This window comes from Streptomyces sp. NPDC093795 (assembly GCF_044764665.1).
Lineage (GTDB): Bacteria > Actinomycetota > Actinomycetes > Streptomycetales > Streptomycetaceae > Streptomyces.
Genome location: NZ_JBIWIO010000005.1, coordinates 398,459 through 495,880 on the forward strand (window position 1 = coordinate 398,459; position 97,422 = coordinate 495,880).

The following is a 97,422-nucleotide window of genomic DNA, read 5'->3' on the forward strand; positions in this document are numbered from 1 at the left end:
AGGGCACCGGGATGCAGATGCGGTCCTGCTCGGTGTAGGCGATCATCTCGCCGACGAAGTAACCGTTGTTGAGGATGTTGTGGTGGGAGAGGGTCGCCCCCTTGGGGAAGCCCGTCGTCCCCGAGGTGTACTGGATGTTGACGGGTTCGTCGCAGGAGAGCGGCTCCGGGCGCAGGTCCCCGGGCGTACGGGCGAGGAACGCGTCCCAGCCCGGGTCCCCGAAGTGCACCGCCTCACGCAACTGTGTGCATTCCGGGCGTACTTGCTCGACCATCGCACGGTAGTCACTCGTCTTGTGGGAGAGGGACGCGAAGAGCAGGGTGATGCCCGCCTGGTTGAGGACGTATGCCAACTCGTGGGCGCGGTAGGCCGGGTTGATGGTGACCATGACGGCGCCGACGCGGGCGGTGGCGTACTGGACGAGGACCCACTCGGCGCAGTTCACCGCCCAGATGCCGACCCGGTCGCCCTTGCGCACACCGCTGCCGAGCAGGGCTCCGGCCAACCGGTCGACGTCGGCGCCGAATTCGGCGTACGTCCAGCGGCGCCCGGTGGGGACGTCGACGAGCGCCTCCCGGTCGGGCCAGGCGACGACGGCCCGGTCGAGGTCGGCGCCGATGGTGTCGCCGAGGAGCGGGGTGGTGGACGCGCCGTGGGCGTAGGAGAGGGTGGTGGGGGCCCTGTGGGCGGGGGAGAGGGACGCGGGCGTCCTGTGGGCGTGGGAGAGTTCCTCGCGCGCGCTCATCCGAGGTCACCCTCCGCGTACTCCTTGCCGCCGCCTTCCGCCGTGAGCCGGCGCAGCTCCACGCGCCGGATCTTGCCCGAGACGGTCTTGGGCAGTTCGGCGAACTCGATGCGCCGGACCCGCTTGTACGGGGCGAGGACCGCGCGCGAGTGGGCGAAGAGGGCCTGCGCGGTCTCCTCGTCCGGCTCCCAGCCCGCCGCGAGGACGACGTACGCCTTGGGGACGGCGAGGCGCAGCGGGTCGGGGGCGGGGACGACGGCCGCCTCGGCGACGGCCTCGTGTTCGAGGAGCGCGCTCTCCAGCTCGAACGGGCTGATCTTGTAGTCGGAGGCCTTGAAAATGTCATCACCGCGCCCGGTGAAGGTGATGTACCCGTCCTCGTCCCGAGAGCCGATGTCGCCGGTGCGGTAGTAGCCGCCGGCCATCGCCTCCGCCGTCTTCTCCGGGTCGCCGTGGTAACCGGTCATCAGGCCCACGGGGTGGGTGGACAGGTCGAGACAGATCTCGCCCTCCTCCACGTCCGGCCGACCGCTGACCGGGTCGACGAGGGTGACCCGGAAGCCGGGGCTCGGGCGTCCCATGGACCCCTCCTTGAGCCGCTGACCGGGGCTGTTGGAGACCTGGACGGCGGTCTCGGTCTGGCCGAAGCCGTCCCGGATGGTGACGCCCCAGGCGCGCCGTACGGACTCGATGACCTCGGGGTTGAGGGGTTCGCCGGCGGCGACGACCTCGCGCGGCGGGGTCGTCAGCTGACTCAGGTCGGCCTGGATCAGCATCCGCCAGACGGTCGGCGGGGCGCAGAAGCTGGTGACGCCGTTGCGCGCCATCTCGCTCATCAGCCGGGCCGGGTCGAAGCGTGTGTAGTTGTGGATGAAGACGGTCGCCTCGGCGTTCCACGGGGCGAAGAGATTGGACCAGGCGTGCTTGGCCCAGCCCGGCGAGGAGATGTTGAGGTGCACGTCACCGGGCTTGAGGCCGATCCAGTACATCGTGGAGAGGTGCCCGACGGGGTATGAGGTGTGGGTGTGCTCGACCAGCTTGGGCCGGGCGGTCGTACCGGAGGTGAAGTACAGCATCAGGGTGTCGTCGGCGAGGGTGACGCCGTCGGGCTCGAACGCGTCGGACTCGCCGTCGGCATGCTCGTACCCCAGCCAGTTCACCCCGTCGCCGCCGACCGCGATCCGGGTGTACTCGCCGGGGACGTCGTCGAACTTGGCGGTGTCCTCGGCGCGCACGATCACATGGCGGGCGCGGCCCCGGTCGACGCGGTCGCGCAGGTCGGCGGAGCCGAGGAGCGGGGTGGCGGGGATGACGACGGCGCGCAGCTTCATCGCGGCGAGCACGGTCTCCCACAGTTCGGCCTGGTTGCCGAGCATCACGATGATCCGGTCCCCGGCGCGGACGCCCTGGGCCCGCAGCCAGTTCGCGACCCGGTTGGAGCGGCGGGACATCTCGGCGAAGGACACCTTCGTCTCGGAGCCGTCCTCCTCGACGAGGTGGAGCGCGGTCCGGTCGTTCCCCTCCGCGATGACGTCGAACCATTCGAGCGCCCAGTTGAACCGGTCGGGCCGAGGCCAGGCGAAGCCCTCGTAGGCCGTCTCGTAGTCCTCGCGGTGCTGGAGCAGAAAGTCCCGGGCGGCCCGGAACCCCTCCGTCGCACTGGTCGCGCTCTGCGCCGTCATACGTCCTCCTCGTTGCGGGACCGGTCCCGGACATCGTGTAATCAGTGACCCAGGTCTCACTACCCCCGTTCGGGGGTGAAGGAGTGGTTCCGTGCCCGAGCAGAGGGAAACGGCCGAGCTGCGCGCGGCGCTGCTACGGCTGCGCCGGGGCAGCGGACTGCCCGTGGTCTTCGGCGGGCTGCTCCAGGACGGGCGGGCGATGCGGATCGGTGAGACCTGCGGGGCGATGACGCCCGCGCTGCACGGCCTGACGATCTCGACCGGCTCGGGCCTGGGCGGGAAGTGCCTGGCCCTGTCGCGGCCGTGCGCGGTCACGGACTACCCCTCGGCCCGGCACATCACCCACGAGTACGACGTCCCGGTCGCGGTGGAGGGGCTGCGCTCGGTGATCGCGGTGCCCGTCGTCGTACGCCGCAAGGTGCGCGGTGTCCTGTACGGGGCGCTGCGCGACGCCGTGCCGCTCGGCGAGCGGGTCTTCGACGCGGCGGTCGCGGCGGCCCGTGACGTGGAGCAGGCGCTGGCCGTACGGGACGAGGTCGGCCGCCTCGACTCTCCCCCGGCCTCGGGGCCGTCCTGGGAGGAGGTCCGCCAGGCGTACGGGGAGCTGCGCGAACTGGCCCCGCAGGTCCCGGACCCGGAGCTGCGGGAGCGCCTGCTCGCGGTCTGTGGCCGGCTGGAGACGGCCTCGGGGGCGCCCCGCGACCTGCCGGGGGTCGCGCTGACCCCCCGGGAGACGGACGTCCTCGCGGCGGTGGCCTCGGGCGCGACGAACGCGACGGCGGCGACCCGCCTCGGCCTGCGCCCGGAGACGGTCAAGGGCTACCTGCGCTCGGCGATGCGCAAACTGGGCGCGCACACCCGCCTGGAGGCGGTGGTCGCGGCACGGAGGGCGGGGGCGCTGCCGTAGCGGCGTGGGGCCCCGGCGCGCGTGGAGCGCACCGGACTCCCGAGGCGGGCGCCCGTCTCCCTCAGGTCGCGGCGGCCCAGGAGTCGAAGGCGGAGACGCAGGCGTCCCGGCCGTCGCCGCACGGCCGACCGAGGCGCCCGGGCCCGTCGACAAGGCCAGGACGAAGCCGTCCGTACCCCCGAGGGCCACGCGGCAGTCAGGGGGACCGGTGTGCCGTCCGGTGGCCGCACGGTGAGCACCAGTTCGCAGGATGCGGCCCTCTGCGCCAGAGCGGCCGGCTCCGCCGGGGACGCACCTTGCGGGAGACGAGGGCCGCGCCCGCGAAGTGCGACGGCGCCTCGGAGAGGGTCGTGGTCCCGCCGTCCGTCCGCTGGGCGTCGACCGCGCGGAGCGGTCGGAGACGAGCGCGGAGTCGGCGGTCGTGCCCTGGAGGAGGAGGGAGGAGGCCGTTCCCGGAAAGGTGTCAGACGAAGTAGTCCCGCGCTTCCTGCTGGGGGCCGCGCAGCAGACAGCTGATGGCCTCGTACGTGTTCGTTCCCAGGTAATAGGGACCGGTGTGGTGCATGAGGAAGAAACGCCCGGTGTCGTCGATGAGCAGCATCGCCCCGTCGAACGTCTCGTATCCGACGGGAAAGAGTCGCCTTCCGAGGTTCTGGGCGAGCTCGGCGACGTCCTCGCCGCTCTCCTCGTAGATCCAGTGAGGCGTGAATCCGATCGCGACCGGTGGAGTTCCCGGAATCTCCAGGCGGAGTCCACCGAATTCCCTGACGAAGTCCTGCGCGGCCTGGAAGGGTTCGACCGGATGCCCTTCCTCGGCGAAGCGGTCGGTCACGAACCTCAGGAGTCCGGGCAGCTCCGCGCCGATGTCACGGCCCCGGGACCAGCCCGCCACGGTCAGGACGGCCTCGACGGCCTCTGCTGTCATTCTCGGCATTGCGTGCTCTCTCTCAATGGTGCGCGATGACGCGGGCGAGAGGAGACGATTCCCGTCCCGTTCGGATCGAGCTGGTGCAACCGGTCGGAGATGAGGGAGACTTCCGCGCATTTGCCGTGCCCGTTGCCCGGGTAGTCGTCGGCCGCCTTGGCGTCGGACTCCACCTGGTCGAAGATCGTCTTGAGGGTCGGATGGGTGGACATCGAGGAATCGCCGGTCGTGGTGCTGCTCGTGTGCGAGGTCAGGGTGCCGTCGTGGAGGAGCGTTCCGGCGCACGCCATGACAGCCGTTCAAGATCCCCCGCAACCCGCCACGTTCGCAGAACGCAAGTGTGAATGCCCTGTCATGTCATAGGGGTTCGATCCACGCGCCTACCCCCTCGCCTCCCTCACCCGCCTCCCTCCGTACACCCGTCCCCGTCCCGCGGCGCTCCTGAAACCGCCGGGGCGCCACTACCCGACGTGCACGATGTCGTACGGAACGTCCTGCGGCGTCATGAGCCGGAGGGTCCGCTCGGCCTCGGCGGTGAGCGCGGCGCGTTCGCCGCGCGTCACGTGCGCGAAGGGTTCGACGGTGAGGATCGTCCGGTCCTTCGCCTCGTCGAGGTGCCAGATCCCGGCGAGGAAGCCGTCGAGGAGGAAGACGCGGTGGGCCTGGTTGCCGCTCCAGGTGCGGCCCCGGAGTTCGGCGGGCACGACGCGGGTGCGGTCGGCGTGGGAGAGGAGCAGGTTGTCGAACTCGGGAAGGAAGCGGGGCGGGGCCGGGGTGTCCTCGTCGGGGCGGGGGGCGTCGGGCAGATCGAAGAGCTCGGTGCCGCGTTCGTCCTGGAAGACGAGGAGCCGGGGCCGCAGCCGCTCGAACGCCTCACCGAGGCGGGTCAGACCGCACCAGGCCTGCATGTCCTTGACGGAGGCGGGCCCGAAGGCGCCGAGGTAGCGGAGCACGGTCTCGTCGACATCGGCGGCCCCGTCCGCGGTCCGCTCGGCGGACTCGTCGAACCACTGGTCGGTCGTGGTGAGCGCGACCTTGCCGCCGCGTCCCCAGAGGCCGCGCGGGGTGACCTGGACCAGGGGAAGGAGGCAGCGGGCGGCGACGGAGAGGGACTGCGGATCGGCGCCGGGCCACTCTTTGATGAGCTCCTCGCGCAGCTCCTTGGGGGTACGGGGCCGCTCCTCGACGAGCGCGCGGGCGAGGTCGGCGAGCCGGTCGAGGTCGACGCCGTCGAGCCCTCCACGGGAGACGAACATCGCGAGCTCGCGGTCGATGGCCCCGGCCTGGACGAGCCCGCGCAGGGCGACCGCGTCGCTCGCGGTGTGGGTGTGCACGGTCGACCGCATGGTCACGATGCGGGCGACGGCCCGGGACTCCATCAGCGCGGACAGTTGCTCGGGGCGGAACCCGTCGAGGCGGGCGGCGAGGGCGTAGTACGGGGGCTTGGTGTTCTGCGCCTGGAGGCCGAGAAGGTGGCCGACGGCCTCCGTGACGCCCATGGGAGCGGGGCTCAGGAGCAGCTGACGGGCGAGCGTGGCACGGTTCAGGGCACGGGGTCCGAGCACGGGATGGGTCGTCGTCTTGAGGGCCATGGCGGCACGCTACTCGGACTTGCGGACAGATACGGTCCGCAAGGGGCGGGGGTGCGGTGCGGAAGCCGCGACGAAGGGGCGAGGCGTCGCAGGCCGACGGGGGACGACGCGCCGGCGGCGGCGCTCCTCCAGCGGGCCGTCGGGCCCGGACCGCACACCCCCGATATCCTGCCCGGAGGTGTCCTGCCTGCAGATGTCCTGCCCGGAGACCCCGGAGGTGTACGACGATGTCCGACCGCCGCCCCCGCGCGGCGTGGCGCCGCCCCCAGGCAGAGCCGCCCGCGACCACCTCACCGGAACCGCCCGTGGCCCGGCCGAGCGTGGTGCAGGCCGGTCTGTACCGGGACGGCCACCGGGTCTCGTCACCGGTGACACTCTCGGAGACCTTCAGGCAGCTGCGCGAGCACCCGGACGGCATGGCGTGGATCGGGCTCCAGCGCCCGACCGAGGACGAACTGCACTCCCTGGCTGCCGAGTTCGACCTGCACGAACTGGCCGTCGAGGACGCGATGGAGGCCCACCAGCGCCCCAAACTGGAACGGTACGGAGACACCCTCTTCGTCGTGCTGCGTGCCGCCCGCTACCTGGACGCCCAGGAGGAGGTCGACTTCGGCGAACTGCACGTCTTCGTGGGCCCGGACTTCCTGATCACGGTCCGCCACGGCGCCGCCCCGGACCTCTCCTCGGTCCGCCGCCGCATGGAGAAGGACCCGGAACTCCTCGCCCTCGGCCCGGAGGCGGTCCTGTACGCGATTCTCGACGCGGTGGTCGACGGCTACGCCCCGGTGGTGGCCGGCGTCCAGAACGACATCGACGAGATCGAGACGGAGGTCTTCGGCGGCGACCCGGCGGTCTCCCGCCGCATCTACGAACTCTCCCGGGAAATGGTCGAGTTCCAACGCGCGACCCGCCCCCTGGTGGGCATGCTCCACGGCCTGATGGCCGGCTTCGCCAAGTACGGCACGGACGAGGAACTCCAGCGCTACCTCCGCGACGTCGCCGACCACGTCACCCACACCAGCGAACGCGTCGACGGCTTCCGCCAGGCCCTCACGGACATCCTCACGGTCAACGCGACCCTGGTCACGCAGCAACAGAACGCGGAGATGAGGGCGTTGGCGGAGGCGGGCTTCGAGCAGAACGAGGAGATCAAGAAGATCTCCTCATGGGCGGCCATTTTGTTTGCACCCACGCTGGTGGGAACGATCTACGGCATGAACTTCGACGCGATGCCGGAGCTGGACTGGGCTTTCGGCTACCCCTTCGCGATCCTGCTGATGGCGGCGGTGTGCACGAGCCTGTACTTCATCTTCAAGCGGCGGGACTGGCTGTAGTGCCAGACCGAAGCGATTGATCTACTTCGCAGTAGCGAATGAGCCGGGAGGGGCATTTCGAGGCCCTGGGGAGAATCTGGGGAGAATGCGCGACGCTGGGGAGGGGGCGGTCGCCCTCCTCATCTGCTGTTCCGCACGCTTCGTGCGGTCTGCCTCCAAACACCCGCCCTTCGCAGGCAATCACCCAGAGTGAGAATCTGGCACCCTGGGCGGCGGGCGGAACCACGCCGAGTAGCGCATCGACGGCCGCTCGCCCCTTGCCACCGGCCTCGGGCATGAAGTGAGCGTAGTGGTCGAGAGTGATGGTCGGGCTGGAGTGGCCGAGCCATCGGGCGAGGGTGACGACGGACTCGCCGGCTTCGAGGATGATCGAGGCGTAAGGATCTGCCGGGCATAGCGGGGCGCGCACTCCCCTTCGAGCGCTGCGACATAGCCCCGCAGGACGGTCGCGGAGACGTCTCTCAGCGCCACCTCACCGAGGTGCGGAAGGATGTGCAGGCGTACGCGTTCGCTGTCGGTGCCAGCCCGGCGCAACCATGCCTTGGCATCCTCCGCGGTGTCGAACGACATGTCCCGGACGCCGGGGATGCCGCCGACGCGGTGACGAGAGCCCTTCCCGTAGCGGGTGGTGCGTTCCCGCTTGCCGCTGACGGGGTCCTTCTTCTTGATCCAACGGTCTTCGATGTAGCCGGCCAAGGGCCTCCTGTGGGGTTCGACGGTCAAGAGCCCTCGCCTTGAGGCGTCAGGCAGTTGCCGAATAGTCGGTACGGCGCAGCGGGGCGGCGCTGACGGGGTTCAAGACGGGTTTGCAGCGGGAATCGGCCTGCTCCTGTTCGCGGATCCAGGCGTCGAGCGCTTCGATCCGGTACATGACGCGACCTCGCGGCCCCATACGGAAACCCCGAACCGGATGACGGCGACATCCGGTTCGATCCAGGCGCGCGCACCGCCCCTCCTCTCCTCTCCTCTCCTCTCCTCGATCGACCTCATCGTCCCCAGCCCGCACCCAGCGGTGAAGAAACTGCCACGACGGCAGGAGCCGCTTACCAAGGGGTCCGACGCAGCCGGCCGCATGGCCGTGAAGCACGTCGGCGAGCAGAATGGACGTGAGAGCCCTGTCCGCCGCGGGTGGCGCACTCGGCTGTCCCGTGTGCGCGGGAAAGGGCGCCGAGTGTCACCGAATCCGCCGGGGGAAGAGCAGGGCCCCGGGCCTCTCTGGTCGGAGCCGGGAACCCTGCTGGAGCACGTCGCCGTTGCCGTGCTGGGGATGGATGACGAGGACCGGATCTGCTACTGGGGACCCGGCGCGCGGCGGCTCTTCGGATACAAGGCCACGGACGTCCTGACCAAGCCCGCCGCGGCCCTCTTCCCCGCCGCCCCCGTGGACGGGACCAGCGCGGCCCAGCGACTCGCGGAACGCGGCCGCAGCCTCGGCTACTGGCGGGTAAGGATGCCCGCCCTGCACCAGGACGGCACGATCTTCGACTGCGGATTCCGGGTCTTCCCGGTGACGGACCACACAGGCCGCTCCGTCATCGTCGGTCTGGCCAGCAGGGGTGACGAACTCGACCGTGTGAAGACCAACCTCGCTTTCCTCGACGCGCTGTTCGAGACGTGCCCCATCGGTCTCGTCATGCTCGATGAAGACCAGCGCTACGTACACCTCAACCAGGCCCTCGCCGACATGGACGGGATACCGATCGCAGACCACATCGGACGCCGCATGGAAGACTTCATGATCTCGTCCGACGGGGGCGCGTATCAGCGCATGCTGCGCGCCGTCGCCGACGAGGGACGGCCCGTCGTCAGCGCGCTGGTCGTTCTTCGCACGCCGGGGCGTCCGGACCGGGACCAGGTGCGCTCGGTGAGCTTCTTCCCGTTGAGCCAGGCGGGCGATACGCGGCCGGGAGTGGGCGGCCTCCTCGTGGACGTCACCGACCGTGAGCAGGCCATCGTGGAGGCGGCGGCCGGGCGGCAGCGGCTGGCTCTGCTGGACCGGGCCACAGCCCGTATCGGCACCACGCTGGACGTGGACGTCACCGCCCGTGAGCTGGTCGAAGCGGCTGTTCCCGAGTTCGCCGACGCCTCCGTCGTGGAGGTCGTGGAGGTCGTGGAGTGGATGGACGAGCCCGAGGTGTTCGACCCGGACATGCCCCTGGTCACGCGCCGGATCGCATCCGGCACGACGCTGCCGCCCCCCGCTCCCGAACTCGTCGGCGGAGTGGAGCGCGTGACGTACCCGCCGGGCTCCACGATCCACGAGATGGTGTCGGCGGGCCTGCCCGTCCGCGTCCCCGTTGACGAGGAGTTCACGACACGGACGGTCATCCATCAGGCCCGCAGCCAGTTGCTCATCGAGAGCGGCCTGACCAACCTCCTCATCGCGCCCCTCATCGCCCGGGGCACGGTCCAGGGGATCGCCATGTTCGGCCGTTCCGCCGCCCGCCCGGTCTTCACCGAGCAGGACCTCAGTCTGGCCGGCGAACTCGCCTCTCGCGCCGCCCTGTGCCTGGACAACGCCCGCCTCTACAGCCAGGTCCAGGAGATCGCGCTCACCTTCCAGCGTGCGCTGCTGCCCACCGCCCTGGCGACCAGCCCCTCTCTGCGCATCGCCCACCGCTACCTCCCCGGCAGCCACCTCACGGAAGTGGGAGGTGACTGGTACGACGTGATCGACCTGCCGGGCGGCCGGGTCGCTCTCGTGGTCGGCGACGTCATGGGACACGGCGTACCGGCGGCCGCGGCGATGGGCAGGCTCCGGATCACCACCAAGGCCCTGGCCCGCCAGAACCTGGAACCCGACGACCTCCTCATGGAGCTCGACGCCTGCGCCCAGGAGGCGGGCATCGAGTTGGCCACCTGCCTCTACATCAGCTACGACCCCGGGACGGGCCGAGCCCGCATCGCCAACGCCGGCCACCCCCCGCCTCTCCTACGCGAGCCGAACGGCACGGTGCGAATCATCAACAACGTGCTGGGGGTCCCCCTCGGTGTCGGCGGCTTCCGCTTCGACACACTCGAGATCGAACTCAAGGAGGGCGACACGCTGGCCCTCTACACCGATGGTCTCGTCGAGGCACGTGGCAAGGACATCGACGAGGGCATCGAGGCACTGCGCTCCGAAATGGCGGGCGCTACGGGCACGTTGGAGGAGACGGCGGACGGCATCCTCGCGCATCTGCTGCCGGCCACCCCCACGGACGACACCGTGCTCGTCCTCGCCCACCGCACCGGGAAGCTACGTCCGGGCAAAGGCGGGTAAGACCCGCTGACACCGGTGCTGATCGGACGCGTGCCCCAGACCGTTTGCGGATCTGCGGCACGTCTGCCTCCTGGCGGATAAGGGCGCGCTGACATGGCAACGTGACCTCGGATCGAGGGCTCTCCCGCACACGTCCTGGCACGGCCCTCCTTCAAGGATTTCAGGCAGTACGCCAGACCCAGGCCAGAGCGGCTCCAGGAGTGACGCATGACAGAAAGGCGGCCGGACCGGCCGATTCCCCTCCCAGGGCCGTCGGCAGCAGCAGGAGTAGTCCGAGGACGAGCATCCCGAGAGCCGGTAGGTGGACGACGGGTCTGAACCGCCGTACCCGGGGCGTCATGTCCCACTCGAGGGCACCCTTCAGGATCGCCGTCGGCGGAACGATGAGGACAAGTCCAAGGATGAGGTAAAAGTTGAGGTTGGCCAGGCCCGGCCGCCGGCGACGGCCATCGGTCAGCACCGGCGAATCCGGGCGAGGGTCGCCCGGCGCGTAGTACAGCTGGATCGTCGTGCCCGCCTTCGGAGCGTGCCGGGTGGTCATCGCGCGCTTGGTCACCTCGCGGGTCCCGTTGTCGTAGGGGACCCGCAGGACGAGGTCGGTCTCGTAATACACCGGCCCATCGGGGTCGTCCTGCCCGCGGACCGGATCCCCGGCGAGCCGGACCACGGTCGCCGTATGCTCCCCCCATCCGGCCGCGTCCAGCCGAGCGGTCTCCCGTCCGTACTCCGGAGAGACCATGAGCCCCATGGCGAAGCAGGCCAGGGTGGCCAGCGGCACCAGCAAGGCGACGAACCACACCAGCGCGCGGCCGCCGTACTCGCCGTCGTCGACCGAGGTGTGGCGGAACGGGCCGGCACTCGCGGGGCCACGCCGCGGCCAGTACGACTTCCGCCGAGAGGCCCGGAGCGAAGAGATGATCCAGGCGGCGGCGAAGAGCAAGGACAGTGCGACCATCGCCGTCTCGGCGTGCAGCGGCGGGTACGGTCCGACGCCCCACAGCACGCACCCGATTGCTCCGGCGGCGCTGAGCACCATGCCCCAGCCGGTGAGCGTGGTCCACACGCTCCGCCCGTACGGGTACTTGCGTCTCGCTACCGACCGCTTCATCCCCGCCCCCTGTTCGCGTGATCGCGCGTCGCAGGATAGATCAACTCGACCGAAACAGATGCTGTTCAAGGAGCCAAAACCTAACGGCGGGTCGCGCCGTGGTAGTCCCCGGAGGGGATGGCGGAGGCGAGGCAATGTACCCCTCGCGCTCCAGGGCCTGTGTCTCCTCGGCCCCGCTCTCGGCCTTCACCGACTTAAAGGAGCCGCGTGAAGGGAGGTTCCACCGTCCCGGCGTCTGCGGCAGGGTCGTTGGGTCACGCGGGCGACTGCCGGCCGGGCAGGGCGTGCGCGAGGAGGAACTCGGTCGCTCCCGCGATGGCCTCGGCGTAGGTGCTGTGGACGGGTTCGGACTCCTTGCCCCGCTGGTCTGCGGCGGTGGCGGTGTACCACCAGGCATCGGCATCGTGGTGCACGACGGCGGTGCCACCTGCGTAGTGGAGCGGAATGGACTCGCTGGTGGATTTCTTGACTACGGCGTGGGGCCGCTTCAGACGGGCGGACTGACGCTTGATGCCCCCCCCAGGCGGCTCCGAGCTGGGCGTAGTTCGCTCCGCTGCGGCCGGCGACGGTGGCGGCGCTCTCCGCCAGCCGGTCGACGGACTGCTTGGCGCGCTTCGTCCTCGGCGGGCAGGACGTCGTCCGTGCCGATCGCCGGGCACTTCTTCACATGCGACTTGTCATAGTCGACCTTGACGTAGCCCGGCCCCACGATCGCGTCGGCCAGCGGGACGAAGACCAGCTGACGGCGGGCGGGGAGCCCGACCTGGACGGTGGCCATGGCCGGTTCGTCGGTAGTGGTGTCCACGTAGACGGCCTCTAGCGTGCCGATCTTGTGGTCGCCCGCGTCCACGACGTCGTGGCTACGCCACTCACGGATATCCGCGCTCTGAATCATCCCTTCGCACGGCGGTGCACCCGCCCGGTGCACTTCTCAGCTTGCCTCCCGTCACCTGCCCCTACCAGCGGGGCAGGAATTAGCACGTGGCCGCTGGCCCCGGCAACCCGTACCGTCGAAAGCCTGAGCACCAGGACCCCCCTCCTGCGGAGGCGCGGCTGGCGGCCGCGTACGCCACTCGGCTTGGCCACGTAGCCGGTCCCCAATCCCCACTGGACGTGCTGACGAAGGCCCTGCCCTGCCGCTCGATAGCGACGAGCACCGCCCCCTGCTCTTTGGCCGCCCTGTACGCGGTGTTGAAGGCCTCCACGCCTGTCGCGTCCGGGATCCGGCCGGCGGGGCACGGGGTCGGCAGTGGCGGCGTAAGGCTACGACGGTCCCAGTAATCGTTCCAGCTCCAGGTGTTCTTGAAGGTGACCCGCCGGCTGGTCGGCCCGGCCGACATGTCGGCGGTGCGGGACGTGACGCCGGTGTTGTACTGATGCAACAAGCGCTCGACATGAGCCGGACCATTTGATGCGCGGTTGGCCGACAGACGCATCCGTTCAGGGGCTCTGTGGTGCAATGACGTCTGCCCGGCACCGGGCTCGGCCCCTTGCGTACCCGGGCCGGGGCCGTGACCACCAGCGAGCAGCGAGGAGTCACCGTGACCGCATGCGGTCCTGACGGGGACGGTGGGCCCACCGATCGTATTCCCGAGATCGAGGGGGGCCGGAGCAGGTCGATGACCTTGGCGGGGACACTGGCGGCGGCTGAGACCGCCGCGCCCGTGGAGTCGCTCGACGTGGTCGCGCGCATGCTCAAGGAGCAGCTCGGGGCCGCGTCGGTGTCGTTCCTCATCACCGACTTCACCGGTGGCTCGGTCGTGCGGCTGGGGGCGGCGGGCAGCGTCGACACCGATGAACCCGCCCGGCGCATCACGCTGCGGGGCACCCTGTACGACGACGTGATCCGCACCCAGCGGCCGAGCGTGGAGGACAAGGGCGTTGGCGCGCTGGTGCGGATCGTCGCCCCGGTGACCAACCGCGGGGACGCCATCGGGCTCCTCGAACTGTTCCTGCCCGCGGCGCCGGACGCGGAGGCGATGCGGGAGATCGGCGAGACCGCGCACGCCCTGGCGTACATCGTCATCGCGAACCGGTCCTTCACCGACGTGTACCAGTGGGGCCGCCGTACCAGCCCGCTGAGCCTGGCCGCGGAGATCCAGCACCGGTTGCTCCCGGCTTCGCTGGCGTGCGAGGCGGCGCAGTTCGCGGTGGCCGGGGCGCTGGAGCCGGCCGACCACGTCGGGGGTGACACCTTCGACTACGTGATCGACCGGGACACGGTCCAGCTCTCCGTCACCGATGCCATGGGGCACGATGTCGACGCCGCACTACTGGCCACCCTCCTGGTGGGCGCCCTGCGCCGGGCCCGGCGGGCCGGCGCCGACCTCGCCGAACAGGCGCGCCAGGCCGACGAGGCCATGCGTGAGCACGGCCGCGAGGGCTACGTCACCGGCCAACTCCTGCGCATCAGCCTGATCGACGGCAAGACCGAGTTCATCAACGCCGGGCACCCCTGGCCGCTGCGGATGCGGAACGGACAGGTGCGGGAGATCACTCCGAAGGTCGACATGCCGTTCGGCTTCCATGTCCCTCACACCTACCGGGTCCAGTCGCTGGACCTGCGGCCGGGCGACCGGCTGGTGATGCTGACCGACGGCATGCTGGAGCGCAACGCCACCAGTCTCGATCTGTCCGACCTGATCGTGCGCACCCGCGCGCTGCATCCCCGCGAGGCCGCCCGCACCCTCATCGCGGCGATCGTCGACGCCAACGACGGCCACCTGCAGGATGACGCGACCGTCATGTGCCTGGACTGGCACGGCGTCGGCCACTCGCAGCGGGACGCCGACACCGGCGCCGACCTCGCCGACGCCTCCGTCTCATCTCGGACGGGGCGGATCACTCCTGGGCAATGACTCGGGGGCTACTCCGCCAACCCGCTTCACCGGCGCTTGGGCGGGCATAGCGGGGTGCTCTGCCCGGTGACCACGTCACCGGGGCAGGCGCCCGCGGCGGCGGCCCAGGCGCAGGCCGAGGAGGACGAAGTCGGCGACCAGAACCGCCACACCGATGACCAGCAGGTAGAACAGGCCCTTCGCCACAAATCCGATGACGCCGAGCACGATGGCCACGATGGCCAGCAGGAGGAAGAGAGCCATCCGTGTCACCTCATGGTGGGGGAATTGGGGGGCATCAGCGGCGGGCGAGGCGACGTTCGCCGCCCGTACCCGTTCGGTAGGCGAGTGCGTAGTGCGCGAAGACCGTCTTCTCGTCCTCCGCGAGCAGTTCGCCGTCCGTGCCGATCGAGGGCGCTTCCTTGACCTGCTTCTTGTCGTAGGCGACCTTCAGATAATCGGGACCTACCATCGCGCCGCCCAGGGGGACGAACACCAGTCGGCGGCGGGTCGGCAGGCCGACCGTGAGCGTCGCGAAAGCGGGCTGGTCTGTGGTCGTGTCGACGTAGACCGCCTCCAGGACGCCGATCTTGTGCCCTTCGTGATCCACCACATTGTGGCCGCGCCACTGCCTGATGTCTTCCGCCTCGAACACGGGGCCCCCTCTGTCACAAGTCGGCTGAAGACCGCTATCTCGTCTCCCTCTCGCTCCTCCCTCCTTACCTGCCTACGGGACGTCACACCCTGGAGAGCAGCCCACTTGCAGGCCGGAGAGACTGACGGCTTTTCTTGCGTGGCGCGGTGCCTCGGCGGTCGCCCGATCCGTCGCGGATTGGCGCCGGCTACGTGTGTGACGAGCGGAGCGCCGGCGCGATCAGTACGCGGCCAGGGAAATGGCGATGTAGTGCGCGGCGAAGGCTGCCACGGTCAGGGCGTGGAACACCTCGTGGAAGCCGAACCAGCGGGGCGAGGGGTCGGGGCGCTGGAGAGCGTAGACGACCGCGCCCATGCTGTAGAGGAGACCGCCGACGACGATCAGGACGAGTACGGCTGCTCCGCCGGTGTGCAGGAAGTCGGGCAGGTAGTACACCGGTGCCCACCCCAAGGCCAGGTAACACGGGGTGTACAGCCAGCGCGGAGCTCCGACCCACAGGACCCGGAACGCAATGCCGGCCAATGCGCCCGCCCACACGATCCACAGCAGCAGGGACCGCTGATCCGGCGGGAGGAGGAGCACGGCCAGGGGGGTACAGGTGCCGGCGATGATCAGGAAGATGTTGGCATGGTCGAGGCGTCGCAGAAGAGCCTCACCGAGCGGCCCCCAGGTCCCGCGGTGGTAGATGGCGCTCGTTGCGAACAGCAGCCAGGCGGTGACCGAGTACACGGCGCAGGCCAGGACCGCTTGCGAGGTTCGGGCCAGGCAGATGAGTACGACGCCTGCGATCAGTGCGGCTGGGACCATTCCGACATGGAGCCAGCCACGCAACCTCGGCTTGATCGGTTCGGCCAGGTCGGCCGCCCGCTCCACCAGAGCAGCGACCGAGCGCGCCTCCTCCCCCGCATCGCCACCCTGTGATCCGCGGGGCAGCCCGTCTTCACGGCGTTCTCCACGCGCTGAGGCGACGTCACTGCCTTCGACTTCAGCGGCGTCGCGGGGCACGTTTTCCCGGCCTCCCTCGGTCTCCTGGGCGTCACTGGCAACCATGTGATCATGCTAGGAGATCTCACCCCGACAACATGATGGGAGGTCGGTCCAGAACCCCTGGGGCCACGTCGCCGGGCGTCGGCCGGTTCGCCACCATGTGAACTCCAGCCCTGTTGATGCTGCCGCCGATTGGGCCTGCCGAAGCCGGTAGATCGCCTCATGGGAACGATCAGGGATCCCGAACGGTCATCTCTGCTCGCCTACGGGCAAGGATCGCCGATGCTTCCTGAGGTCCGCCCCCATGTGTCCGTCACGCTCGCGCACCAGTTGGAACGCCAATTGGGCGTGGCTTTCGCCCCGCGAAGCCGGCCATCTCGATGTGGAGCGCGTCGCCGGCATCGCAGGCGTCGCAGCTGCCCACTCCGATGGCTACCCGGCCACCGGCCATCTCCTCGGGCTGCTGGCCGCTCTGTCTGCCCCCACCACTGCAGGAGAACCCACTTCTGAACCACGACAGCTGAATCGTGGGAGCTCACTGGAGCAGGCTGAGGTGCGTAAAGGGTGCGGCCGTGGGGAGGCTGCGGCAGGTGAAGCCCAGCTGAGCCATGGCCGGGAGGACTTCGTCGGCGCTGAAGTCACGGCGGTCCTGGCGGGTGATGACCTGGCCGACTTGCTTGACGGGGTAGAGGCGGCGGCCGATGATCACGGCTTCGCCGTGCTCGATTCGGGCTTGACACCCCTCACCGATTCCAGCACTCCGCCCTTGGTGAGCTCGAAGGGGAAGCGGGCGATGACGCAGCGCATGTGGCTGCACAGGGAGAAGGGGACAACCGTCCGACCTGGGGTGAGACGGTTCGGGAGAGGGCGAGGATACCCAAGACGCTGCCTTGCTCGGCAACCATCGGCAGAGCACCGAGCCGGAGGCAGCGCATCGTGTGCTCGGCTTCGGCCGCAGTGATCACGGGAGGTCTGGAAGGACCGGTGGTCGCTGAGGTGTTACGCAGGCGGACGCGGCCCGTCTGGGTGACCAGACCGGTGCACTGACCGTCCGAGTCGCTGACGACCAGCCGACCCGTGTGTGGCGGCAGTCATGGCGGCCAGCGCCGCCTCGACGCTCATGTCGTCACAGACCTGCGGTCCGGCCGCGTCCGTGACCTCGACACCACTCTTCTCTGCACGGGATCGGCGCTCGCCGGGCGGGGCTGCATCTGAACCGGCGTCAAAGATTGCCCCTGCAGAGATGGGTCGGCTTCCAGATCCCGTAGGTTCTAGGCCGCCGCGTCGAAAACGGACTGACGTACGGGGGTGCGCCGGGTCGCCGAAGAGGGGCGGCGTCGGCCTCGGAAGGAGGCGTTGCGCTTGGGGCGTTCGACCACCGGTGCGGTGATGACGACCGGGATGCCGGACGGGGTCTGGGCGCCTGTGATCCGGCTCAGGGCCTCGTCGCCCGAGCGGATCTGGGTGGTCTGGGGCCGGATTCCGGCGTCCGACATGAGGCGGTCCATGCCGCGGCGCTGCTGCGGTGTGACGAGGGTGACGACGCTGCCGGACTCGCCGGCGCGGGCGGTACGGCCGCCGCGGTGGAGGTAGTCCTTGTGGTCGGTCGGCGGGTCGACGTTGACGACGAGGTCGAGGTTGTCGACGTGGATGCCACGCGCCGCGACGTTCGTCGCGACCAGGACGGTGACGTGCCCGGTCTTGAACTGGGCGAGGGTGCGGGTGCGCTGCGGCTGTGACTTCCCGCCGTGCAGCGCGGCGGCCCGGACACCGCTGTTGAGCAGGTCCTGGGTCAGCCGGTCGACGGCATGCTTGGTGTCCAAGAACATGATCACGCGGCCGTCGCGGGCGGCGATCTCGGTCGTGGCGGCGTGCTTGTCGGCGCCGTGGACGTGCAGGACGTGGTGCTCCATCGTCGTGACCGCACCGGCCGACGGGTCGACCGAATGCACGACGGGGTCGTTCAGGTAGCGGCGCACCAGCAGGTCGACGTTACGGTCCAGGGTGGCGGAGAACAGCATCCGCTGTCCCTCCGGACGCACCTGGTCGAGCAGCTCGGTGACCTGCGGCATGAAGCCCATGTCAGCCATCTGGTCGGCCTCGTCCAGCACCGTGATGCCCACCTGGTTCAGCCGGCAGTCGCCCCGGTCGATGAGGTCCTTGAGTCGGCCCGGGGTGGCGACGACGATCTCGGCGCCGCCGCGCAGCGCGCCTGCCTGCCTGCCGATGGACATCCCGCCCACGACCGTGGTCAGCCGGAGCCTGAGGGAGCGGGCGTACGGGGTGAGCGCGTCGGTCACCTGCTGCGCCAGTTCACGCGTCGGTACGAGGATCAGCCCAAGCGGCTGGCGGGGTTCGGCACGCTGTCCGGCGGTGCGGGCCAGCAGGGCGAGGCCGAAGGCGAGGGTCTTGCCGGAGCCGGTGCGTCCGCGACCCAGAACATCACGGCCCGCAAGCGTGTTCGGTAGCGTCGCGCCCTGGATCGGGAACGGTGCGGTCACGCCCTGCTTGCCGAGTTCGGCCAGGAGCTGCTCGGGCATGTCGAGATCGGCGAAGTCCTGGACGGCGGGCAGCGCGGGGGTGATCGTCCGGGGGAGCGCGAACTCACCCTGCACCGCGGCGGGACGGCGGCCGTGACCGCCGGAACGGGCGGGCCCGCCGGAACGGCGCGGTGCCGGCGAGCCGAAGCGGCTGCCGCCCCTTACGGCGTCGGCACTGCCATTACGGGTGCGGGCGGAACGGTCGTTCGTGCGTGTGCGGTTCATGCGGAACCTTCCTCGATGTGGCACATATCAAGGAATTCCCGCAGCGATGAGCCGCATGGAGAATTACGAGTATGGACCGATGGCAAAAGAAAGCACATCCGGCCGGCGGAAATCCACGCGGGCTCAGGTGCTGAGATGGTGACGCGCTGGGGAGTGCAATCCGGGCGTCGACTGCGGTGCAGCTCTTCAGGATCGCCTGCATCCCTGCAAGAGGGCTGGGGAGCCACGTGTGGTGAGACTGCGGATTCCTCCGCGTCGTCCCACAGGGCGACCGCTGCGGGAAATACATGTAGCTGGGGCCCGCACCCCGAAGGATGCGGGCCCCAGCTACAAGTCTGCGTCAGGCCGGAACGATGTTCTCGGCCGTCGGGCCCTTCTGGCCCTGCGCGATGTCGAAGGACACCTTCTGGCCTTCGAGCAGCTCACGGAAGCCCTGAGCGGCGATGTTCGAGTAGTGGGCGAACACGTCAGCGCCGCCACCATCCTGCTCGATGAAGCCGAAGCCCTTTTCCGCATTGAACCACTTCACGATGCCAACAGCCATGTCAAATCTCCTTTGGGGCAGTACACCGCAATCCGCACCGCGCGGATCGCGTGTCGCCGCGATGATTACCCCGACCGGAAATGACCGGAAATACAAAAGCGCTCCCACCGACAGGAGCCTAGTGAGGGCACTTGAAGTTTTGGGAACCACAACTGCAACTGAGATCGACAGTAGCACGCCGCAACGGCCCGTGTGGGTCGAACATTTCCACTCCGGCCATTGCTTCAATAACTCTCACAGCACGGTCGATTAAACTCTCCCCTCGCCAGCGCAGATATTGATGCACCCAGAGTGCAACGTTTCGGAAAGCTTTTGGTGTCGCCGGCCCCACACCAGTGGCTCCCAGGGCGCACCTACCTCGCAACTGTCCGCAAACGACGCGGTGCGTGAAAGGGTGCGTTGGGAAGAAGACTCTCCGGACGGCTGTGTGCTGCACGCCGCGTGGTTCGTCTCCAACGGCCTCAACGTCCTGGACATCTGGGAGTCGGAGGACCACTTCACCCGGTTCATCGCCGAGAGAGTCGCACCCGTGCTCAAGGGCGAACTGGGCGTGCAGAGCGACCCCGAGCCGCAGTTCTTCCCGTTGCACCGGCGCTTCGTCGCCCCCGGAATCAGCGGCGGCGCCTGACGTGGTCACGGCGGGCCTGCCACCGTGACGGGCCCCGGCCATGGGCTCGGCAAGCACGCCGTCAAGCCCATCGACATCCTCCGGCTCGACCGGGCCTCACCCGTGGTGGCCCTCATCGATGTCTGCGGCCGCCTCGGGTCGGCGAGGGACCGCGGCAGAGCGTCGCGTTCAAACCACCCGACTGGGGCCCGGCACGGCCGTACCACCCGTCGTACGCGCGCCGGAGCCGAGGTCCCCCGTCGCACCCGGAGCATGCACGTCACGACCGGTCAGCATCTGGAGGACGAGCGCACCCACGCAGAGCAGCGCGCTCAGTCCCCAGATCGTCAGATACGCGGAGAGCGCCGGGACGTCCGTACCCCCGACGACAAGCGAGCCGAGGACGACCGCCGAGCCCGCGCCCGCGACACTGCCGCCCAGGGTCTTCAGGTTGTTGTAGACGGCGGTCGCACTCGCCGTCCGGTCCGTGGCGCTGCGTTCCACGATCAGAGTGGGCAGGCCGCCCAGGGCCAGGCCCATGCCGAAGCCGGCGACGGCGGACGCCAGGGCGAACAGTGGCAGAGCGGTGTGCGCGACGATCAGCCCCACGTTCCCCGCCGCCATCAGCGCGAAGGAGAGCAGCAGCACCCGGCGGTAGCCGGTGCGGGCCGCCACCCGGGCGACGAGGCTCGCCCCGGCGAAGGCCAGCACATGCGGCACCGTGCCCCACGCGCTGATCTCCCAGGTCGTGAGCCCGAACCCGTACCCCTCGTCGGCCGTGGACGCGGCCAGATACGAGATGCCGACCGCCTGCCCGCCCAGCATCACTGCGCCGAAGAGGAAGCCTGAGACGTAGTACGGCGCGGACTGGCGGTGGGCCACCGCCCGGACGTCGACCAGGGCGTGCGGCCGGTCCCGTTCGAGCCGGACCCACCAGGCGAGCAGGGCCAGGGAGAGCAGGAGGCCGCCCAGGGTGAGCGGAGAGGTCCAGCCCCAGGTCGCACCGCGCGCCGTCGTGCCGAGGAACAGCAGCAGCGAGAGCCCGAGCAGCAGCGCCCCTGTCCAGTCCATCCGGCCCGGTGCACGGGTCCGGGACTCCGGGATCGCGCAGTACGACAGGGCCAGGCAGGCGCACGCGAGCGCGGCGAGGACCGAGAGTGTGGGCCGGACGCCACCCGTGAGTGCGAGCAGGGGGCCCACCAGAGCGTGCCCGAGGAGCGAGCCGAGGGTGAGCGCGCCGACAAGCAGCCCGACCGCCTGTCGCCCGCCCTCCAGGTCGAGCCGGTCCCGTACGAGGCCGATCTCCAGCGGCAGCAGCGCCGCCAGCGGGCCCATCAGGGCACGGCCCACCAGCAGCACCGTCAGATTCGGTGCGAGGGCCACCAGGACGGTGCCCGCCGCGACGCAGACCAGCGCGATCCGGGTGAGCCGACGGTGCCCGTACAGGTCTCCGAGCCGCCCGAACACGGGCACCGCGACGGCGGCCGCGAGGAACTGCACCGCCATGTACCACTGCGCCTGGGACGCGCTGATGGACTGCCAGTCCTGGACGGCCGGTACGAGCGCCGGTGCCGAGCCCTGGAGGAAGCCGCTGACCAGCTCGAAGACGACGAGCAGGCCGACTACGGCGGTGACCCGGGGCGCCGCCACCCCCTCCGTCCCGCGCGGGGCCGTCATGCCGACGCCCCTGCGGCGAGCCGCTGCTCCGCGAGCTCGCTGAGCAGCGCCGCCTGGCGGTGGAGCACCCGGTCGTCGAAGACCGCCCGCGGGGAGTGGTTCTGGGGTGCCTTCTCCACGTCCACGCCTTCGGGCGCCGCGCCGACCAGCAGCATCGCGCCGGGCACCTTGTTCAGTACGAGGGAGAAGTCCTCCGAACCGCTGGCCGGATGCGGTGCCTCCCACACCTCGCCCGCACCGAACAGCTCGCGCGCCGTGTCCATCGCGAACGCCGTCGCGGCCGGCTCGTTGACGGTGACCGGATACTGCATCTTGTACTCCACGTCCACGTCCAGGCCGTGCGCGTCCGCGATCCCGCGCACCAGGCGCGGCAGCCCCACGGCCAGCCGCTCGTGGTTGGCCTGCGAGTAACTGCGTACGGTCGCCTCGAACTCGGCCGTGTCCGGGATGACGTTCGCTTGCGTACCGGCGTGCAGCCGCCCGACGGTGACCACCACCGGGTCGAAGATGTCGAAGGTGCGCGTCACCCAGTTCTGCAGCGCGGTCACCATCTCGCAGACGGCCGGCACCGGGTCCTTGGCGTGGTGCGGAGCCGAACCGTGCCCGCCCTCGCCGCGAACCGTCACCCGCAGGACGTCGGAGGCCGTCATGACCGTGCCGGGCCGGGACGCGACCCAGCCGCCGGGCAGCCGATTGGCCGAGACGTGCAGGGCGAAGGCCGCGTCGAGCGGCTTGCCCGCCGCGCCCAGGACCCCCTCGTCGATCATCGCCCCTGCGCCGTTGTGCCCCTCCTCGCCCGGCTGGAACATGAACACCACATCGCCCTGGAGGCTCTCCCGGCGGTCCGCGAGCAGCGTTGCCGCGCCGACGAGCCCGGCGGTGTGCAGGTCGTGCCCGCAGCCGTGCATCCGGCCCGGCAGCTCGGAGGCGTACTCCACCCCCGTCAGCTCGTCCACCGGCAGTGCGTCCATGTCCCCCCGCAGCAGCACCGCCCCGCCGGGACGGCCGCCGCGCAGAACGGCCGTGACCGAGGTCAGTTCCCGGCCCAGCGTGATCTCGAGAGGGAGACCGTCGAGCGCGGCGAGGACCTTCTCCTGCGTACGCGGCAGCCGGAGGCCGAGCTCCGGCTCGCGGTGCAGCGAGCGGCGGAGCCGCACGAGATCGGGCTGGAGTTCCCTGGCGCGTTCCAGTACGGACATGCTGCGTCAACCTCCTGATACGGTTCCGGCCATCGGTGGGGCAAGACTGAAGTCCTGGCCCGCCCAACCGACCCGAATCGCAGGAAACGCGCAAGGGACATCGAATGACGCAGCATTCCGACCACAGCTCGGTACGGAATTCCGCGCAGGGGACGGTACGGGCACTCGACGACGTCGACCAGGCCCTGGTGCACGCGCTGCAGATCGCCCCACGCGCCGGCTGGAACGAGATCGGCGCCGTACTCGGACTCGACGCCGTCACCGTGGCCCGCCGCTGGCACCGGCTCACCGAAGCCGGCGCCGCCTGGATCAGCTGCTCCCCCTCCCCCGCCCTCGCCGCGACGGGACAGGGGCTGCTCGCCGTCGTCGAGGTGGACTGCGCCAGCGGCAGCCTGCTGACCGTCGCCCGGGCCCTCGCCGGGCTGCCCCACGTCACCGCCGTCGAACACGTCAGCGGAGACCGCGACCTCCTGCTCACGGTGATGGCCACAGACTTCGCCGCGCTCACCCACTGGGTGACTCGCGGCATCGGCGCGATGCAGGGCATCGTCGCCACCCGCACCCACCTCGCCAGCACCGTCTACACCGAGGGCAGCCGCTGGCGGCTGCGCGCCCTCGACCGCGCCCAGATCGCCCGCCTCGCCGACACCAGCACTCTCCACACCGACACCCCCGTCTTCCCCCTCACCGACCTGGACCACGCCCTCGTCGGAGCCCTGTCCATGAACGGCCGCGCCACCTACCGCGCCCTCGCCGACGCCTGCGGAACGAGCCCGGACACCGTCCGTCGCCGACTCGGCCGGCTCTTCGCCGCCGGCATGCTCCAGCCCCGTTGCGAGGTCGCCCGCCCCCTGTCGGAGTGGCCGGTCACCGTGATCCTCTGGGGGAGGGCTGCCGCAGCGGAGTTGGAAAGCGTCTCCCGCGGCGTCACCGGCGCCCGCGAGGTACGACTGTGCGCCGGTCTCACCGGCCGGAACAACGTCCTCGTCGTGGCCTGGGTGAAGTCCCTCGCCGACGCCCAGCGCTTCGAGGTACGACTCGCCCAGCGCGCCCCCGGCCTGGACATCACCGACCGAGCCGTGGCCCTCTGGCCGCTGAAGCTCAGCGGCCACCTGCTCGACGAACGCGGCTACCGCATCGGCGGCGTCCCACTGGACGCCCGCACGGCCGACGCCACCCGGCGAGATCCGGCAGACACTCGTTAGGCACGGGGTCGGGCCGGACCTCGCGAGCATGCCTTGGCGTCGTCCGGAGCTGTAACCGATGGCTCCACCCCATCATCGTTCCTGGTCCGGCTGGGAACCGTTCCCCCGGATCCCTCGTGAACTTCAGTGGTGTAGTCGGCTGGTGGAGGGAATCTGATGAAAACGCGGACGATCGTGAGCGCGGCGGTATCGGCCTGCGTGGTGCTGGCGGCGTGCGCGTGCGGTCCGGAGAAAGCGAAGGAGGACGCGGGTGCGAAGCCTTCGCTGCCGTCCACGTCCACGTCCACGTCGGCGAAAGAGCCGTCGGCCGCGCCGTCCACGCCCGTCGGCACCGAGAAGCAGTCGGCCGCCCCTACCGGCGACCAGCCCGCGCCCAGGACGAAAGAACGCGCGATCCATAGGTATGAGCAGTACCTCCACGGCCTTGGGCGCGAGGACATCGCCACGGTCTGCGAAGTGGCCGGGCCGGGCGCGAAGAAGGCACAGGACCAGGGGTTCGGCCCGTGCACGTCGACGTACGTCATCGTGTTCCAGATGATCTCACCCGAGCAGAAGAAGGCCCTGCGGACGGCGACAGTCGATCCACAGCGCGTCGTCGTGCACACCCCCGACAAGATCGAGATGCCGCTCGAAGCGGTCAGGTCCTCCGCCACCTTCACCGAGAGCGACCTCGGCAGCTACACCCTGGAGTACCTCAAGGACGACTACTACATCACCGACGGACAGTGACGCCGGACGCAAAGCCGCGTAGAAGCAGTCGCATGTCCCACGGCCCCCATGCCGGTCAGACCCGACGGCTCACCATCCCTCCAGCAGCAGCCAGAAGCATTGGCCGACGGCCGTGCCGGCCTGAGTCATCGGCCGCTCAACGGTCGATGGGGGCGTTGTGGGGCTGTGCCTCCCTCCGGGGACCGTCGGCCTGCGGGTGGCCGGCATGGAACGCCGGTACGGGCGTTCGCGGAGGTGTGCCGATGCTCTCGCTCCCGGGCGACCGGTGCGCGCCGTGCACGACCAGCGCCCAGAGCAGGCCGGCGAACGCCGCCGTGTGCAGCAGGGCACGGACGTGGTTCCAGACGACCCACCTGTTCTCGAAGGCCGCGCGGACCTCTGCCAAATGTCTGACACCGTCGGGATCACCGACGCTCGCGAGTTGGTCGTTCAGGGGGACGTTGATGGCGCTGGTGACCACGAAAGCCACCAGGTACAGGACCAGCGCGGCGATCAGCCAGGGCAGCGCGGGGCGGCCGTTGTCGCGCCAGGCCAGGACGACCGCCAGGCCGAGGAGAGGGATCGAGCCCATGAACGGGAGCATGAAGGCCGGGTTGACGATGGCCTTGTTGATGCCCTGCATCGACTCGACGAGTGTGTGGTCGGATGATCGGGCCAGGCCGGGCATGACCGCGTAGGAGAAGGCGGCGAACAGCCCGGCCATGAGCCCTGTGGAGAGAGTGGCGGCGAGCAACACACCGGTCTGCAGGTGCTTCATACGGCGTCCTCCTGTTTCCAGATCGCATCGACGACGCACCCATGACGTCGTCACAGCTCGACTGTCGATCACGGCGGAAGCCCCCGCAACGGCCTTTTCCACACTCCGCGTTAACCTGGCGGTTAACGCGACCGAGGAGCGGCGGCGAGACCGGGGGCACCGTGGAGATCAGGGACATCGAGATTTTCCTGACGCTCGCTCAGGAGCTGCATTTCGGCCGGACCGCCGAGCAGCTGCGCGTCTCCCCGGCCCGGGTCAGTCAGGCGATCAAGAAACAGGAGCGCCGTATAGGCGGCGCGCTCTTCGACCGCTCCAGCCACCACGTCCACCTCACCCCGCTCGGCCGGCAGCTCTACGACGACCTGCTTCCGGTGCACCGTGGTCTCCAGCGGAGCCTCGAGCGGGCCGCGCTGACCGCGAAGGGGGGGACGGAGGGGCTACGCCTGGGCATGATGTCCAGCAACAGCGAGGACCTGCGGCCCGTCCTCGACGCGTTCGCATCCCGCCGGCCCGGCTGCAACGTGCAGATCCGCGCCGTGGGTTACGACGACCCGTTCTCCGCCCTGCGGCGCGGCACCATCGACGTCCTGCTCGCCTGGCTCCCCGTCCGGGAACCGGACCTCACCGTGGGTCCGGTCGTCTACACCGAGCCCGTCGTGTTGTGCGTGTCCTCCACCCACCGGCTGGCCGGCCGTGACTCGGTCTCCTACGAGGACCTCGCCGACGAGGCCGTCCCGACCGGCGCCACACCCGGCTACTGGCGTGAGGCGCTGATCCCCGCCCGCACCCCCAGCGGACGGCCGATCACCACGGGGCCGGCCGTGATCGACGGCACGCAGCTGCTCGCCGTCGTTGCCAGCGGGGAGGCGGTCTGCCCCGTTCACGCACACGCCCTGCGCTACTACGCCCGGCCCGACATCGCGTACATCCCCATCCACGACGCCCCGCTCAGTCGCTGGACGCTCTGCTGGCGCACCGGCACCGACACCGCCCTGATCCGCGCCCTCGCCGAAGTGGCCGGTGACGTCGGCCCATTGACCCTGTGACCGGCCCGGTCAGGACCGCAGGAAGGCGAGCACCGCCAGCACCCGCCGGTGCCCTTCGGCGGCCACGGGCAGGTCGAACTCGGAGAAGATGTTGCCGATGCCACGATCAGGCGAAGCGACACGGAACCTCCACAAGCAACCAGCTCATCAGCGCCATGGCCGCACTCGGCCTGTTCACCACAGTCTTCGTCGTCGCCTCCATGCTGATCCTGTCGACCGGAATGCGCCGCCGGGAGGTCGGCCTGCTGCGTACCATCGGCGCCGCACCGAGCCAGATCCGCCGCATGATCCTCGGCGAGGCCGCCATGCTCATCGCCATCGCCATCGCCATCGCCGTCGCCGTCGGCTACAGCGTGATCGCCGTCGCCAACAGCATGGCCATGGCGGCCCACGGGCGTCGCCGCGACTACGCGGTGATGAAGTCCGCCGGCGGCACCGTCCGCCAGCTCCTCAGGCTGGCCGCCTGCGAGACCGCGGTGCTGGTGGCCGTCGGCGCCGGCCTGGGTGTCCTCGTGACGCTGCCCCCGCTGGCGGGCACGGCCTCCGGCCTCTCCCAGGTCACCTCGTCCGACGTCGGCCTGTACCTGAACAACGGAGCCGTCCTCGCGGCGATCATCGGCACCCTGCTCGCGGCCGTCCTGGCGGGGGTGATGGTCACCGGAAAGACGCTGAGGCAGTCCGCCTAGTCACCCGGCCGACGAAGGTCCTGCCTGCTCACGGAGAAAGAGAAGAGGAGGAGAACAGGAAGGAACGACCGCAGCGGGCGACGAACGTACGCACGCGGCCCCGGGGATCCCCCGGGGCCGCCTTCGTACGCCTCTCCTCGGGCAACGGGGGCAGCGCGCGTTGGGCCTTGCCGGGGGGCAGTGTCCGTGTCGGTCGGGCCACAGGCTCGGGACCCGCAACGTTGACAGCGCCAACCTCTCCGCCCAGCGCCCGACCCATCTGTGCGTTCCCGTACGCTCCGCGCCGGCCGGCCGGGGTGCGGCGGGTCTTGCCCCAGGGCTTGTAGATCGACAGTGCCGTCGCCGTGACCAGCAGCCCCAGGGCGATGCTCATGACGATCACCAGCCGCAGGCTGAGGGATTCAGGGGCCTTCCCCACTACTGCCTGTTCGCGCAGCCAGTGCTGGAGGAAGAAGTGGCCGTTCAGCATCAACGCGACGGTGATGACGAGCTTGGTCACGATCCAGCAGTGCTTCAGCAGGCCCCACTGCGTCGCCGCCGCGAGGAGCAGGCCGGTCAACAGGGTCGTCCAGGCGATGGCGGCGATCAGTTCGATGCCGAGGATCTCCATGACGACGCGGGTCGCGCGGACGACTCCGGCGTCGTCGGTGGTGAGGCCCACCAGCGCGAGGATGAGCTGGGCGACCTCGATTCCCACCCAGCCGACGGCCGCCGTCACATGGAGGCGCGCGGCAGGAGCCCGCTCTCGCGGGCTGCCAGGCAGGTGCCTGTGGCCAGGAGAGCGAAGGACACGGCGTATCCGACACCGCCGGCGAGGAAGGACAGGTCCGCCAGGGCACGGGCCAGGGCTGCGGGTGCGTCTTCCGGGAGCCGGCCGAGGGTCCAGGTGAGCGCGGCGCCGGCGGCCAGAGCGCCACTGGCCAGCAGTCCGCCGGCGAGGCCTGTCGCCGCCGCGGCACCCTGTTCCTGTCCCTGCCCCCGCCGCACCAGCCGGGCCAGGGTGGCGGCCACGGGCACCAGGAGGACGCCGACGACGAGCAGCAGGAAGGCGCCCAGGTCGATCGCCGTGCCGTGTTCGCGTACGGACTGGCTCAGGATGTCGCGGCCGGAGGCGTCGGGCTGCGGGGTGGCGCGGTTGGTGACGACGTACGCGGCGGTGAGTACAGCGTAGGTGAGCGAGGCGGTGAGCAGGGCAGCGGCGCCGCGCGGGCGCGGGGCCGCGCCCCGAAGCCAGGCCGCGCCCCGAAGCCAGGCCGCGCGGGACTCAGTTGCTGATGTGGGCATGACATCCCCTGGATCATCAGTGAAGGGTGAAGGGCTTCCGCGTGGAATTCCGGTGGGCGGTACGGGCGTGGAACCCCGCTGCGCGACAGCCAGAATGCCGCCGCGGGGGTGCCACGGTCGTCCCTCGACGGAAGGCGGTGCGGCTACTCCGCGGGGAGTAGCCCGGCGGGTACGGTGCCGGGCGGTGCGGGTCAGGCAGGATCCAGAGGTGACGGCCTGGTGGCCGGAGCGCCCGCGGGTCGCCGCTCCCGGGACGCCCGCTCGTCGGCATCCGCCAGCCAGAACCAGACCGGCGGGAAGGCCAACTCGATCACGGTCAGGGCCACTTGGAACCCATGCGGCCACCCGTGCACCGCCAGGGACAGCAACCGCCCCACGCCGCCCAGCAGGAACACCGCCGCGAGCCACCGCACCACCTTCGCCGGGACGGGGTCCTGCCGGGCCGCCCACAGCCAGGCCAGCCCGTACCCGGCGAAGATCGCGCCGAAGAACCGGCCCAGGCTGTCCAGAGTGGGGCCGGCGTCGGCCTCGCCCGGAATCGCGGCATTGCCGCCGGCCACGTGGAACAGGCCGATCGCCGCGCAGGCGAGGCCCATCACCCACGCGAACACCCGGAGTGTCTTGGCCATGACTCCAACCCCCTTAGTTGACGTGTGTCTACTTAGACGCAGGGTAGACCGCTTTGGTAGATGCATGTCAAGTAGTAATCTGAGGGGGTGCCGCCCCGCCGACGCCTGACTCCAGCCGACCGCCGTGCCCAGCTGCTCGCCGTCGGCGCCCGGCTCTTCTCCGCCGCGCCCTACGACGACGTGTTGATGGAGGTCGTCGCCCGGGAGGCCGGCGTGTCCCGCGCCCTGCTCTACCAGCACTTCCCGAGCAAGCACGCCCTCTTCGCGGCGGTCTACCAGCAGGCGACCGACCGGCTGTTGGAGGCGACCGCGTTCGACCCCGGTGCCACGCTCGTCGAGCAGCTCACCCAGGGCCTGGACGCCCACCTCGACTACTTCATCCGCAACCGCCACGCCGTCCTGGCCGCGAACCGGGTGCTGGCGGGCGACCCTGTCATCCAGACGATCATGACGGACGAACTCGACGCCCTGCGCTCACGCCTGCTCAGTGTTCTCCCGCTCGCCGACGAACGCACGCATTCCGCCGTCTCCGCGGCACTGAAGGCCTGGCTCGTGTTCGTCCAGGTGCTGTGCGTGGACTGGCTCACGCGCGAGACCTGCACCCGTACCGAGCTGCGGGACACCTGCATCGGCGCGGCGGTCGGCGCCCTGCGCCCCTTGCTGCCCGAGGACCCCGCCCCGAACTGGCCGCCGCGGGCGCGGCCCGTACTCCGCGGGGAGCAGCCGTGATCACTCCGTCCGGTTGACGCCACCGCGCCGCGCCCCCTCTAGCGTGGCCGTATGACGGCATGGCAGGAACGGTGGGGCGGCGGTGAGGCCCGGCGGCGGGGCGGGCCGCCGCCCTGGCAGCGCTGGGTGGACGGGGAGACCGATCGCCGGATCCCGTGGGTCTCGACCCTGCTGGTGATCGCGCTCGTACAGCTCGGATCGGGCTTCGCGGCCCAGCAGCGGGCCGACCCCTACGTCCCGCTCGACGCCTTCGCCCGGCTGCTGCTGTTCGTCGGCGCGGCCCTGCTCCTGGTGCGCCACCGCTTCCCGGGCACCGTCGCGTTCGGTACCTCCGCCGCCGCCCTGGTGTATCTCGGCGCGGGATATCCGTACGGGCCCGTCTTCATCAGGCGGCGAGGCCGGCGCCGGGCGGCAGGTCCGTCCGTACCCCCTGGTCTCCAACGCCACACTCAGCCCCACGCCCGCCGCCTGCTCCACGAGCTCGGGCAGCCGGTCCAGGCCGGGCGCGGGGGAGCGTGGCGCGCCGCCGGGCGTCCGGAGGGCATCGAGGACCTGGCGGACCTCGCCGAGCGCCTCCTTGCTCGCGGCCTTGACGGTGGTGAGTGCCGTGCGTGCCTGCTCGGGATCCGAGTCGAGCAGGGCCAGACCCACGCCCGCCTGGACGTTGATGACGGAGATGCTGTGCGCGAGGACGTCGTGCAACTCGCGGGCGATGCGCAGCCGCTCCTCGTCGGCGCGGCGCTGCTCTGCCGCCTGCCGTTCGACCCGCTCGCGCGCCCACTGCTCCCGGCATACGCGCAGGAGTTCCGCCGCGGCGACGACCGCGGCCACCCAGGCCGCCACCAGCAGCTCCCGCCCCCAGGAGTCCGGGCTGTCACCACCGGGCGGCAGCCACCGGTAGAGCCCGTGCGCGATCAGCGCGTGCCCGACCCACAGCATCGCGACCGCGCCCCACGCGGGGCGCCGGTGGCCGGCGACGACGGCTGCGAAGCAGCCCAGGGCGACGGGGTGCTCGACGGCCTCGCGGCGACCCGTGCGATCACCGGCGACTCCGGGCTCGGCGGCGTGAGGGTGATCGTACTGACCACCTTCGAGCTCGACGAGTACGTCTTCGAGGCCGTCCGCGGCGGTGCGTCGGGGTTCCTCGTCAAGGACACCGAACCGGAGGAACTGCTGTGCGCCGTAAGGGCGGTGGTGGAGGGGGACGCGCTCCTGTCGCCCGGGGTGACGCGACGGCTGATCTCGGAGTTCGCCGCCCGGTCCAAGGAACCCGACCGGGACGAGGCGCTCGGGCGGCTCACCGAACGCGAGCGGGAAGTGATGGCGCTGGTGGGCATCGGGCTGTCCAACGAGGAGATCGCCCGCCGCCTCGTCGTCAGCCCCCTCACCGCGAAGACCCACGTGAGCCGGACGATGGTGAAGCTGGGGGCCCGCGACCGGGCCCAACTGGTCGTGCTGGCATACGAGTCAGGGATGGTACGGCCGGCCGGGCTGGCTCGGCTGACCGAGCTCTCGCCGCGATGGGTACGGGAACACCGCGACGGACCTCTCCCGCAGCGCGATGCGGCCACCCGGACGAAACGGACGGCCCAGAGCTGTGTCGCAGACCGAACTCCTCGACACAGGCTCCGGAAACGTGACGTGCCCAGGGCCCGTCCCCATGTTCACGTCTTCGCCGACTAGAGGGCGAACCGCAGAGGGTGGCGCTGCCCTCCGATCGCCATGAGGCCCCGACTCGGCCATGAGTCGGGGCCTCTTCTCCTTGCGAGCGGGCCTCGGCCGAACCTCCTCGTGATCACACGATGATCCCGACAGATTTACCTGTCACCCCTGTCCATCGACAGTTAGACTTGTCGCATGAGCGATGCAGCCGGGATCCCGACTCCCGAGAAGAACGACGAGAACTTCTGGACCACCGTCACAACCCTGGTGGAGCCCCCCTGGAACGAGCCCACCACGGACGACGCGTTCACCATGGACGAGAGAGTCCACGACGCTGTCCGCGCCCTGGCTGAACGGGTCTCGACCCGGGCGCTGGCCTACCGCGCCGCCGGCAAGCCCTTCGACCCCGTGCTCATGGCAGCGCCCGATGTGCAGCTGGCACTTCTGCGGGCTCTGTACGAAGCCAAGCAGTCCGTCGACCGGCTGGCGGAGAGCGCCGCCACCGTCGCCGGCCGCAGCGGCGCGAACTACGCCCAGCTCGGTGCCGCCTGGGGCGGGATCAAGCGCCAGTCCGCCCGTCTCAAGTGGCCCCACGCCGTCGTCAGGAAATCCACCAGCGAGTCCATCCCGGTCCACTACGCGGGCGGTTCCGCCGTCGTGCACCACGACGCCGACGCCGACGCCTGGTGGTACACCGCCACCGCCGCGGACCAGCGGACCAAGGAGTCCGAGCCCGTCTACGGCACCTACGCCGAGGCCATCGCGGGAGCGACGGAGTTCCTCCTCACCCACGCCCTGCCCGACCGGGGGTCGTCCGAGTGACCCGAACCCGGGCGCCGACCGCGGCCGCGCCGCCGTCGAGAGCATCAGCCGCTCCATGAACCGGCGCCCGGCGAGGGATCGATCATGCTCGCCGATCCATCCCTACGAACAGAACTCACCATCGAACCGCACACACCTCTGCAACTTCACGCAACCCAATCCTCTTATGTAAACGGTGTGTTGCGCAAACATTGCACCCACGTCTCTTGTGTTCGTTTCTGTGTGAAGTTCCCGCTACAGGGGTCTCCCTGGCCGTCGGTGTCTTTCCCGGGTGGCCGTCTTCTGCGATGTTGATCTCGCTCCCGTCAGGTTCCACCGCGCAGGCACGGTCGCTTGTACGGCTTTTGGGGATCTGGCGGGAGCTTTCCGTACCCGCTCGCACGCTCCGTGGGCGCACCGTCCCCGGAGCCGATGAGGAGACCCATGTTCCCCACGACATGGAGTGCCATTCTTGCCGACCTCGACGAGGACGGCGTCGGCACCTTCTGGGTGCGCCTCGACAGCGCCGCCGTCATCGCCGGCGCCACCGCCGACGCGAAGACCAAGAAGAAGAAGGGGTGTGCTGATCGAGGGCGCCGAGGTCCTGCCCTCGCTCGACATCGTCCGTGAGGCCGGAAAGGGCGTGGCACTGAAGCGCTCGTACACCGTCGCGGTCACCGACGGCACCCTCGACATCGATTTCACCGCGGGTCAGGGGAAGTCGCTGGTGAGCGCCGTCCGGGTCACCGACCGTCCGGACCTGGCCGGCTGACGCCGTAAAGGTATTCACCATCCCGATAACATGACGAAAAAATAACAGGTCTGGGCCGAGCTTCGTAATCCGAAGCTCGGCCCACGGCTCGAGGCGGCCGTCAGGCGCGGCAGCGGAGCATTTCCAGCGGGGGGTTGGCGTGGAAGTCGGCCCAGAAGTCCGCGCCGAACTCGCGTACGCCGGCCTCCGACGCCGTCAGCGGGACCCAGGTCAGCTCGGTGAAGCCGGCCGCCCCCAGGGACTTCTCGTAGACCTCGCGGCGCGGGCGGTTGGCGACGAGGGAGACCGGCGGGTCGAGCAGGGCCGTGGTCCGGACCCGCGGGCCGGTCTCGCCCTCCTCACCGGTGAGTTCGGTGCGGAAGCCGTACTTCTCCGGGGTCGGCCCGTCGAAGCGGTAGTCGGGCGACTGGTTGAGCAGGAAGAGCTCTCCGCCGGGCTTCAAGCTCCGGTGGATGTTGCGGCACATCCGCTCCGTGGTCGCGTAGTCCTCCGCGTAGTTGAGCAGCTGGACCGCGAGCACGATGTCGAAGGGCTCGTCGAAGAACCGCAGTTCGGCTGCGTCGCCCACCTCGTAGCGGACGCCCAGCGGTGCGCCCTCCTCCAACTGCCTCGCCACAGCGACCATTTCGCTGGAGATGTCGATCCCGAGGACGTCCGTGGCGCCGCGCCGCCTGAACTCCCTGCTGTAGAAGCCGGTGCCGGAGGCCAGGTCGAGGAGCGACTTGCCGCGCACGTCACCGACCATGGCCAGGAAGCCGGGCACCACCGCGTACTGCTCGAGGACAAGGGACTTGAAGCCCTCGTACGCCTCACCGATCTCGTCGTACTGTTGCACACCCACCGTGTCGTCTCCTGTGCTTCGTCGTGGACGGATCTGTGACGGGCAGTCTTGCTCCGCCCGGGCAGGCCGTCGTACTCACAGAAGCCACGAAGATGAATGAGAAAACCGGAGAATCCACCATGCGCGTCAAAGCCTTCGACCACCTCGTGCTCAACGTGAGCGACGTCGACAGGGCTCTCGAGTTCTACACCGGCCCCCTGGGCCTCGCGCCGGAGCGCGTCGAGGAGTGGCGGGCCGGCAAGGTGCCCTTCCCGTCCGTACGCATCGACGGGAGCACCGTCATCGACCTCTTCTCCCGCCCTCGGGGCGAGTCCAACGTCGACCACATCTGCCTGGTCGTCGACCCCCTCGACTGGCAGGAGGTCATCGACTCCGGGACGTTCGAGGTGGTCGAGGGCCCGGTCCCGCGCTGGGGCGCGCGCGGCTCGGCGCAGTCGGTCTACGTCAAGGACCCGGACGGCAACACGGTCGAGCTGCGCTGGTACCCGCAGGACGCGAGCAGCTGAGCGGCCTCGTGCTATGAAGGCCCGATGACCCCGATGACATGGACAGAGGGCCGACGGGTGAGCCTCGCGGCCGACCTCAGGGTGGGCGGCGCGGTCGCCCTCGCCGGGAGCCTCCCGGCGGAGACGGACACCTCCGTCTCCGCCGGGACGCTGTACCTGGCGGCGGGGACCGGGGGCACCGTCGAACGCGTCGACCGGCCGGAGAAGGCCCCGGGCCCGGACGTACGCGAGTACGAGCGGCTCCGGTCGCTCCTCGCCGACTTCGGCCACCAGATGCCCCCGGGGAGCAGGCAGCAGCTCGTGGAGCAGGTGGCGTCCCTGGAACCGGCGTGGACCGCGTACCAGAAGGAGGAGCCGCGGACGACGGTCCGCGTCCGCCTCGACAACGGATTCGTCCTGGCAGACGCGCGCGAGGATCTGTTCGTCCTGGAGTGACCGGAGCGGCCGGGCCGGCCGGCGGGCACCTGACCTACTGGGACGTACGCGAGTCACGGCGGCTCCTCTGTACGGACAAGGAGCTGTACTGGTCAGCGGCCCGCGTACGGCAGGAGGGCCATCTCGCGGGCGTTCTTGACGGCGGCGGCGAGGGCGCGTTGCTGCTGGGCCGTGACCCGGGTGACGCGGCGGCTGCGGATCTTCCCCCGGTCGGAGACGAACTTCCGCAGCAGGTCGGTGTCCTTGTAGTCGATGTACGTGATCCCGGCCGCGTCGAGCGGGTTGGGCCGGGGCGCGGCGGGCTTGCGGGGGTCGTGGCGTCGGGCCATGGGGGTGTCGCTCCTTGCGCGGAGATCGGGTCTGATCGGGTGGTACGGGGGTACGGGGCGGCTCAGGCGGCGTCGAGGAGGGTGTCGAAGGCGGCGGGCAGGTGCTTCCACGCCTCGCGTCCCGACCCGTACTCCGCGTCCGTCAGCAGGCAGGAGTCGAGGAGCCGTTCGAGCCCGTCCCGGTCCAGGCCGGGTGACGTGAAGACGAGGTGCTGGCAGCAGTCGCCGTGGTCGGGGTGCCAGTCGAGGGCGGCCGCCGCCCGGCGCACGGGAGGGACCATGTCCCAGGCCGCGTCCGGTAGCGACGCCAGCCAGGGGCCGACGCTCTCCACGCACAGCGCTCCCCCCGCCGCGTCCCACGCGAGCAGCGTGTCGGGCCGGTCGGCGAGCCAGAAGCGGCCGCGGCTGCGGGCGGCGGCGCAGCACAGGTCCTCGAGGGCCTCGTAGAGACGCTCGGGATGGAACGGCCGGCGGCGGCGCCAGACGAACGTGGAGACGCCGGCCTCGTCGGCGTCCTGGGGCAGCAGCGCGCAGGCGGGGTGCTGCGCCGCCGCGGCGGCCTCGACGTCGACGCCGGCGAACGCGGCGCGGGCGAGTTCGGCGGACCCGGCCGGTATCTGGCGTGCGGTGGGGTGCAGTTGGGCGAGGAGGGCGCGGTCCTCCTCGTCGGCGTCCTCGCTGTCGACGACGGCGAGGACGGGGGCGTACTCCAGCTGACGGGCCCAGGTGTCCCCGACGGTCCGCCGGTCGGTGGGGGCGGCCGCGAGGCCGGCCTCGGCGAGGTCGTCGCCGTTGCCGAGGTAGGGCAGGACGAGCGCGGGGTCCACGGCGGTGATCACGCCGGTCAGGGTCAGCCGGTCGCCGCCGTGCCCGGCGACCACCTCCGCCATGGCCTTCGGTTCGACCGAGTCCCACAGCTCGACCACGGCGAGGCGGGTGAGGCCGCTGTCGGCCATCCTCCACAGCTCCGGGACGAGGTCCTCGCGCAGTGCGCAGCACGCGCAGTCGTTGACCAGGGGCGTCTCGCCCCGGGAGAGGGTGCCGGAGACGTCGCGGATCAGGCGGAGGACGGTGCCGCCGGGCGCTTCGGACAGGTCGTGGTGCAGTGCCACGCTCCCCGGCACGGTGGACAGGAGGCGTTCGACGACCTGCGTCCGGGCCTCGGCGTGGAGGCCGGCGACGATCACCACGGGGAGCTTGTGATCGTGGGCCATCAGCGGGCTCCGTAACGGCGCTCGAAACGCTCGACGCGGCCGGCGGTGTCGAGGACGCGTGCGGTGCCGGTGTAGAAGGGGTGGCTCGCGGAGGAGATCTCCACGTCGACGAGGGGGTACGTGTTGCCGTCGTCCCACTCGACGGTCTTGTCGCTGGTCATCGTGGAGCCGGTGAGCAACGCGGTACCGGAGGCGGAGTCGCGGAAGACGACGGGGCCGTAGGCCGGGTGGATGCCGGGTTTCATGGCAGGGCCTTTCGTTTCGGGGGTCCGGTGCGGGACGGGCCCCACTATATGGCAATGGTTTTCATTATCGACAAGTGTTAGCCTCCGTGTGCCACCCCGCCCCACCCCCGACCTCCGGAGGAGATCCCCATGGCCGTCCCCAAGCGCAAGATGTCCCGCAGCAACACCCGCCACCGCCGCGCCCAGTGGAAGGCGAGCACCGCCCAGCTCGTGCCTTTCACGGTGGACGGCTCGGTGTACCTGGTGCCGCGGCGCCTGGTGAAGGCGTACGAGCGCGGCCTGCTCCGGCCGGAGGGCTGAGCCCCGATAGCACCCACCGACCGGCAGCCCGTCCCCGTCCTGCCCGTGACCGTCCTGCCCGTGACCGTGCTGCCCGTGACCGTGCTGTCCGGGTTCCTCGGCGCGGGCAAGACCACCCTCAGTCCGGCCCGAGGGCGGTTTCCGTCACCCCGCGTCGAGCCTCTACCTTGAACTTCGACGGAAGTCCAAGTAGCGGCACAGGCAGGTGAGTTGGCTCGATGGCGACAGATCCGGCGGATGCGGTGTCCGTCAGCGGGGTCGGGTTCGGGGACTACTACCGGGCGCATGCGGGGCCGCTCGTCGCCCTGTCGCTGCTACGGGGCGCGGACCTGGTGGAGGCGGCGCGACTCGCCCAGGACTCGATGGCAGTGGCCCGGCGGTGGATGGACCTGCTGGTCGCGAACGCGGCCGGGGCCGCGAAGGACACCAGGACCCCCGTGGTCACCGCGCAGGCACTGCGGGCCTGGACGTGCCGGATGACCGTCGGCGGCGGCTGCGGAGCGCTCCGCCCGGCGCACGGGACGGCGCCCGCCCTCCTGGGGAGGGGCAGCACCGACGCCCTGGTGCAGGCCCGGACGGTGGTGGCGCTCGCCCCGCTGAGAGAGTTGAACGAGCGACAACTCAACGTCGTCGCCTTTCGGTTGGCCGGCTGTGCGCCGGGAGCGATCGGGTACGAACTGGGTCTGTCGATGCCGAAGGTGCACCGCACCCTGCGCCACGTCGGCAAGCTGCTCGAAGCGGAGACGGGGACACGGCAGGCCGGAGGTGCCGAGGCGCAGGGGGAGGCCGAGGGGTCCGCGGAGGCAGACGTCAGGTTCGCGGAGCTGCTGGGCGAGCTGGTCGCCGCGCTGGATCCCGTACTCGACCTGCGGGCCGGGCTTGACGAGGTGAGCGGCTCCATCGGCGCGGACGGGACCACCGCTCACCGCGCCCCCGTACCGCCGCTGTGGAACCTCGGCCCTTCGCTCCCCGTGCCACCCTTCGGCGCACCGGTGCCGCACTCGTTCGCCGAGCCCGCGCCATCCGGGGTACGGGCGTACGCGGCCGGCCTCGCCCGGTACGACGCGCAGGGCCGCGAGGCCGCGCTCGGCGGGTTTCCCGCGGTCGAGCTGGCGGCCGTACGGCTCGGATCGGTGCTCGCCCTTCAGGTGGAACGATTCCGGCGGGAGGCCGAGAGGTCCGGGACGCGGGCCACCGGGGACGAGTTCCGGAGGGAGGACGCCCGGGCGTTCGCGGTCGCACTGGCACAGGACGCCGCGCTCGCCGCCCCGATGTTCGACGCGGTGAAGGACCTCGACGTCCCGCGCCGCGTCGGCTTCCTGGCGGCGGGCCTCGCCCATGACGACCCCTGGACGAACGAGGTCTCCTACGACGGGATCGAAGCGTCCCTCGCCCTGGTCCAGTTCCGGCGCGCGGCGGTGCGGGAGGCGCTGCGCGCGTCGCACCGGCCCGGTGCGGACACCTCCCCTCAGTCCGGCGGCTCGCTCACCGAGGCCCTCACGCAGTCCCTGCGCGACACCCACCGGATGATCCACCAGCTCGACGAACTGAACGGCGACCTCTCGCGTGCCGAATCGACCCTGCCGGACGGCTACTACGTCGACATGACCCGGGACTTCGACCTCCACCAGAGCTTCCACGCGGACCTGGCCCTCGGCATCGACGCCGTCCGGGAGGCCCTGTCGCAGCCCTAGGGGGTGTCGTCGGCGCCACAGGCGAGCAGCGCGAAGTCCGCGGCTTCCCCGTCCGGCAGGAGACCTCAGGCCGGGCGGGGGTCCGGCGCCCACTGTCCATCCAGGTGAGGCTCCTCCGCGTCCGCCGCCCCGAGCAGGGCCTTCGTCACCAGGTGCCGGGGGGCCTCGAACAGCTCCCGCGCCGTCCCCTCCTCCACCACCCGGCCGCCGTCCAGGACCGCGATCCGGTCGGCGAGGGCCCCCGCGGCCGCCAGGTCGTGGGTGATGAACACCAGCGAAAGGCCCTCGCGTCGCCGCAGGCCGGCGAGGAGGGTGAGGATGCCGTTCCGGGTGCTCGCGTCGAGACCCGACGTGATCTCGTCGCAGATCAGCACCTTCGGCTCCGCGAGCAGGGCACGGGCGAGTGCCGCCCGCTGGAGTTCGCCGCCCGAGAGCCCGCCGGGGCGTCGCGCGGCGGTCTCCTCGGGGAGCCCGAGGTCGGCCAGGACCCGCGCCGCCGTCCGCCGCGCCTCCTCCTTCGCCGTACCGCGCAGCCGTACGGCGGTACGGGCGACCTGGTCGAGGACCGGGCGGTACTCGTCGAAGGCCGACTTCGCGTCCTGGAAGACGTACTGGACGGCGGCCAGTTCCGGGCGCCGCCGCGAGCGCAGGCTGCGGGCGAGCGCGGTCCCGTCCAGCACCACCTCGCCTCGGTACGTGGCGTGCAGCCCCGCCAGGCAGCGCCCCAGGGTGGTCTTGCCGCTGCCGGAGCGGCCGACGACGGCCAGGCACTCCCCCGCCGCGACCGAGAGCCCCACGTCGTCGAGCACGGTGAGCGGGCCGTGCGCGGTGCGATGGCGGGCGGTCAGGCCACGTGTCTCCAGGCGGACGGCGCCCCTCGGGCGGGCGACCGGATCGGCAGGGGGCGTCTGGTGCGGCAGCACGGAGAGGACCGAGGCCGGTGTGCCCCGGTCCACCACGCGGCCGTCGCGCAGCAGCACGACCTCGTCGGCGAGGAGCCGTACCGCGTCGAGGTCATGGCTGAGCAGCACCACGGCGATCCCGTCGCGCGCGACCGTGGCCAGCTGCGCCACGATGCCCTGCCGGGTGACCGCGTCCTGCCCCGTGGTGGGCTCGTCGGCGACGAGGACGCTCGCGCCGAGCAGGAACGCCTGCGCGAGGACCACGCGCTGTTGCTGCCCGCCGGACAGCTGGTGCGGGTAGCGGCGCAGCACCTCGTCCGGGTCCGGAAGTTGGGCGCGCCGCAGGGCTTCGCGGACCCGTTCCAGGGACTCCGCCCGGCTTCCGCCGCGCAGCCGGGCGATGTCACGGAGCAGCGCCCCGACCCGGCGGGCCGGGTTCAGGGCGGTGGCCGGGTGCTGCGGCACGTACCCCACGGCCTGCCCCGCGGTGCGGACGGTGCCGGACACCCGGGCGCCCTCGGGGTACTCGCCGAGGAGCGCGCGCCCGGTGGTGGTCTTGCCGCTGCCCGAGGGCCCGACCAGGGCGGTCACCCTGCCGGGGTGGACGGTGAGGCTGATGCCGTCGACGACCGGGCGGCCGTCGACCTCGACGCGCAGTTCCCGTAGCTCCGCCACGGGCGCCGCCTCGGCACGCGGGTTCGTCACGTCGTTCCCTTCTCGCGGCCGCCGCGCTGCAGGGCCGCGTCGAACAGCAGATTGGTGCCCATGGACAGGGCGGCGATGAGCAGGGCGGGCACCACGACCCCCCACGGCTGGAGGAACAGTCCGGTCCGGTTGCGGTCGACCATGACGGCCCAGTCGGCAGCGTCCGGCTGGACGCCCACGCCGAGGAACGCGGCCGTGGAGACCAGGTACAGGGCGCCGGTCAGCCGGATGCCGGCGTCGGCGGCGAGGGTACGGCGCAGGGCGCGGGCGACGTAGCCGAAGGCCGTACGCCACCACGACTCGCCCTGCATGCGGAGGGCTTCGACGGCGGGCCGGGCGGAGACCTCCACGGCCGCCGCGTGGACGACCCGGGCCGCGTCGGGCACGGCGGCGAGCCCCACCAGGACGGTGAGTCCCACCGGGCCGGGGGTGAGGGTGGCCGCGACGAGCAGCACGAGCAGCAGGGACGGTACGGCGATCAGCACGTCCAAGGGCCGCATGAGCGCCTCCTCCAGCCGGCCGCCGCGGGTCAGCGCGGCGGTGAGGCCGAGGGGGACGGCCACGGCGTACGCGAGGAGGGTGGCGGCGACGGCCACGAGCACCACGGGCCGGCCCCCGAGCAGCACCTGGTGCCAGACGTCCCGCCCGGTGAAGTCGGTACCGAGCCAATGCCCGCCGCCGGTCGTGTACGACACGGAGCGGGGGCCGGGAGGTCCGGCGAACAGCGGGCCGAGGAAGGCGAGCAGCAGCGGCAGCGCGATCAGGCCCAGGGCGAGCGCGTACCGGGAGCGGGAGGGGGAGCCCGAGCCGGTCGTACGGCTACCTCCGGGCGGCAGGGGGGTCACGCGGCCACCTCCGAGCGTGGGGCGAGTCTGCGGGCCAGCAGGTCGGCCGCGATGTTGACCAGCACGGTCACCACCCCGAAGACCACGGCCATGCCCTGGATCACGGGGACGTCGCGGGCGGCGACGGCCTCGATGAGGACCGTGCCGAGTCCCGGGATCACGAACAGGGCCTCGACGACGATGACTCCGCTGAGCAGCCAGTCGCAGGTGCGGGCCAGCTGCTGGGCCGCCGGGGCGAGGGCGTTCGGCAGGGCGTGGGCCCAGCGGACGCGGGCGCCGGACAGGCCGTAGCGGCGGGCCTGGGCGACGTACGGCGAGGCCATGGCGTCGATCATCCCGGCGCGGACGAGCCGGCTGATGGTGCACACCGGCCTGGACAGGAGGACGACGACGGGCAGGACGAGCACGGCGGGCGCGGCGGCGAGGGCGGCGGGGTCGGTGCCGACGGCGGTGGGGGGCAGCCAGCCGAGCCACAGGCCGAAGACCGTGGCGAGGAGCACGCCGAGGGCGAACTCCGGTACGGCGTGCACCGCGAGGGTGAGACCGCTGACGGTGCGGTCGACCGCGCCGCCCTCGCGGCGGGCGGCGAGGACGCCGAGCCCGACGGAGAGCGGGACGAGCAGGGTGAGGGTGGCGCCCGCGAGGATCAGGGTGGGGCCGAGGCCGGCGGCCAGATAGCTGGTCACGGGCCGTCCGGACACCAGGGAGGTGCCCAGGTCGCCGTGGAGCAGGCCGCCCGCCCACTGGAGGAACCGTTCGACGGCGGGCCGGTCGAGGCCCATGGTCTCGCGGATGCGGGCGATGCGTTCCGGGTCGGGCTGGTCGCCGGCGAGGGCGACGGCCGCGTCACCGGGCAGTGCCTCGGTGAGGACGAAGAGGAACAGCACGAGGGCCGCCGTCTGCCCCAGGCCGAGGAGCAGGCGGCGGCCGACCCAGTTCAGGTGCGGGGTCACGCGAGCCAGAGCTTGTCGAAGCGGGCCCAGTCGAGGGTGTTGGCGGGGGCCTTGCCGGACACCCCGCGCACGGCGGGCGCGGTGGCGACGATCCAGTCGGCGAAGCCCCAGATCAGGAAGCCGCCCTCGTCGTGCAGACGGCGCTGCATACGGGCGTAGAGGGCGGCGCGCTGCTTCTCGTCGCGGGTGGCCTGGGCCTGCTGGTAGAGGGCGTCGAAGTCCTTGTGCTGCCACTTGGTGGCGTTGGTGGTGGACCCGGTGAGCAGGCGCTGGGAGACGTGGGACTCGATGGGCATGGCGCCGGACCGGTAGGAGGCGAAGCTGCCGTTGCTCAGGATGTCCTTCCAGTACGTGTCCTTGTTGCCGACCCGGACCTCGACGGTGACGCCGGCCTTCGCGGCCTGTTCCTTGAAGATGCCCGCCGCCTCGATGAAGCCGGTGCCGGCGGGGGCGGTGTCCAGGGTGACCTTGAGGCCTTCGGCGCCGGCCTCCTTCAGCAGCGCGCGGGCCTTCGCCAGGTCCTGGGTGCGCTGCGGGAGGTCGGAGGCGTAGTACTGGTAGCCCTTGCCGAAGAGGTCGTTGCCGATCTCGCCGGCACCGGAGAGCGCGCCGTCGACGAGTTCCTGGCGGTCGGCGATGAGGAAGAACGCCTGGCGGACCCGCTTGTCGTCGAAGGGGGGCCGGTCGGTCTTCATCACGAAGCCCTGCATGCCGCTGCCGGGCAGGCGGATGATCTCGATCCTGCCCCTGCCCTCGTGGGTGCGGGCGCTGGCGGGGGTGAGCTCGTGGGCGTACTGGACCTGGCCGCCGAGCAGGGCGCTGACGCGGGCCGACTCCTCGGTGGCGATGACGAACTCGACCTGGTCGAGGTGGGGGGCGCCGTCCCAGTAGGTGTCGTTGCGCTTGACGAGGAGCGAACTGCCGGGCTTGAAGGAGACGAAGCGGAACGGGCCGGAGCCGACGGGCCGGTCGAAGTCGGTGCTGCCCTTGGGGACGATGTACGCGCCGAACGCGGCGAGCACGTTGGGGAATTCGGCGTACGGGCGCTTGAGCCGGAACTCGACGGTGGACGGGTCGAGGGCGCGGCTCGCCTTGAGGTCGATGGGTTCGAGGGAGGCCTTGGCCCGGAAGGTGCCCTGGGGGTCGGCGATGCGGCGGTAGCTGTGGAGGACGTCTTCGGCGGTGACGGGGCGGCCGTCGTGGAAGGTGGCCTCGCGCAGGGTGATCTTCCAGGTGTCGAGCCTGGCGTTGGGCTCCCAGCGTGCGGCGAGCCGGGGTACGGGGGCGAGGTCGGCGCCGAAGTCGGCGAGCTTGTCGAAGAGGGCCTTGGCGCGGGCCGCGTCGACGAACAGGTTGGCGGCGTGCGGGTCGAGGGTCTCGCCCGCCCCGCCGCCCGCGAAGGCGGCGCGCAGGGTGCCGCCGCGCTTGGGGGTGCCGTTCCGGGGACCGGCGGCGGGATCGGCGGCGGTGCCGGTTCCGGTTCCCGTCGAGCAGCCGGCGGTGAGGGCGAGGGCGCCCGCGGTGGCGCCGGTGGCGATGAGGAAGCCTCTGCGGGCGAGGGCGGGGCGGGGGCGGGGATCGTTCACGGTGTGCTGTCTCCGTTGTCGGTGGGAGGAGAGGTGAGACGGGCGACGAGGTGGAGGCGGTCGGAGCGGGCGGTCCCGTACGGGGCGGCCCCCTCGCTCCAGGGCGGTTCGGTGCGGGGCCCGGGGCCGTCGTGGAGGGCGAGCACCTCGAACCCGGCGGTGGTGAGGAAGTGCCGGAGCTCCTGGGGGAAGAGCAGCCGCCAGGCCGAGTGCTGCTCCTCGGGCGCCGTTCCGTCGTCGGCGGTCCAGGTGCGGCGGCGGCGCAGGAGTTGTGCGCCGTGGTCGATCCACAGGGTGGTGCGGGACGTGTAGGTGGTGCCCTGCCAGTCGAAGGAGGCGGTCCGCGATCCGTCGAGCAGCTCGGTGTTTCCGAGGAAGAAGGCGCCGTTGCGCATCTCGGCGACGAGCAGCCCGCCGGGTGCGAGGTGGGCGCGGCAGCGGGCGAGGAACGCCGTCAGGTCGTCGTTGGTGTGGCAGTACAGCAGGGCGCTGTCCAGGCAGACCACCGCGTCGTAGACGGTCCCGAGGTCGAAGTCCCGCATGTCGGCGCGGCGGTGGGCCGGGCCGGGGTGGTGGGCGCGGGCGTGCGCGAGCATGGCCTCGGAGGTGTCGATGCCGGTGACGTCCCGGCCCGCGGTGCCGTGCAGCCAGGCCGCGTCGCGGCCGGTGCCGCAGCCGACGTCCAGGACGCGGGGCCCGGAGCCGTACCGGGTCAGTGTCTCCTCGGTCCAGCGGGCCGCGAGGTGGTCGGGGTCGGGGAACCGCTGTTCGTAGAGTTCCGGATGGTCGGTGAGCAGGTTGGCGCCACTGGTCGCGTGCGCGGTCACGTGGTCTCGCTTCGGGGTCGTACGCCGGTGGGCGCGGGCGGGGGCGGCTCTGCGGGGTCGCCTTCGGGCAGGGCCCCGCGCCGCCGCAGCCGGGCGACGGCGACCGCGGAGCCCATGCCGAGGGCAGTGCAGCAGGCGTAGGGCAGCCAGCTCAGGCCGGTGGTTCCGGCGGTGTCCATGGACCAGCCGACGCCGGCGCTGCCCGCCGCCGCGGCGACGCCTGAGACCAGGTAGAACAGTCCGTAGTAGGTGCCGGTGAGGCTCTCCCGGCCGAAGGCGGGTATCAGCTCCATCACGAACGGCGAGGCGATCATCACGCCGACGTGCAGCAGCAGCGCCCCGGCGAGCACCGTGAGGAGGCGCAGCGGGTGCGGGTCTGAGGCGCCCGCGACCAGGGCAGGCGGGACGAAGCCGAGGCCCATCACGGCGAGGCCGGTGGTGATCCAGCGGGCGCGGTCGCCGCGGGCCTTCAGGGCGCGGGTGATGCGCAGTTGGAACAGGAGGCTCGTGACGGTTCCGGCGAGGAACAGCAGGCCGGTCGCGCCGTCCCAACCGGACGCGTGGGTGGCGGCGTGCGGCAGCAGCAGGTACAGCTGGTTCTCCAGGCCGTACATGCCGATCATGGCGAGGGAGAACGCCAGGAACCGGCGGTTGTGGAGCGTCTCCCCCCAGTCGCCGAGCAGCGGGGTGTCGGCCGTCGGCACCGGGCGGGCGGGCAGGACGAGGAGCTGGGCGAGGGTCAGTACGGCGAAGACGGCCGCGGCGGCGACGGCCGCGGCACGGAAGTCGACGAGCAGGAGCAGTCCGCCGAGCAGCGGGCCGAGCAGGGCGCCGGTCGTGGCGAACACGTTGAACAGGGCGAACGCCTCGGCCTTGCGGTCCCCCGCCTCCTGGGCGACGTACGTCCGGACGGCGGGGTTGAACAGGGCCCCCGCGAGGCCGCTGAGCACGGACGCGGCCAGGAGCAGGGGCAGGGTGTCGCCGAGGGCGAACAGGCCGAAGCCGACGGTGCGCAGGGCGCAGCCCGCGATGATCACCCCACGGGCGCCGAGCCGGTCGGAGGCCGAGCCGCCGATGAGGAACAGGCCCTGCTGGCTGAGGTTGCGCAGGCCGAGGACCACGCCGACGACCGCCGCCGAGAGGCCGAGGTCGTCGGACAGGTGGGTGGCGAGGTAGGGGACGAGCAGGTAGAAGCCCGTGTTGACGCCGAGCTGGTTGACGAGGAGCAGGCGTACGGCGAGGGGGAAGGTCCGTATCGCGGCGAGGGTGTTCATGGCGCGGCCGCCTCCGCCGCGCCCTGGTCCCGGAGCCCCGCGGAAGCTGTCGCCCGGGCACGCGGCTCCGCCTCCGTGCGTCTCACGCCGAGGCCCGCCCGGCCCGAGGGCCGTACCGTTCCGTCCCGGCCGCCGATGCCCGTCCAGGGGTCGTCGGCGAGCAGCAGGTGCCCGTCGAGGTCCACCCAGCGGGCCCGGTCGGCGAGGTGGACGGCCGGGGCGATGCCGAGGGAACTGGCGGTGAGGCAGCCGAGCATGAGCTCGGTGCCGCTGCCGCGCAGGGCCTCGTGGATGCGCTGGGCGGCCCGTACTCCCCCGCACTTGGCGAGTTTGACGTTGACGCCCTGGACGAGCCCGGCGAGGGCGACCGCGTCCTCGTAGGAGACGGCGTCCTCGTCGGCGATCACCGGGACCGGGGACTCCTTCGCCACCCGGGCGAGCGCGGCGTGGTCGCCGGGCGCGATCGGCTGCTCGACCGCGGTGACGCCGAGGGCGGCGAACCGGGGCAGCAGCTCATGGGCCTGGCGTTCGGTCCAGGCTCCGTTGGGGTCGAGGAGGAGGCTCGCCTCGGGGGCTCCGGTGCGGACGGCGTCGACGCGGGCGAGGTCCTCGGCGGGGTCGGGGGAACCGGCCTTGATCTTGAGGACGGTGAAGCCGCTCACGGCGAGCCGGGCGGCCTGGGCCGCCGCCGGTACGGGGGCGACGATGCCGATCGTCCGGGCGGTGACCGCGGCCGGTGCGTCGGGCGAGCCGAGCATCAGGTGGGCGGCGCGGCCCGACCTTTTGCCGGTGAGGTCGAGCAGGGCCGCCTCGACGGCGGCGAGGACGCCCGCCGGGAGTTCGGGCGTGAGGCCGGCCGTGGTGGGGTCCTCCCAGGCGGTCTCGGGGTCGGGGAGCCGCTCCAGGAGCGGGCGGACGGCGGTGAGGTGGTGGACGATCCTGTCGGTGGGCAGGCCGAGGTAGTCGCTGCTTACGGCTTCGCCCCAGCCGCGCAGGCCGCCCTGTTCTATGCGGATCCAGACGGCGTCGCGGCGGGCCATCACCGAGCGGGAGATCCGCAGCGGTTCGGCCAGTTCGAGTGCGGTGGTGTGCCAGGTGACCTTCATGCGGCACCTCCGGGCGTACGGGTCGGGGCCGGGAGACGGCTCGGGGGCGGTGGCGTGGGGTCGAGGACGCGGCGGCAGCGGGCCCAGCCGACGGCTTCCGCGGCGCGCGGGTGCACGAGTTCCAGCGGGCGTACGCGGAGTTCGGCCGTGTCGAGACCGTGGGCGTGGCAGAAGTCGTCGTCGTAGACCGTGCCGAGGTAGCGGTGCGGGCCGTCCGGGAAGACGGTCGCGACGACCGCGCCCGCTTCCACCCGGGCGGCCCAGGCGGAGACCAGGGCGACGGCCCCGGTGCTCCAGCCGCCGCTGACGAAGTTGGTACGGGCGAGCCGGCGGCAGGCGTCGACGGCCTCGGCGGGACCCACCCAGTGGACCTCGTCGAAGAGGTGGTGGGCGACGTTGCGGGGGTGGATGCTGCTGCCGAGTCCGCGCATGAGGCGGGGGCGGGCGGGCTGGCCGAAGATGGCCGAGCCGACGGAGTCGACGCCGATCACCTTCAGGCGGGGCCAGCGGCGGCGCAGCGGGCCGACGAGCCCCGCGCTGTGGCCGCCGGTGCCGACGCTGCACACGAGGATGTCGAGGTGGTCGAGCTGGTCGCGGAGTTCGGCGGCCATGGACGCGTATCCGGCGGCGTTGTCCGGGTTGTTGTACTGGTCGGGCCAGTAGGCGTCCGGTGTCCGGGCGAGCACCTGGTGGAGCCGGGCGATGCGGGCGGCCTGCCAGCCGCCCTCGGGCTCGGGACGGTCGACGAGTTCGAGCCGGGCGCCGTAGGAACGCAGCAACTGCCGCATGCTGGGCTCGAGTTCGATGTCGCCGATCAGGACGACGGGATGGCCGAGGGCCTGTCCCGCGAAGGCGAGTCCGATGCCGAGGGTGCCGGAGGTGGACTCGACGACGGGCGCCCCGGGCCTGAGTTCGCCGCGGCGGCGGGCGCCGCGCAGCATGGAGAGCGCGGCCCTGGCCTTCATGCCGCCCGCGCCGAGGCATTCGAGCTTCGCCCAGAACCCGGGGTGCGAGAGGGGCAGTTCGGTGGTGATCCGGGCGAGCGGAGTGCGGCCGATGAGCGGCAGCAGGCCGGGGTTGGCGGCCGCGCCGGCCGGTTGCCGGTGCAGCACGGGAGCGATGGTCACCGGGGGCCTCCGTCGCGGTGGGTCACGCCGGGGCGGGCGTCGGGGCCGCCGTAGCGGTGGATGACGCCGGGGCCGCCGTCGAGCCAGAAGAAGGGGTACGGCTCCGCGGACACGGCGGTGATCCCGGCGCCGAGCAGTCGGGGCAGGACGGCGCTGCCGGTCTGCGCGAACATGACCAGCGGCTTGCCGGTCGCGGCGGCGTGGTCGAGAAGTGGCTGGAAGGTGCCGTTGCCGAGGGTCATGCCGGAGGCGAGGACGGCGTCGCAGTGCTCCAGTTCCGCCAGGGAGTCGGTGCGGACGGCCTCGCCCCATTCGGTGCGGCCGCCCTTGAGGTCGCAGGGCACGTAACCGGTGCCGCGTTCCCGCAGCCGCTCCAGGAGGGAGTTGACGACGCCGACGACGAGGACCCGGTCGGCCCCGGTCTCCGGCAGGAGGTCGACGACCGCGCGCGCCCGGGCCCGGGACCGCTCCAGGGAGCTGCCGGACGGCAGGGTGACGGCGTGGGCGCCGTGTTCGGGGGTGTGCGGGCGGGTGTGCATCAGGTACGCGTCGAGGGCGGCGATCCGTACGGGGAGCAGCGGGTGGCCGAGGAGTTCCGCGACGGTGGCGCCGACGCAGTCGTCGAGGGCGGCCGGGCCGAGCGCCCCCGGCTCGACGGCGCAGGAGCCGACGGCCGCGTGGAGGCGCAGGCTCAGGACCTCGTTGCGGTAGCCGCCGGCGCGGCCGTCGTGCCGGACGGCCTGGGAGGTGGAGAAGGCCAGCGCCACCCGCTGCCCGGCGGGGTCGGGGCCGTAGGCGCCGGCGCGCACGGCGTCGACGAGCCCGTCGACGGTACGGACGGCGGGCTCGAGGACGGGTGGGGCGGCGGGCCCGGCGGCAGATCCGGCGGCGGGGTCGGCTGCGGATCCGGCAGCCGGATCGGCTGCGGGGTCGGCTGCGGGCTCATGGAACGTCGGCGCGCTCGGGCTTCTCACGCGGACACCGCCGGGGAGCGCTCGTAACAGGGGCGCAGTGTGGCGACGAGGTGTTCGGCCGCGGCGCGGGCGCCGTCCCCCTCCGTGTCGACCGTCATGACGTGGCCCAGGTACTCGTTGTTGCTGGCGGCGGGGCGGACGGTGCGGCCGGATTCGGCGAGGGTCAGTTCCCGTACGTCGGGCCGGTCCTTCAGCGCGTCGGCGCCTTCGATCGCCGTGAGGGTTCCGGCGGTGTCGGGCAGCAGGAAGGCGATGGCGGCGCTCCGTACGCCGGTGAGGTGCGCGGTGAGGTCGGGGGTGCGGCCGAGGGCGACGTCGACGGCGGCGGCCGCGAGGTCGACGCCGGTGACGTGCCGGACGAGTTCGGTGATCCGGTTTCCGGCGGGCCGGGGGTTGACCTCGACCACCCGGGGTCCGTACGGGGTCAGTTTGATCTCGGTGTGGCACACCACGTCGTCGAGGCCGAGCGCCTTGACGGCCGCCGTGGCGGTGTCGACGGCGGCCGCGGTGTCGGCCGGCGCGAGGGCGGCGGGGAACATGTGCCCGGTCTCGATGAAGGCGGGCGCGCCTCCGATGCTCTTGTCTGTGACGCCGACGACGTGGGTGGCGCCCCGACAGGACACGGTCTCCACGCTGACCTCGGGTCCGGTGAGCAGCTCCTCGAGGAGGAGGACGGGGGCGCGGTCCTGGCCCCTGGCGTTGACCGGGAAGTCGGTCAGCGCGCGGCAGGCGTCGGCGAGTTCACGCTCGTTCCCGACCTCGCGGACCAGCATCCCGGCGCAGAGGTCGACGGGTTTGACGACGAGCGGGTAGCCGATCCCGCGGGCGGCGTCCGCGGCCTCGGCCGGGTCGGCGCAGACGGCGTACCGGGGGCCGGGCACGGCCGCGTCGGCCAGGAGCCGCCGGGTGAGGTCCTTCCGGCAGGCTCCTTCGACGGCGTCGGCCGCCGGGCCCGGGAGGCCGAGCCGCTCCGCGACGCGGGCCACCACGGGCAGGTAGTAGTCGCAGGAGGAGAGGACGCCGTCGAAGCCGAGCACCGCGTGCAGCCGCTCCAGGTGGGGCAGCAGCGTGTCCGGGTCGTTGGTGTCGACGGTGAGGATGTTGCGCGCGGCGAGCAGAGGGTGGGGCCCGTCGGCGGGGGCCGCCCGCAGGTAGTGGTGCAGGTCCCGGGTGACGAAGGTGAACTCGTGTCCGCCCTCGCGGATCGCCCGGGGCAGCAGCCTGCTCATCGACCCCACCCAGCTCTCGATCACCAGCAGATGTCCCACGCGACTCCCTCTCGGACGGGCCATGCGGCCGCTGTGACGGCTCGCTCCCCGCGAGCCGGAGCAGACGCTATCTGAAATCGTTTTCATTTCCAACAGGTGGCTTCTTCGGGTACCGTGCCGCCATGGATCAGCGGGAACAGATCGGAATCGGCCGCTACTTGGTGCGGCACGCACGCCCGGAGGACCTTCCGGGGGCACGCAGCGTCATGCTCGACACGTTCTACGGCGAGTTCGGATACGGGTACGTGCCCGAGTGGCACGAGGACGTCGTGGACCTCCGGCGCAGCTACCTCGACCACCCCCGGCACGCCCTCCTCGTGGCCGTACTCGACGGCGAGGTCGTCGGCACCACCGCGGTGAACTCCCGGGGTCCGGCCCATCCGCCGCACCCCCGCGCGCTGGCCGACCGGTATCCGTCGGGGCGCACGGCCCAGCTGCTCCGGGTGTACGTGCGCCCGGAGCACCGGCGGCACGGGCTGGCCCGCGTCATGGTCGGGGCGGCCTGCGCGTACGCCGCCGCCGTGCCCGGCTACGAGAGCGTCTACCTGCACACGAACGTCGACATCCCCGGCGCCGAGGCGTTCTGGCGCGGCCTCGCGACCGAGGTCTTCGACGCCCGGACGACGGGCGAGCACGGCGGCTTCGGCACGGTGCACTTCGAGATCCCGCTGCCCGCGCCCGTCGCGCTGACGGCGGCTTCCACCGGCTGACCCACGGCGGCCCCGGTCACGAGGTCGCGCGGTGGCGCCGAACGAGTGGACTCGCCGGAAGGCGCTCCGGGTGGGGAGCGGCCCCGGCCGCGTGCCGGTGGTGATGTAGCCCTCCGTGCCCGTGACCAGGAAGAGGCGTCCCGACATGCGACGTACCCACCACCGCAGACTGCTCGCCGCGACGCTGCTCGCGGCGTCCGTGCTGACCCCGACGGCGGTCGCTCCCGCCGCCCCCGTGCACGCCGCGGACGTCGGCCGGCACGGCGAGGAGAACTGCCGGCCGGGCAGTCTCGGCCAGGGCCTCACGGCGAAGCTGGACAAGACGATCGAGGACGTCCGCAGGCAGGCGAACATCCCCGGTGTCGTGGTCGGACTGTGGATGCCGGGCAAGGGCTGCTACGTCCGCGCGACCGGCGTCGCCGACACCGCCACCCGGAAGCCGATGCCCGTCGACACCTACGTCCGGATCGGCAGCGAGACCAAGACCTTCACGGTCACCGCGCTGCTCCAGCTCGTCGACGACGGGAAGATCCGCCTCGACGACCCGATCTCCGACTACGTCCGAGGCGTGCCCGACGGGGACAGGATCACCCTGCGCCACCTCGCCGAGATGCGCAGCGGGCTCTTCCCGTACACCTCCGACCCCGACTTCATCCGCGACCTGCAGACCGAGCCGAAGCGCCCCTACAACCCCTGGGAGCTGCTCTCGTACGGCTACCGGCACCCCAACACCTCCGCGCCGGGTACGACGTTCCAGTACTCCAACTCCAACCTGATCCTGCTCGGCCTGGTGATCGAGAAGATCACCGGGAAGCGCCTCGCCGAGGTCATCCACGAGCGGGTGCTCCGGCCCGCGCACCTGCGCCACACGCTCTTCCCGAAGGGCGCGGAGTTCCCCGAGCCGCACGCGCGCGGCTACACCGACCAGTCGCTGAGCGGCGCGGTCACCGATGCCACGGACTGGAACCCGAGCTGGGCCTGGGCGGCCGGGGCGATGATCTCGAACCTGCACGACCTGAGGCGCTGGGCGAAGGTCGTCGCCACCGGCGAACTGCTCAGCCCCGAGACCCAGGCGCAGCGGCTCAGGACCCTGCCGACGGGCTTCCCGGGCACCACCTACGGTCTGGGGATCCTGGAGACCAACGGCTGGATCGGGCACAACGGATCCATCCCGGGGTACGAGACCGTGACGGTCTACCTGCCGTCGAAGAAGGCCACCCTGGTCGTCATGATCAACACGGACATGCTGCATCAGGGCCAGGAGCCGTCGACGCTGCTCGCCAGGGCGGTCACGGAGGTCGTCACCCCGGACAACGTCTACGCCGGCGCGGTGGTGCCGCACTGATCGCGGCGGAACGGCAGGGGCGGCACGGGGGGTGACATGAGAAAGGGCAAGGGGAACACCGTCCTCTTGCCACTCTCAACTTATAGCGCACAGGGGGGCTTGCGGCAAGGCCCCGGTGATACCGCAGAATCACGGTCTCACCTCGGCCCCTGCAGAAAAGAGTCCCACCCCGTGCGTGTGCTTTCGTCGGTGGACCGGTCGTACGACACCAGCGCGTTCGACCTTCCCGACCGTCTTGCCCCCAAGGCCGACCCGGCGCTGATCGCCGGTGACGAGCGGCACTTCGCGGCCGTCGCGGAGAGTCTCCGGGAGTCGATCGCCGAACTGTCCGACCGTCTCGACGCGGCACGGAAGGCGCCCGGCGGCGCCGGCCGGGAGGCGATGGACCGGGACGCGGAGATCCACCGGCTGACCGGCCGGCTGCGCACCCTGCGCCGCTTCGGTCTCGACCTGTGCCTCGGTCGTATCGTCGGCGCGGACGACACCGAGCCCGTGTACGTCGGACGCCTCGGTCTCACCGACAGCACGGGGCGCCGGCTGCTCATCGACTGGCGCTCCCCCGCCGCCGAGCCGTTCTTCGCGGCCACCCACGCCCATCCGATGGGGCTCGCGAGCCGCCGCAGGTACCGCTGGAACAACGGCCGGATCAGTGACTACTGGGACGAGGTCTTCACCGCCGACGGCCTCGACGACCACGCGGCCCTCGACGACCAGTCCGCGTTCATCGCCAGCCTCGGCGGCAGCCGGTCGCCCCGGATGCGGGACGTGCTCGCCACCATCCAGGCCGATCAGGACGCCATCATCCGGGCGGGCTCGCGCGGCACCCTCGTCGTCGACGGCGGCCCCGGCACGGGCAAGACCGTCGTCGCGCTGCACCGCTCCGCGCACCTCCTCTACGCGGACCCGCGCCTCGGTCACCGCAAGGGCGGTGTGCTGTTCGTCGGACCGCACCAGCCCTATCTGGCGTACGTCGCCGACGTCCTGCCCAGCCTCGGCGAGGAGGGGGTGCAGACCTGCACCGTGCGGGACCTCGTCGCCGAGGGAGCGCGGGCGGCGGCCGAGCGCGACCCGGAGGTGGCCCGCCTGAAGTCGTCCGCGGACATGGTGCGGGCGATCGAGACGGCCGTCAGGTTCTACGAGGAGCCGCCCACCCAGGGGATGACGGTCTCGACCGACTGGGCCGACATCCGGCTCACCGCCGGCGACTGGGCCGAGGCGTTCGAGGCGCCGGAGACCGGTACGCCGCACAACGAGGCCCGGGAGCAGATCTGGGAGGAGCTCGGCACGATCCTGCTCGCCAAGATCGACGGCGAGGTCCCCGAGGACCAGTTCCGCCGGTCGCTGCGGCAGGACGAGGAACTGACCGACGCCCTGCACGGCGCCTGGCCGCTCCTTGAGGCGGCCGACCTCGTCGGGGACCTGTGGTCGGTCCCCGCGTACCTGCGCAAGTGCGCTCCCTGGCTGAGCCGTGAGGATGTCCGCACGCTTCAGCGCGAGGAAGCCCAGGCCTGGACGGTCTCCGATCTGCCGCTCCTGGACGCGGCGCGGCAGCGGCTCGGCGATCCCGAGGCGGCCCGGCGCGCACGTCGCCACCGGGCCACGGTCGCCGCCGAACGCGCGCGCATGGCCGATGTCATCGACAACGTGCTCGCGGCCGACGCCGACGGTGAGGGCGCGGTGACGATGCTGCGCGGGCAGGACCTCAAGGACAGCCTGGTCGACGAGGCCGCGCTGCCCGGCACCGAGTCCGACCTGCTCGCGGGGCCGTTCGCGCACATCGTCGTGGACGAGGCGCAGGAGCTGACGGACGCGGAGTGGCAGATGCTGTTGCAGCGCTGTCCGTCGCGGAGCTTCACCATCGTCGGGGACCGCGCCCAGGCCAGGAACGGGTTCACCGAGTCGTGGCAGGAGCGCCTCGACCGGGTCGGGCTCGATCGGATCTCCGTGGCGTCCCTGAGCATCAACTACCGGACGCCGGAAGAGGTCATGGCGGAGGCCGAGCCGGCCATCCGGGCCGCGCTCCCGGACGCGAACGTGCCGACGTCCGTCCGCAGAAGCGGCATCCCGGTCGTCCACGGATCCGTGGACGAGCTCGACACGGTCCTCGACGACTGGCTCGCCGCGCACGCCGAGGGTACGGCCTGTGTCATCGGCGCCCCCCGGTTCCGGCCGAGCGACCGTGTCCGGTCGCTGACGCCGACGCTGTCGAAGGGCCTCGAGTTCGACCTGGTCGTCCTCGTCGACCCGGAGGCCTTCGGCGAGGGGATCGAGGGGGCGGTCGACCGCTATGTCGCCATGACCCGCGCGACCCGCCAACTCGTCGTCCTCACGAGTTCATGACGGCGCGCCACGGCCGATCCTGCGATGAGATGACGTATCGATGGGTTCATGACTCACACATGCGAGCCCATCACGGCACCCGTTCTCGGTGACCGGGTCGTTCCGGGTGACCGGGTCGTTCCCGGTGACCCGGTCGTTCCCGGCGGGGAGTGCCCCGAGGTCGCGTCGCTCGTGGCGCCGTACCTGCGCATCATCCGGTCCGCACTTCCCCCCGTGGAGGCGGAACGATTCTTCGTACGGGCCCTGGACGCGCACGAGGAGGAGCGGCGGCGGGCGGGCGCGCTCCAGCTCGGGTTCAGCGCGTACCTGTGGGACGGTCTCGGCGACGGCTGGGGCGGGTCCCTGGCGCACGCCTCCGCCTGGGAGGCCATGCAGGCGATCCGTCACCTCGTCCGCAAGGCGCCCCGGGCGGACCTCGCCGCGTACCTGCGCCTCGGGCTGCGGCTCGTCCGCGAGCTCGGCGCGGGCTCTCCGGCTCGTACGCCGGTACCGGTGCCGGTGGGCGCCTGACGCGCCGGGCGGCGGGCGGCGGGCGGTAGCCGTACGGCCGTGCGCCCCCGGGCGGGCACGCGGCCGGCCGCCACTCGGCCGCGCGCCCGCCGGCTCTCAGCCTCCGGGATACCGGGTCCAGCCGTCCTCGCCGGGGTCGGCGCCCTCGGCGCGGGCCGCGAGGCGGTCGATGTAGTGCTGCCAGCCCTCGGCGTGGGCCTCGCAGGCCTCCGTGGAGGGCAGACCGCTGTGGATGAGCCGCAGGAGCGTGCCCTCGGGGGTGGGCCTGAGGGTGAGCTCGATCGTGCTGGAGCCGGGCGGGACGGCCGTGGGGCCGGTCTCCCAGCCCCAGCTGAAGACGAGCCGCCCCGGCGGGTCGACGGTGATGAAACGGCCGGAGGCGACGCTGTCGCCGGTGACCCGGGTGCGGTAGGCGCCGCCCGGCTCGAAGGAGAACGTGCCGTCGACGCCCATCCAGGACAGCCATCTCTCACGGTCGGTGAGGAGACGGAAGACGGCCTCCGGGCGGGCGGCGATGCGCCGCTCCAGCGTGACCGTGTCCATGGGGGTCGGCGGGATCGGAGGATCCGCGGGGGTCGTCATGGGGGCCCCTCCTACGCGTACTGGGCGATCTGGATCAGGTTGCCGCAGGTGTCGTCCAGGATGGCGACGGTGACCGGGCCCATGTCCACCGGGTCCTGGGTGAAGCGGACGCCGAACCCCTTCAGCCGGTCGTACTCGGCGCGCACGTCGTCCACGGCGAACGAGGTGAGCGGGATGCCGGCCTCGACCAGGGCGGCCTTGTACGTCCGGGCGGCGGGGACGGCGACGTCGGGCTCCAGGACCAGTTCGACGCCGTCGGGGGCCTCCGGCGAGACCACCGTCAGCCAGCGGTGGTCGCCGAGGGGGACCTCCGTCTTCTTCCGGAAGCCCAGCACGTCGGTGTAGAAGCGCAGGGCCTTCTCCTGGTCGTCGACGAGAAGACTGGTCAGGTTGATCCTCATGGGTGCTCTCCTGTGGTCGGGTCGGGTCGCATCGGGTGGGGTGGTGTGGGGTGGGCGGATCGTGGGACGTCCAGCATCACCGGGGTCCCGGTCGCCGTCCCGGAGGCACGCGCGCGTAGCGTGAAGGTGTCGGCTCCGTCGTCTCTCACCACTGGAGATCCGCCTGTGTCCAGCGCTGCCCCGACCCGTACCGCTGTCGTGGAATCCCTCATGGACCGCTTCCCCGGGATCCCTCCGGAGGCCGTGTTCAAGGAGGACCTGCTGCGCGGCGGGCTCGCCTTCGACCCGTCCGCGCTGACCGGCAACGACGGGGGCGAGGTGAAGCCGAAGTCGTACTTCATCTTCTCCTTCGACCACCGCACGCTGCCGGAGCTCGGTGAGGCGGCACTGAACCGCCCGCCGGAGGAGATCGTCCTCACCGGCGGGCCGTACGGGCTGCGCCGCACGGTGGTGTCGGTACGGGTCAACCCCTCGTCCCCGTACCGGGTGGCGCCGGACGCCGACGGGACGCTCGCGCTGTTCCTCGACGGGGTCCGGATCGCCGACGTCGGCCTGCCGCCGATGCCGGAGTACTACCGACACCCGCTGACGAACGGCAAGTCCGTGATGGAGGTCGCGCCGACCATCCAGTGGGGCTATCTGATCTATCTGACGGTCTTCCGGGTCTGCCAGTACTTCGGTGCCAAGGAGGAGTGCCAGTACTGCGACATCAACCACAACTGGCGCCAGCACAAGGCGGCGGGCCGCCCGTACACGGGGGTGAAGCCGGTCGACGAGGTCCTGGAGGCCCTGGAGATCATCGACCGCCACGACACGGCCCGTACGTCGACCGCGTACACCCTCACCGGCGGGGCGGTCACCTCCCAGGTCGGCGGGAAGGACGAGGCGGACTTCTACGGGCAGTACGCGCGCGCGATCGAGGAGCGTTTCCCCGGCCGCTGGATCGGCAAGGTCGTCGCCCAGGCCCTGCCGAAGGAGGACGTACAGCGCTTCCACGACTACGGCATCCGGATCTACCACCCGAACTACGAGGTGTGGGACCGCCGGCTCTTCGAGCTGTACTGCCCCGGCAAGGAGAGGTACATCGGCCGGGACGAGTGGCACCGCCGCATCCTGGACTCGGCGGAGGTCTTCGGGCCGCGCAACGTCATCCCGAACTTCGTCGCCGGTGTCGAGATGGCCCGCCCCTCCGGCTTCCTGACCGTGGACGAGGCGATCGCCTCGACCCGGGAGGGCCTGCGGTTCTTCATGTCGCGCGGGATCACGCCCCGCTTCACCACCTGGTGCCCGGAGCCGACGACGCCGCTGGGCCGTGAGAACCCGGACGGCGCGCCGCTCGAGTACCACCTGCGCCTCCTTGAGGCGTACACGGCGACGCTCGAGGAGTACGGGCTGACCGCACCGCCCGGATACGGTCCTGCGGGCCCGGGGCGCGCGGTGTTCTCGGTCAGCTCCTTCATGGACGCGCTCCCGCCGGCTCCGGGCACCTGACCGGGCCGTAGGCGGAGCGCCCCCGGGCCGGTCGGGTGCCCGGGGGCGCGGCCGTGCCCGGAAGGCGTCAGACGCGGAGTTCCTTCGCCTCGAAGCGGCCGTCGCCCAGGACGAGGACGAAGGAGACCTGCTGCCCCTCGGAGAGCGAGTGTCCCTCCCCCTCGATGTCCGCGGCGCTGAAGTAGACCTGCTCGTCGGAGCCGACGGGAACGACGAACCCGTACCCGCCGGCGCGGTTGAAGGAGTGCACGAACCCTGTGCTTCTGCCGTCCATGGCGGGCCTCCTCGGCGTCACGGGCGGCGCGGCCGGGGGGGCGAGGGCTCCGCCGCAGCCGCATCCGCGTCTCAGAGGACTTCTACCCCGTACGCCTCCTGTTCGCCCGTTCTGTGCACGTCGCCACGGGGTCGGCCGGCCCAGGTGTACACGTCACCCCTTCACCTCTCGTACAATATTCAACAGAGGCCCGGTGTCGGAGATCCCCCGTGTTCGACACCGGGCCTCACCCTGCTCTCAAGTGGAAGGCCGTCGACCGGCCCGGAACGGGGAGGTGCCACGGCGCGCCGCCGTTCCCGTAGGACCCGGTCGGGGGTGGGCCGGGGGGAGGCGGCGGTACGCCGTGGCACCGCTCAGGGGGAGCCGCGTCGGATCAGGACGCGATGCTCGGGTCCGGGTCGAGTGCGGCGGCCTCTCCGCCGAGGACGTCGACCGGGCCCGCGGGATCGGGATCGTCGGCGTGCACCGTCGAGAGGGCCGTCGCCTGGCGGAGCGTCTCCGTCAGGTTCTGCCAGTCGAGCGCGGGCCGGGCGTCGGAACGGCCGAGGACGAGAGAGGCGTTCCACCGCATCCGGGGCACACCCGGGAGGGGCCGCAGGCCGCCGGCCTCCTGATGGGAGGCGGCGAGGGCCATCGGCAGCATGGCGCAGCCCAGGCCCGACTGGGTGGCGGCGCGCACGCCCGCCATGGAGCCGAGTTCGTGGATCTCGGGAGGGCTGTCGCAGCGCAGCCGGAGGAACTCGGGGAGCCAGCGCTGGGAGGGACAGTCGGGGTCGGCGATGACGACCTGGCGGCCGAGGCCGCCGCGCCGGTGGCCGACGCTGGTGACGGGGACGAACTCGACTTCCTGGAGCCGCACTTCTGTCAGGTCGTCGGAACGCTCGGTGTGCAGCTGGTCGGCTAACTGGCCGACCGGGTCGTCGGCGTCGACGACCGTGAGGACGAGCGCGCCGTCGATCGCACCTGACCGGAAGGCGTCGTGGACCTCCGCGGTTCCCATGACGCGCAGGGCGAGCTGGACGCCGGAGAGGAGCCGCCGCCCCATGTGGGTGACCCGGGCGAGCTGTTGTCCGTACGCCAGGGCGGGCACGATGCCCACGGTGAGGCGCGGCGGGTTGGCCGGCGGCCTGTGCAGGGCGGTCTCCATCTCCCCTACGAGAGTGAGGATCTGGCGCGCGTAGTCACGCAGGACGGTGCCGGAGTGGGTCAGCCTGACGCCGTTGGGGAGCCGCTCGAAGACCGGTTCGCCCACCTGCCTCTCCAGGGCGCGCATCTGTGCCGTGACGCTGGACTGTGAGTACCCGAGGCGGCGCGCCGCCTGGGTGAAGGACCCGGTCAGGGTCACCTCGCGGAAGGTCCGAAGGGTTCTTGCGTCGATGTCCACGTGAATTCCCCCCTGCCGCGCGCAGGCGGCAGTTCCTCGCACCAGGTGGTTGGTCGGCCACCCGTTTCGATCGCCCCAGTCGGTCTGAAAGCCGCAGGGGTGCCGGACGCCTCGTCGCGCCCGGCACCCCTGCTCGGCCGCGAAGACTCTACTCGGCGAGGTGCGCCGGGACCAACGGAAAGTCCAAGTCCGGCTGCGCTACGTGATTGAAGAAGTTCGACAGCACGTTGAGCGCGACGTGTCCGACGATCTCCGCGATCTCCGCGTCGGTGACCCCGGCTGCGCGGGCGTCGGCGAGGGCCTCGTCGGTGACGCGGCCGCCGGTGGCCATGACGGCACCGGCGAAGCGGAGCACCTGGTCCATGTGCGGGTCGCCGGCGTCGCCGCCGTGGCGGGTGTCGAGCAGCTCCTGCTCGCTCAGGCCCACCTTGCCGCCGCGCAGGGTGTGCGCGGAGACGCAGTACGTGCAGTCGTTCTGCTGCGCGATGTAGAGCGCGAGCTGTTCGCGCTGCCGGGCGCTGAAGCTGCCGCCGACCAGGGCCTCGCGCATGGCGAGGTAACCGCGGAGCGCGGCGGGGCCGTTGGCGAGGGCGGCGTAGAGGTTGGGCAGCTTGCCGAGCTGCTTGAGGGTGCCTTCGAGCAGCTCGCGCTGCTCCTCGTTGGCGGTCTCGACGGTCAGTTGGGGCAGGCGGGGCATGGAGCTCTCCTTGAGCCGGACCAAGACGGAACTGATCAGTACCATCAGGACGGTACCGATCGGTTCCGTCTGGCGCAACGGGACGCCACCACTCCGCTCCGCCGCTTCGGGATCACCGATACGGCACCGAGTGGTACCGTCTGGCATGGCCACGAACGCGAAAGAACGGCTCCTCAGCGCGGCGGAGCGTCTGTTCTACGAGGAGGGGATCCGGGCCGTCGGCATCGAGCGGATCCTGTCCGAGTCCGGAGTCGGCCGCGCCTCCTTCTACCGCCACTTCCCCAGCAAGGACGACGTGGTCGTCGAGGTCCTGCGGCGCCGCGACGGCATGTGGCGGGCCTGGCTCGACGGCCGGATCGCGGTCAGCGAGCGCTCCCCGCAGGAGCTGCCGCTCGCGCTCTTCGACGGCCTCGCGGAACGCTTCGCGGCGGCCTCGTTCCGGGGCTGCGCCTTCATCAACACCATGGTCGAGACCGCCGATCCGGACAGCCCCGCGCATCACGTGGCGGCCGAGCACAAGGAGAAGGTCATCGCGGTCCTGGACCGGCTGCTCTCCGAGGGCGGCTACCGCGACCACGAGGCCCTGGCCCGCCAGCTCGCCCTGCTCGGCGACGGCGCGATCGTGACCGCCCTCCGCGAGGGCACACCGGAGGCGGCGGTACGGGCCAGGGGCGTGGCGGAGGTCCTCCTGCGCACGGCGGAACGGGAGCCGGTCAGCGCGTGACGCCTGGCCGGCGGGGGCGGGCGGGACTCGGGGCAGGCCCGGGGGCGGCTCGCGAACCAGGGGGTCGGCGCCCCGGGCGGGGGACGGCTCCCGCGCCGGACGGCATGGGAGCCCGGCCCCGCCGATGCCCCAGCCAGGGGCTCGGCGCCCCGGGGGCCGGGGCCGGCTCGCGGGCCCGGGGGCCGGACGGATCCGGGCTGCCGGGGCCTGCTCGCGGGCCCGGGGGCCGGGGCCCCGGACGGCCCCGGGCCGCGCCCCCCGCCCGTCAGCGGTTCGGGCGTAGTTCGCCGCGGCGTATCTTGCCCGAGCGGGTGCGGGGGAGGTGGGCGATCACCTCGACGCCGCGCGGCACGAAGACCGGCGCGAGTCGGTCCGCGGCGAGAGCCAGGAGCTCCGCCCCGACGCGCCCGTGCTCCGGCTCGGCGCCCGCCGCCGTCCGCAGTTCGACGACCGCGTACGGCGCCAGGCCGCCCTCCGGGGCCTCGCACGGCACCACCGCCGCGTCGGCGACCTCCGGGTGGGTGCGCAGGACGGCCTCGATCTCCATCGGGGAGACCCGGTGGCCGTACGACTTGAAGACCTCGTCCATCCGGCCGAGCAGCCGGATCGAGCCGTCCGCGCACCGCTCGCCCCGGTCCCCCGTGCGGTACAGACCGCCGGCGAAGGCCTCCGCCGTCCGCTCGGGCAGCCCGGCGTACCCGAGCATCAGGCCGGGCGGACGTTCCGTCAGGTCCACGCAGACCTCCCCGCTCCCGCCCGACTCCCCCGTCTCCGGGTCGCGCAGCACGATCCGGTACCCGGGGAGCGGGTGCCCGAGCGGGGCGAGCGGTTCCGGGGTGCCGGGGGCGCGCCCGATGAGCGCGGTCGCCTCCGTCTGGCCGTAGCCGTCCCGTACCCGTACCCCCCACGCGGCCTCGATCCGTTCCACCGTCTCGGCCGTCAGGGGCTCCCCCGCCGCCGTCGCCTCGCGCAGCGTCGGGGCGTCCGCGCCACCGGTCACGTACGGGAGCAGGGACCGCCAGGCGCTCGGGGGCGCGCAGAAGCTCGTGACGCCGTGCGCGGCGAGGACGCCGGGCAGGACGGCCGGCGGGAGGCCGCCGTCCGGGGGCGCGAGGACCGTGGTTTCCGCCGCCCAGGGTACGAAGAAGCTGGACCAGGAGTGCTTGGCCCAGCCGGGCGCGGAGAGGTTGAGGTGGCGGTCGCCGGGGCGCAGTCCGCTCCAGTACAGGCTGGAGAGGTGCCCGACGCCGTACCCGGCGTGGCTGTGCTCGACGAGCTTGGGCAGGGAGGTCGTCCCGGAGGTGAAGTAGCAGAAGGACGGGTCGGCGGCCCGGGTCGGTCCGTCCGGGACGAACCGGGGCCGTCCGGGACGGCGGGTGTCGGGGTACGGGACCCAGCCCGCCCGGTCCACGACGCCGGGCGCCATCCGCAGCCCCGGCACCGGCAACCCGTCGAGGAGATCGGTGAGTTCGGGCGCGGCGATCACATGCCGGACGGCACCTCTCGTGATCCGGTCGGCCGCCTCCGCGCGGGTCAGGTCCTGGTAGCCGGGGACGACGACGGCGCCCAGCTTGATGCAGCCGAGCAGGGTCTCCCACAGCTCGGCCCGGGTGCCGAGCAGGATCAGGACGCGGTCGCCGCGTACGACTCCGAGGTCGCGCAGGGCCGTCGCCAACGCATCGGAGCGGGCGGCCAGTTCGGCGAAGGTCAGCCGGTCGACGACGGGGACGTCGCCGTCCGGTCCCGAGTGGCCGAGGAGTTCGAGGGCCGGCCGGTCGTTGCCCTCGGCGATGACGTCGAACCAGTCGAGGGCCCAGTTGAAGTGCTCGGCCCGCGGCCACCGGAAGGCGGCGCAGGCCGTCTCACGGTCGCCGCGCAGCCGCAGCAGCTGGTCCCGCGCGGCCCGGTACTCCTCGTGGGCGGCGGACGGACGGTCCGTACGGCCGACGACGCTCACCGCGCACCGCCGGCCAGCGCCTCCGCGACAGCGTCCGCGTCGCGGGTGAAGGAGCCCCAGGGGCCGGGCCGGCCACTGCCGACCTGGGTGAACCAGCGGGTGTGCTCGCTGGGGATGCCGAGGACATGGGTGCTGGTGTCCACCGTGCCGTCCGCCCGTACCGGATGGAACGGCGAGTCGGTGCAGTCGAGGCCGCCGGTGGCGAACTCCCCCGCGCCGTCGGCCGCGTTGGTGAAGGTGCGGATCTCGCCGTCCACCATCAGGCCGCGGATCAGCGGGTCCCGGTCGGCCGCGAGGTCGGTGCCGGGCACCCGGGCGTCCACGACGACGTCGAGCGGCACCCAGGAGTTCTCCACCTGGGCCGACTCCACCGCGAACCGCCCCTCGACGGCATCGGGGCCGAACCGGGCGCCGGGGCCGACCGGTTCGAGGACCCCGGCCGCGAGCAGCGCGAGGAACTGCTCGGAGCGCAGCGGCGGCGGCCCGGTGGAGACCATCGCCGCGATCGGGGCGAACTCGGTGAGGAACCAGCGGTGGGACGCGGGGGTGAGCCCGGCGAAGTCGACCACGGTACGGATGGTCTGCCGGACGTCCCGCAGGACGTCGGCGGCCGCCTTCAGGGGGCCGTCGGCGTTGCCCTGGCGGGCCTCGAACAGATCGGCGCGCAGCCATTCGGTGAGCACCTTGTGGTACTCGGCCGGGGAGCCGAAGCGGCGGCCGCCGAACGGGCGGGCGAGCGCGTCGAGGCCGGTGAGCGGCCGGGAGTCGATCCGGTACGCGGCGGCGAGCCGTTCCAGGATCCGGGGGTCTGGCCGGTCGGGCCGGTCCGCGAGGGCCTGCGTCCCCCGTTCGGTGAACTCGTCGGCCGCCTCGGGTCCGTGGACCTGGCGGATCCGGGTGGCGAGGAGGACGAGGTTGACCTCCGCGAGCAACCAGGGCAGCACCGCCCGCTCGAAGTCGAGCGGCGCGGCCTCGGCGCGGAGGGCGGCCATGCGTTCGGCGGTGAAGAGCCGGGCCCGGTAGCGGTGTTCGGGGCCCTTCTGGTTGGCGCCGCGGGTGAGCAGGGGCACTCCCCCGCGTGATCCCGCGTGGATGCGGGGCTCCTTGCCGCTCGGCAGGTAGAGCAGGCCGTCGCAGCCCTCGGTGAAGGTGCCGCCGCGGCCGAGGGTGAGCTCGGTGAGGATGTCGTAGAAGGTGAGCCCCATGCCGAGGATGCCGACGCGCGCGCCTGCCGGTATCTCGGCGAGCGGCATCTCGCTCGCGGAGCCGCCCGCGATGTGGCGGACGGGGCGGAAGGGGGTGCTGTGTTCGCGGGCGAACCGCTTCCAGGCGCGCTGCTCCGCGTCGAGCTCGTTGACCGGGTGCCCGGTGGCGAGGAGCACCCGGTCGACGGTGAGGACGTCACCGCGGTCCAGTCTCAGCCGGTGCGGGGCCGCGTCCTTCCCGCCCTCGTCGCGCGCGCGGTCGGCGCAGATCACCCGGGCGGGGACGCGGTGGACGGTGAGCCCGTGCGGCAGGGTCTCCTCGATCCGCCGCATGACGTACGTCAGGTAGCGGCCGTAGACGGCCCGGGGCGCGTACCCCTCGGGTTCGGCGCCCGCCGGGTCGTCCTCGGCCCACCACGCGCCGAGGCTGGGTCCGGCGCCCGCCCGGTGCGGTCCGTCGTCGGCGGGCCCGGAGAACATGGTGACCTCCTGCGCCGGGGTGTTCATCAGGAACCAGGGCGACTGGTCCGTCCGCCAGATCCGTCCGGCCCCCGCCTCGTACGGATCCACCGCGAACACCTCGATCGGCCGCGCGGGCGGCTGGGCCGCGCAGCGGGCCGCGAGCCGCTCCAGTACGGAGAGGCCGCGCGGGCCCATGCCGACGAACGCGATCCGCAGCGGCGCCGCGGACGGCGCCGGGAGCTCGCGGGGCGCCGGCTCGGGCGGCGGGTTCGCCGCCGCCGCCTGGTCGTGCTCACGGGCGACCCGGCCGAGCATGCCGGAGAGCTGGCGTGAGGTCATCGGAACGGTCCTCCTGCTGGTGGTGAGCAGCGGCAGCGCGCCCAGGTCCGTCCACTGCAGGCGCCCGTCCGGTGCGACGGTGGACCGGACGGCGCCCCGGTTGTCGGGATGCAGGCAGAACGGCACGTCGAGGAGGCCCCGGTCGAAGGCCTTCAGGAGGGCGACGCCGAGATCGTCGGAGAGCGCGAGGACGGCGGTGACCAGGGCGCGGGCCTCGGCGAGTATCTCCTCGGCGTCGGCCTCGCCGGAGGTCCTGGCCCCCGGCTGCGGGCCGCGCGGGGCGGTGCGGGCCGCGTCGGCGGCGATCCGCAGGGCGGTCAGGTTCTCCTCGACGGTCGGGATGCGGTGCGCCTCGGTCTCGGTCTTCACGATGAGGCGCTGCGCCCCGCCGCGTACGGCGAGTTCGGCGCTGCGGCGCAGCAGCAGCCGGGCGCCTGGCACGGTCTTCGGGTAGACGCCCATGTACGTGTAGAGCACGATGTGGCGGTCGACGGAAGGCGGCAGGAACTCGTCGGCGAGCAGCCGCAGCGCGGTGAGGGCGCCGGTGTCCTGGGCGGGGTGGGTCTGCTGGGCGTAACTGAGGGAGACGCTCGCCGCCCCGTTGGCCGTGAAGAACAGGCATTCGAGCACCGAGACGGCGACGAGCAGCGAGGGCGGGCAGAGCTGGCCGAGGAGGCAGCCGCCGAAGGATTCGAGGTGGGCCCTGCGGCCGTGCGCGCGGCTCTCCTCGGTGAGGAACTGGACGGAGTCGCGCCAGGCGGCGACGGATTCGGCCAGCGGGGTACGCCCGTAGGGCAGGCAGTACGAGACGGGGCCGCCCTCGGAGGCGGCGAGCCCGGCGGCGGCCATGGTGCGGAAGATGGCCATCGGGTCGGCGGAGCCGTGCCGGACCTGGACGGGTGCGGCGCGTCCGGCCGCGGCCGCGACCCGCGCGGTGGTCCTGGGACCGTGGCTGACCAGCGGGAACCCGTTGAGGGGCCGGCCGGCGCGCAGGGCGGCGGTGGCGGCGGCGTGGTCGCCGACGCGGGTGTAGCTGTCGATGGTGAGGGTGGCGACGGTCCGTTCGGGCAGCGCGGCGACGGCGGCGACTCCGCCGGCCATGTCCTCGGGCCCGACCATGCCCATCCGGGGCTGGACGACCAGTTCGCCGGCCTCGGCCGACTCCTGGACGAAGGCGCCGAGATCGCCGGGGGCGTGCGGGGGCGGGGCGGAGGTCGTCAAGCCGCGGCCCGCCCGGTACACGCGCCGCCGAGGCCGGCGAGCCTGCTGAGCAGGGCGGTGGGCGGGGTGCCGTCCGCGTACACCTCGTCGTATCCCGCGCCGAGGAGTTCGGCGGTACGGGCCGCGGCGCCCTCCGGGGAGATGCCGAGGAGCCCGCCGATGACCATCGGGACGGACCGGGTCTTGCGGTCGGCGCGCAGGGCGCGGGCGGCGCGCAGCCCGTCCTGGTGGCCGTGGCCGTTGACGGAGGAGAGCACGACGAGGTCGGGGCTGGTCATCCGGGCGGTGTCGACGAGCAGCTGCTCGGGGACGCAGGGGCCCAGGTTGAGCACCGAGTGCCCGTGCTCCTCCAGGAAGAGCTGGAGGTGGACGAGGTTCCAGGTGTGGGCGTCGGAGGAACCGGTGGTGAGCAGGACCCGGCGGGAGGGCTCGGGACTGCGCAGGGGCTGAGGCCGTACGGACGGGGTCATGACGTCTCTCTCCGGAAGGGTGCGGACGGGCGGGAGTACGGAAGGGCCTCGTACGGGCGCGCACGGCACACGGGGCATGCCGAAGGTCGCGGGGACTACGGGGCGCGGGCTCACGGGTACGTACGGAGACCGCGGGGACTGCGGGTCGCGGGCTCATGACACGTACCGGGACCGCGGGAACCACAGGTCTGCGGGGCGCGCCCGGTCACGGGGCGCGCCGAGGTGGCCGGGTCGGTGCGGGGCACACGCCGGGTCCGTGCGGGGCGCGCCCGGGCTCGGGCACAGGCCGAGGCCGCCGGGTCCGTACCGGGGCCCGGTGGCCTCGTGCCGGGCCGGCTCAGGCGGAGGGCGTTCCGGCGCCGACGCCGGTGGTGATCTCGCCGGCCTCGGGAGTCCGGGGCGCGGCGGGGCGGGCGCGGACGGCGAGGACCGTGCAGCCCTCGGCGCTGGACATCTGGTGCCGGGTGCCGGGCTCCTCGACGACGAGGTCGCCGCGGTGGAAGCGGCGTCCGTCGCTGTGGTCGAGGGTGCCGTCGAGGACGAGCATGAGCTCGTGGCCCAGGTGTTCGTGGAAGTCGCCGTGCGCGCCGGCCGGGAAACGCAGCAGCAGCGAGGCGGAGTCCTCGTCCTCGGCCGGGTCGGGGCCCCAGAGCACGACGTACTCGACGCCGACGCGGCCGGGTTCGGCCCAGGGCACCCAGGGCAGGTCGGTCTGGTCGAAGCCGTCGCGGAGCACGTTGCGGAAGACGGTGACGTCAGGCATGGGCGCGGACCTCCGATGCGGCGTCGCGCTGGGCGACGATGGACGGGATGCCGTCGGGGCCCCAGGCCTTGGGGCCGTTGACGATGGGGGCGCCGATGAGGGAGCCGAACTCGCGCCAGGCTCCGTCGTAGTTGCGGATGTCGGGGAGCCCGAGGAGCTCCCGCAGGACGAACCAGCTGTGGGCGGAGCGCCAGCCGACCCGGCAGTAGACGACGGTCGGGGCGTCGGTGCGGACACCAGCGTAGGCGCGGGCGAGTTCCTCGTCGTCGCGGAACGTGCCGTCGGGGTGGACGGCGGTGTGCCAGGGGATGTGCTCGGCGGACAGCGCGTGCCCGCAGCGCACCCCGAGGTCCTCGGGCACGCCGGGCGGGGTGTTGCTCTGCCCGAGGTACTCCTCCATGGAGCGGACGTCGAGGAGCTGGTGGCGTCCGATGTGGTCGAGCATGTCCTCGCGGCGGGCGCGGATCGTCTCGTCGACGGACGGTACGGGGTACGTGGTCGCCGGCCGTTCGGGGACGTCCTGGGTGAGGGGCGCGCCGAGCGCCTCCCAGCGGAGCCGGCCGCCGTCGAGGATCCGCAGCTCCCGGTGGCCGTACAGCCGGAACTGCCAGTATCCGGCGGCGGCCCACCAGTTGTTGTTGCCGCTGAGGAGGACGACGGTGTGGCCGGCGGATATGCCGTGGCGGCCGAGGAGTTCGGCGAAGGCCTCGGGGCCGATGAGGTCACGGCGTACCGGGTCCTGGAGGTCACCGGTCCAGTCCAGGCGGACGGAGCCGGGGATCCGGCCCAGGGTGCTGCCGCCGTCGGTGATCTCGACGAGGACCGTGTTGTCGTCCCCGGCCGCGGGGCTCCGCAGCTGTTCGATGATCTGCTCGCAGCTGACGAGCAGTCGGTCTCGGTTCACGGGCGCTCCGTTGAGGGTGATGGGGCGGAGGTACGGGCGGACGGACGGGGGTCGCCACCGGTGGGCGGGGTCACCACCAGTACGTTGGGTACTTGCCGATCACGCCGAGGCGGGAGGCGAGCAGGCCGACGAGGACGAGCAGGGCGCTGCCGACGGCGAGCAGGACGAGGAAGCGCAGCGGGGCGGGGTCCTGGAGGACGGCGAGGACGGCGGTGGCGGCGGCGGGGGCGTGGACGGCCCGCAGCAGCAGCATGAGGCCGACGCTGAGTCCGGCGGCGACGGCGGCCACCCAGAGGGAGTCGCCGAACAGGGCGACGGCCACGATCCCGAGGACTCCGGAGCCGACCTGGCCGAGCATCACGCCCCGGGGCTGGGCCGGGGGCAGCACGGGGGTGCTGCAGATGATCATGGCGGTGGCGGCGAGCGGGGCGATCATCAGGAGCTGGCCTGTGGCCTCGCCGAGGGCGACCAGGATCACCAGGGACACGACGGTGGCGAGGGTGCCGAGGGCGGTGGGCCGGCCGCCGGGGAAGGGCGGGGCGCCGCCCGCCCAGCGGCTGCGGGCGGGCGGGGTCGCCGCGCCCGGGGGGGTCTGGGTCTGGTTGCTCACGGGGTTCTCTCCTTGGCGGGGCAGGACGGGGCGGGGCGGGCGGGACGGCGGGGTGCCGCGGGAGCGGACGGGGGTGCGGACGGGGGTGGAGGCGGGGTGCCGGCCGGTGCCGGGACGGCACGGCACGGCACGGCACGGCGCCGGGTCGCTCCCGTCGGCGGGTCAGCGGTGGGTGCCGCCGAAGTAGCGCATGGCCTGGCGGTGTACGACCCTGCCGATGCGGTGGCCCATCTCGATGCCGGGCTCGTTGTCGAAGCTCCAGTGCATGCCGCCGTAGACCCGGGAGATGCCGGCCTGCCGGGCGGCCTCGCTGAAGGTGGGCCAGTGCAGGACGACGTCGGTGCGCGGGGTGAGGCCGGGCTCGACGGTGGAGGCGCCCGCCTTGAAGCGGTACGAGTCGCCGAAGGAGTCCGAGCCGGTGAAGCGGCGCAGGAACTCGGCGGCGGCGCCGGAGAAGGTGCTGTGTCCCGAGACGGTGGCCGGGAACGGCGGGACGGCCACGTACGCCTGCCAGTCGAGGCCGTCCATGGTGACGGTGCCCTGGCCGGGGCCGCCCCAGGAGCGGATCTGCCGGCCCCGCCGGTCGAACGGGATGAGGGTGGAGGGCCGCGCGAAGTCGTAGTCGCGCTTGACCGCCCAGGAGCCGATGGCGGCGTCGCACTCGGCCATGTTGAGGCCGAAGAAAATCTGGGCGTCCTCGTCGACACCGTGGCCGTCGCGGGCGGAGACGTACCGTCCCCACATCTGCTGGGCGCCGGGCGGGGTGACGTCGTCGTTGAGCCAGAACTCGGCGATGGCCTTCTGCTCGTCCGTCAGGTTGGCGCTGATGTCGAGGACTTCCTCGATGGCGGCGGTCATCCGGACGGAGGGGTACGGCGGCGGGGCGGGGACCGTGAACTGGTCGGGGCTTGTCAGGGCGAAGGGCTTCATCACCGCGAACTGCGGGGTGAGGTAGCGCTGCGTCCTGCCGCCGACGATCAGCGGGGTCCAGTGCGCCGGGTCCGTGATCGTGGCCGGGTCGAAGGCGCCCGCGACCTGCGGGGTGTTGCGCGGCTGGTAGCCGGTGGTGTCGGCGTACGCGGGGGTGCCGAGCTGGTTGGCGCCGTCGTCGTGCCGGTAGTCGAGGACGGCCTGCGCGGTGCGGCGGCCGATCCAGGCGGGGCTGTTGCGGCGCGGGTTCGTGAGCTCGGGGTCGTGGCCGAGGGAGCGCAGCATGTTGTCGACGGCGACCTTGTACTCGGGGTACAGGTCGAGCAGGGCGAGGTGGGCCGCGTAGCTGATGGCCTCGTTCTTGTTGTCGAGGGTGCGCTCGGAGCGCGGCCGGCGGAGCGCGCCGCCGAAGCGGGTGCCGACGGCACAGCGGTCGTAACAGGCCCAGGCGTCGTAGATCGCGTTGTGGATGATCGCGAGGGCGCGGGCGTTGACGGTGGCGGGGCCGAAGCGGTTGCCGGCGGCCTGGTAGCGGCCGAGGATCGCGTCCATCGCGGCCTGGTTCCAGCGGATGACGACACTGGGGTCGGCGACCGCCCCGGGGGCACGGCGGCCGGTGCGGGTCTCCGCCTCGAAGCTGGTGGGGACGGCCCATGCCGCGGTGCCGGGCAGGGCGAGCGCCCCGGCCGCGGCCACCGACGTGGTGAGTACCCGGCGCCGGGTGAGGGCTGTGCGGGCCGCGGGGGTCGTGGTGGAGGCGGGGGCGGCGGGTCGGTGGGACATCCGTGGATTCCTTCGCATGGTGCCGGGAGCGGATGGACGCGGTCCGGGCCTGTGGATCAAACACAAACTCGAACACTGCTCAGGCTGGCGAGATTTGATCGCGTCCGGCAACGCCCGATCGACTTCTTCCATCGCAGGTATGCAAGGAAGCGATGGGCGTCGCGGGGGTGCTCGGGACGTGGTTAGCGTGACCCCACGGCGTCCGACCCTCCTGCCGTGATTTCGGCGCGATCCGAGCGGTCCGCCGCCCGGCTCCGCCCCACTCGGCCTCGATCCGCCCCGCCCGGCCCCGCCCGGCCCCCGCGTCGACTCGTGATGGAGATGCCCGCGCATGACCGTTTCCTCCCAGGTGACAGCTGCCGCCACGACCTCCACACCGGGGGCGCCCGCACCGGAGGCCCCCGGCTCCCCGGCGTCCGGCGCGCCGGGCTCCGGCCCGTCGGCGCCCCTCGGCCTCTTCGACCGGCTCGCGCCCCGGCTCCACCACTACGGCCTCGGCGCGCTCCGGGCCGGCCTCGGCGGAGTCTTCGTCTGGTTCGGGGTGCTCAAGGTCATCGGGCTCAGCCCGGCGGCCGCGCTCGTCGTCGCGGTGGTGCCGTTCCCCGCCGGGAGCTGGTTCGTGCCCGCGCTCGGCTGGGGCGAGGTGGCGCTCGGCCTCTGGCTGATGTCGGGGCGTGCCCGCGCGGTGGCCCTGCCGGTGCTCGCCGCCCACCTCTGCGGCACCTTCGCGGTGCTCGTCCTCACGCCGTCGGTGGCGTTCGTCCACGCCAACCCGCTGCTGCTCACCCTGGTGGGCGAGTTCGTCGTCAAGAACGTGGTGCTGCTCGCGGGCGTGGTGGTGGTGACGACCCACCCCCGCCGCCCGACCCGCCCTGGTCGCCCGGCCACAGCTCAGGAGCTGCCCGAAAGGTCCTGAGACACGGCGTTTCGGCCGGGCGTCGCCGGGCAGCAGCACCTCGTGCCACCGGCGGCGACCGGGGCGCGTACGAGCGGCGTCAGGGAGAGGACCATGAGCCACCACGACAGGCACGGCAGCGAGCAGGACCGTCGGCAGGAGCCCCCGCGGACCACACCGTCAGGGGCCGAGGGCGAGGCGGGCGACACGGAGGCACGGCGCCAGGCGGAGGAGGCGACGCTGCGCCGGGAGGAGACCTCGGCGGAGGACGCGCACGGCAGCTCCGCCAAGCGGCAGGGCCCCGGCATCGGCCGCGAGGAGCAGCGGAAGCCGCACCCGTGAGTATGTGCCGGGATCCAGGGAAGTCGCACGGATGAGAGAGACAGACCAGGAGGTGTCGGATGTCCGCCGGTAAGAAGGCGAAGAACGCCGCAGAGACCGCCAAGGGCAAGGCCAAGGAGGCCACGGGCAAGGCCGTGGGCAACGAGAGCCTGGAGATGAAGGGTCGCGCCGAGCAGGCCAAGGGCGACGCCAAGCAGACGGCGCAGAAGGCCAAGGACACGCTCAAGCACTGAGCGCGTCGGGTCAGGCGTCGGGTCACCTGGAGGCGGGGGGGGGGGGGGGGGGGGCCCCCGCCGGGCCCCCCCCCCCCCCCCCCCCCCCCCCCCCCCCCCCCCCGCCGGGGGGGGGGGCCCCCCCCCCGGCCCCCCCCCCGCCGCGGGGGGGGGGGGGGGGGGGGGGGGGGGGGGGGGGGGGGGGGGGGGCGCGCCCCCCCCCCCCCCCCCCCCCCCCCGCCTCCACGTGACCGCCCGCCCGTGTCAGCTCTCCTTGGCGGGCTTCCACCAGTCCGGGTGGTCGCGGTACCACTCCACGGTCCGGCGCAGGCCGTCCTCGAAGGACGTCAGGGGTGTGTAGCCGAGCTCCTCGCGGATCTTGGCGTCGGAGAGCGAGTACCGCAGGTCGTGGCCCTTGCGGTCCTCGACGTACCGGATCATCGAGCGGTCCGCGCCGCAGAGGTCGAGGACGCGCTCGGTCAGGGAGAGGTTGCTGAGCTCGTTCCCGCTGCCGATGTTGTACGTCTCGCCCGCCCGGCCCCGGTTGAGGACGAGGTTCAGGGCCCGGCAGTGGTCGTCGACGTGCAGCCACTCGCGGACGTTGCGCCCGTCGCCGTAGACCGGCACCGGGAGACCCTCCAGGAGGTTCGTCACGAACCGGGGGATGAGCTTCTCGGGGTGCTGGTACGGCCCGTAGTTGTTGGAGCAGCGGGTGATCGACAGGTCGAGTCCGTGGGTGCGCCAGTAGGAGCGGGCCACCAGGTCGGAGCTCGCCTTGGAGGCGGCGTACGGCGAGTTCGGGAGCAGCGGGAAGTCCTCGGTCCACGAGCCCTCGTCGATCGTGCCGTACACCTCGTCGGTGGAGACGTGCACGAGCCGCTCGACGCCGGTGCGCAGCGCGGCCTCCAGGACCGTCTGGGTGCCGAGGACGTTGGTGCGGACGAATTCGGCGGCCGAGTCGAGGGAGCGGTCGACGTGGGACTCGGCGGCGAAGTGGACGACGGCGTCGTGCCCGGGGAGCAGGTCGAGCAGCAGCGGCAGGTCGCAGATGTCGCCGCGGACGAAGGCGAGCCGGTCGTGGGAGGCGGGCAGGTTGGCCCGGTTCCCCGCGTAGGTCAGCTTGTCGAGGACGGTGACGGTGTCCGTGCCGTCGCCGCCGTACTCCCCCGCGAGCAGGGAGCGGACGTAGTGGGAGCCGATGAATCCGGCGCCGCCTGTGACGAGGGTCCTCATGGCGTTCCTCCGAGGAGCGTGTCGAGTGGACGAGGGGTGGTGACGGGAGCGTCAGCCGGCGCGGGCTATCTCCATCACGTACTGGCCGTACGGGGACTTCGCGAGCTGTTCGCCGAGCCGCAGGCAGGCCTCCCGGTCGATGAAGCCCATGCGCCAGGCGACCTCCTCAAGGCAGGCGAGCCGGACGCCCTGGCGGTGCTCCAGGATCTGCACGTACTGGCCGGCCTCGGTGAGCGCGTCGTGGGTTCCGGCGTCGAGCCAGACGAACCCGCGCCCGAGGGACACCAGTTCGGCCTTGCCCCGCTCCAGGTAGACGCGGTTGACGTCGGTGATCTCCAGTTCGCCGCGCGCGGAGGGCGTGAGGTTCTTGGCGATGTCGACGACGCCGTTGTCGTAGAAGTAGAGCCCGGTGATCGCGAGGTCGGAGCGGGGGTGCGCGGGCTTCTCCTCCAGGGAGAGGAGCCGTCCGGCCGCGTCGACCTCGCCGACGCCGTACCGCTCGGGGTCGCGGACCGGGTAGCCGAAGAGCACGCAGCCGTCGACGTTCCGGGCCTTCTCCTGGAGGATCGCGGAGAAGCCGGGGCCGTGGAAGATGTTGTCGCCGAGGACGAGGGCGACGGAGTCGTCGCCGATGTGGTCGGCGGAGATGATGAACGCCTCGGCGAGGCCGCGCGGCTCGGCCTGGACGGCGTAGCTGAGCGAGATGCCCAGCGGCGAGCCGTCCCCGAGCAGTCGACGGAAGTTGTCGATGTCGTCGGGCGACGAGATGATCTGGATGTCCCGGATCCCGGCGAGCATGAGCACCGAGAGCGGGTAGTAGATCATCGGCTTGTCGTAGACCGGCAGCATCTGCTTGGACGTGCCGAGGGTGATCGGGTGCAGCCGGGTGCCGTGGCCTCCGGCCAGGATGATGCCTTTCACAGTTCTCTCCTCGTGGGATTCCCAGCCTCGTGGGGGGCGGGGCGGCGTTCAAGGTGCGGCGTCGGGGCGGCGTGGCGGCGTACGGCGTCGAGCAGCCGGGCCTGGCGCAGCGGCGCCTCCCGGTCCTGGGTGACGGGGCGCCCGGCGCGTACGGCCGCGGTGAGGGCGGCGAACGCGGCGACCGTGTTCCGGACCTGGTCGTCGGCGTCCAGGACGTGTTCCACGACGCCGGTACGGGTCTCCAGGCGCACGACCGGGCGGTGGCCGGCCGGCGGGGTGTAGGCCCGCTCGACGACGAGACGGCCCTCGCTGCCCCACAGCTCGTACGCCGACCGGTAACCGTGGTCCATGCCGAAGGCGATGTGCGCGGTCACCCCGCCCGGGGTGGCGAGCAGCGCCCCGCCGGCGGTCTCGACCCGGCTGCCGGCGCCCCGGACGAGGTGCGCGCCGAGGACGTCGAGATCGTCGCCGAGCAGGTGCTGGGCGGCCCGCAGGGGGTAGACGCCGACGTCGCCGAGGGCGCCGCCGCCGAGCTCCGGATCGTGCCGGATGTCGGTGCCGGGCAGTCTCGGGATGCCGAACGAGGCGTGCATCGCACGGAGTTCACCGATGGACCCGTCCGCGACGAGTTTGCGGACGTCCGTGTGGAGCCGGTGATGCACGAACATCACGTTCTCCATCAGCGCGAGCCCCGACGCGGCGGCCAGGTCGAGCAGGGCGGCGGTGCTCTCCGGGTCGGTGGTGAGCGGCTTCTCGGCCAGGACGTGCTTGCCCGCGCGCAGGGCCGCCTCGGTCCACTCGGCGTGGAGGGCGGCCGGCAGCGGTACGTACACCGCGTCGACGTCGTCCCGCCGCAGCAGGGCCTCGTAGCCCGGGACCGCCGCCGCGCCGTAGGGGGCGGCCGCGGCGGCGGCCTTCACCGGGTCCCGGCTGGCGACCGCGGTGACCTCGGTCTCCGGGAGCGCGGCCATGGCGGGCATCATGCGCCGGACGGCGATGTCGGCGCAGCCGAGGACGCCGATGCGCAGGGGCGCGGGGGTGTGCACCGGGGGTACGGGAGTGCTCCCCGGCCGTTCGGGGGCGCTCACCGGGTCCGCACCGCCCGGGCGTGGACGCAGGCGAGCAGGGTGCGGGCCTGGACGTTGAGGTAGTGGCCGTGCCGGGTGAGGGAGGTGAGCTGGGCGGCGGTCGCCCACGCGTAGCCGGGCGGCGGGTCGGCGGGGGCCTGCTCCTCGTCGGCGTCCACCAGGAGGTAGCGGCTCTCGGCGTTGAGGAACCGGCCGCCCTCCTCGGAGTGCACGGCCTCGTAGCGGATGCGGGCGGGGGCGGCGCCGAGGACGTGGTCGAGGAAGAGGGGGCGCTCGTCGGCCGGCAGGTGGGCGTAGTTCCCGGGCGTGTACTGGACGGTGGGGGCGAGTTCGACGGTGTCGAGGAAGCCGCCCTCGACCCGGGCGTGCACCAGGTAGTGCGGGACACCGTCGAAGTCACGGGTCAGGAAGGCGGCGACACCCAGACCGACCGGCTCGATCAACGGCTGTGTCCAGCTGGTGACTTCACGGTTCCCGGCCTGCACGGACGCGGCGACGACCTTGAAGTGGCGGCCTTCCTCGTGCTCGATGGTCTCCTCGCCGCGCTTCCAGCCGGGCAGGTCCCGCAGCGGGACGCGCCGCGCGCGTACGTCGTGGCGGGAACGTTCGCCGGTGAACCAGGAGAGGAGACGGACGTCGGAGAGCAGCGCGCCGGCCGCGGTGTCCTCGTACGGCACGCAGGACAGCACGGTCCGCGCGTCCATGTTGATCACGTTGTCCCGGTGCAGGAGTTCACCGATCTGCCCGAGGGTGAGCCAGCAGAAGTCGTCCAGGAGCGGGACCTCGCCGGCGGCCTCGACGATCATGTTGCGGTTGGACTTCCGGAAGAACCAGGCGCCGTGCTCGGACTGGAGGGAGTCCGCGATGACGGTGCCGTGCTCGGAGCTGGTGAAGTACTCGATGTACTTCACGTCGCCGCCGCGGTGCGCCTTGGTGTAGTTGCTGCGGGTGGCCTGGACGGTCGGCGACAGCTGGAGCAGATTGCGGTTGCCCGGTTCCATCTTGGCCTGCATGAGGAAGTGCAGGACGCCGTCGAACTCCCTGGCGAGGATGCCGAGGATGCCGACCTCGGGCTGTTTGATGACGGGCTGGTGCCAGGAGCGGTACGGGCCGTCGCCGTACGGGCCGCCCTCCTCGACGACATGGAGGCCCTCGATGCTGAAGAACCGGCCGCTGCGGTGGACGAGGTTGCCGCCGTCCTCCTCGAAGAACCAGCCGTCGAGCGCGGCGAAGGGGACCCGGTCGACGCGGAAGGTGTGGGCGCGGCGGCGTCCGTCGAGCCAGGCGTGGAAGTCCTCGGTCGACAGGTGGGCGCCCCGGGTGGTGGCGGCGGAGAGGGCGATCCGCTCGGCGAGGCCGGCGGGCGCGCGCGGGGTGAGGGAGGCAGCCGTCGTGGTCGTGGTCGTGGTCATCAGGAGTGTCCCTTCGCCCCGGGGGCCTCGCCCGCGTTCCAGACCAGGTCGAAGGTGAAGGAGCGGATGCGCCAGCCCGCCGGGGTGCGGACGACCCGGGCGTCGTAGTGGCCGCCGATGGCGAAGTGCGCCGAGGGCACGGCGGGGTCGCGGACGTGGAAGGCGGTGAGATGCGCGCGCACCTCGGCCTCGTCGCCGGCCAGCTCGATCGCGTACGCCCCGCTGATGTGGTGGGTGCGGGCGAAGGTCGTACGGGCCATCTGCTGGAACCGGGCGAAACCTTCGAAGCCCGTGTACTCGCCCATCGGGAAGACGAGGTGGACGTCGTCGGTGAAGACCGAGTCGAACCAGTGGTCGCTGCCCCGGTTCCTGTCGAGGTGCGCGGCGTACCGGTCGCAGACCTCGGCTATCTCGGCGCGGTCGGTCAACGTCCTGACGGCTTGGCACAGTTCGTCGAGTGAGGAGGAGGTTGCGGTGGATGTCATGGTGTCGGCCTCTGTCGGTCGTGGGTCAGGGGGCGCGGGGCAGGGATCGGTGGGTCAGGAGGTCAGCGGTGGTTCGGTCCCGTGGACTGCCAGGTGCGGGGCCCCTGGAAGCCGCCGGCCCGCTCAAGGCGGCGCCAGCCGGCGACGGGCCGGGACATAGGGGCGGTGGTCGCGGGCTCCTGCGTACGGGCGAGCAGCACGGCGGTGACGGCGGCGAGTTCCTCGGGGCTCGGCGCACCCTTCTCGACGCGGACGACACCGACGAGGTGGGAGGAGGGGTCGGACGGGGCGGAGTGGGCGGGGGCGGTCATCGGGCCTCCTACTGGGGCGGGTTGCCGTGCTTGCGGCGCGGCAGGTCGGCGTGCTTGGCGGCGAGCATGGCGACGGACCGGCACAGCACCCGGCGGGTGTCGCGCGGGTCGACGACGTCGTCGACGAGTCCGCGTTCGGCCGCGTAGTAGGGGTGCACGAGTTCCTCGCGGTACTCCTCGATCTTCTGGCGGCGCATGGCCTCGGGGTCGTCGGCGGCGGCGATCTCGCGCCGGAAGACCACGTTGGCGGCGCCCTCGGCGCCCATGACGGCGATCTCGTTGGTGGGCCAGGCGAGGGCGATGTCGGCGCCGATCGAGCGCGAGTCCATGACGATGTACGCGCCGCCGTAGGCCTTGCGCAGGACGACGGAGATCCGGGGCACGGTCGCGTTGCAGTACGCGTAGAGCAGCTTGGCGCCGCGTCTGATGATGCCGTCGTGCTCCTGGCCGACGCCGGGCAGGAAGCCGGGGACGTCGACGAGGGTGACGAGCGGGATGTTGAAGGCGTCGCAGAACTGCACGAAGCGCGCCCCCTTCTCGGAGGCCTTGATGTCGAGGACGCCCGCCATGGCGGCCGGCTGGTTCGCCACGATCCCGACGACGTGCCCGTCGAGCCGGGCGAAGGCGCACACCAGGTTGAGGGCCCAGGCCCCGTGCACCTCCATGTACTCGCCGTCGTCGACGAGTTCCTCGACGACCTCGCGGACGTCGTACGAACGGTTGCCGTCGGCGGGGACGAGGTCGAGGAGGCGGTCGCCCGGCCGGTCCACCGGGTCGGAACTGGGTGCGATCGGCGGCAGGTCGCGGTTGTTCTGCGGGAGCAGCGACAGGAGGTAGCGGACCTCGGCCAGGCAGGTCTCCTCGTCGTCGTAGACGAAGTGGGAGACGCCGGAGACGCCCGCGTGGACGTCGGCGCCGCCGAGGCCGTTCTGCGTGATCTCCTCGCCGGTGACCGCCTTGACGACGTCAGGACCCGTGATGAACATCTGCGAGGTCTCACGGACCATGAACACGAAGTCCGTCAGGGCGGGCGAGTACGCGGCGCCGCCGGCGCACGGACCGAGCATCACCGAGATCTGCGGGATCACTCCGCTCGCCCGGGTGTTGCGCTGGAAGATGCCGCCGTACCCGGCGAGCGCCGAGACGCCCTCCTGGATACGAGCGCCCGCGCCGTCGTTCAGGGAGACCAGCGGAGCCCCGGCCGCGATGGCCATGTCCATGATCTTGTGGATCTTCGTCGCGTGCGCCTCACCGAGGGCGCCGCCGAAGATCCGGAAATCGTGCGCGTACACGAAGACCGTCCGGCCCTCCACCGTGCCCCACCCGGTGATCACACCGTCGGTGTACGGCCTCTTCGCCTCAAGACCGAAGCCCTGCGCGCGGTGCCGGCGGAGCTGCTCGATCTCCGTGAAGCTTCCCTTGTCGAGCAGCAGCCCGATCCGCTCACGGGCCGTCAGTTTGCCCTTGGCGTGCTGACGTTCGGTGGCGCCGGGATCGGGGCCCTCCTGGGCCAGCTCCCGGAGGCGGCCGAGTTCGGTGAGTCGGTCCGCGAGGGCTCCTACGGCCGTGGACGTCGTGGTCATGCGCTTCCCACTCCCCTTTCGGTGTGCGTGTCGTGCGTCGTGCTGGTCAGGTCCTCGGGCCGCACTTCCCTCGTCGTGACCCGTGGTGTGCTGTCGGTACGGAGTGCGGCGGCCGCCGCGTGGTCCGGCCCGCCCGCCAGGTCGAGGACGACCCAGCCGGCGGGGCGCCGGGCGCCGTCCCGTCCGGACTCCCCCAGGTAGTCGGCGGCGAGGCCGCGGGCGAGGCCGGTGCCGAGGCCTTTCAGGTAGGCCTCCTTACGGGTCCACAGCCGGGCGAAGGCCTCGGCGAGCCGGGGCTCTGGGAGGGCCGCGAGTTCCTCCCGCTCGGCCGGGTGGAGCGCGCCGCGGCACAGCTCGGCGGTCGCGTACGGCGGGACGCGCTGCACGTCGACCCCCACCGGCCGCCGTGCCACCCCGAGCAGCACCAGGCCGTGGCTGTGCGAGAGCGAGAAGGAGGGCGCGCGGGGTACGCCGAGCAGCACGGGCCGCCCCGCCGCCTCCCTGCCGAAGCGCAGCCGCCACGCGGGGACGCCGGTGTACGGGGCGAGGACCCGGCGCAGCGCGAGGTGCGCCGCCAGGTACTGGACCCGGTCGCCGGGCCGTACGTAGGCGTCCGCCCGGCGTCGTTCCGCGTGGTCGAGCTCCCCGGTCGCGAGGGCGCGGGCGGCGGCGGAGTCCGCCGGGGGCGGGCGCAGGGTCCAGAGGTGGAGGTCATCGTCCGCGACCCTCAGGAGCGACATCGCGGACCAGCCTTTCGTGGGAGTCGGAATCGGGGCGTGGGCGGGCGTCGAGGTCGGAGTCGGGGCCGGGGCCGGGCTCGGGGGCCGCGGCGCGGGTGGCACCTGCGGCGCCTCCGAGGGGGCGGACCCGTGTCCTCCGGTACTCGAAGGCGAGGGCGGCGAGGGCGGCCGCCAGGGACACCAGGCCGCCGAGCCAGAGACCCGCGCGGCCGCCGAACCGTTCGGTGAGCAGGCCGACGAGCAGGGCTCCCAGAGGGGTGGAGCCCTGAAGGATCAGGGTGTAGAGGGCGAGGATCCGCCCCCGGTAACGGGGATCGCTGCCGAGCTGGATCCGGTGGTTCGCCGCCTGGGCGAAGTAGATCGAGGCGAAACCGGTGAGCGTGAGCAGGCCGACCGCCGCGAGGAAGCCGGGCGCCCAGCCGGCCGCCGTCTCCAGGACCCCGAAGGCGAGGGCCGAGGCGATGACGGTACGGGCGGCCGGCCGACCGCTGCGCCGGGTGCCGGCGAAGGCGCCGAGCAGGGAGCCCGCCGCGAAGGCGGTGGTGAGCAGCCCGAAGGAGGTCGCGTCGGCGTCGAAGACGGTCTTGGCGAGCAGCGGCAGGGTGAGCTGGAAGTTCATGCCGAAGAGGCCGATCACCGCGACAAGGGCCATGGGGAGGGTGAGATCGGCGCGGGAGGCCGTGTAGCGCAGGCCGTCGATGACCCGCGCGTCCCGGCGTACGCCCCGTCCCCCGGCGGTGGCCCCGCGGTTCTCCTCCGGCCGCATCATGCGCAGCCCCGCCACGGTGGCGAGGTAGCTGACCGCGTTGAGGGCGATGGCCCAGCCGGTGCCGAAGCCGGTGATGAGCAGTCCGGCGAGGGCAGGTCCCGCGACCCGGGCGACGCTGAAGTACGCGGCGCTCAGGGCGGAGGCGTTGGGGAGGAGTTCGTTCCCGACCAGTTCGCCGACGAACGACATGCGGGTGGGGACCTCGACGGCGTTGACGATGCCGATGCCGAGCGCGAGCAGCCAGATGTGCCAGAGGCGCACCGTGCCGGTGAGGACGAGCACCGCGAGGACCAGGGCGAGAGCCCCGGCCGCCAGGTTGGCGAGGGTCAGCAGCATCCGCTTGTCGTGACGGTCGGCGAGCCGGCCGCCGTAGAGGGTGAGGAGCAGCATCGGGGTGAACTGGAGGGCGGTCACGGCCCCGAGGGCCGTTCCCGAGTCGCCGGTCATGCCGAGGACCAGCCAGTCCTGGGCGACGACCATCGTCCAGGTGCCGGCCACCGACACCACCTGTCCGGCGGCGAACAGCCGGAAGTTGCGGACGGACAGGGAGCGGAAGGTGTTCGATCGGGCCTTCACCATGAGCGGGGGTCACACCTCGGGTCGCAGGGTCGCGAGGCACTCCTCCAGGAACGCGAGGGCCCGCAGATGGTACGTACGGGCCGTCAGGCCCAGGCTGATGTTGTGGCCGGCGTCCGGCAGCCGTTCGACGAGCAGCCGGGGCGCGGCGGTGAAGCGGCCGGTGAGCCGGGCGAGGGCCGCCTCGTCGTGGCGCCACCACGACTCGTACTCCGCGAAGGTCAGCCGTACGGGTACGCGGACCCGGGCGGCCACCTCCGGGAACATCCCGGGCCAGCGCAGCGCCTCGGCCCGTTCCCGTTCCGGCATGGGGGCGACGAGGGCGCCGCTGGCCGCGAAGGTGCCCGGCGGGTAGAGGCGCAGGGCGCCCCAGTTCCGGGTCCAGTGGCCGTGGCCCCGGCTCCCGGGGAGGTCGTCGGGCCCCACGGCGTACTCCTGGCCGCAACCGGAGACGTCGAGCCCCAGAAGCGGGGCGCCGGCGGCTCCGGTGTCGCGCGCGGCGGCGGTCAGGGCGAGCTTCCCGCCGTAGGAGTGGGCGAGCAGGAAGAGTCCGGCGCCGGTGGCGTGGCGGCCGGCGAAGTCCGCGAGGGCGGCGCGCAGGGTGTCCGACTGCTCGGTCAAAGTCTGGCCGTGGGGCAGCCGGGCGGTGGACTCGCCGTATCCGGGCCGGTCGAGGGAGAGGACGGTGAAGCCGAGGCGCGCGCCCAGGGTGAGCAGGGACAGGCCCGGCTGGGCCTGGCCGTGGAAGTAGCCCGCGCTCATGCCGCCGCCGTGCAGGGCGACCACGGTCGCGCGCGGCGCCGCGCGCTCTCCGGGAGCGCCGGGAGCCCGCTCCGGCCCGAGCCCGTGCCCGTACTCCTGCCCGTGCCCGTACTCCTGCCCCGGTTCGGCGAGCAGTGCGGAGATCGGGATCCCGGCGCCGTCCAGGAGGATCCGGCGTACGCCCCCGGTGAGGGGCGTCGCCGGGGCGCTCGTCGTGGTGGTCACCGGGGCACGCCACCGTCGGAAGCCGGGCCGGAGCTCGGGACGGGCGGACCGAACCAGCGGGTCAGGGCCGCTTCCAGGCCCTCGCCGTCCGTCCCCTCCGAGGTCGTCCACACGACGTGGCCGTCGGGCCGGACCAGGACGGCGGCCGTGCCCGCGAGCACGTCCGTGCCGGTCACCGGGTGCGGTACGCCGGTGACGGTGACCACCCGGTCCTTCCAGGCCGCCGCGGTCTGCCGTACCCCCGGGTCGTCCGCGAGGTCGAGCAGCACGCCCTGCGCGGAGTGGAGCAGCCGCGTCGTGCTGGTCTCCCCCGCCGCGGTGGTGAGCGTCCGGTGCGCGAGCCGCGTCCCGGCGAGGGCGCCGTCCGGCTCGCCGCCCTCCGTCCCGTACCGGATGTCGAGGCCGCTGACGACACCGGCCAGGTGCCGCTTCACGTCGTCGTACGCGAGGAGTTCGGTGAACAGCTCGCGCAGCGGGTCCGACTCCTCACCGCCGAGGAAGACCGTGCCCTGGGCCCGGGTGTTCATGAGGAGGCGCTGCCCCACCGGGTGGCGTTCGCCGTGGTACGTGTCGAGCAGCCCGTCCGGCGCCGTGCCGCGTACCACGGCGGCGAGCTTCCAGCCCAGGTTGGCGGCGTCCTGGACGCCGGTGCTGAGGCCCTGGCCGCCGGCCGGCAGATGGATGTGGGCGGCGTCGCCCGCGAGCAGGACGCGGCCGCGCCGGTACTCGGTGGCCTGGCGGGTGGTGTCGGTGAACGAGCTGACCCATTCCGCCGAGCCGCCGCTGATGTCCTCGCCGGTGATGCGCTGCCAGGCGGCGGCCACCTCGGCGAAGCTCACGGCCTCGGCGTCGCGGCGGTCGCGGGGCGGGGTGCCGTGCGGGCAGACGATGATCCGGTCGACGCCCTCGGCGAGCGGCGCGGCCATCACCATGCCCTCCGGCAGCCGTTCGCCGAGGAACCGCGGCTTCAGGCCGCAGCCGACGACGTCCGCGAGGTACATCTCGCGGGTGGCGGGAGTGCCGGGGAAGTCGAAGCCCGCGGCCTTGCGGACCGGGCTGTGCCCGCCGTCGCAGCCGACCACGTAGGCCGCGCGGAGCCGCCGCTCCCCCTCCGGGGTGCGGACGGTGACCTCCACCGCCTCGTCGTCCTGGGTGAGTCCGGTGAACTCCCAGCCACGGCGGATGTCCGCGCCGAGTTCGGCCGCCCACTCCTCCAGGACCGTCTCGGTGGTGTACTGCGGGATGCCGCGGGCGCCGAAGTGGGCGCCCTCCAGGACGGTGTAGTCGAACTGCACGCCGCCGAAGTGCCCCAGCGGGCTGGTCTCCAGGGTCTCGCCCTGGCCGAAGCGGGGCAGCAGTCCGCGCTGGTCGAAGACCTCCATCGCGCGGGCGGTGAACCCGAGCCCGCGGGACTGGCCGGTGGGCCGCTCCAGGCGCTCCGCGACGAGGACCCGGGCGCCACCGAGGCGCAGTTCGCCGGCGAGCATCAGGCCGGTGGGGCCGGCACCGATGACGAGGACGTCTATGTCGATGTCGATATCGGCGTCTGCGTTGGTGTCGGTGTCGGTGTCGGTGGGCGTGTTCGTGTGGGGAGCGGACTGGGGCATGGTTCCGGGGTCCTTCCGCGGAGTGGATGGGTGGGGGCGCCGAACCAGCGGTGCAGGGCCGCTTCCGGTCCTTCGCCGTCCGCCGAGGTCCAGGCCAGATAGCCGTCGGGCCGTACGAGGACGGCGTCGAGGCCGTCGAGGACACCGCCGGGCACGGGCCGGGCGACGGCGACGCCGACCCGCCCCGGCCGGGCGGCGGCCTCACCGGCGGTGGCGCCGTCGTCGGTCATGACGTCGTCGGTGGCGCCGTCGTCGGTGAGGACCACGAACAGTCCGCGCCCGGCGCGCAGCTGCCGGTCCACCGCCTCATGACCTTCGGCGAGGGCGGTACGGGGCAGCCGGGTGCCGGTCAGCGGATGCACGGCCCCGGACCCGGCGGCCTCGTACCGGATGCCGAGTCCGGAGATCTTGCCGGCCAGGTGCGCGCGTACCTCGTCGAGGCCGATGAGCGGGCCGAGCAGGGCGCGGACGGGTTCCGCCTCGGGGCCGCCGAGGAGCAGCAGGGCCTGCGCCCTGATGTTGCCGAGGACCTGGCGGCCGACGGCGTGGCGTTCGTCGTGGTACGTGTCGAGCAGCCCGGCGGGGGCGGTGCCGCGCACGGTGGCGGCCAGTTTCCAGCCGAGGTTGACGGCGTCCTGGAGGCCCAGGTTGAGGGCCTGGCCGCCGATGGGCATCTGCTGGTGGGCGGCGTCCCCCGCCCACAGGACCCGTCCGTCGCGGTAGTGGGTGAGCTGGCGGTTGGCATCGTGGAAGGAGTTGGCCCAGAGCGGGGTGCCGCCGCTGATGTCCTCCCCCGTGACCCGCTTCCACACGTCCACGACCTCGTCGAATCCGGGTTCTTCGGTACGGGGGAGCGCGGGCCTGCCGAACTCGTGCACCATCACCCGGGTGACGCCGTCCCTGCGCGCCGCCACGGCGAGTCCGCCGGGGAGCCGCTGGAAGCGACGGTTCGGGACGTCGATCCCGGCCACGTCCGCGCGGAGCAGCTCGCGCCGGGGCTCCTGACCGGGGAACTCGGCCCCGGCCAGCGCCCGTACGGTGCTCTGCTCCCCGTCGCAGCCGACGAGGTACCGCGCCCGGACGCGTACCTCTCGGCCGTCCGGGCCGGTGGCTCCGGCCTCGACGTACGCCTCCGTCACCGTGAGGGAGAAGCAGGCGTGGCCGCGCCGGAGGTCGGCCCCCAGGCCGGTGGCCCATTCCTGGAGCAGCGCCTCGGTCCGGGTCTGCTCGACCTTCCACTGCCCGGGGTGGGGGCTGGGCAGCGTCAGGTCGAGCGGGATGCCGCCGAAGTGCCCGCGGGGCTCCGACGGCGGGGTGCCGAGCTGCGCCAGCAGGCCCCGCTCGTCGAGCAGCTCCATCGTGCGGGCGTGGAGGGTGGAGGCCCGGGACTCGGTGGTGGGGGTGTCCCTGGCCTCCAGGACGATCACGTCCGCGCCGCCGAGCCGCAGTTCGCCGGCGAGCATCAGGCCGGTGGGACCGGCACCGATGACGACGACGTCGGTCTCCAGGGTCGGCATGATCAGCCCTTGCCCTCGGTCCGGGGCCCGGCGTGCCCGGTCCCGGCCTCGGCGCTGTCGGTCCCGGCCTTGACACTTCCGGTCCCGGCCTTGGTTTCGGCGTACTCCTTGGCGTACCCGAGGGTGGCCCGGCTGTTGGTGCTGAGCGCCGTGCGCACGTAGTCGCGGGCGTCGGCGACGGTGGCGTCGGCGCCGAGGATCCGCGCGATGTTCCCGGTGTTGAGGACGACGGTGTGCTGTGAGGAGGCGGTGACGCCGTCCTCGTCCTCCGTGAACGTCCAGTAGCCGGTGTGCAGGGTCATCAGCGCCGGCAGGGTGATCTGCTTGTAGGCGATCCGGTGGTGCGGGAAGGTCACCCGGTACGACTTCGTGGTGTGGGTGGAGCCGTCCTTGGCCCGGGTGTCCATCTCCAGGCTCTGCAGGCCGGGCGTCTCCTCCTCGAAGCGTACGGTGGCGACGTGCGGCAGCCGCTCGGGCCAGCGGTCCGCCTCGTTGACGAAGTCGTAGACGTCCTTGGCGGATCCTTCGACCCGTACGGTGTCCTCGAAGGAGAAGGTGATCTCCTCGGAGGCGTGTGCCAGTTCGACGTTGGTCTTGAGGGCGGCGAGCTCGGAGCGCGAGTTGCGGTCGACGGCCTCGTCGATCCACTTCAGGCCCTCGGGGTCGTCGTCGACGGCCCGATAGTCGTGCAGCAGCCGGATCCGGGACTCGGTCGCGGAGACCGGCTCGATGATCCAGGTGCCGCCCATGGCGGCGACGGGCGGGGTGGAGACCTCCTGGCGGAAGGTGATCCGGAGGCCCTCCGGGTCCAGGGTCCGCTTGGACGTCCAGTTCTTGGGGGCGCCGTTGGCGGTCGCCCAGATCCGGATGCGCTCCTCCCGCTCACCGCGCTCCACGTGGTCGACGTAGAGGGTGGGCGGGAAGATCCGCGGCCAGTTCTCCACCTCGGCGATCAGCCGGTACACGGCCAGGGCCGGGGCCGCGACGGTGATCTCGTGCTCGACCTCACGGGTCGTCATCGTGAACTCTCCTCGGGATGGGGCGGGTTGGTCGGCGGGGATCAGAAGTTGCCGAGGCCGCCGCAGACGTTGAGCGCCTGCGAGGTGATGGAGGCGGCGGTGTCCGACGCGAGGTACCCGACGAGGCCGGCCACCTCCTCGGGGGTGGAGTAGCGGCCGAGCGGGATCTTCGACCGGAACTTCTCGAGGATGGCGTCCTCGGAGGTGTCGTACGCGGCGGCGTAGCCCTGCCGGACGCGCTGCGCCATCGGGGTCTCGACGTAGCCGGGGCAGACCGCGTTGACGGTGATGCCGGTGGGGGCGAGCTCGTTGCCGAGGGCCTTGGTGAAGCCGACGACGCCGTGCTTGGAGGCCGAGTAGGGCGCGCCGAGGACGACACCCTGCTTTCCGGCGGTCGAGGCGATGTTGATGATGCGGCCGCGGGACTTCTCCCGCATGCCGCCGGTGGTGAGGGCCTCGCGGGTGAGCCGGAAGACGCTGTTGAGGTTGGTGTCGATGACGTCGTTCCACAGCTCGTCGGTGAGGTCGGCCGTGGGGCCGCCACCGCTGCGGCCGGCGTTGTTCACGAGGACGTCGACGGTGCCGAAGCGGTCGACGGCGGCGCGGACGAAGGCCTGGACGTCGTCGCCGGAGCGCACGTCGAGCGTGGTGCCGTCGACCTCGTGGCCCTCGTCCTGGAGCTGCTTGACGGTGGCGGCGACGTTCTCCGCGTTGCGGGCGCCGAGGAACACGCGGTGGCCCTGGGACGCGAGGAGCCGGGCGACGGCGAGACCGATGCCGCTGGTGCCTCCGGTGACGAGGGCGACCCTCTTCTCCTGCTTCTCCTGCTGGCTCATGCTGGCTGTCTCTTCTCTCTGCCGGGGTGCGTACGGAAGGCGGGTGCCGGGAGGCGGCCGGTCAGGCGGCGGTGGCGGCCGACAGGTGGGCGTTGACGGCGTCGATCAGGGCGCGCGGGGTGTCGGCCTCGGACAGCACGTCGTCGTCGAGGGTGATGGCGTACTCGCGCTCGATGCGGCTGCCGGTCTCCAGGAGGGCGAGCGACTCGTAACCGAGCGTCTCGAAGTGGCTGTCGAGGATGTCGCCGTCGAGGTCGACGCCCTCGGCGGCGCCGGCGCCCTCGCGCAGGATCCGCTTGAGGTCGTCGAGGGTGAAGGGCTGGGTGCTCATGGTTCTTCTCCTGTGGGTGAGGTACGGGCGGGGGTGGAAGGTCAGTCGGCGGCGCGGACGACCATCGCGGAGTTGAAGCCGCCGTGGCCGCGGGCCAGCACCAGGGCGGTGTTCACCTCGGCGGTACGGGGCTGGGAGACGACCAGGTCGAGTCCGTACTCGGCGGCCGGGTCGACGTTCACGGTGGGCGGGATGACGCCCTCGTCCATCGCGAGGAACGCGGCGGCCAGGTCGAGCGGCGCGGCCCCGGAGTACAGCCGGCCGGTCATCGTCTTGGGCGCGGTGACGGGGACGGCCCCGGTGCCGAAGACGCTGTTGATGGCGTCGGCCTCGACGCGGTCGAGCTCGGGGACGGCGGCGGCGTCCGCGAAGACGACGTCGATGTCACGGGGCGCCAGTTCGGCGTCGGCGAGGGCGAGTTCGATGGCCTTGCGCAGGCCGGGCTCGCGTCCGCTGCCGGGGCGGGGGTCGAAGGTCGAGCCGTATCCGGCGATCTCGCCGTAGATCCGGGCGCCGCGCTCACGGGCGGCCGCCGCGGCCTCCATGACGAGGATCGCACCGCCCTCGCCGGGCACATGGCCGCGGGCCTCTCGGTCGAAGGGCACGTACGCCCGGGTCGGCTCCTCGCTGGTGCTGAGGCGGTCGGAGGCGAGCTGCGCCACCCAGCCCCACGGGCAGAGGGAGGCGTCGACACCGCCGGAGACGATCAGGCGGGTGCCCTTGCGGATCTGGCGGCGGGCCTGGGCGACGGCGTCGAGGCCGCCGGCCTGGTCGCTGACGACGACACCGCTGGGGCCCTTCATGCCGTTGCGGATCGATATCTGGCCGCTGTTCACCGCGTAGAACCAGGCGAAGGACTGGTACGCGCTGACGTGCTGGCTGCCCTGGCTCCACAGCTTCTGCAGCTCGCCCTGGCCGAACTCGAAGCCGCCGGAGGAGCTGGCCGTGACCACGCCCATGTCGAACTCGCCCTGCTCTTCGGGTCTGACGCCCGCGTCGGCCAGCGCCCAGTCGGTGGCGACCAGCGCGAGCCGGGTCACCCGGTCGGTCTGGGGCAGCAGCCGGCTCGGGAGATGCTCCTCGGCGGAGAAGCCGGGCACTTCGCCGGCGAGGCGCGCCGGATAGCCGGAGGGGTCGAAGCGGGTGAGCCGGCCGATGCCGCTCTTGCCGCCGAGGGTGGAGGCCCAGAAGTCCTCCCGGCCGAGGCCGTTGGGTGCGGCGACACCCAGGCCGGTCACCACCACGGACGCGCTCATGCGGTCTTCCTCTCGGGACGGGCCAGGACCATGGCGCTCTGGAAGCCGCCGAATCCGCTGCTGACGGTCAGGACGGAGTCCGTGAGCTGCTCGCGGGCGACGAGCGGGACGTAGTCCAGGTCGCACTCGGGGTCCGGGGTGTGGAGGTTCGCCGTCGGCGGGACCACGTTGTGCTCCATGGCCAGGGCCGAGGCGGCGATCTCGATGGAGCCGATGGCGCCGAGGGAGTGGCCGACCATCGACTTGATGGAGCTGACCGGGGTCCGGTACGCGTGGTCCCCGAGGCTCTTCTTGAAGGCGGCGGTCTCGTGGCGGTCGTTCTGCTTGGTGCCCGAGCCGTGCGCGTTGATGTAGTCGATCTCGGTGGGGTTCATCCGCGCCTCGTCGAGCGCGATCCGGATCGCCTCCGCCATCTCGGCGCCGTCCGGCCGCAGACCGGTCATGTGGTACGCGTTGCTCCGGGTGGCGTAGCCGGCGATCTCCGCGTAGATGTGGGCGCCGCGCCTGCGGGCGCTCTCCAGCTCCTCCAGGACGAAGACGGCCGCGCCCTCGCCAAGCACGAAGCCGTTGCGGGTGCCGTCGAAGGGCCGGGAGGCGTGCGCCGGGTCGTCGTACCGGTTGGTCGTCGCCTTGATGGCGTCGAAGCAGGCCATCGTGATCGGGGAGATCGGGGCGTCGGATGAACCGGCGACCATGACGTCGGCGGAGCCCTCGCGGATCAGCTCCACGGCGTAGCCGACGGAGTCGAGGCCGGAGGTGCAGCCGGTGGAGACCACGGTGTTGGGGCCCTCCGCGCCGACGGCCCAGGCGACCTCGGCCGAGAAGGAGCTGGGCACCAGGTAGTTGTAGAGGTGCGGCACCGCGTACTCGTGGTCGACGAGTTCGAGCCGGCCGCCGTCACTGACGGTCCGGTACTCCTCGTCGAGCCCCATGGTGGCGCCGACGGCGCTGCCGACGGTGACACCGACGCGGTGCGGGTCGTGGGCGGTGAGGTCGATGCCGCTGTCGGCGACGGCGCCGCGCGCGGCGACCACCGCGAACTGGGCGGCCCGGTCCATGCGGCGGACCTCCTGCGGGGTCAGACCGTGGGCCTCCGGGTCGAAGTCGATCTCGGCGGCGACGCGGGAGCGGAACGGCGCCGGGTCGAAGAACGTGATGCCCCGGGTCGCCGTACGGCCCTCGCTCAGCAGGTTCCAGAACTCCTTGGATCCGGTGCCACCGGGGGCGAGGACCTCGATGCCGGTGATGACGACACGTCGTGCGCTCACGCGTTCGCCTCCCAGGTGTAGAAGCGGGTGGCCATGGCGTCGGCGGGCGAGCGCCAGGTGGCCGGGTCGTAGGCCTCGATGAAGGGCTTCAGGTCCTCGCTGATCCCCACGAAACGGGGGTCGGTCTTGGCCTGCTCGATGAGCTCACCGCCGTTGTCCGTGTCGAAGTCCTGGAGGTGGAAGTAGAGGCCCCGGTAGGAAAACAGCTGACGCCTGCGGGTCCCCATGAGATGCGGCATCTCGGAGGCGTCGAATTCGGCGAACAGTTTGGCGACGTCGGTGCTCGATCCGGGTTCCATACGAGCCACGATCAGAGTGCTGTGCATGTGTTGTTTCTCCTCACCGGAAGAAGTCCGTCCTGGGAAAGGACGTACTGGAAGAAGGCCTGGGGGTGGCGGGGAAGGTATACGGAAGGATTCGGGAAAGGGTGGGTGAATTCCGGGGTGCGGCGACGTCGACGCGTGAATTCAGTCCTTGATGTCGCAGAGGGCGGCGCCGGAGGTGACGGAGGCGCCGACCTCGGCGGTCAGGCCCTTGATCGTGCCGGAGCGGTGCGCGTTGAGGGGCTGTTCCATCTTCATCGCCTCAAGGACGACGATGAGGTCGCCCTCCTTGACCTCCTGGCCCTCCTCGACCGCGATCTTCACGATCGTGCCCTGCATCGGGGAGGCGAGAGTGTCGCCGGAGGCGGCCGGGCCGGACTTCTTCGCCGCCCGCCGCTTCGGCTTCGCACCCGCCGCGAGCCCGGTCCGGGCAAGCGTCATCCCCAGCGACGACGGCAGGGAGACCTCAAGCCGCTTGCCGCCGACCTCGACGACGATCGTCTCGCGGTTGCCCTCGTCCTCGTCCGTGTCCGCACCACCCGGCGCGAACGGCTTGATCTCGTTGACGAACTCCGTCTCGATCCACCGCGTGTGCACCCGGAACGGATCAGCGGTGAAGTCGGGGTCGACGACGACGGCCTGGTGGAACGGGATGGCCGTGGCCATGCCCTCGACCTTGAACTCCTCCAGCGCACGCGCCGCGCGCTGGAGCGCCTGCTCACGGGTCGCGCCGGTCACGATCAGCTTGGCGAGCAGCGAGTCCCACGCCGGGCCGATGACGCTGCCGGACTCCACGCCCGCGTCGAGGCGGACACCGGGGCCGGACGGCGGCGCGAACAGGGTCACCGTGCCCGGCGCCGGAAGGAAGCCACGGCCCGGGTCCTCACCGTTGATACGGAACTCGAAAGAGTGACCCCGCACTTCCGGGTCGCCGTAACCGAGCTCCTCGCCGTCCGCGATCCGGAACATCTCCCGCACCAGGTCGAGACCCGTGACCTCCTCGGTCACCGGGTGCTCCACCTGCAGACGCGTGTTGACCTCAAGGAACGAGATCGTGCCGTCGGTACCGACCAGGAACTCGACCGTGCCGGCGCCGACATAGCCGGCCTCCTTCAGGATCGCCTTCGACGCCGCGTACAGCTGCGCGTTCTGCTCCTCGGAGAGGAACGGCGCCGGAGCCTCCTCCACCAGCTTCTGGTGACGGCGCTGGAGCGAGCAGTCACGGGTGGAGACCACGACCACGTTGCCGTGCGAGTCGGCCAGGCACTGCGTCTCGACGTGCCGCGGCTTGTCGAGGTAACGCTCCACGAAGCACTCGCCCCGGCCGAACGCCGCCACCGCCTCACGGACCGCGGAGTCGTACAGCTCCGGCACTTCCTCCAGCGTCCGGGCGACCTTCAGACCACGCCCGCCACCACCGAACGCGGCCTTGATCGCGATCGGCAGCCCGTGCTCCTCCGCGAACGCCACCACCTCGTCCGCACCCGAGACCGGATCCGGGGTGCCGGCGACGAGCGGGGCGCCGGCGCGCTGCGCGATATGACGCGCCGCCACCTTGTCACCCAGATCCCGGATCGCCTGCGGCGGCGGACCGATCCACGTCAGACCCGCGTCCAGCACCGCCTGGGCGAACTCCGCGTTCTCCGACAGGAACCCGTACCCCGGGTGGATGGCGTCCGCACCGGAATCCTTCGCCGCCTGGAGCACCTTCGCCATGTCCAGGTAACTGGTCGCCGGAGTGTCACCGCCCAGAGCGAACGCCTCGTCGGCCGCCCGGACATGCAACGCATCCCGGTCCGGCTCGGCGTACACGGCCACGCTGCCGATACCCGCGTCCCGGCACGCCCGGGCCACACGGACAGCGATTTCGCCACGGTTGGCGATGAGCACCTTGCGCACGACGGTTTCAACTCCTGATCGACTCGCCTTCTCCGTGTTCCTTCCAATTTTCTGGAAAGGAGCCCGAAGACGGTGCACCGGACCTGCACCACAAGCTTGTTCGGATTCGTGGGGCCGTTCAAGGCACGTGAGTTCAGGAATCCGTCAATATTCACAAGCCCATGGCGTCTGTGTGGGAAAAGCGCCAGGCGAAGGTCAGAACCGCGTCAGACGTGCCGATGACGGCCGTGGCAGTCGCGGCTGTCATGACGGTCATGGCGCCACAGAGAAAACGCCCCGGGCGGCACCCTTTGAGGGTGCCGCCCGGGGCGAGTCGGTCGGTTCGCGTCAGGTCGGTTCGCGTCGGGTCGGTTCGCGTCAGGTCGGTTCGCGTCGGGTCGGGGAGACGGGCTCAGCCACGTCCTAAGCGGAACCCCACCCCTCGGATCGTGATCACCCAGTCGCTCGCACCCAGCTTGTGGCGCAGGCTGCTGACATGCGTGTCGACGGTCCGCCGCGACCAGGAGTCCCCCCACACCTGCTGCATGAGCTGCTCGCGCGGGATGACGGTGTCGGGGTAGGAGGCGAGCAGAAAGAGCAGGTCGAATTCCTTGCGCGTCAGATCGACGTCCCTGCCGTCCAGCGTCACCTGCCGCGCCGCCGCGTCGATGTGCAGCGGGCCCCGAGTGACCGTGCGGGCCTTCGACGGACTCGGCCGGGCCCGGCGCATGACCGCCTCCATACGGGCGATCAGTTCACGGAAGCCGTAGGGCTTCACCAGGTAGTCGTCCGCGCCGGCCTGAAGCCCGAGGACACGGTCGAGTTCACTCCCCCTGCGCGTCACGGCGATCACCGGTACGTCCCCGGCGGACCGGATGCCCCGGCAGACCTCCAGACCGTCCAGGTCCGGCAGCTCCAGGTCGATCAGAACCAGGTCGACCTCGTCGTAGGCCTGGAGGGCGGCCCCCCCGGTCTCGACCCGGTAGACCTCGTGGCCATGGCGTCGGAGCCCCTGGACCAGCTCCTCCCCCTCCTTGCCGCACCTCTCCACGACCAGGATGCGCCAGCAGGTGGAGGTGCCCGGACCGCCTCTCCTGGATGTGTCGACGCTCACGCCCGACACACGCGCTCTCGCAGCGAGTCGCGGGGCAGGTATATGGGGCTCCTTCAGTTCTACAGACGTCAGGCTCACGGTTCCCCCTAGCACCTATGTCACTCAGCTCCGGAGCCCGTGGGGAGTCCCGGAACCGCGGGATCCGTGGGGGACCCCGCACCGGAACGCTACAAACCGCTGCGCCGGTTTGTCAAAGGTCATTTCTCTACCATGTCGAGCGCCATTCTCCGAGGGTCTTGCGCAAGAAAATTGACGTAGAGTTGACATTGTGATGATCGATTTACTGGAATTCAGTCCGATTTGGCGGGATTTATCAACCGCTCGGCTACGGGTCGTCGCATACGGGGAAACCAGTACCTACTCTTGACTACTTCTTGACAAACCGCTGGTTCGGTTTGTTAATCAGGGTGTCACTTCACTGGTACGGTTCGCCAACCCCGCCCTCGTCCCGCTCTCACGCGTGGACGGCGCTCCACTTTTCCCCCAGGCCCCAGAAATACGGGTGCACCGAAACGCCCCAAGGCCGCACGAAAACCTCGTACAATACCAAGCAGTCGGTTTACAACCGTCGAACGGTACGGCGCAACGGGGTGCAAGACCGTGCCGCTGCGACGCATGGTGCTACTGGAGCCATTGGTGACCAAACAAGAGCGGGCCGCACGGACCCGCGACACGCTGATCAGATCGGCGGCCAGGGAATTCGACCAGCACGGTTATGCCCTGGCCAAGTTGTCGGCGATCAGCTCGGGAGCAGGCGTGAGCCCCGGCGCGCTCCACTTCCACTTCGAGAACAAGGCGGCGGTCGCCGCCGCCGTCGAGGGCGAGGCATCGACCGCCCTGCGTCGGACGGCCAGGATCGTGTACCGAGAACGGTCGAACGCCCTGCAGAACCTGGCCGACACCTCGCACGCCCTCGCCCAGCTGCTCCGTGAGGACATCGTGGTGCGCGCGGGTTTCCGGCTCAGCTGCTCGAGCGGCCGCCGTACGGACCTCAATCTGCGCCAGGAATGGCAGAGCTGCGTCCAGCAGCGGCTCGCGGAGGCGGCCGACGAGGGCCTGCTCGCCGCCGGCATCGGCCGTCGACAGGACCTGGCGAGCACGATCGTGGCCGCCACCATCGGCCTGGAGGCCCTCTGCCGTGACAACGGCGAATGGCTGTCGCCCGGCACGATCACCGGCCTGTGGCGGACCCTGCTGCCGATGCTGACCGGCGCCGACACGCTCGCCGGGCTGGAACCGGCGGGCAGCCAGGCCGCCCCCGGCCGCGCACACGCACCGGTCGGCTGAGCGTCCTACCAGGGAGGGCCGGCCGGCGGCGGAGCGAGAACATCCGCCGCCGGCCGGCCGTTCACGCGTCGGCGAGGAGGTCGCGGTACCACGAGGCGTGGCCGGCGAACCCCGCGGTGAAGCCCGGCCCCGGGTCACAGCCGAGCTCCCGCCAGGGGCGGTCGTCGGCGAACCAGTGGTCGACGGCGAGCATGTCCAGGTGGTGCTGCGCGAAGGGCAGTCCGGCGAGCAGGGCGCGGGCCGTGGGAACGTCCACCGCCGGCCCCCGGGGCTTCCCCGTCCGGTGGACGAGCAGGTCTTCGGCGGCCGTGAGCAGCTCCGCGACCGGCACCGGATCGGGGTGGTCGACGTAATACGGGCCTGGCTGGGTCCGGGGCGAGAGCGCCGCGCCGAGCAGGGTGCGCGCCAGACTGTCCACGTCGATCAGGGAGTGCAGTGACGTTCCCCCGTCGAGCGGTCCGGGCAGGGCCCCGAGGAGCCGGACCAGTCCGGGCATCAGCTGCCGGTCGCCGGTGCCGTACACGAGATGTGGTCGCAGTACGGTTCCGCCGGCGTCCATGACGTACCGCTCGCCCGCCGCGCGGGTGCGGCTGGTCGCGGAGACCGGGGCGAGCGAGAGGGTGCCGGGACCGGCGGCCCGGAAGGGACCGCGGCCGTGGACGGAGGCCGTGCTCAGGGCGACGATGCGGGTCACCCCGGCACGTTCGGCCGCGTCGACCAGGGACCGGGTGCCCTCGTCGTTGACCGCGTGGGCGAGTTCCGCGTCCCCGCCGATGGCCGAGGCGCAGTGGATCAGGACGTCGACCCCCTCGCAGGCGCGGCGCAGGGACGCGGGGTCGCGGAGGTCGCCGAGGGCGGTCTCGTACTCCGCTCCCGCCCCTGCCGCGAGGGGCAGCGGGCTACGGGCGAGCAGGCGTACGCGTGCGGGCTCGGGAGCCGAGGTCGCGAGCGTCGTCGCCGTGGCCGCCACCCGGCTGCCGATGAAGCCGGTGGCGCCGGTGATCAGAATGCGGGGGCCCATCGTTTCCGATCCGGTTCAGCCCGCCAGCCGGGAGCCGAGGCCGTCTGCGGCCATCGCCAGTTCCCGGGACGGGGAGGTGAGCGTGCAGTGGAACACGGGCTGGTCGTCCTGCCGGCCGGTGACCCGGACGGTGGTCGTCGAGGGGTCGATGGCGGGGGCGATCTCGGTCTCGATCCAGCAGGGGGTGTCGAGTTCGGCGTAGCGGGAGAAGGAGACGTCCATGACGGTGGGCAGGTACGCGCCGCCGCCGGTCGTCATCGCCGCCGCCTGCCGGGCGGCTTCGAGGAGCACCATCCCGGGCACGTGGTCGTTGGGGCGCCGGAAGAGAGTGGAGTGGGTGGTGTCGATCCGAAGCTGCCACTCGCCGGGGCGGGTCCCGGGGCCGAGGACGACGTCCTTGGGGTCCTCGCGGCCGACCCGGTGCGGGGCCACCTCCGGGATCAGCGGGACGGGACGCCCGAGTGCGGCCATCCGTTCGCCGCGGACCCTGCGGTACGCCATCGCGGAGGTGCAGCGGGCCTGGGCCTTGCCGGTGCCGAGGTACCGCCCGTCGCGGGTCAGCACCAGGGTGGTGCGGATGTCGCGGAGGCGGCCGCCGCGGCTGCTGAGGTCGGAGCAGATCACGTCGACGTGGACGTCGGAGGAGAGTCCGTCGACGGTGAGCGCCTCGGGATCGGCGTCGTAGGAGAGGCCCCACATGACGAACTGAGCGTCCACGGGTACCCCGAACTCGGCGTGGGCTATCAGCATGGTGCTCTGGCGTATCGTCTCGGCCACCAGTACGGGGTCGTGCCGGTCCCCTGCCACCGGAGAGAAGAAGGGATGTGCGGCAGGCCAGCGCGCGGAGACGGAGAACCGATTCTCCCCCAGCTGGGTCCACGCCGTGGGGATGATGTCCGCGGGATCTGCTCGGTGAACGAACTCCCCGGGGACGTGTGTTGTAGCTCCTCGACAGTTCTGATCCATGGATCCCCCTTGCGTTCCCCGCGCCCCGGGACGATGTGTCCGCCCGGCTTAGAATACGTACAGCGCGGTTTTCTTTTCAATGCTTCACGTCACACGTCGAGCACAGACAGCGATTTCAGCAGGAGGCGCCTTGGCGCAGCAAGCGCGTGCAATCCGCACCCGACAGGTGATCCTCGAGTCGGCCGCGACCGTCTTCGCGGAGCGCGGCTACGAGCGGACGACCATCGGCGAGATCCTGGTGCGCGCCGGGGTGACCAAGGGGGCTCTGTATTTCCACTTTGCTTCCAAGGAAGATCTCGCCCTCGGCGTGCTGGACGCACAGATGCTCGACGTACCCCTGGCGCCGCAGACGGTGAAGCTCCAGGAGCTGGCGGACCAGGCCTTTCTGCTGACCCACCGGCTGCAGCGTGACGCCCTCGTGCGGGCGAGCGTCGCCCTGGCACTGGACAGTGGCGCCACCGGGGTCGACCGCGCCGCGCCGTTCCGGGCGTGGATCGACCAGGTGTCGGAGATCCTCATGGTCGCGAAGGCGCGGGGGGAGCTGCTCCTCCATGTGGACGTGACGGACACCGCCGAGCTCTTCTCGGGAGCCTTCTCCGGCATCCAGGCGATGTCCCAGATCCTGTGCGATCGCAACGACCTGCCTCATCGGGTCTCGGTGCTGCTCCAGCACTTCCTGCCGAGCATCTGCACTCCGGCCCTGTTGTCGCGTCTCGACATGACGGAGGGTCGCGCCCGGGAGCTCGGGGAGGCGTACGACGCGAGCCGGCTGCGGAGGGAAGAAGGAAACTTCGCGGACACCAGAGGTTGACGAATACCGACCATCCGGTTCACTGGCAGTTCACTGAGCGCCTCGACGCAGAACAGCGTCGGGGCGCTCTGGCGTGCGCGGTCCGGCGTGGGCGGTCTGGCGTCATGGCACTGAGTGTGTTTTGCTGAGGGTACTCAGTGCCACAAGCGTCTAGGGGAGCTCGACATCATGGGCAAGGACTTCGACCTGTACCGGCCGTCCGAGGAGCACGACATGCTCCGGGAGTCGGTCCGTGCGCTCGCGGAGGCGAAGATCGTGCCGTTCGCCGCGGCGGT

At 72.0% G+C, this 97,422-nt stretch carries 99 protein-coding genes and 3 pseudogenes (1 of these 102 running past the window's edge); 30 read left to right on the forward strand and 72 right to left on the reverse strand.

Going from position 1 to position 97,422, the window contains the following annotated elements:
• Nucleotides 1–745, reverse strand: the start of a protein-coding gene (locus ACIRB7_RS16875; RefSeq protein WP_403598554.1) for an AMP-binding protein. Its footprint begins 917 nt before the window's first position; only the first 745 of its 1,662 coding nucleotides appear in the window; its start codon is at nt 743–745; its stop codon lies beyond the left edge, outside the window.
• Nucleotides 742–2,427 carry an AMP-binding protein gene (locus tag ACIRB7_RS16880; protein ID WP_403598557.1) on the reverse strand — a complete coding sequence of 562 codons (1,686 nt, stop codon included), beginning with the start codon at nt 2,425–2,427 and terminating at the stop codon, nt 742–744. Before ACIRB7_RS16880 ends, ACIRB7_RS16875 begins: the two co-directional genes overlap by 4 nt.
• Before the next feature lie 91 nt (nt 2,428–2,518).
• Between ACIRB7_RS16880 and ACIRB7_RS16885 the strand changes: the two genes are divergently transcribed.
• Nucleotides 2,519–3,334 carry a LuxR C-terminal-related transcriptional regulator gene (locus tag ACIRB7_RS16885; RefSeq protein WP_403598560.1) on the forward strand — a complete coding sequence of 272 codons (816 nt, stop codon included), beginning with the start codon at nt 2,519–2,521 and terminating at the stop codon, nt 3,332–3,334.
• A 463-nt stretch (nt 3,335–3,797) separates the two neighbouring features.
• Here ACIRB7_RS16885 and ACIRB7_RS16890 read toward each other — a convergent pair whose 3' ends face one another.
• From ACIRB7_RS16890 to ACIRB7_RS16900, 3 genes are all read right to left on the reverse strand, one after another.
• Nucleotides 3,798–4,259, reverse strand: coding sequence for an SUKH-3 domain-containing protein (locus ACIRB7_RS16890; RefSeq protein WP_403598563.1), 462 nt, complete (start codon nt 4,257–4,259; stop codon nt 3,798–3,800).
• On the reverse strand, nt 4,256–4,549 hold the full coding sequence (locus tag ACIRB7_RS16895; RefSeq protein WP_403598566.1) for a YwqJ-related putative deaminase: 294 nt from the start codon (nt 4,547–4,549) through the stop codon (nt 4,256–4,258). The genes ACIRB7_RS16890 and ACIRB7_RS16895 overlap by 4 nt, the downstream gene beginning before the upstream one ends.
• Before the next feature lie 171 nt (nt 4,550–4,720).
• On the reverse strand, nt 4,721–5,851 hold the full coding sequence (locus ACIRB7_RS16900; protein ID WP_403598569.1) for a winged helix DNA-binding domain-containing protein: 1,131 nt from the start codon (nt 5,849–5,851) through the stop codon (nt 4,721–4,723).
• A 227-nt stretch (nt 5,852–6,078) separates the two neighbouring features.
• Between ACIRB7_RS16900 and ACIRB7_RS16905 the strand changes: the two genes are divergently transcribed.
• Nucleotides 6,079–7,185 carry a magnesium and cobalt transport protein CorA gene (locus tag ACIRB7_RS16905; RefSeq protein WP_403598572.1) on the forward strand — a complete coding sequence of 369 codons (1,107 nt, stop codon included), beginning with the start codon at nt 6,079–6,081 and terminating at the stop codon, nt 7,183–7,185.
• Here ACIRB7_RS16905 and ACIRB7_RS16910 read toward each other — a convergent pair.
• Nucleotides 7,163–7,564: pseudogene (locus ACIRB7_RS16910) on the reverse strand (hypothetical protein); the annotation flags it as partial. The gene ACIRB7_RS16905 and the pseudogene ACIRB7_RS16910 overlap by 23 nt on opposite strands.
• Before the next feature lie 363 nt (nt 7,565–7,927).
• A complete protein-coding gene (locus ACIRB7_RS16915) occupies nt 7,928–8,056 on the reverse strand; it encodes a hypothetical protein (RefSeq protein ID WP_403598574.1) in 129 nt (42 codons plus the stop codon).
• 300 nt (nt 8,057–8,356) lie between these two features.
• On the opposite strand from ACIRB7_RS16915, the gene ACIRB7_RS16920 reads away from it, so the two are divergent.
• Nucleotides 8,357–10,447, forward strand: coding sequence for a SpoIIE family protein phosphatase (locus ACIRB7_RS16920; RefSeq protein ID WP_403598577.1), 2,091 nt, complete (start codon nt 8,357–8,359; stop codon nt 10,445–10,447).
• Nucleotides 10,448–10,607: 160 nt separating this feature from the next.
• Here ACIRB7_RS16920 and ACIRB7_RS16925 read toward each other — a convergent pair whose 3' ends face one another.
• The 3 genes from ACIRB7_RS16925 to ACIRB7_RS16935 form a co-directional block, all read right to left on the reverse strand.
• A complete protein-coding gene (locus ACIRB7_RS16925) occupies nt 10,608–11,555 on the reverse strand; it encodes a DUF3592 domain-containing protein (protein ID WP_403598580.1) in 948 nt (315 codons plus the stop codon).
• Between the two features lie 254 nt (nt 11,556–11,809).
• Nucleotides 11,810–11,968, reverse strand: a complete 159-nt coding sequence (locus ACIRB7_RS16930; RefSeq protein ID WP_403598583.1) for a hypothetical protein — start codon at nt 11,966–11,968, stop codon at nt 11,810–11,812.
• Nucleotides 11,969–12,042: 74 nt separating this feature from the next.
• A complete protein-coding gene (locus ACIRB7_RS16935) occupies nt 12,043–12,450 on the reverse strand; it encodes a PRC-barrel domain-containing protein (RefSeq protein WP_403598585.1) in 408 nt (135 codons plus the stop codon).
• Nucleotides 12,451–13,174: 724 nt separating this feature from the next.
• Between ACIRB7_RS16935 and ACIRB7_RS16940 the strand changes: the two genes are divergently transcribed.
• Nucleotides 13,175–14,413: a PP2C family protein-serine/threonine phosphatase gene (locus tag ACIRB7_RS16940; RefSeq protein ID WP_403598587.1), complete on the forward strand. Its 1,239-nt coding sequence runs from the start codon at nt 13,175–13,177 to the stop codon at nt 14,411–14,413.
• A 75-nt stretch (nt 14,414–14,488) separates the two neighbouring features.
• Here ACIRB7_RS16940 and ACIRB7_RS16945 read toward each other — a convergent pair whose 3' ends face one another.
• The 6 genes and pseudogenes from ACIRB7_RS16945 to ACIRB7_RS16970 form a co-directional block, all read right to left on the reverse strand.
• Nucleotides 14,489–14,656, reverse strand: a complete 168-nt coding sequence (locus ACIRB7_RS16945) for a hypothetical protein (RefSeq protein ID WP_403598590.1) — start codon at nt 14,654–14,656, stop codon at nt 14,489–14,491.
• Between the two features lie 34 nt (nt 14,657–14,690).
• Nucleotides 14,691–15,047 (reverse strand): PRC-barrel domain-containing protein, encoded by a 357-nt coding sequence (locus tag ACIRB7_RS16950; protein WP_403598593.1) that lies wholly within the window; start codon nt 15,045–15,047, stop codon nt 14,691–14,693.
• A 219-nt stretch (nt 15,048–15,266) separates the two neighbouring features.
• Nucleotides 15,267–16,097: a hemolysin III family protein gene (locus ACIRB7_RS16955; RefSeq protein WP_403598595.1), complete on the reverse strand. Its 831-nt coding sequence runs from the start codon at nt 16,095–16,097 to the stop codon at nt 15,267–15,269.
• 472 nt (nt 16,098–16,569) lie between these two features.
• Nucleotides 16,570–16,841: pseudogene (locus ACIRB7_RS16960) on the reverse strand (SCO5918 family protein).
• Nucleotides 16,842–17,305: 464 nt separating this feature from the next.
• Nucleotides 17,306–18,799, reverse strand: a complete 1,494-nt coding sequence (locus ACIRB7_RS16965) for a DEAD/DEAH box helicase (RefSeq protein ID WP_403598597.1) — start codon at nt 18,797–18,799, stop codon at nt 17,306–17,308.
• A 340-nt stretch (nt 18,800–19,139) separates the two neighbouring features.
• On the reverse strand, nt 19,140–19,343 hold the full coding sequence (locus ACIRB7_RS16970) for a cold-shock protein (RefSeq protein ID WP_403598600.1): 204 nt from the start codon (nt 19,341–19,343) through the stop codon (nt 19,140–19,142).
• Between the two features lie 427 nt (nt 19,344–19,770).
• On the opposite strand from ACIRB7_RS16970, the gene ACIRB7_RS16975 reads away from it, so the two are divergent.
• Nucleotides 19,771–19,971 carry a hypothetical protein gene (locus ACIRB7_RS16975; RefSeq protein ID WP_403598602.1) on the forward strand — a complete coding sequence of 67 codons (201 nt, stop codon included), beginning with the start codon at nt 19,771–19,773 and terminating at the stop codon, nt 19,969–19,971.
• Between the two features lie 168 nt (nt 19,972–20,139).
• Here ACIRB7_RS16975 and ACIRB7_RS16980 read toward each other — a convergent pair whose 3' ends face one another.
• Together ACIRB7_RS16980 and ACIRB7_RS16985 are read right to left on the reverse strand one after the other, a co-directional pair.
• Nucleotides 20,140–21,627, reverse strand: a complete 1,488-nt coding sequence (locus ACIRB7_RS16980) for an MFS transporter (RefSeq protein WP_403598605.1) — start codon at nt 21,625–21,627, stop codon at nt 20,140–20,142.
• Entirely contained in the window at nt 21,624–22,826 is a 1,203-nt protein-coding gene (locus ACIRB7_RS16985; protein WP_403598608.1) for a M20 family metallopeptidase, read from the reverse strand. Before ACIRB7_RS16985 ends, ACIRB7_RS16980 begins: the two co-directional genes overlap by 4 nt.
• A gap of 104 nt (nt 22,827–22,930) precedes the next feature.
• Here ACIRB7_RS16985 and ACIRB7_RS16990 point away from each other — a divergent pair, with 104 nt between their 5' ends.
• Both ACIRB7_RS16990 and ACIRB7_RS16995 read left to right on the forward strand, forming a co-directional pair.
• Complete coding sequence (locus ACIRB7_RS16990) at nt 22,931–24,031, forward strand: Lrp/AsnC family transcriptional regulator (RefSeq protein WP_403598611.1); 1,101 nt, start codon at nt 22,931–22,933, stop codon at nt 24,029–24,031.
• Between the two features lie 156 nt (nt 24,032–24,187).
• Nucleotides 24,188–24,760, forward strand: a complete 573-nt coding sequence (locus ACIRB7_RS16995) for a hypothetical protein (protein ID WP_403598614.1) — start codon at nt 24,188–24,190, stop codon at nt 24,758–24,760.
• A 136-nt stretch (nt 24,761–24,896) separates the two neighbouring features.
• Here the strand turns inward: ACIRB7_RS16995 and ACIRB7_RS17000 are convergent, their stop codons facing one another.
• Complete coding sequence (locus tag ACIRB7_RS17000) at nt 24,897–25,517, reverse strand: DUF1772 domain-containing protein (protein WP_403598617.1); 621 nt, start codon at nt 25,515–25,517, stop codon at nt 24,897–24,899.
• A gap of 161 nt (nt 25,518–25,678) precedes the next feature.
• Here ACIRB7_RS17000 and ACIRB7_RS17005 point away from each other — a divergent pair, with 161 nt between their 5' ends.
• Nucleotides 25,679–26,563, forward strand: a complete 885-nt coding sequence (locus ACIRB7_RS17005) for a LysR family transcriptional regulator (protein ID WP_403598620.1) — start codon at nt 25,679–25,681, stop codon at nt 26,561–26,563.
• A gap of 9 nt (nt 26,564–26,572) precedes the next feature.
• On the opposite strand, the gene ACIRB7_RS17010 is transcribed toward ACIRB7_RS17005, so the two are convergent.
• Nucleotides 26,573–26,698 (reverse strand): hypothetical protein, encoded by a 126-nt coding sequence (locus tag ACIRB7_RS17010; RefSeq protein ID WP_403598623.1) that lies wholly within the window; start codon nt 26,696–26,698, stop codon nt 26,573–26,575.
• A 20-nt stretch (nt 26,699–26,718) separates the two neighbouring features.
• On the opposite strand from ACIRB7_RS17010, the gene ACIRB7_RS17015 reads away from it, so the two are divergent.
• Nucleotides 26,719–27,249, forward strand: coding sequence for an FtsX-like permease family protein (locus tag ACIRB7_RS17015; RefSeq protein ID WP_403598626.1), 531 nt, complete (start codon nt 26,719–26,721; stop codon nt 27,247–27,249).
• A 28-nt stretch (nt 27,250–27,277) separates the two neighbouring features.
• On the opposite strand, the gene ACIRB7_RS17020 is transcribed toward ACIRB7_RS17015, so the two are convergent.
• The 3 genes from ACIRB7_RS17020 to ACIRB7_RS17030 form a co-directional block, all read right to left on the reverse strand.
• Nucleotides 27,278–27,946, reverse strand: a complete 669-nt coding sequence (locus tag ACIRB7_RS17020; protein WP_403598628.1) for a hypothetical protein — start codon at nt 27,944–27,946, stop codon at nt 27,278–27,280.
• A 17-nt stretch (nt 27,947–27,963) separates the two neighbouring features.
• On the reverse strand, nt 27,964–28,533 hold the full coding sequence (locus ACIRB7_RS17025; RefSeq protein WP_403598630.1) for a hypothetical protein: 570 nt from the start codon (nt 28,531–28,533) through the stop codon (nt 27,964–27,966).
• A gap of 191 nt (nt 28,534–28,724) precedes the next feature.
• A complete protein-coding gene (locus tag ACIRB7_RS17030; protein ID WP_403598633.1) occupies nt 28,725–29,162 on the reverse strand; it encodes a DUF4345 domain-containing protein in 438 nt (145 codons plus the stop codon).
• A gap of 87 nt (nt 29,163–29,249) precedes the next feature.
• Between ACIRB7_RS17030 and ACIRB7_RS17035 the strand changes: the two genes are divergently transcribed.
• Entirely contained in the window at nt 29,250–29,891 is a 642-nt protein-coding gene (locus ACIRB7_RS17035) for a TetR/AcrR family transcriptional regulator (protein ID WP_403598636.1), read from the forward strand.
• On the opposite strand, the gene ACIRB7_RS17040 is transcribed toward ACIRB7_RS17035, so the two are convergent.
• Nucleotides 29,892–30,830 (reverse strand): sensor histidine kinase, encoded by a 939-nt coding sequence (locus ACIRB7_RS17040; protein ID WP_403598639.1) that lies wholly within the window; start codon nt 30,828–30,830, stop codon nt 29,892–29,894.
• A gap of 69 nt (nt 30,831–30,899) precedes the next feature.
• Here ACIRB7_RS17040 and ACIRB7_RS17045 point away from each other — a divergent pair.
• The 4 genes and pseudogenes from ACIRB7_RS17045 to ACIRB7_RS17060 form a co-directional block, all read left to right on the forward strand.
• Nucleotides 30,900–31,385: pseudogene (locus ACIRB7_RS17045) on the forward strand (LuxR C-terminal-related transcriptional regulator); the annotation flags it as partial.
• 363 nt (nt 31,386–31,748) lie between these two features.
• Nucleotides 31,749–32,375 carry a hypothetical protein gene (locus ACIRB7_RS17050; protein ID WP_403598641.1) on the forward strand — a complete coding sequence of 209 codons (627 nt, stop codon included), beginning with the start codon at nt 31,749–31,751 and terminating at the stop codon, nt 32,373–32,375.
• Between the two features lie 423 nt (nt 32,376–32,798).
• The gene (locus ACIRB7_RS17055) at nt 32,799–32,984 is read left to right on the forward strand and encodes a hypothetical protein (protein ID WP_403598644.1); all 186 of its coding nucleotides are present in this window, start codon (nt 32,799–32,801) and stop codon (nt 32,982–32,984) included.
• Nucleotides 32,935–33,126 carry a malectin domain-containing carbohydrate-binding protein gene (locus tag ACIRB7_RS17060; RefSeq protein WP_403598647.1) on the forward strand — a complete coding sequence of 64 codons (192 nt, stop codon included), beginning with the start codon at nt 32,935–32,937 and terminating at the stop codon, nt 33,124–33,126. The genes ACIRB7_RS17055 and ACIRB7_RS17060 overlap by 50 nt, the downstream gene beginning before the upstream one ends.
• 100 nt (nt 33,127–33,226) lie before the next feature.
• Here the strand turns inward: ACIRB7_RS17060 and ACIRB7_RS17065 are convergent, their stop codons facing one another.
• A complete protein-coding gene (locus ACIRB7_RS17065; protein WP_403598650.1) occupies nt 33,227–33,967 on the reverse strand; it encodes a class I SAM-dependent methyltransferase in 741 nt (246 codons plus the stop codon).
• 119 nt (nt 33,968–34,086) lie between these two features.
• Here ACIRB7_RS17065 and ACIRB7_RS17070 point away from each other — a divergent pair, with 119 nt between their 5' ends.
• Nucleotides 34,087–34,473, forward strand: a complete 387-nt coding sequence (locus tag ACIRB7_RS17070) for a VOC family protein (RefSeq protein ID WP_403598652.1) — start codon at nt 34,087–34,089, stop codon at nt 34,471–34,473.
• A 33-nt stretch (nt 34,474–34,506) separates the two neighbouring features.
• Entirely contained in the window at nt 34,507–34,908 is a 402-nt protein-coding gene (locus ACIRB7_RS17075) for a hypothetical protein (RefSeq protein WP_403598654.1), read from the forward strand.
• A gap of 92 nt (nt 34,909–35,000) precedes the next feature.
• Here ACIRB7_RS17075 and rpsR read toward each other — a convergent pair whose 3' ends face one another.
• From rpsR to ACIRB7_RS17090, 3 genes are all read right to left on the reverse strand, one after another.
• Nucleotides 35,001–35,237 (reverse strand): 30S ribosomal protein S18, encoded by a 237-nt coding sequence (rpsR, locus tag ACIRB7_RS17080; protein WP_403598656.1) that lies wholly within the window; start codon nt 35,235–35,237, stop codon nt 35,001–35,003.
• Between the two features lie 62 nt (nt 35,238–35,299).
• On the reverse strand, nt 35,300–36,451 hold the full coding sequence (locus tag ACIRB7_RS17085) for a CobW family GTP-binding protein (protein ID WP_403598659.1): 1,152 nt from the start codon (nt 36,449–36,451) through the stop codon (nt 35,300–35,302).
• Nucleotides 36,451–36,696 carry a type B 50S ribosomal protein L31 gene (locus tag ACIRB7_RS17090; protein ID WP_403598661.1) on the reverse strand — a complete coding sequence of 82 codons (246 nt, stop codon included), beginning with the start codon at nt 36,694–36,696 and terminating at the stop codon, nt 36,451–36,453. Before ACIRB7_RS17090 ends, ACIRB7_RS17085 begins: the two co-directional genes overlap by 1 nt.
• A gap of 129 nt (nt 36,697–36,825) precedes the next feature.
• Between ACIRB7_RS17090 and rpmF the strand changes: the two genes are divergently transcribed.
• Nucleotides 36,826–36,996, forward strand: a complete 171-nt coding sequence (gene rpmF, locus ACIRB7_RS17095) for a 50S ribosomal protein L32 (RefSeq protein ID WP_403598663.1) — start codon at nt 36,826–36,828, stop codon at nt 36,994–36,996.
• 218 nt (nt 36,997–37,214) lie between these two features.
• On the forward strand, nt 37,215–38,690 hold the full coding sequence (locus ACIRB7_RS17100; RefSeq protein ID WP_403598666.1) for a hypothetical protein: 1,476 nt from the start codon (nt 37,215–37,217) through the stop codon (nt 38,688–38,690).
• A gap of 65 nt (nt 38,691–38,755) precedes the next feature.
• Here ACIRB7_RS17100 and ACIRB7_RS17105 read toward each other — a convergent pair whose 3' ends face one another.
• From ACIRB7_RS17105 to ACIRB7_RS17150, 10 genes are all read right to left on the reverse strand, one after another.
• Nucleotides 38,756–40,297 (reverse strand): ABC transporter ATP-binding protein, encoded by a 1,542-nt coding sequence (locus tag ACIRB7_RS17105; RefSeq protein WP_403598668.1) that lies wholly within the window; start codon nt 40,295–40,297, stop codon nt 38,756–38,758.
• Nucleotides 40,294–41,142, reverse strand: coding sequence for an ABC transporter permease (locus ACIRB7_RS17110; RefSeq protein WP_403598671.1), 849 nt, complete (start codon nt 41,140–41,142; stop codon nt 40,294–40,296). Before ACIRB7_RS17110 ends, ACIRB7_RS17105 begins: the two co-directional genes overlap by 4 nt.
• On the reverse strand, nt 41,139–42,104 hold the full coding sequence (locus ACIRB7_RS17115; protein WP_403598862.1) for an ABC transporter permease: 966 nt from the start codon (nt 42,102–42,104) through the stop codon (nt 41,139–41,141). The genes ACIRB7_RS17110 and ACIRB7_RS17115 overlap by 4 nt, the downstream gene beginning before the upstream one ends.
• Entirely contained in the window at nt 42,092–43,681 is a 1,590-nt protein-coding gene (locus ACIRB7_RS17120; RefSeq protein ID WP_403598674.1) for an ABC transporter substrate-binding protein, read from the reverse strand. The genes ACIRB7_RS17115 and ACIRB7_RS17120 overlap by 13 nt, the downstream gene beginning before the upstream one ends.
• Nucleotides 43,678–44,508: a class I SAM-dependent methyltransferase gene (locus ACIRB7_RS17125; RefSeq protein ID WP_403598677.1), complete on the reverse strand. Its 831-nt coding sequence runs from the start codon at nt 44,506–44,508 to the stop codon at nt 43,678–43,680. Before ACIRB7_RS17125 ends, ACIRB7_RS17120 begins: the two co-directional genes overlap by 4 nt.
• Nucleotides 44,505–45,782, reverse strand: coding sequence for an MFS transporter (locus tag ACIRB7_RS17130; protein WP_403598680.1), 1,278 nt, complete (start codon nt 45,780–45,782; stop codon nt 44,505–44,507). The genes ACIRB7_RS17125 and ACIRB7_RS17130 overlap by 4 nt, the downstream gene beginning before the upstream one ends.
• On the reverse strand, nt 45,779–46,888 hold the full coding sequence (locus ACIRB7_RS17135) for an enolase C-terminal domain-like protein (RefSeq protein WP_403598683.1): 1,110 nt from the start codon (nt 46,886–46,888) through the stop codon (nt 45,779–45,781). Before ACIRB7_RS17135 ends, ACIRB7_RS17130 begins: the two co-directional genes overlap by 4 nt.
• Nucleotides 46,885–48,000 (reverse strand): PLP-dependent cysteine synthase family protein, encoded by a 1,116-nt coding sequence (locus ACIRB7_RS17140; RefSeq protein WP_403598865.1) that lies wholly within the window; start codon nt 47,998–48,000, stop codon nt 46,885–46,887. Before ACIRB7_RS17140 ends, ACIRB7_RS17135 begins: the two co-directional genes overlap by 4 nt.
• 11 nt (nt 48,001–48,011) lie before the next feature.
• Nucleotides 48,012–48,824, reverse strand: a complete 813-nt coding sequence (locus tag ACIRB7_RS17145) for a Rossmann-like domain-containing protein (RefSeq protein ID WP_403598868.1) — start codon at nt 48,822–48,824, stop codon at nt 48,012–48,014.
• 161 nt (nt 48,825–48,985) lie between these two features.
• Entirely contained in the window at nt 48,986–50,257 is a 1,272-nt protein-coding gene (locus ACIRB7_RS17150; RefSeq protein ID WP_403598685.1) for an ATP-grasp domain-containing protein, read from the reverse strand.
• 122 nt (nt 50,258–50,379) lie between these two features.
• Between ACIRB7_RS17150 and ACIRB7_RS17155 the strand changes: the two genes are divergently transcribed.
• From ACIRB7_RS17155 to ACIRB7_RS17170, 4 genes are all read left to right on the forward strand, one after another.
• A complete protein-coding gene (locus tag ACIRB7_RS17155) occupies nt 50,380–50,967 on the forward strand; it encodes a GNAT family N-acetyltransferase (protein WP_403598687.1) in 588 nt (195 codons plus the stop codon).
• A gap of 145 nt (nt 50,968–51,112) precedes the next feature.
• On the forward strand, nt 51,113–52,312 hold the full coding sequence (locus tag ACIRB7_RS17160) for a serine hydrolase domain-containing protein (RefSeq protein ID WP_403598690.1): 1,200 nt from the start codon (nt 51,113–51,115) through the stop codon (nt 52,310–52,312).
• A gap of 171 nt (nt 52,313–52,483) precedes the next feature.
• Complete coding sequence (helR, locus tag ACIRB7_RS17165; RefSeq protein ID WP_403598693.1) at nt 52,484–54,652, forward strand: RNA polymerase recycling motor ATPase HelR; 2,169 nt, start codon at nt 52,484–52,486, stop codon at nt 54,650–54,652.
• Between the two features lie 48 nt (nt 54,653–54,700).
• Nucleotides 54,701–55,162, forward strand: a complete 462-nt coding sequence (locus tag ACIRB7_RS17170) for a hypothetical protein (protein WP_403598696.1) — start codon at nt 54,701–54,703, stop codon at nt 55,160–55,162.
• A 96-nt stretch (nt 55,163–55,258) separates the two neighbouring features.
• On the opposite strand, the gene ACIRB7_RS17175 is transcribed toward ACIRB7_RS17170, so the two are convergent.
• Both ACIRB7_RS17175 and ACIRB7_RS17180 read right to left on the reverse strand, forming a co-directional pair.
• Nucleotides 55,259–55,744, reverse strand: coding sequence for an SRPBCC domain-containing protein (locus tag ACIRB7_RS17175; protein ID WP_403598699.1), 486 nt, complete (start codon nt 55,742–55,744; stop codon nt 55,259–55,261).
• An 11-nt stretch (nt 55,745–55,755) separates the two neighbouring features.
• Nucleotides 55,756–56,145, reverse strand: coding sequence for a VOC family protein (locus tag ACIRB7_RS17180; RefSeq protein WP_403598701.1), 390 nt, complete (start codon nt 56,143–56,145; stop codon nt 55,756–55,758).
• A gap of 210 nt (nt 56,146–56,355) precedes the next feature.
• On the opposite strand from ACIRB7_RS17180, the gene ACIRB7_RS17185 reads away from it, so the two are divergent.
• Complete coding sequence (locus tag ACIRB7_RS17185) at nt 56,356–57,636, forward strand: radical SAM protein (RefSeq protein ID WP_403598871.1); 1,281 nt, start codon at nt 56,356–56,358, stop codon at nt 57,634–57,636.
• A gap of 67 nt (nt 57,637–57,703) precedes the next feature.
• Here ACIRB7_RS17185 and ACIRB7_RS17190 read toward each other — a convergent pair whose 3' ends face one another.
• The 3 genes from ACIRB7_RS17190 to ACIRB7_RS17200 all read right to left on the reverse strand — a co-directional run bounded on the left by ACIRB7_RS17190 (nt 57,704) and on the right by ACIRB7_RS17200 (nt 59,991).
• Nucleotides 57,704–57,910: a cold-shock protein gene (locus ACIRB7_RS17190; protein ID WP_403598704.1), complete on the reverse strand. Its 207-nt coding sequence runs from the start codon at nt 57,908–57,910 to the stop codon at nt 57,704–57,706.
• Nucleotides 57,911–58,283: 373 nt separating this feature from the next.
• Entirely contained in the window at nt 58,284–59,294 is a 1,011-nt protein-coding gene (locus ACIRB7_RS17195; protein ID WP_403598707.1) for a LysR family transcriptional regulator, read from the reverse strand.
• A 148-nt stretch (nt 59,295–59,442) separates the two neighbouring features.
• Nucleotides 59,443–59,991 (reverse strand): carboxymuconolactone decarboxylase family protein, encoded by a 549-nt coding sequence (locus ACIRB7_RS17200; RefSeq protein ID WP_403598710.1) that lies wholly within the window; start codon nt 59,989–59,991, stop codon nt 59,443–59,445.
• A gap of 145 nt (nt 59,992–60,136) precedes the next feature.
• Between ACIRB7_RS17200 and ACIRB7_RS17205 the strand changes: the two genes are divergently transcribed.
• Nucleotides 60,137–60,715, forward strand: coding sequence for a TetR/AcrR family transcriptional regulator (locus ACIRB7_RS17205; protein WP_403598713.1), 579 nt, complete (start codon nt 60,137–60,139; stop codon nt 60,713–60,715).
• A gap of 265 nt (nt 60,716–60,980) precedes the next feature.
• On the opposite strand, the gene ACIRB7_RS17210 is transcribed toward ACIRB7_RS17205, so the two are convergent.
• The 7 genes from ACIRB7_RS17210 to ACIRB7_RS17240 all read right to left on the reverse strand — a co-directional run bounded on the left by ACIRB7_RS17210 (nt 60,981) and on the right by ACIRB7_RS17240 (nt 70,359).
• A complete protein-coding gene (locus ACIRB7_RS17210; RefSeq protein WP_403598716.1) occupies nt 60,981–62,672 on the reverse strand; it encodes an acyl-CoA synthetase in 1,692 nt (563 codons plus the stop codon).
• Nucleotides 62,669–65,899 (reverse strand): FAD/NAD(P)-binding protein, encoded by a 3,231-nt coding sequence (locus ACIRB7_RS17215; protein WP_403598719.1) that lies wholly within the window; start codon nt 65,897–65,899, stop codon nt 62,669–62,671. The genes ACIRB7_RS17210 and ACIRB7_RS17215 overlap by 4 nt, the downstream gene beginning before the upstream one ends.
• Nucleotides 65,896–66,369 carry a cobalamin B12-binding domain-containing protein gene (locus tag ACIRB7_RS17220; RefSeq protein ID WP_403598722.1) on the reverse strand — a complete coding sequence of 158 codons (474 nt, stop codon included), beginning with the start codon at nt 66,367–66,369 and terminating at the stop codon, nt 65,896–65,898. The genes ACIRB7_RS17215 and ACIRB7_RS17220 overlap by 4 nt, the downstream gene beginning before the upstream one ends.
• 337 nt (nt 66,370–66,706) lie before the next feature.
• A complete protein-coding gene (locus ACIRB7_RS17225; protein ID WP_403598725.1) occupies nt 66,707–67,132 on the reverse strand; it encodes a cupin domain-containing protein in 426 nt (141 codons plus the stop codon).
• The gene (locus tag ACIRB7_RS17230; protein ID WP_403598728.1) at nt 67,125–68,036 is read right to left on the reverse strand and encodes a sulfurtransferase; all 912 of its coding nucleotides are present in this window, start codon (nt 68,034–68,036) and stop codon (nt 67,125–67,127) included. The genes ACIRB7_RS17225 and ACIRB7_RS17230 overlap by 8 nt, the downstream gene beginning before the upstream one ends.
• A gap of 70 nt (nt 68,037–68,106) precedes the next feature.
• The gene (locus ACIRB7_RS17235) at nt 68,107–68,646 is read right to left on the reverse strand and encodes an HPP family protein (RefSeq protein WP_403598731.1); all 540 of its coding nucleotides are present in this window, start codon (nt 68,644–68,646) and stop codon (nt 68,107–68,109) included.
• 162 nt (nt 68,647–68,808) lie between these two features.
• Nucleotides 68,809–70,359 (reverse strand): vanadium-dependent haloperoxidase, encoded by a 1,551-nt coding sequence (locus tag ACIRB7_RS17240; protein WP_403598734.1) that lies wholly within the window; start codon nt 70,357–70,359, stop codon nt 68,809–68,811.
• A gap of 331 nt (nt 70,360–70,690) precedes the next feature.
• On the opposite strand from ACIRB7_RS17240, the gene ACIRB7_RS17245 reads away from it, so the two are divergent.
• From ACIRB7_RS17245 to ACIRB7_RS17255, 3 genes are all read left to right on the forward strand, one after another.
• The gene (locus tag ACIRB7_RS17245; RefSeq protein WP_403598737.1) at nt 70,691–71,275 is read left to right on the forward strand and encodes a hypothetical protein; all 585 of its coding nucleotides are present in this window, start codon (nt 70,691–70,693) and stop codon (nt 71,273–71,275) included.
• Between the two features lie 93 nt (nt 71,276–71,368).
• On the forward strand, nt 71,369–71,596 hold the full coding sequence (locus ACIRB7_RS17250; protein WP_403598740.1) for a hypothetical protein: 228 nt from the start codon (nt 71,369–71,371) through the stop codon (nt 71,594–71,596).
• Between the two features lie 59 nt (nt 71,597–71,655).
• Nucleotides 71,656–71,829, forward strand: a complete 174-nt coding sequence (locus ACIRB7_RS17255) for a CsbD family protein (RefSeq protein ID WP_351218292.1) — start codon at nt 71,656–71,658, stop codon at nt 71,827–71,829.
• A gap of 243 nt (nt 71,830–72,072) precedes the next feature.
• Here ACIRB7_RS17255 and rfbB read toward each other — a convergent pair whose 3' ends face one another.
• The 20 genes from rfbB to ACIRB7_RS17355 form a co-directional block, all read right to left on the reverse strand.
• On the reverse strand, nt 72,073–73,041 hold the full coding sequence (rfbB, locus tag ACIRB7_RS17260) for a dTDP-glucose 4,6-dehydratase (protein WP_403598743.1): 969 nt from the start codon (nt 73,039–73,041) through the stop codon (nt 72,073–72,075).
• Nucleotides 73,042–73,092: 51 nt separating this feature from the next.
• Nucleotides 73,093–73,962, reverse strand: a complete 870-nt coding sequence (rfbA, locus tag ACIRB7_RS17265; protein WP_403598746.1) for a glucose-1-phosphate thymidylyltransferase RfbA — start codon at nt 73,960–73,962, stop codon at nt 73,093–73,095.
• Nucleotides 73,959–75,050 (reverse strand): Gfo/Idh/MocA family protein, encoded by a 1,092-nt coding sequence (locus ACIRB7_RS17270; protein ID WP_403598749.1) that lies wholly within the window; start codon nt 75,048–75,050, stop codon nt 73,959–73,961. Before ACIRB7_RS17270 ends, rfbA begins: the two co-directional genes overlap by 4 nt.
• Nucleotides 75,047–76,462 (reverse strand): NDP-hexose 2,3-dehydratase family protein, encoded by a 1,416-nt coding sequence (locus tag ACIRB7_RS17275; protein WP_403598751.1) that lies wholly within the window; start codon nt 76,460–76,462, stop codon nt 75,047–75,049. The genes ACIRB7_RS17270 and ACIRB7_RS17275 overlap by 4 nt, the downstream gene beginning before the upstream one ends.
• Nucleotides 76,462–76,947, reverse strand: a complete 486-nt coding sequence (locus ACIRB7_RS17280; protein ID WP_403598754.1) for a nuclear transport factor 2 family protein — start codon at nt 76,945–76,947, stop codon at nt 76,462–76,464. Before ACIRB7_RS17280 ends, ACIRB7_RS17275 begins: the two co-directional genes overlap by 1 nt.
• A 62-nt stretch (nt 76,948–77,009) precedes the next feature.
• Entirely contained in the window at nt 77,010–77,258 is a 249-nt protein-coding gene (locus ACIRB7_RS17285) for an acyl-CoA carboxylase subunit epsilon (protein WP_403598755.1), read from the reverse strand.
• Between the two features lie 8 nt (nt 77,259–77,266).
• The gene (locus ACIRB7_RS17290; RefSeq protein ID WP_403598758.1) at nt 77,267–78,841 is read right to left on the reverse strand and encodes an acyl-CoA carboxylase subunit beta; all 1,575 of its coding nucleotides are present in this window, start codon (nt 78,839–78,841) and stop codon (nt 77,267–77,269) included.
• Nucleotides 78,838–79,581: a 4'-phosphopantetheinyl transferase family protein gene (locus ACIRB7_RS17295; RefSeq protein ID WP_403598760.1), complete on the reverse strand. Its 744-nt coding sequence runs from the start codon at nt 79,579–79,581 to the stop codon at nt 78,838–78,840. Before ACIRB7_RS17295 ends, ACIRB7_RS17290 begins: the two co-directional genes overlap by 4 nt.
• Nucleotides 79,553–80,929 carry an MFS transporter gene (locus ACIRB7_RS17300; protein ID WP_403598763.1) on the reverse strand — a complete coding sequence of 459 codons (1,377 nt, stop codon included), beginning with the start codon at nt 80,927–80,929 and terminating at the stop codon, nt 79,553–79,555. The genes ACIRB7_RS17295 and ACIRB7_RS17300 overlap by 29 nt, the downstream gene beginning before the upstream one ends.
• A 9-nt stretch (nt 80,930–80,938) precedes the next feature.
• On the reverse strand, nt 80,939–81,913 hold the full coding sequence (locus ACIRB7_RS17305; RefSeq protein ID WP_403598765.1) for an alpha/beta hydrolase: 975 nt from the start codon (nt 81,911–81,913) through the stop codon (nt 80,939–80,941).
• Nucleotides 81,910–83,400: an FAD-dependent monooxygenase gene (locus tag ACIRB7_RS17310; RefSeq protein ID WP_403598874.1), complete on the reverse strand. Its 1,491-nt coding sequence runs from the start codon at nt 83,398–83,400 to the stop codon at nt 81,910–81,912. The genes ACIRB7_RS17305 and ACIRB7_RS17310 overlap by 4 nt, the downstream gene beginning before the upstream one ends.
• A 35-nt stretch (nt 83,401–83,435) precedes the next feature.
• Nucleotides 83,436–85,037, reverse strand: a complete 1,602-nt coding sequence (locus tag ACIRB7_RS17315) for an FAD-dependent monooxygenase (RefSeq protein ID WP_403598768.1) — start codon at nt 85,035–85,037, stop codon at nt 83,436–83,438.
• A gap of 2 nt (nt 85,038–85,039) precedes the next feature.
• On the reverse strand, nt 85,040–86,056 hold the full coding sequence (locus ACIRB7_RS17320) for an aromatase/cyclase (protein WP_403598770.1): 1,017 nt from the start codon (nt 86,054–86,056) through the stop codon (nt 85,040–85,042).
• Between the two features lie 41 nt (nt 86,057–86,097).
• On the reverse strand, nt 86,098–86,892 hold the full coding sequence (gene fabG / locus ACIRB7_RS17325; protein ID WP_403598772.1) for a 3-oxoacyl-ACP reductase FabG: 795 nt from the start codon (nt 86,890–86,892) through the stop codon (nt 86,098–86,100).
• A 61-nt stretch (nt 86,893–86,953) separates the two neighbouring features.
• Nucleotides 86,954–87,223: an acyl carrier protein gene (locus tag ACIRB7_RS17330; protein ID WP_403598775.1), complete on the reverse strand. Its 270-nt coding sequence runs from the start codon at nt 87,221–87,223 to the stop codon at nt 86,954–86,956.
• A 41-nt stretch (nt 87,224–87,264) separates the two neighbouring features.
• Nucleotides 87,265–88,479: a ketosynthase chain-length factor gene (locus ACIRB7_RS17335; RefSeq protein WP_403598778.1), complete on the reverse strand. Its 1,215-nt coding sequence runs from the start codon at nt 88,477–88,479 to the stop codon at nt 87,265–87,267.
• Complete coding sequence (locus ACIRB7_RS17340; protein WP_403598780.1) at nt 88,476–89,747, reverse strand: beta-ketoacyl-[acyl-carrier-protein] synthase family protein; 1,272 nt, start codon at nt 89,745–89,747, stop codon at nt 88,476–88,478. The genes ACIRB7_RS17335 and ACIRB7_RS17340 overlap by 4 nt, the downstream gene beginning before the upstream one ends.
• Nucleotides 89,744–90,073: a TcmI family type II polyketide cyclase gene (locus ACIRB7_RS17345; RefSeq protein ID WP_403598783.1), complete on the reverse strand. Its 330-nt coding sequence runs from the start codon at nt 90,071–90,073 to the stop codon at nt 89,744–89,746. Before ACIRB7_RS17345 ends, ACIRB7_RS17340 begins: the two co-directional genes overlap by 4 nt.
• A 141-nt stretch (nt 90,074–90,214) precedes the next feature.
• The gene (locus ACIRB7_RS17350; protein WP_403598786.1) at nt 90,215–91,969 is read right to left on the reverse strand and encodes an acetyl/propionyl/methylcrotonyl-CoA carboxylase subunit alpha; all 1,755 of its coding nucleotides are present in this window, start codon (nt 91,967–91,969) and stop codon (nt 90,215–90,217) included.
• Between the two features lie 391 nt (nt 91,970–92,360).
• Nucleotides 92,361–93,071 (reverse strand): response regulator transcription factor, encoded by a 711-nt coding sequence (locus ACIRB7_RS17355; RefSeq protein ID WP_403598789.1) that lies wholly within the window; start codon nt 93,069–93,071, stop codon nt 92,361–92,363.
• Between the two features lie 627 nt (nt 93,072–93,698).
• On the opposite strand from ACIRB7_RS17355, the gene ACIRB7_RS17360 reads away from it, so the two are divergent.
• Nucleotides 93,699–94,349 (forward strand): ScbR family autoregulator-binding transcription factor, encoded by a 651-nt coding sequence (locus tag ACIRB7_RS17360; protein WP_403598792.1) that lies wholly within the window; start codon nt 93,699–93,701, stop codon nt 94,347–94,349.
• Between the two features lie 61 nt (nt 94,350–94,410).
• On the opposite strand, the gene ACIRB7_RS17365 is transcribed toward ACIRB7_RS17360, so the two are convergent.
• Both ACIRB7_RS17365 and ACIRB7_RS17370 read right to left on the reverse strand, forming a co-directional pair.
• Nucleotides 94,411–95,370, reverse strand: a complete 960-nt coding sequence (locus ACIRB7_RS17365; RefSeq protein WP_403598795.1) for an NAD-dependent epimerase/dehydratase family protein — start codon at nt 95,368–95,370, stop codon at nt 94,411–94,413.
• 15 nt (nt 95,371–95,385) lie between these two features.
• Nucleotides 95,386–96,336 (reverse strand): ScbA/BarX family gamma-butyrolactone biosynthesis protein, encoded by a 951-nt coding sequence (locus ACIRB7_RS17370; RefSeq protein ID WP_403598797.1) that lies wholly within the window; start codon nt 96,334–96,336, stop codon nt 95,386–95,388.
• A gap of 130 nt (nt 96,337–96,466) precedes the next feature.
• Here ACIRB7_RS17370 and ACIRB7_RS17375 point away from each other — a divergent pair, with 130 nt between their 5' ends.
• Nucleotides 96,467–97,147, forward strand: coding sequence for a ScbR family autoregulator-binding transcription factor (locus ACIRB7_RS17375; RefSeq protein ID WP_403598799.1), 681 nt, complete (start codon nt 96,467–96,469; stop codon nt 97,145–97,147).
• A gap of 168 nt (nt 97,148–97,315) precedes the next feature.
• Nucleotides 97,316–97,422: acyl-CoA dehydrogenase family protein (locus tag ACIRB7_RS17380; RefSeq protein WP_146250805.1), on the forward strand; the 107-nt coding region annotated here is incomplete at its 3' end.

Bases quoted from the DNA above. Each gene is read 5' to 3' on its own strand.
- ACIRB7_RS17135 (WP_403598683.1), bottom strand. From the start codon at position 46,888: ATGAAGGTCACCTGGCACACCACCGCACTCGAACTGGCCGAACCGCTG.
- ACIRB7_RS17285 (WP_403598755.1), bottom strand. From the start codon at position 77,258: ATGACCGCCCCCGCCCACTCCGCCCCGTCCGACCCCTCCTCCCACCTC.
- ACIRB7_RS16985 (WP_403598608.1), bottom strand. From the start codon at position 22,826: ATGTCCGTACTGGAACGCGCCAGGGAACTCCAGCCCGATCTCGTGCGG.
- ACIRB7_RS17320 (WP_403598770.1), bottom strand. From the start codon at position 86,056: ATGACGACCCGTGAGGTCGAGCACGAGATCACCGTCGCGGCCCCGGCC.
- ACIRB7_RS16905 (WP_403598572.1), top strand. From the start codon at position 6,079: ATGTCCGACCGCCGCCCCCGCGCGGCGTGGCGCCGCCCCCAGGCAGAG.
- ACIRB7_RS17000 (WP_403598617.1), bottom strand. From the start codon at position 25,517: ATGAAGCACCTGCAGACCGGTGTGTTGCTCGCCGCCACTCTCTCCACA.
- ACIRB7_RS16900 (WP_403598569.1), bottom strand. From the start codon at position 5,851: ATGGCCCTCAAGACGACGACCCATCCCGTGCTCGGACCCCGTGCCCTG.
- ACIRB7_RS17250 (WP_403598740.1), top strand. From the start codon at position 71,369: ATGAGCCACCACGACAGGCACGGCAGCGAGCAGGACCGTCGGCAGGAG.
- rfbB (WP_403598743.1), bottom strand. From the start codon at position 73,041: ATGAGGACCCTCGTCACAGGCGGCGCCGGATTCATCGGCTCCCACTAC.
- ACIRB7_RS17055 (WP_403598644.1), top strand. From the start codon at position 32,799: ATGTTCCCCACGACATGGAGTGCCATTCTTGCCGACCTCGACGAGGAC.
- ACIRB7_RS17085 (WP_403598659.1), bottom strand. From the start codon at position 36,451: ATGGCCCACGATCACAAGCTCCCCGTGGTGATCGTCGCCGGCCTCCAC.
- ACIRB7_RS17370 (WP_403598797.1), bottom strand. From the start codon at position 96,336: ATGGATCAGAACTGTCGAGGAGCTACAACACACGTCCCCGGGGAGTTC.
- ACIRB7_RS16995 (WP_403598614.1), top strand. From the start codon at position 24,188: ATGAAAACGCGGACGATCGTGAGCGCGGCGGTATCGGCCTGCGTGGTG.
- ACIRB7_RS17170 (WP_403598696.1), top strand. From the start codon at position 54,701: ATGACTCACACATGCGAGCCCATCACGGCACCCGTTCTCGGTGACCGG.
- ACIRB7_RS17050 (WP_403598641.1), top strand. From the start codon at position 31,749: ATGAGCGATGCAGCCGGGATCCCGACTCCCGAGAAGAACGACGAGAAC.
- rpmF (WP_403598663.1), top strand. From the start codon at position 36,826: ATGGCCGTCCCCAAGCGCAAGATGTCCCGCAGCAACACCCGCCACCGC.
- ACIRB7_RS16935 (WP_403598585.1), bottom strand. From the start codon at position 12,450: ATGATTCAGAGCGCGGATATCCGTGAGTGGCGTAGCCACGACGTCGTG.
- ACIRB7_RS17190 (WP_403598704.1), bottom strand. From the start codon at position 57,910: ATGGACGGCAGAAGCACAGGGTTCGTGCACTCCTTCAACCGCGCCGGC.
- ACIRB7_RS17200 (WP_403598710.1), bottom strand. From the start codon at position 59,991: ATGCCCCGCCTGCCCCAACTGACCGTCGAGACCGCCAACGAGGAGCAG.
- ACIRB7_RS17155 (WP_403598687.1), top strand. From the start codon at position 50,380: ATGGATCAGCGGGAACAGATCGGAATCGGCCGCTACTTGGTGCGGCAC.
- ACIRB7_RS17310 (WP_403598874.1), bottom strand. From the start codon at position 83,400: ATGCTCGCCGGCGAACTGCGCCTCGGTGGCGCCCGGGTCCTCGTCGCG.
- ACIRB7_RS16925 (WP_403598580.1), bottom strand. From the start codon at position 11,555: ATGAAGCGGTCGGTAGCGAGACGCAAGTACCCGTACGGGCGGAGCGTG.
- ACIRB7_RS17225 (WP_403598725.1), bottom strand. From the start codon at position 67,132: ATGCCTGACGTCACCGTCTTCCGCAACGTGCTCCGCGACGGCTTCGAC.
- ACIRB7_RS16895 (WP_403598566.1), bottom strand. From the start codon at position 4,549: ATGGCGTGCGCCGGAACGCTCCTCCACGACGGCACCCTGACCTCGCAC.
- ACIRB7_RS16915 (WP_403598574.1), bottom strand. From the start codon at position 8,056: ATGTACCGGATCGAAGCGCTCGACGCCTGGATCCGCGAACAGGAGCAG.
- ACIRB7_RS17300 (WP_403598763.1), bottom strand. From the start codon at position 80,929: ATGGTGAAGGCCCGATCGAACACCTTCCGCTCCCTGTCCGTCCGCAAC.
- ACIRB7_RS17180 (WP_403598701.1), bottom strand. From the start codon at position 56,145: ATGAGGATCAACCTGACCAGTCTTCTCGTCGACGACCAGGAGAAGGCC.
- ACIRB7_RS16945 (WP_403598590.1), bottom strand. From the start codon at position 14,656: ATGGCTCTCTTCCTCCTGCTGGCCATCGTGGCCATCGTGCTCGGCGTC.
- ACIRB7_RS17130 (WP_403598680.1), bottom strand. From the start codon at position 45,782: ATGAACACCCTCGCCGCGATACGGACCTTCCCCCTCGCCGTACGCCTG.
- rpsR (WP_403598656.1), bottom strand. From the start codon at position 35,237: ATGGCCCGACGCCACGACCCCCGCAAGCCCGCCGCGCCCCGGCCCAAC.
- ACIRB7_RS17255 (WP_351218292.1), top strand. From the start codon at position 71,656: ATGTCCGCCGGTAAGAAGGCGAAGAACGCCGCAGAGACCGCCAAGGGC.
- ACIRB7_RS17335 (WP_403598778.1), bottom strand. From the start codon at position 88,479: ATGAGCGCGTCCGTGGTGGTGACCGGCCTGGGTGTCGCCGCACCCAAC.
- ACIRB7_RS17160 (WP_403598690.1), top strand. From the start codon at position 51,113: ATGCGACGTACCCACCACCGCAGACTGCTCGCCGCGACGCTGCTCGCG.
- ACIRB7_RS17220 (WP_403598722.1), bottom strand. From the start codon at position 66,369: ATGACCCCGTCCGTACGGCCTCAGCCCCTGCGCAGTCCCGAGCCCTCC.
- ACIRB7_RS17295 (WP_403598760.1), bottom strand. From the start codon at position 79,581: ATGTCGCTCCTGAGGGTCGCGGACGATGACCTCCACCTCTGGACCCTG.
- ACIRB7_RS16890 (WP_403598563.1), bottom strand. From the start codon at position 4,259: ATGACAGCAGAGGCCGTCGAGGCCGTCCTGACCGTGGCGGGCTGGTCC.
- ACIRB7_RS17185 (WP_403598871.1), top strand. From the start codon at position 56,356: ATGGACCGCTTCCCCGGGATCCCTCCGGAGGCCGTGTTCAAGGAGGAC.
- ACIRB7_RS17090 (WP_403598661.1), bottom strand. From the start codon at position 36,696: ATGAAACCCGGCATCCACCCGGCCTACGGCCCCGTCGTCTTCCGCGAC.
- ACIRB7_RS17365 (WP_403598795.1), bottom strand. From the start codon at position 95,370: ATGGGCCCCCGCATTCTGATCACCGGCGCCACCGGCTTCATCGGCAGC.
- ACIRB7_RS17330 (WP_403598775.1), bottom strand. From the start codon at position 87,223: ATGAGCACCCAGCCCTTCACCCTCGACGACCTCAAGCGGATCCTGCGC.
- ACIRB7_RS16970 (WP_403598600.1), bottom strand. From the start codon at position 19,343: ATGGCTGTTGGCATCGTGAAGTGGTTCAATGCGGAAAAGGGCTTCGGC.
- ACIRB7_RS16880 (WP_403598557.1), bottom strand. From the start codon at position 2,427: ATGACGGCGCAGAGCGCGACCAGTGCGACGGAGGGGTTCCGGGCCGCC.
- ACIRB7_RS17070 (WP_403598652.1), top strand. From the start codon at position 34,087: ATGCGCGTCAAAGCCTTCGACCACCTCGTGCTCAACGTGAGCGACGTC.
- ACIRB7_RS17030 (WP_403598633.1), bottom strand. From the start codon at position 29,162: ATGGCCAAGACACTCCGGGTGTTCGCGTGGGTGATGGGCCTCGCCTGC.
- ACIRB7_RS17275 (WP_403598751.1), bottom strand. From the start codon at position 76,462: ATGACCACGACCACGACCACGACGGCTGCCTCCCTCACCCCGCGCGCG.
- fabG (WP_403598772.1), bottom strand. From the start codon at position 86,892: ATGAGCCAGCAGGAGAAGCAGGAGAAGAGGGTCGCCCTCGTCACCGGA.
- ACIRB7_RS17280 (WP_403598754.1), bottom strand. From the start codon at position 76,947: ATGACATCCACCGCAACCTCCTCCTCACTCGACGAACTGTGCCAAGCC.
- ACIRB7_RS17015 (WP_403598626.1), top strand. From the start codon at position 26,719: ATGGCCGCACTCGGCCTGTTCACCACAGTCTTCGTCGTCGCCTCCATG.
- ACIRB7_RS16990 (WP_403598611.1), top strand. From the start codon at position 22,931: ATGACGCAGCATTCCGACCACAGCTCGGTACGGAATTCCGCGCAGGGG.
- ACIRB7_RS16940 (WP_403598587.1), top strand. From the start codon at position 13,175: ATGACCTTGGCGGGGACACTGGCGGCGGCTGAGACCGCCGCGCCCGTG.
- ACIRB7_RS17100 (WP_403598666.1), top strand. From the start codon at position 37,215: ATGGCGACAGATCCGGCGGATGCGGTGTCCGTCAGCGGGGTCGGGTTC.
- ACIRB7_RS17345 (WP_403598783.1), bottom strand. From the start codon at position 90,073: ATGCACAGCACTCTGATCGTGGCTCGTATGGAACCCGGATCGAGCACC.
- ACIRB7_RS17245 (WP_403598737.1), top strand. From the start codon at position 70,691: ATGACCGTTTCCTCCCAGGTGACAGCTGCCGCCACGACCTCCACACCG.
- ACIRB7_RS17025 (WP_403598630.1), bottom strand. From the start codon at position 28,533: ATGCCCACATCAGCAACTGAGTCCCGCGCGGCCTGGCTTCGGGGCGCG.
- ACIRB7_RS17075 (WP_403598654.1), top strand. From the start codon at position 34,507: ATGACATGGACAGAGGGCCGACGGGTGAGCCTCGCGGCCGACCTCAGG.
- ACIRB7_RS16965 (WP_403598597.1), bottom strand. From the start codon at position 18,799: ATGAACCGCACACGCACGAACGACCGTTCCGCCCGCACCCGTAATGGC.
- ACIRB7_RS17040 (WP_403598639.1), bottom strand. From the start codon at position 30,830: ATGCTGTGGGTCGGGCACGCGCTGATCGCGCACGGGCTCTACCGGTGG.
- ACIRB7_RS17205 (WP_403598713.1), top strand. From the start codon at position 60,137: ATGGCCACGAACGCGAAAGAACGGCTCCTCAGCGCGGCGGAGCGTCTG.
- ACIRB7_RS17315 (WP_403598768.1), bottom strand. From the start codon at position 85,037: ATGCCGACCCTGGAGACCGACGTCGTCGTCATCGGTGCCGGTCCCACC.
- ACIRB7_RS17175 (WP_403598699.1), bottom strand. From the start codon at position 55,744: ATGACGACCCCCGCGGATCCTCCGATCCCGCCGACCCCCATGGACACG.
- ACIRB7_RS17240 (WP_403598734.1), bottom strand. From the start codon at position 70,359: ATGTCCCACCGACCCGCCGCCCCCGCCTCCACCACGACCCCCGCGGCC.
- ACIRB7_RS16955 (WP_403598595.1), bottom strand. From the start codon at position 16,097: ATGGTTGCCAGTGACGCCCAGGAGACCGAGGGAGGCCGGGAAAACGTG.
- ACIRB7_RS16980 (WP_403598605.1), bottom strand. From the start codon at position 21,627: ATGACGGCCCCGCGCGGGACGGAGGGGGTGGCGGCGCCCCGGGTCACC.
- ACIRB7_RS17290 (WP_403598758.1), bottom strand. From the start codon at position 78,841: ATGACCACGACGTCCACGGCCGTAGGAGCCCTCGCGGACCGACTCACC.